This window comes from Actinoplanes auranticolor (genome assembly GCF_018332655.1).
In the GTDB taxonomy this organism is placed as follows: domain Bacteria; phylum Actinomycetota; class Actinomycetes; order Mycobacteriales; family Micromonosporaceae; genus Actinoplanes; species Actinoplanes auranticolor.
Map to the genome: position 1 here is coordinate 1 of NZ_BOQL01000062.1, position 100,164 is coordinate 100,164.

Sequence of the window (100,164 nt, forward strand, 5' to 3'; positions counted from 1 at the left end):
TGCTGATCTACCGCACCCTGACTGGCCAGCTGCCGTGGGACGGAGGAACCGTCGCGGCTTTGCTGCGCGCGCATCAATACACCGACCCAAATCCGCTCCCGGTAGTCGAAGGCCTCCCACACCAGATCGCAACACTGGTCGCACAATGCCTGAAGAAGCGGCCTGCGGAACGTCCCACTAGCGGCGATGTCGCACACGTGCTCGCCAGCTTTGCCGCTAACACGGCCCTTGGTGTGCCAGTCGCCGCCCGCGCCTACGTGCCCGACTGGGCCGGGAGCAGCGAGGACACCACCATCTTGCCAGCAAAAACCTTGCCCCCGAACTCTCCGAGGTTCGTCGGAGTGGCCCGAGTTAACGCTACCCTGGCCGGTGGGAACGACGACAATGCCAGCGAGCTCTCGCCGCAAGAATTGCAAGTTCTCCAGGGCATGGCCGACGGCAAGAGCAACGTGGAGATAGCGCGTGAGCTTTCGATCAACGAGCATCTGGTTCGCGGACACGCGCGAAGTATCTTCCGCAAGCTAAAAGCGCGCGACCGGGCACACGCGGTGGCCGCTGCCTTTCGCGCCGGTATTATCTCATAGCGGACACTTTCCGCGATACCGACATAAGGCCCGCGACACGTATGAACGTGAGGGATCCGGTATTCCGACGATGTCGGTCTCCGCGTCCGCGTGGAATTCCCATGCCGTACGTCAAGCAGTATGTGGTGGCGCTGACTACGCGAGCTGGACCGATATGGCTTGCGGCCACGGACTTCGGCGTAGAAGACTTCGGCGAGTCGTCAAGGGCGCGAGTTGCCGCGCGTAAGCCTCTTCGGCCGAGGTGGAGGCATCGGCCACATTGAGGATCTGCGCCAGCTGCAGCAACTCGCGATCCCGCGCATGTGGATCGTCGCCACCCGGCAGTGGCAGAGCCGTCCGAATGGCGTACTCGGCGGGCCACATCGTGCCGACCAACGCCACTCTTCCCGAAGCAGCGCCCGGACGGTACTCGCGGCAAGACCAGCACTGACGCAGAGGTAACGCTGAAGCTCGTCCAGCCAGACGACTGTGCGAGGTGTCGGTTCAGCGGGCAGGGGCTCGTACCGCTCGCTCGTCTGGATCCGGGTGCAACAGCCACTAGTCTGGCAGCGTCGCCAAGATCGCCTCGTACATCGTGCCTGTCGGCCCACCGACGACCCGCCCACCAGTAGGATGCAGAGTCGTTCCAGGTAGACGGGCATGCGCGGCGGATCGCACCGATCCAGTCACGGTCGACAGCCTCGGGTACGTCGCGCGGCTTGGTAGACCTAAGGTCGAAGTCGGAACTCTCTCGAATTCGTCGAGGGGATCAGAGATCGCGAGCCGAAAGGCGGAGTTCTTCCACGCCTGTCGCGACCTCGGCCAGCACCGTGGCGATCTCTTCGTCGGTGATGTCCGACCAAGTGGGCAGCCAGGCGCACGAGCGCGAGACTTGTTCGGCGACCGGGCACGTATGGGGTGCGAACCCACGGTACCGCGGCAGCTCAGTGAGGGCCGGCCAGACCGCCCGCGCGTCGATGCTGGCACGGCGCAGCGCGGACACGAGTAGGTCCCGTGTTCCGGGATCGGTGACGACGGTGTGCAACCAGCACGACGGTGAGGCGCCGACCCGGACAGGCCGGGTCCCCAGCCCGAGCGGGGCCAGACCGATGCCGTACCGAGCGTCGGCCCGCATCCGTCCCGCCACCAGCTCGCCCCACCGCTCGGCCTGCGCCAAGCCCAGCGCGGCCGTCAGGTTGGTCATGCGTGCGTTGCGACCGGCAACCTCGTGCCAGTAGGGCCGTTCAGCGGTCATCCCATGATTGCCGAGCAGGCGCACCCGATCCGCTAGCTCGGTGTCATCGGTACAGACACCACCGCCCTCGCCGGTGGTTACGGCCTTGTTGGCGTGAAAGCTGAAGATGGAGATGTCACCGAAGGAGCCCGCGGGCCGCCCGGCGAGCACCGCGCCGTGCGCCTGCGCCGCGTCTTCTATCACCGGCACTCCCAAGGACGCCAGCCGCGAGTAGTCGGCGGGGTGGCCCAGCAGGTCCACCGCGATCACCGCGCTGGTGCGCGCGGTGACAAGCGCCGCGGCTGCGGCCGGGTCGAGCGTCCAGTCCGTGGAGGACACGTCGCACAGCACGGGTGTGGCCCCGACTGTGCATACCGCGGCCGCTGGGGCAGCGAACGTCAGCGCCGGCACGATCACCTCGTCTCCCGGCCCGACACCCAGCGCTGCCAGCACTAGTTCGAGTGCTGTCGTCCCACTGGACACCGCTACGGTGTGCCCCCGGCCGACGTGCGCCGACACCGCCGCTTCGAAGCGCTCGACGTACGGCCCGGTGCCCGAGATCCAGCCGGAGGAGAGCGCGTCGGCGACGTTTCGCTCCTCCTGCGGTCCCAGCGTCGGCCTCGACAGCGGCATCCATACGCTCACACCGGCTGGACCTCTCCGGGTTCGGACCAGCCGCTGCGCGCCTCAACCAGCACCGCGGCCAGCGTCTCGGTCAAGGGCGTGCGGGCTCGCCAGCCCAGTTCGGCCTCAGCGCGCGCGTTACGGCCGATCAGACTCCCGGCATCGTTCGGCCGGTGCCGCGACCGGTCCGAACGGGCGTCGAGCGTGACCCCGGTCAGCCGGCCGAGCAGTGCGACGAGCGCGGCGACGCTGGTGCCGGTTTCGGTGCACAGGTGGTAGGCGCGGCCGGGCTCTCCGCCATCCATGATCCGGGTCAGTCCCGCGACGACGTCTCCGATGCCGACGAAGTCCCGCACGATGTCGGCGTTGCCGACGCGAATGACAGGGCGCCCCTCGCGCTGTGCCGCCAGAATGCGCCGGCACAGGGTAGGCACCAAGTAGCTGGGCGCCTGACCCGGCCCGATCACATTGACAGCAGGTGCCGGTCGCAAGGGAGACGGATCGGTGACGGCGCGGTGACTGTGCGCCAATTCCCAGGGCTATTCTCTAGGCGTGCTGCACGAATTCTCGCTGCACTTGACAGGCGCCTTCCAGCTGTGCCTGGACGGCCGGCCGGTCGCGGTGCCGCACGCGGTCGAGCGGCTGCTGGCCTACCTGGCTCTGACCGGGCGGCCCGTCGCCCGGTCCCGCGTCGCCGGCACGCTGTGGCGCGACAGCGAGGAGATCCGGGCAGCGAAATGCCTGCGTACGGCCCTGTGGCGGCTGCAACGGGTGGACGCCGGCATAGTCACGACCGCCGATGACCGGGTCGGGCTGGGCGCGGACGTGCCGGTCGACGTCAGCGAGTTGCTGGGCCTCGCGCAGTCGCTGGTCCGGGACCCGGTCGACCCGGACGCGCTCGCCTGCCTGCCCCGCCTGCTCGACGGGCGTGACATGCTGCCCGATTGGGACGAGGACTGGATCGTGCTCGACAGGGAACGCTACCGCCTGCTGCGCCTGGAGGCCCTGGAGAGCGCGGCCACCGAGTTGCTCGCCCAGCACCGGCTGCCGGACGCGTTGCTGGTGGCGAGCGCGGCGGTCCAGTCCGAGCCGCTGCGCGAGTCGGCCCGCCGGCTGATCGTCCAGATCCAGCTGCAGCAGGGCAACCTGGTCGAGGCCCTGCGCTCGTACCAGCAGTTCCGCGCGCTCCTCGGGTCGGAGTTCGGCCTAGAGCCCTCCGCCGCGATGCAAAGCCTGGTAACGATGCTGCGGGCGTGACGGCGTTGTGACTGCTGGATGACCGTCTCAGTGGAGGGTTCGTCCATGCACGACGATCAGCCACGTGAGCAGCACCGGGTCGCCGTGCTCCGGGTTGACGTCCGCGGCTCGCCGCCCCGGGATCTCATCGTCATGGTGGTCGAGGTCGGCCGGCGGCGCGGGGACGACCGGGTGCTCGGAACCGCGTCCACGCCAGAGCGGGTCGCCGAGATCCTCCGGGACTGGCTCGAGGCGTTGACGGCGGGGTGACGCTGGCGGGACGGCCGGGAGCCTGGCGCCGGGCAGCCTGATTCCATGGTGTACGAACCAGAGTTGGCCTGGGAGGCGTCGCTGCTGGCGGCGATGCGCGACGACCTGGCCGCGCGCGCGACCTCCGAGATGCTCGACGAGACCCTGCTCGACCTGCTGGATCCGCTGGACCCGGCCGAGGCGATCAACGTGGGCAAGGCGCTCAGCCACATCGAGGAAGGCGCCTGGGCCGTCCTCACCGACCCGACCGTACGGCAGGTCGCCCAGGTCGCGCTGCCGCTCGCCGGCGGCGCGATCGGGACCGCGGCCGGCGGCCCGATTGGCGCCGCAGCCGGCGCCAAGATCGGCACGATCCTGGGCGGTGCGGTCGCCCCCGCGCCGCCCGCCCAGCCGAATGCGGGGGCGAAGGCGGCGGGGGTGCAGGCGCTGGCCGCGGCGAACACGCAGAACGTGCAGCTGGCACTGGTCGCGGCCGCTCTTGGGCCGAAGGGCGTCCAGATGATCAACGGAATCCCGGTCGCGGCCCTGCTCGCCGCGATGAGCACGCTCTTCGCGCGGGCGGCGGCCGAGGCGGACCAGCGGGCACGGCAGACCGGCGCGGCGCCCGCGGCCACCGCGCCGGCCGAGAGCGTGACCGCGTGGGACCCGCCCGACCGGCACGTCTACGAGTCCCTGCTGGCGGCCGAAAGCCTCGACCTCGCGGCGGTGCTCTCATGGTGACCGAGGACGTGCTGGACCCGCCGCTCGACGATCCCGCCCGCGCCGTTTCCGGGCTGCTCCAGCAGCTGCTCGGCGGGATGCTGAGCGACGAGCTGGCGATGATGCTGGCGCAACGGCTGCTGGGCGCGTTCACCGGCAGCCCGGCGCAACCGGCGGCGGACAAAGATCTCGCCGAGCGCAATATCGTGCTCGCCTCAGCGCTGGGCGCCTGCGACTGCTGGGGCGAACGGCCGGACTGCGACGTGTGCGGCGGAGCCGGCGCGGCCGGCTGGACCTCTCCCGACCGGGCGGCGTTCGACCTGTACGTCGCCCCGGCACTACGAACCGTCGACCGAAGCACCGCGGAAGGAGCGGGGTCATGACGATCTACCTGGACGACGACGAGGACGACTTCATCGGCGAGGCCTACGAACTTGACGGCGACGACCTGACCGATGGGATGGACGAGGACGAGGCGGAGGCAGTGCGCGACCGCCGCACCACCGCCCGCCGGACGCCTGGGCAGCAGGCGCTGATACGCCGGGCGGCTCGCCAGCAGCTCGCGTCACTCCGCCGTCCGCTGCCGACGGCGACGGTCCGTGACCAGCGGGCGGCGTCGGCAACCACGGCAGTGCGGCGCACCCAGGACGCCGTCCGCGCGGTCGATCTGCGCCAGCGGGTGCAGACCGACGAGGTCGACGCCCGGGTCCGGGCTCATGGCCGCCGCGCCGAGGGCCTTGAGCGCGCCGTGGCCGCCGGGATCGTGGCAGCTCAGCTGCAGGCCACTTTCGGCAATACCGGGGCGCTGAACAACAACGTGGCCCGCACGGTGTTGCCGCTGTCCTCGCTGCTCTTCCTCCGGCCAGCCCGGGTACCGGCCTGGCAGAACCCGAAGATCGTCGCTCCGGCACTGGTCGCCGCCATGGTCCTCGGCAAGGACCTGCTGGGACACGACTCTAAGGTCGCCTCTGTCCGCGTCACCGCCACCAACGCCACCAGGACCGGCGAGACGGTCTTCGTGAAGGCGGAAGCCCTCGACGCCCGGGGACGAGTGATCCCGGGCGTAACCCCCCAGATTGTCCCCACGGGGGCGACGGCCACCGGCCGTCCCGGTTTCTTCCAGCTCGGGGCGGCCAAGAGCATCGCGGAGTTCACGGCGACCGAGGGCACCGCGTCCGACACGCTCGTCATTAACGTGAAGTGACCCGTGGATCCCGCGATGCGGGAACTGTTGCGGCGGACGGGCCGGCGCGGCGAGATCGAGGCGGTCATGCGACTCGCCGCGCCGGGACTGACCATTCCGGGCGTGCGCGTGGTGGCCGCCTTCGGCGACGTCGTCACCTGCCGGATGTCCGCCGGAGCGGCCACCCGGGTACACGCCGACCCCCGCTGTGTCAGTCTCAAGGCGTCCCGGCCCTTGGGCCCGGAGCCTTCCGCCGGGGATGCCGGGACAGCGCCGCCGCAGCCGCTGCCCACCGACTTTCGCCGTCCGGCGGGCCTGCCGTTCACCGGCGCCGGGGTGGTCGTTGGTGTGGTGGACTGGGACTACGCCTTCGCCCACCCCGCGTTCCGCCGGCCCGGCCCGGAGCCGGCCACCCGGTTACTGGCACTGTGGGACCAGCGTGGCGGGCGCTCCGGCCTCTCACCCGAGCCGTTCGGCTACGGCCGCCGCTTCGACGCGGCCCGGCTCGACGCCGCGCTGCGCCGGCCGGACCCGTACGAAGATCTCGCCTACTCACTCAAACCGGGCGGGCACGGGACCCACGTAGCCGACATCCTGGCCGGGTCGGCCGCGGACGGCCCCAGCGGCGTCGCGCCCGGCGCCGACCTCGTCTTCGTGCACCTGGCCGACCGCAACACCGGCGGACTCAACACACTCGGCGACTCGGTCCGGATCTTGGAAGGGATCGCGTTCGTACTCGGCATGGCGACCGGCGCGTGTGTGATCAACTTGTCGGCCGGCGCCATTTCTGGCCCCCATAACGGTGGGACCTTGATCGAACGGGCCCTCGACAACCTGCTGCGCGAGCGGCCCGGCACCTGCGCGGTCCAGTCCGGCGGGAACTACGGCGACCGCCCGGTGCACGTGCAGGGCCGGGTCGGCGCGGGCCGGACGGTCGCGGTCACCCTGCACACCCATCCGGACGACGCCACGATGAACGAGGTCGAGCTCTGGTACGCCGGGGCCGACACCTTCGCGATCCGGGTCGTCTCCCCGGCCGGCGGCCGGTCACCGTGGACGCTGCCTGGCCGGCGACAGGTCATCGGCGACCCGGACCACCCGGCCGGCCTGCTCTACCACCGGGCCCGCGAGCCGAACACCGGCGACAACCACGTCGACCTTTTCCTGCAGCCGTGGGCGCCGGCCGGCGAGTGGACGATCGAGGCATACGGCGTCCGGGTCCGCGACGGCACCTTCCACGGCTGGGTCGAGCGGGACGAGGCCTGCCCGCACTGTCAGGCCACCTTCACCGGCGACCTGGTCTCCTCGCGGGTCACGATCGGCACGCTCGCGACCAGCCACCTGCCGGTGATCGTGGGCGCCTGCAACGGCCACCGCCCCGAGCACCCGGTCGCGCCGTTCAGCAGCCGCGGCCCAACCCGCGACCAACGGGTCAAGCCCGACGTGGTCGGCCCCGGCCAGGAGGTCCTCGCCGCCAACGCGCCCGAAGGTTGGACCCGCAAGTCCGGCACCAGCATGGCCAGCCCGTACGTCGCCGGGGCGGCCGCCCTCTGCCTCGAAGCACTGCCCGGCGCCCCGGCGACCCGGATCCGCGAGCTGCTGCGGGCGGCGGCCGTGCCGGTCACCGCCGGGCCTAGCGATCCCTGCAGCCAGGGCGCCGGATTTCTGGACCTCACCAAGCTGACCGCGCTGCTGCGCCGGACTCAGGAGCCGAAGATGACCGCCGAATCACCGGACGAACTGTACGAACGATTCCTCGCGGGAGCCGGCTGCCCGGCCGGATACACCGTGGTCGCACTGCCCGGCCAACCCGCGGCGGTCTGGCCAGCCGAGGGCGACCGGCTGATCCGGGTGCTGTTCGGCTGGCCCGGCCGCGGTCGCTCGACGGCGCTGACCGCGCCCCCGGCCTTCGACCGCGCCGGCCCACCCGGCGAACCGCATGGCCCCGGCTACTACGCCCCGGTCACCGGCGACGGGCCACCCCGCCGCATCCTCGACGGCCACGGCCGGATGCCCCCCGGCCAGCTCCTCCTGCGCCCGGAACCGGCAGCCGAGCAGACCGGGCAGAGCACTCCCGATCATGTCACTGCCGCTCGCGGCGCTTGGAAAGACTTGAAGCTCCCGACCGGTGTCGACATCCGGGACATCTCCCAGACGCCGTCCAGGCTGCTCCACAAGTTCGTGCTCTCGGCGTGGACGAACAGCGCCAACGACGTTTACGTCGCGAAACGGGCCAACCACAGTGAAGCTACTCTTTTTACTGCGCTCTACCATGAGGCCCAGCACATCCGGCAGTTCCGCGAGCACCACGTTGCGCGGCCCTCGTCGTACGCGCAAATGATGCTTTTTGAAATCGACGCCTATATCCGCACGGCGTGGTGGTGCCAGGGGAACTCGGACTCGGATGTCCGGAAGTACGCGGAACAAATGCGCAAGGCAGCCATGGAGTTCACCTCCGAGTATCTAGCCGGGTGGCAGCACCGGGCCGCAGAAAAACGGTTCCGCGACTTCCTGATCGGCAAGGAGTACCTCCCGAAGCACACGGAAATGCCCGATCTCTACGAACCCCCCACCGCGAAAAGCGCCGAATCGGCGGAGGTCGCGCCCGCCATGGTGATCGCCGCCGCCGGGCTGGGCATCGCCACGTTCGAGGCACTGAAGGAGTACGTCTTCGACGGCGACTTCAAGGTAGTCTCCGCCCCGGCCTACTACATGCATCAGAGCGGACCAACCGGCCTGACCGTACAGCGGAAGACGTTCCTACTGCCGGTCCACGCCGTCCACAATCTGCTGTCCCAGCAGGAGTTCTGGCTCGAAATCATCCTGGACTACGACGGGATGAACATCCAGCACGTGGCGATCCACGAGCAACGCGACCGGTCCAGCAGCCTGCTCACCGGCAACTTCACCATCACCCTGACGCCGGGGCCGGCCACCCCGGAGAACGAGCCCGTCGCCGCGATCGCCTACGAGATCGACGGCGTCTGGGACCCGGTCGGCCCGGGCGAATGGCACTTCAGGGGCACGCTGGTGGTAGACGCCGCCGGCAACCTGCAGATCCGAGGCTTCCAGGCCGACGACCGCAAGGTCGGCCTGGGCACGCCGATCGCTAGCGGCGGCGGCCCAGTGCCGATCCGTCGCAAGGGCGGCGCCGGCCACAACGTCTTCTTCGCCCCGGACAGCGCCACGATGACCGAGGACGCGGACCGCGAGCTCTGGGCCTGGCGCAACGACATCGATAAGGCAGCTCCCGGCGCCCTCAAGGTGATCGCCGCCGGCCAGGCTCCGTTCCGCATGGCCGGCCACGCCTCGACCACCGGCACCGTCGAGCACAACCTCCGCCTGGCCGAGCAGCGGGTCGCCACCGTCATATCCCGGCTGAGGAAAATCTTCGGCTCCGGCACCCAGGTGACCACCGTCGAGCCGGGCGAGCTGGGCGCCGCCACCGCCGACGGCCAAGAAGCCCCCGGCGAGCGGCGGGTCGAGATCGAGGTCGAGTACGAGTACTTCGAGCTCTGAGAGGGTGGTCCGTGAGGTTATGCCCGTTTCTCGGTGAGTGTGAATAGGCCGGGTTGGCTCTCGGTCAGGATGTGCCGGTTGACCAGGCGTTTCAGCTTGGCGCGGATGCCTTCGGTGTCTTTGGGTTCGGTGCCGATACCCAGCGCGAGGCAGACGTCTTTCGCGCGCAGGGCGCCGCGGTCGGGGGTGAACACGGCGAGGATCTGCTGGTAGGGCTCGCTGATGACGGACGGCTCGGATGCGGTCACCTCGTGTTCGAGGATTTTGGTCAGGGTTTGGCGGGTGGTCGCCAGGTCGGCCAGCTCGCACTCGATGGCGGCCACCTCGGCGGCGAGCTTGGCCTGCTGCTCGCGCAGGTCGTCGCGCGCAGCGGACGCGGCGGCTTCGCGGGCGGCGATCAGGCCGAGAACGGTCGCGGTGTTCACGCTCGATCACCGCCAGGACGGTGTGCTGGTGCCGGTCAACCGGCGCACGAGGTTCGCCGTCGAAGCCCACAGAGTGCGTGACACCGACGACTCCGGGCGGCTCTCGTACTCACGCGCGAGGCGCCGGTGCAGCATCAACGTGCCGTTGACCTGCTCCACCACCCACCGCTTCGCGATCGGCACGAACCCCGGCCTGCTGTCGGACCGCTTGACGACCTCCACATCGACGCCCAGCACCGCGCCGTGGATGCCCAGATCATGCTTGAACCCGGCGTCCACCCACGCCCGGGTGACCGTCGGGGTGTGCTCGACGACCTTGTCCAATAACCGAACGCCGATCGCGGTGTCGGTGACGCTCGCGGCGGTCACCACCACCGCGATGATCAACCCGAGCGCGTCCACCGCCAACCCTCGTTTGCGACCGGGCACCTTCTTGCCGGTAGTCGCGGCCGGAACGTGGTTCGCGGCCCGGACCGACTGGGTATCCATGATGATCGCGGACGGATCCTCCCGGCGGCCGGCCTTCTCCCGCGCCTGGCAGCGCAGCAGATCATGAATGGCCTGGTCGGTGCCGTCGTCACGCCACAACGCGAAGTAGTAGTACGTCGCCGACTTCGGTGGCAGGTCATGCGGCAGATAAGCCCACTGACACCCGGTCCGATTCTGATAGAAGATCGCGTTCACGATCTCCCGCAACGAGTAGCGGCCCGCGTGTCCCGACACCGACGGATGCTTCCCTTTCCACGCCTCCAAAAACGGGCCCACCACCGCCCACTGCTCATCGGTCAGATCGCTGGGATACGCCTTCCGTTCGCCCATGACCAGCTCAACCCGCACACCCACCGACCAGACATCGGCGCAGCTCAAAGGTCACGACATCGAGCGATGACGAACTACGGAAAGCTCACAAACCGCCCTCTGAGGCCATGCCGGCCGCCGTGAGGATCTCCCAGACCGTCGTGGCGCCGATGCGATGCCCGAGGCGCACGAGTTCGCCCTGGATGCGGCGGCAGCCCCACCGCGGATGCTCCTCGGCCAGCCGCAGCGCCAGTGCCTTGACCGCGCTCGCGGTCGGCGGCCTGCCAGGGCTTCGCCGACCCTTGCTGTAATCCAATTTGCGGGCGATCAGGCGGCGGTGCCAAGCGAGCAGGGTTGCGGGTGTCACCGGGAATACCTGCGCCCACCGGCGTCGGGGTAGCAGCGAGGACAGCGCCGCGAGCCACAGCCGGTCCGCGGGACTGTACCGCCTCGGGCCGGTGAGTCGCCTGCTTAGCACCGCGTTCTCGTGCTGCAGCACGAGCAGCTCGGCCTCCTGGTCACGTCCCGGCGTAGCAGCACCGCCGGGACCGCGAGGAGCTTCCGTGCCAGCTGGTACACCAGTGAGATGGTCACCTGACCAGGGTTCCAGCAGGTCGTCCTGCCGCACCACACCGAACCCAGCAGCAGCGACGAGTTTCCGAACGGCACAGGACCGACGGGTGGCGATCTCCAGGAAACTACACGTAGATCCGTTTGAGCAACATCGTGTCGATGGTGAAGAAGTCGCAGGCCGCAGGGTGTGGGTCTGGGCGGTCAGGAACTGTTGGCTGGTGGGGCCGGTTCGCCGTGGTGCCGGGTCGAGGTCGGTAGGAAGCGGACCGTCACCGGGTTACGAAACGTTCTTTAGGAGTTCCATGCGTCTAGGTCTCCGACGCTGGTGTCCGCCTCTTCTGGACCCGGCCACTGCGGCATGGTGAGAATCAGGACTCGCAGCGGATCGGCGCCGGTGCACCGAAACTGAAAGGGCAGTTTGGTGGAGATGTCGACGGCGACCCCGTACCAAAGTGCGGTGATCTCCGGTGGCGCCTCCGCTCCTTCTACCCAGCGCGGCGAAGCTGATCGGCGTGCCGGCCTTGCTTAACTGCTTGACCAGCAGCTGAGCGGACCAATGCGTCACCCCCAGACCAGAGTATCCCGCGCTTAAACCGTCAAATCACTTCAGACACGCGACACTAGGTCAAGCCATCGCAGCACGGTGTCAGGCCCGGGAGGCGGCTGATCCCTTGACGTTGCCATGATGTCGAACCATGACTGGCGATCCGCGGCTGACCCGTCGACGTCTTAACCGGCTCGCCGGGCTGAGTACCCTCGTGCTCGGATTCGGCGCCGTTGCGACGAACCTGGCAACTGCGGCCCTGCCAGATTGGGCGGAAGGGGTGGCCAGCGATCCCAGGTGGACCTGGAGTGCGGCCGGTGGGTTCCTGCTCGCAGCTGTCCTGCTCGCTGTTCGAGACCAGCGCCTGTCCGCGGTCGCCGAGAGTCCGGGCGCGACGAACTTGCCGGCCCGCAATGCCTCCTTTGTCGGCCGGCGTTGGCTGCTGCGTCAGATGCGTAAGGCGTTGACAGCTGGACCGGTAGCGGTCATTGCTGTTCACGGGCTCGGCGGCACTGGCAAGTCGCAACTTGTGCTTGAATTCGCCCACCGTTCGTACTGCTCCGGTAAGTACTCGGTCGTGTGGTGGATCCGCGCGGACACCCGGGTGACCCTGCTCGAGGACTTGGCCGATCTGGGCGAGAAGCTTGGTGAAGGTAGGCGCGCGGACCGTGAGAAGGCAGCTGCCGACGCGACGGCCCAGCTCGCAGGCCGGGATGGCTGGCTTCTGGTGTTTGACAACGCCCGGGCCTCGGACGAGGTTCGGCCCTGGCTGCCTGCCGGCACCGGCTGCGCCGTCATCACTAGCAGGAATCGGGGTTGGGGCAGCATTGCCACGCAGGTCGACCTCGTCCAGTTCCGCCGTCGCGAATCGTTGCGTTACCTGCGCCTGCGGGCCGGACGCAGGCGCTACGACCGGGCCGCCGCCACCGAGCTGGCCGAAGCGCTGGGAGACCTACCGCTCGCGCTCGCGCAGGCTGCAAGCTATCTGGAGGTCTACGACCTCACCGTCAGTGATTTCCTCGATCGGTACCGCGACCGGGGTATGGCCGGACAGCTGCTGGCCGGCTCGGTCGAGGGTTATCCGGAAAGTGTCGCCACGACGTGGCTACTCCACCACGACCGACTAATTAGAGAGGCGCCGGACGCGTTGGAGTTGTTGCGGCTCTGCAGCTTCCTCGACACCGACGACATCGACCTTGACTTATTGGAGATCAACGCGCCGGACGGCGACCCGCGGCCGATCGAGGGCCCGCTAGTCACCGCGAGCCTGATCGACCGCGTTGCGGGACGGCGAGTACGGGTCCACCGGCTGGTCGCCGAGGCGACGCGACTGCATCTGGCCGCGGATATATCCGGTTCAGAGACGGTGGGCGGCTGGGCCGCCCGTGTGATAGCCAAACTGGACGATCTATTCCCGAACGACCCTAGTGACCGGACGAACTGGCCGCGGTGTGCCGCGCTGTCAGGCCACGTGACCATCGCCGTCGAGCACGCCAGCAACTACGGAGTGACGACCGGCCCGATCGTGGCGCTCGCGGCTCGACAGTCCTCCTACCTGCAGGCGAGCCAGACGAGCGCTCCCGTGGCGACGGGCCGCAGGGCGGTGTCGCGGATGCGGGCCGCCGTCGGGCCCATGGTCGAGGCGCTGACCGGTCGATATGAGCGCGCCTACCTCAGACTTCTTTCCCGGTCGCTTCGGTACACTGGGGACACTGCCTCGGCAGGCCAGAGTACCTTCACCCTGGAGTTGAGCCAAACCTATGTCGACGTGTCGGCGACCAGTCAGGCTGGGCCCGAGCAGCGATCGATAGTCGAATTCCTGAACGCTGGCATTCCCGGAGTAGTGATCGTCCTGGGCGACCCCGGCAGCGGCAAGTCGACGCTGCTTCGCTACCTCGCCGCTAGCGCCGCCACGGCATCGCGACCTCACCGTCGGCTGCCGATCCTCGTCAGCGCGCGGACGGTCGCTGGTCGGGCCGACTTCGCGCCATTGCCGGAGATAGCACGCCTCAACGCATACGTTCAGGCTGCTGAGCCAGTCGGCTGGTGGGAGAAGCGTCTGGTGGCCGGACGATGCCTGGTTCTGGTGGACGGCTTGGACGAGGTGTTCGATGCGAGCGGCCGGCAAGCCGTAGCCGACTGGATCGAGCGGCAGGTCGCCGCATATCCTTTGAATCAATACGTCATCACCTCGCGGCCGGTTGGTTACCTCGAAGCCGCACTACCCGGCGCGCTTGTCATGCAGTTGGCACCGTTCAGCTGGGCACAAGTGGGCGAATTCATTACCAGGTGGTATCTGCAACAGGAGATTCAAGCCATCGGCGTTGACAGCATCGAGGCCGAGCGCCGAGCGGCAAAGGCCGCTGAGGAGCTCCAAGCCGCTCTGGGCACAAGTCATGCTCTCCGCGAGATCGCCCGTGTCCCCTTGCTGCTCACGATGATCGCCAACGTCCACCGCTTCCGCCAAGCGCTTCCGCTCGGGACGGCCGAGCTTTACGGCGAGATCGTGGACTCCATGCTGCGGAGGAGTGATGATCGGGAGTCAACGATGTCGGCCATTTGGCGCGTACCGGTGCTGGCCCGGGCAGCATTCGCGTTGTCCCAGCAAAGGAGTCAGCAGCTATCTCGCGCGGAAGCCGTCTCCGTCGTCGCTGCCGCACCCGAGTTGCCAACTGACGTGGCACCCGAAGGCTTTCTCGATGACGCCGTGCGAAGCGGATTAATCGTCGATGAAGGCGTCTACGCCTTCGCGCACCTTACTATCCAGGAATACCTAGCCGCGCGGCACCTGCGCGACCACAATCTGCCCGTGGACGGATACATCAACGACCCCATGTGGCGGCAGATACTCGTCTTCGCCGCCCAAATGGGCCTCGCTGACGAGATCATCAGTGCGTGCTACGCCTCCAACAGCGACGATGCACTGAGGCTAGCCGAAGACTGCGGCCCCTACGCCTGACCATATCTGTCGCTGTGGGCCTCGTCGGGCATATCTCCAGGGCCAGCGCCGCGAGAGTGCCCTGCAAAGCGCACCATGACTGGTCGACCGCCGAGGAAGGCGACCGCCTAATCCGGCAGAGCTCCTGCGCCGGGACGCGTCAGCTGACGAAGGGCGCGTGACATTCAGCCGCCCGCGTTACGCCGGTCAGCAGCCCAGGGCGGTGGCATTTAGCCAGACGCCGTAGTGGCAGCTTATCCGGTAGGCGACCGAGCGACAGCAGCAACGTTGATTGCATGGAGCAGGACCACCGGAGAGTGTTTGCTCGGATGGTCCGGCTTCCGTGCCCGCTACGGCAGCGGGATGATCGTGAGTAGGAAGGATGGTCGCGGGATATTGGTTTATGTAGATCTTGGGAAACAAACCCCACCCGGGTCACGTAGATAGCACCAATTGGATCTTTGGCGCCGACAGCGATGGACGCTTTTACTCGGGTAGGTATGCTGATTGGCGACCAGGGAAAACACGCATGAGCATGCCGCTGACCCAAATGACTACTGGGGGTCAAAGGTGGAGCGGGCAGTGGTCGAGCGATGGATCACCCTTGCATGACCAGGTAGATGGCCGTTGAGCTGCCGACGCGGCTCGCCGTCTAGCAGCTCGGTGGACGTGCACGTCGCTCGCGGATCACTTGACTAGCCCAGTATGAAGCAGCCCACCGCGCCATCATTCGGTGCGCTTCGCTGCCTGTCGATCGCCGGCGCCCTTGCACGTTTCGCCGAAGGCCAAACACGTTACCCAGGGTTCGTGCTTTTGCGGTCATTGACAAGCGGCTGAGCGCGATGGACCCGGTGAACCGCCCCATGTCGACGTCCGAGGAGCTGGAAATCCCGAAGGGGCTGGAAATCCCGAAGGGGACGGCGCGGTCGCAGACGGCATAGCCGAGGCTGATGCCGCCGGCCGAGACGGCTCACTCGAGGCAGCGTCTTCAGGAAGCAACGCGCCCGCCACATCGGCGTCGGTTAGGGTCGTCCCGTCGAGGTTGGCGCCGGCGAAGTCTGCTCCTCTCAGGCACGCCATGGTGAAGTCCGCTCCGCGGAGGTCTGCGCCGCGGAACCTTGCATCTCTCAGTTGCGCGCCGCGAAACGACGTGCCGTGCGCGATGATGCCGGAGAAGTCGCGACCGGTCAGCACGAGGTTGTCCAAGCGGGAGCCCGAGAGCTGGGCTCCGCGAAGATCCTTCTCGCGCAGTTCGCGGATCTCCTTACCACGCAGGTCCGCTCCCGCTTCTGGAGCGTCGGGTAGAGCACCCGCCCACGGCAGCAGGCCGGTGGCGACGAGGAACCCAGCAGCAACTCCCAGCAGGCCGCGTACCGAGCCTGCTCGGCCGGCGAAGAGACGTTCACCGGCACGGACCGTGCCGACAGCCACAATGACCGCGATGATGACCAAGGCGCCAACCTTGCCGAAGGCGGCACCCGCCAGCGCGGCCGCGATCACGGCCGCCGCGATCCAAGTCCACCACGACCGAAACAGCGAACTTTTGTCGGCAAGATTGATCAACCGTGGCAGCCACGGCGCGTCCGATTCCGTGCCCGACTTGGTCAACCGACTGCTCCAAGGTCCACTGCGGCGCCTTCCATTTCCTCAGTAATGATCAGATGCCGACGGCTACGATGTTCGTGACCGAAGGAGCAGCCATGCAAGCCGGTTCGACACGGGCCACCTCCGCCGGCCTCATCGTCAGCGCCGCCCTTCTGGCTTTTGTGGTATTCCACCTCATGACCCAGGGACCGACGTTGCGACCCCCGGGCATCGATCCGCCGGGTGGAGGTGGGGCTGGCCCCGGCAAGCGACACAACGTTGCCTGGTGCCGCCTGCTTCTGATCACGAGGAACGGTCGCCTCTATTGCGAGGGACGCGAGTGCAACCGCTACGTCCCTGACGAAGAGGTCATCGACGACGACCCGCTCGGCGCATGACCGGATTATTGTCGGGCGCGCGCCAGACGATCGGTCAATATTTCAGCCTGGTCAGCTTCCTTCCTTCACTCTTTCTGGTGTCGTACTGCTCAGTCCTGATCAGCACTGGAGCACTCACCGGTCCGCCCGACCATAGCGGCATCCGAGACGCCCTCGCTAAGGTGGATCTTGGCGGCGCGGCAGCGCTGAGCCTCGTGGCCCTCGCCGTCAGCGTTGTGATGCATCCCCTGCAGTACATGATTGTGCAGTTGACCGAAGGATACTGGGGCCTGGGAACGCTGTCGCGGCGCACACGTTCCCTAGCGGTGGATCGTCATATCCGGCGTCGGGAAGCTATCTATGAATTGCGGAAGGACGCCGAGAGGGTACGAGCCGCGCTCGAGCAATCGGGGAAAGCTCCCACCGCGGACGTATACCAAGAGTTACTTACCCTTCACTATGAGTCATGGCGATTGAGTTCCGACTATCCGGAGTCCGCTGACCATGTCATGCCGACGCGTCTGGGCAACGTCCTTCGCCGTTATGAGGTAGGCGCTGGCGAGCCTTTCGGGTTGCCCGCCTCCGCGCTTTTGCCGTTAGTGGGTCTTGTCGCGCCAGTCAACGAACTGAACTACCTGAACGACCGGCGCTCGGCGATGGATCTCGCCGTCCGCACTGCGGCCGTCTTCGCCATCGCTTTCGGCATCAGCGTGGTCTTCTTCTGGGACGACGGGTTGTGGTTGCTGACCGCTCTCGTCCCGTACGCTCTTGCGTACCTGTCCTACCGGGGTGCCATCGTGCAGGCGCACGACTACGGCAACGCGATGGCCAATGTCGTCGCCATGAACCGCTTCGCCCTATACGAGCGCCTGCATCTGGAACTGCCGAACAACGTCCAGGAGGAGCGCGATCTGCACGGCAAGTTGCGCCCGATGTTTGATTTACAGCCCCTACAGACGCTGACGTTCAAGCATCCCGAACCACCACCGCTTGCGGTCGGCCTCGCGCCGAGCCCGCCCGCCAGCAATCAGCCGGCGCCAGAATGAGCACCTGTCCTTCAGGGCAAGCGCTCGATCTCAGCCACCTCGGCTTCGGCCGGCCCCTTGCCAGTCGCCGACGTCGCCGATCAATGTCCACCGACCACGCATCGGAAGACGCGGAGGTATCGGGATTGACCCAAGAATGTACCTGTTCCATCCCAATCGTTTCGCCATGGTCATGACTTGAACGTCTGGACTCCCCATTTCGCGATGAACGCTTTGCTGTTGAGGCCCCAGGTCGCGAGTTGGGTTGCGAGCTTGTCGTGGTCCCGGTAGTCGTTGTTGACCGCGAGGGCCGCAGCATACTTCTTCAAGGTCTCACGCAGCTGGGCGAGTTTAGCGAACGTGATGACTTTGGAGCCGAAGCGCGCCGATGCCTGCTTGTGCAGGGCGTTGGTATTGTGGATCAACACGGGGGTCGCTGTGCAGGTGCGGTCGTACTTCTCGTGGAACCAGTCCATCGAATGCGACAGCTGTTCGGCGTCGTGGCGCCAGATAGCGTCTGACGTGCTGCCGCTCTTGCACTCGATTACCACATATGCCAGCTCGCCCAGGGACCAGAGGACGTCTGGGCCTTCCCCGGTTTCCCGCTCAGGGCGTTGGGCGCTGAACCCTACATGCAGGGCGAGGTCATGTATGGCCTGCTCGAAGCTCGGCACGCGGGCTGGATCTGTATCAGGAACGAGGTCGTCCACGAGTGCGCCGATGCCCAGGACTAGTTCGTTTCCGTCTTTGTAGCGTTTAGTCAGGTACTCTGCGGACTGCCGAGCCTGATCGGCGATGCTTCTTAGGCGGTGGTACTCGACTCCGTCGCGCGGGCGTAGCACGGCCTTGTTGTCGGTCTGTGCGGACTTCTGCAGTTGCATCGCTGCGGCAGGGTCGGTTAGGTGGAGGTAGCCGGCAGCGCGTTGCTTTAGCCATCCACGATGCCGGCGCTCGATAGTGGTGGCATTGATGGCAGCCCGCATCGCGTCGTGGGCCTCACTGAAGCGGCCGAGTTCGGCCAGCCGGAACGCCTCCCGCTCCGCAACCGCGACTTCCGAAACGGTGCTGGTGGTCGGGTAGGTGACACCGTCGAGCGCGTCGCGGCTGGCGGAGACCCACGCAGCGTCACGATCCAGGCATTGATCGATTACGCTGCCGAGATCTACGAAGGGTTTGCCATAGAGCATATCGGCGACCTCGGCAGACAGTTCGAGCTGCGCTCGGGTAGCCGGGCTGAACTTGGCCGCAGCGTGGTGCAAGCGCTGGGTGAGTTTCGGGCCGATGAGGAGGACGACGCAGTGGTCGTCATTAGATCGGACTCCGCGGCCCATGCCCTGTTCGATGCGCTGGATCTGGCGAGTGATCATCGCTTGGCTCTCGTCCAGCGCGAGAGCTTCGATGCGTTCGAGGGCGCTATACGCCTCGGGGAGCCCGTCAAGGGCGAGAATGCGACAGGCCTTCCGGGGCAGGTCGATGCCGTCGTACTTATTGATCAAAACGACGAGTCCCACGTGGCCAGCTCGCAGGGCACGAACACCGTCGTGAATGGTGCTGCTGTCGTGGACGGCGTTGGCAACGTCGCGCCAGAATCCGGCGCGGCGGCCGGACGGAATAATTACGACTACATTGTGGACCCGGGCTTGCTCGACAAGGAAGTCACGTACTTGCTCATCGCTAGTACCGGGGAAAGTCTCCAACGGCGTGAGGATCATGCGATCGCCCAGGTCGTCCGCCGTCAGCGGTGTGATGGGGGTTGCGACCGTCGCCGAGGCGGCGTCGAAGTGTGTCACCAGGACGCTGTCGTCGGCCAAGGTAGCAGTCAGGTAGATGCGGCGTCGCGCGGCGGCAAGGCTGGGGATTCGGTCGATGGGTGGGCACGGCGGTCGAATTTCGATGGCACTATAGGTGATTGCCACATCGCATAGGTGCAGTACCTCTCGGATAAGCGGCCAGACGAACTTGAATGCGTTGTTACTGTCGTGGTGTGGGTGCAGCCTGTTGAGGACCTGTTCGCGGCGGTCGGCCCAGGCCCAGTACGGAACTGGCAGGGCAACGCCGGGCACGTCTTCCGCCAAGTCGCGGACGGCCGAGGAGGACTGATCACGCAACGCGTCGTCGAATAGGTCGGCCAGTTCGTTGTACGCCGGATGGTCGCGAGGGATGACGAGGGAGAACTGGCGCTCGAGTGTTGCGAGGCATGCGTGTGTGTCGTCGACCAGCACAGTCCCCATTGGGATGCGCTGACGGGTGTCGCCAACGACTCCGAAAACGGACATCCCGTTAATGACCTTGTGGATGTAAGTGACGAGGATGGCCTTGCCTGACTGGAAACGCCCCGAGCGAGGATCGTCGGTCGTTTCGACGCCGAGGGCATCCGCTTCGGCTCGGACTTGATCAGCGAGGTAGATGTCAGGCGTGATGTAGACGGCCGGACCGATGCCCTCGTTAAGGCAGCTCTTGAGCATCATTAGCCCGACGACCGTCTTGCCGCCGCCGGTGTTCATCTTGATCAGCAAGTCGGACTCGGTGCGTCGATCGTGCCAGCTGTCCCAAACTTGAGCCTGCACGTCCCACGGCCGAGCGTACTTCGAGGCGCGCGCCGGCAGCGCCGTGAAGATTCGTCTCGGCTCGGTGGCGGTGTCCACAACCGACCGCTTTGTCAGCTTGCCGAAGTCAAGTCCCGCCATCATGGGCCTCCTGTGATTCCCCGGGTACGGATAGAAACGAACGTCTGGGGCCAGAAAACTCGGTCAGGCCACGTTAGCTGGTCCTTGGTTTCACCCCCGATCGATGCAGGTAATTGACTTGAACGGGTTCAGAGAATGGACCTTGGCGACTGAACGCGTTCAATTTCACGCACCGCCGTAGGGGATCGGCTCGGACAACTGTACAAGTCGGAATGCACGACGGAGTTTCGAGCCCCACAGGCGTGGCTCATCGTCGATCCGGCACCAGGCCGAACTCGATGCGTGCCCACTCGGTGAACTCACGCTGGCTGGGTGACATGCCCTGTCGGCTGTAGCTGTTGGCGACGTAGGTGCCCCAATCGACGTCACCGACTCCGGCCCGGACGCCCACGCTGGCCGCTTCGAGCAGTCCGATACCTAGCGCGCCGGTGAAGAACACCAGTCGTTCGCCGGCGTTCGGCTCGTCGCGGGCGGTGTAGTAGACGTTGAGCCGCTGGTTGACGTCCTGGGAGGTCAGGCTCTCCGTGGCCCGGGCGGCGCCCCAGATGGCCAGGCCGAACTGGAGGAACCGGTTGAGCTTCTCGCCGATCTCGGCGGCGACGACCGCCTTGCCGGTGGCCCAGTTCCGGGCCGTCGCCAGCTTGCCGGTGAACTGCCGCCAAGCAGAGGGCTGTGGCGCCGGCGGTGCCGCCGCGGCCACCTTCTTGGCGAAGGACACGACCGGCACCTGTGGCGCGCTCACCGGAGCCGCACCGGTGCCGGGTGCCAACGCGGAGGACAGGTCGCGGGACAGTTTGTTGCCGGCGGCCGCGCTCGTCAGCTGGCCCTCGGCCTTGACGAAGGTGGCGACCTCGCGGACGGCGGTGTTGTGCGAGTAGGCCAGGTCCTGCGGGGACAGGCTGCCGCCGGCCTGCAGGTGCCGCATGGACCGCAGGTAGAAGTCGGTGGACTCGATATTCTGCCCAAGCTTGCGCAGCTCGGCGGCGTAGGAGAGGTCGAAGCGCGTCTTGGGACCGGCGTAGCTATTGTCGAGTAACATCGTCCACGCGTTGCGATAGACGCGTCCCTCGACGGCGCCAGCCGCGGCTGATCCGTACTCCGCCTCCAGCACGTATTTCAACCAGCTGCCCGGGATCACATGCTCTCGGGTGAATCCGGGAACGGTGTGCAGCCAGCCGTACCGTCCCGAGCCGAGAATCGTCGGTAGCCCGGTGACCTGATGGCCGTCCGGGTCCGCGTACCGGATGGGGTTTCCGCGGCAGTAGACGTAGAGGTTGGGCCCGTCGACCGTCGTGCTCGGATCGGTGCTGATCCAGCGGGCTAGCCATGGCGCGTAGTACCGCGCTCCGTGGAAGGACAGGCCGCTCTCCTCGTCGCGTTCCTTGCCGGTGTAGCGGTAGCGCTTGCCGACCACGCCGATGTCGCGGCGCACCGCCTGGCAGGCGGTGGCGCCGTACGGGGTGTATTCCTCGAAGGAGATGACCTCTGCCCGTTCGTCGAGTTCAAGGCTGACCGAGCCGAGATGGTTGCCGAGTTGGAAGCGGACTAGGCGGGCTGGCACCCCCTGCTCGGTCCCGGACACGCGCGTGTCGATCAGCGCGACCCGTCGTTCGTCGTCCATCACGTGCAACGTCTCCCGGACCAGGGCGCCGGTGCCGGTTCGCCGATAGATCTCGAAGCCGCCCAGGTAAAGGCGCGAGCTCCGGATCGTCCCGGGGGCGGACTCGGTCACCTTGCGGACGCGTTCGCCGGCCGCGTCGTAGACGTACCAGGTCCGTTCACCGTGGTGAGCGACGCCGTCTGTGTCCGAGGCGTTTACCGCCTGGCGCCGTGACATGCGCATCTGATTGCGCTGGTTCCAGCGGACTTCCTGAAGGTGAGGCATCCGAAGCAAGTTGCCGTGAACGTCGTAGCCGTCGCCGCCGATGCTGTACGGCTCGACGGCGACACCGACCGCCGTGGTGCTCGACAGTCGGTTGCTGAGGTCCGCCGGTCGCAGCTGACTGCGCTCGGAATAGTGGTAGGCGCGAGACCAGCCCGGTGTCGCAGGATCCGTGCTCACATGCTGGACGAGTTGCAGGTTGCCCACCTCGTCATGGTGATACCGCTCGAGATACCGGCCCATCGCGTTGCCGTCCGTGAGCAGTGGCAGGCTGATCCGGTCGCTGTCGCGGTACGAGGCGCTCTGGCCGACGTGTTCTCGTCCGGTCGCCTCGATCAGGCGATAGACGGCGTCGTAGGTGAAGGTCGCCGTCGGCTCCACACGTTTGTTGCGGAAGAACAGGGTCGGCTGCGCGTCGTCGCGTTGCTCGATGACGTTGCCGACGGCGTCATGGATGTACGAGAGGCGTTGGAGCGCCACGGTGCCGCGCACGGTGAGCAGCTCTGTCAGGCGCGAGGTGTCCCGGTCGTACGCGTAGCTGGTGACGGCTCCGTTGGCATAGGCGATCGACACCCGCCGGCCGTTCGCGTCGTAGTTGATGTCCTTGACGATGACCTGGGTGGCGGTCGCCGGATCGAGCACGGTCGTGGGTTCGGCGGTGAGACCGAGCCACGTGACGATCGATTCGAGCAACCCTCCGGCGTTGTACGCGTGCTGCAGGACGTCGGCGCGGTTCCCGCTGTGCGGCGGGATCACCTGCACCGGGCGGTCGAGTGCGTCGTACCAGGTGCGGACGGTATACACCTCAGGTTCCAGCGGGACCTGTCCGGACCAGTCGAGGACGGCGTCGTAGACCCGCGCCACCTGCCGCCGCGATCGCACCAGGTTGCCCTTGAAGTCGAACCGGTCCGTGGTGACCATCCCGGCCTGGTCGCAGACCTGGACGACTCTGGTGCGGACGTTTGTCGTCTCCGGGGCCGGCCCGGACTCGCCGTAGGCGACGCGTTCCACCATCAGGGCCTTCGCCTCCCCCGACTTCAGGAATTTGCGCACCGGGCGGCGCAGGACGTCGTACTCCGTCCATTCCATGGTCCCCGCGCCGTCCCAGGAGCGGATACCGTTGCCGGTGACGTCTTGCAGGGTCCAGCGTTCGCCCGCCTCCATGCTCGCCTGATGGATGCGGTTGCCGACGATGTCGTAGTCGTGACGCAGCACGACGCGACCCCGGGCGTCGGTGACGGTCCGCGGATTGCCTTCCAGGTCCAGGTCTGTTCTGCTGCGGTAGAACCCCTCGGTAGCCGTGGCGAGCGGGGGTGAGTTGCTGTATCGGAACCGGTTGTGGGCGACCGTCAGCCAGGGCCGACCCAGGCTGTCGGTGTGCGACACCGCCGGCGTGGCGGCGTGGACCGCGGCCTTCTCCGCCGCGCGTCGTTCGCTCGCCTGTCGCTGCGGACCGGGCCAGCGCTGTGCGGCCTCGGCGGCTTCCGTCCGAGCCGCGTGCCAGGTGGGCAGGTAGTCCTCCGACGGCATCCCGGTGAAGTGCGTGCCCACGTCCGGGTCCTGGGCCGGGTCGGCAATCAGTGCGGTGTCGTGCGCGTCCCAGTCCTCCTGGCGCCAGGGACCGAAGACAACCTTCTGCCAGGTGTGATCGGGGTACAGGGTGGCCACCACCCGGTCCATCGGGTCGTAATACAGCGTCGAACTGACGCCGTGGAGATTCTCGGCCTCGTAACCATGGGTATTGGAGAAGAAGGGCTCGTACTGGCGTACCGCTTTGTTCTTGTTGTTGAACACGGTCCAGCCACTGCCGATCCACCTGGTCGCGCCGGAGCCGGGCGCCGGCTCGGCCTGGGCCTTGCGCTGGATCTGCCGGCCGAAGCCGTCCCAGTAGCTGACCGTGGCGTGGATCCGGACCCCGGCGGCCGACACCGGGTCGCCGGCGTGCGTCTCCCGGGTGAGCGTGACGGCGGCGATCGGCGCAGCCAGGGGCGCGGCCGCGGGACGACTGGCGTGCAGGTCGTAGACGATGCGCGTGGTCGCCTTGCCGAGAGCCGCCACGGCCTGCGGGCCCAGCGGGTCGGTCAGGACCGCCTCGATCTCGGCCCGGGCCAGATCCGGCCGGAAGGCCGCCGACAGGACGTCGCCGGCGGCCGGACTCTGCTCCGGTTTGCCCATCGTGGCCGTGCCCACCACCATGCCGAGCGTGTCGAAGGCGGTCGCGACCCGGTTGCGGTTGGCGTCCATTATCAGTGCGGGCTGCAGCACCCGGTAGTCCATCCCGGACCTGACAACGGGCCGTTCGGGATCGGTGTCTCGCTCACCGACGGTGACTCTGTTGCCGCAGGCGTCGCAGGTCTCCTGCACCAGCAGGTCATGGCTGTCGTAGGTGACCACGCTCTCGGTGCGGGCAGTGGAGGTGTGGAAGGGATCGCGGAACCTGCAGGGGAGAAAGAAGTGCCGGCGTGCGTAGGACAGCTCCGCGGCGGTCGACGCGTCGGGGGCGGGGGAGTAGTGGACGCGCCCCGACGGCATCCACCAGTTCGCGTCTTCCGCACCCGCTACGTAGCCTGCTTCGCGCAGCATTTTGTCGGGCACGCGATCGCCGTAGACGGCACTCACGAGACCGGGTGTGAGGGCGAGCGTGTAGGTCTCGAAGGGCAGTGCCAGCGGGTGCAGGGTGTGCGGCGGCAGCGGGCCGCTGAGGTCGTCGCGGCGGTAGACCGTACGGATGTGCTCGATCGTTCGTTTCCGGAGTTGGGCCGAGGCATCGGTTGCCTCGTAGTCGACGGGCATTGCCGCCGATGCGGCGGCGAGCACCTGCTCGAAGCTGAACCTCGGCTGGTCCGGCGGAAGGACGAGGCCGTGGATCTCGTACGTCCGGGTCTCGCTCGGCAGCGGGGCACGGAAGTTCTGTGCGGTGTCGATCGCGTTGGTCACCCGGTTGTAGGTATACGTGGCGAGCAGGCGCGCCTGGACAGCCTGCTCCTCGGGGGCCAATCCGGGCTCGGGTCGCCGCCGGCCGTAGCCGATGGTGACGGTTCGCAGCACGTTCCCGTACGGGTCGACCTCGAGGTCGAGCGTGTGTGTCACGCGCGGGTCGGCCGGCTCGCGTTCGTAGTGATAGGTGATGGCCTCGTGCTGGTGGGTGGCGAAGACGGCATGCTCGTTGGTCCCCCTGGGCTGCGACATCCGTACGGCCAGGTTCTGCTCGGTGACGACGTACGGGTGGGCGGCGCGCGCCGTGCCGTCCTGGGCGTAGGTCTCCTGGCGCAGCATGGAGCCCTTGAGCGCGCGGCAGGCCTCCCGTTCCTCGGCGGCGGTGAGGTCGCCGGGCAGCACTGTATCCGCGAGGAGCAGCGATCGCGCTTGCGCGTCGGTCGCGCTGGGTTCGCGGTAGTACTCGCCGGTGTCCGTGGCGTCCAGCAGGCCCGCGTAGTAATCGGAGACGTGCTGCCCGCCAGCGTGGTAACCGGTGTGGAACCAGGTACGCGTGTGTGCCGGCGGCACGTCGCGGGAGGACGACGTGACCTGTTCGGCGTTCCAGCTCTCGACCATCCCGAAGCCCCGGAACTCCCGCTCCACGAAGTGGCCGTGGTGGTAGGTGTGGCGGCTGACGAGGCGGTTGCCGGTGACCAGGTCGTGCGTCTCGATCCGATCGATCACCTGGACGGGGAAGGGCAGCCGGGTGATCCAGGGCCGGCCGGCGAGCAGGTCGTCGAGGTAGAACCGCGTGGAGGAGGAGTAGTGGACCTTCGTCCGCGTGCCGAGGTTGTTGTCGGCCCGGGTCAGCAGATACGGCTTACGGCCCTGGAGCAGGTCGATGTAGTGCAGTGCAGGCCGGCCGGCCTCGGGTGACCGTGGCGTCCACACGACGCAGGCGGTGCCCTGGCCGAGGAGGTCCACGACCTCCAGCGATCGCGCGGCTTCCCGCGCGGTGACCTGCGGTAGCGTCACCGGATCGCGCCAGGCGTTGCCCGACTGGTTGAGGAAGATCCGCAGGCCGTCGTGGGCCGGATAGACTATGTCGGTGGCACCGGAGCCGTCGACGTCGGCCAGCCTGAGCCGTTGCGGGTCGAACAGGTCCGGCCGGTCGAACCACGGCGCGTTGTCCATGACGACCTTGCGGCCGAAGCGGCCGTACCCGAGGTTCGGCCAGTACACGACCTCCCCGTTGCGGATCCGCAGCAGATCGGTGAGTCCGTCGCCGGAGCAGTCGGCCAGGAAGGTCGCCTCCGCGTCGTCCAGATACAGCAACGTCGCGGCGGCTTCCGCGTCGCAAGCGTCGATAACCCGGCGGGCGGCGTCGTATCCGTCCCGCGTCAGCGACGGATACCACACGAGCGCCTCGTCCTCGGCGATGAGCAGATCGGTGGAGCCGTCGCCGGTGAGATCGATGTGCCGTACGCCGCGGTCGCGGGCGTCGAGGTTCGGCCGTGCCCCGAAGGGGTGGAAGGCGGCCCAGCCGGCCGCGCCGCTGCGTTCGTAGTATCCCCACGTGCCGTCGTCCGTCACCAGCAGATCCACCGTGCCGTCGCCTGCGACGTCGACGAGCCGGCGGCCGGCGCCGAGACTGTGCGCCGGCCGCGTCGAGACGGGTTCGACCGGGCCGAACCGCGCCGCCACGACGCCGTCGCCGGTCGGCACCGCATTGTTGGCGCTGAGGTTGTGCCGGTAGAGCCACTCACCACTCGATTCGACGAGCAGACCCGCGGCTCCCTCCCCATCCAGATCCACGAGCATGGGTACGGCGGCGCCCGGGATGGTGCCGCTGTCCGCGTACTGGACCGCCCGCCCTGCCAGGTCCTGGCTGTCGGGCAGGCTGCTGTACGTCAGTTCGAGCGTCGGCAGTGACTGTTTGCGATATCTGGCCGGCTCGTCGGCGGCCGGCGCCCGGGTGAAACCCGACTGGGTGACGCCGACCAGGAAGGACGCGACGGGGCTTTGCGCGTAGCTGAATTCCGTGCTCCGGACGAGGTAGTCCTTGACGCCCAGCTCCGCGGGAAAGCAGTGGAACATGAGGATCCGGCGGCACAGGCGGTACGTCCTGAGTTCGAAGCCGGCTCGGTAGGACGAGAACGGGTCCAGCCGCACCGGCCACGGCGGCGATCCTACCGGCTCGGGGGAGGCCGCGGCGAACTCCCGTCCGTCCTTGTCGGACGGCAACTCGGTGTAATGGCCCTCGCCGTAGTCGAGCACCACCTGGAACATATAGTCCGTCAGGTGCCGCGGGTCCGTGCTGATCCAATTCGGGTCGCGGTTCGGTGTGCGGTTGCCGTACCGGATCCGCTCGAGATAGCGGTTGGCCGCGCGGGAGCGGTCGGAGCGCCGCGCCTCGCAGGCCCTGCCGACGTCAACCCCACGCCCGTCCTCGGCGCAGTACTCGTAGCTGATCGCGTTGCCCTTATCGTCGTAGGACGCCCTGATGAGCCAGCTGAAGACGCGGGCGGGTGCGCCCGCCGCGGCCGCCTCCGGGTCGGCGATCCGGGAGTTGTCGTCCGTGCCGAAGACGGACGTCACGTTGTCCGCGCTAACGCAGCGCCAGTGCACGTCACCGGCGGCCGACGTCCAGCGCTCGATCCGGGTATGGGTCGACTCCCGGCGGGGCCGGTACCGGCGAACCGTCCAGCTGTCCCGCTCGACCTGGTCGAAGACGTGGTTGCCTACGGCGTCCAGGATCCAGTCGCCGTCGTCGTCCTTGGCGTACGCGGGCACGAGGTCCTCGCCACCGAACGTGAAGACATCGGAGTCCTCGGCGTCCCGGTACTGCGGCAGCCCGTTGTCCGTCTTGCGGTTGACGGCCGGCTGCGCCAAGTTCCAGCCGAAGCCGAACAGGCCGTTGCCCGCGCCGGAGCCGTACGTCAGCGTGAGGTCCGGACCGAATCCCGACCGGCCGGGCGAGGTCGCGACGGGGACGCTGAGCGAGCCGGTCCCGGTCGCCGGGTCGGTCGCGAAGCTCTCCCCGATGCCGCGGATCGCGCCGCCCCCCTTGGGCAGCGACACCACCGGTGCCGTCGGAGCGGCGGTTCGTGGGCGGGTTCCGCCGGTGCCAGGCCCGACGCGCGCCGGGGCGGTCACGGCGCCTTCACCCAGCAGGCCAGCCATCCACGGCGAGGCACACCGCTTCCGGCGCCGAGACGGATCCGCCGATCCACGCCGAAACGCAGCGGTTCCCGCAGGCTCAGCCGCCGGATCGGCAGCGGCGGCCGGCGATCGTCCGCACGAGGTCCGAGTTCGGCGGGTTCGGTGACGGCGCCGACGGTCGCCGCCCCTTCGATGCGCAGGTCCTCGTCGGCAGGCAGAGCGAAGTACAGGTCGGTTCCGACTATCCGGTTCACCGGCAGCAGCCGGTAGGGGACATGCCGGTCCTCGATCCTGATCCGGAGGTCGTGGCCATCGGCGCCCGCGGCGACGAAGCGGTGCCACTCGCTGCTGTCCAGGAGGTCCAGCGGCAGCATGACCACCTCGGGGCGCGCCGCCAGCCTGACGGCGCGCGCCTCCCGGGCCGCGGCGGCCGCGAGTTCCCCGCCGGCTCGGCTGGTGTACTGCAGACGAACGACCACGTTGCTGACGGTGTCGCGATCGAAGTGGTTGGTCGCGGGATCGAGTTCGAGCCGCCACACGCTGATCGCCCCGCTGCCTTCGAAGGGACGCAGGGCCTCGCCGCCGTCGCCGTTGTCGAACAACCCGTCGTCCGCGATTCCCGAACTCGTAACGATGTGCTCGCTGCCGCCCGGATCGTCGCGGAAGCGTTCGTCGCCCGCGCCGGCGGGACCCTCCTCGCGTGGGTATGCGGCCGCGTCGGATGCCGTGTGGGGCGCCAGCCGGATCGAGGAGCGCAGCAGGGTCAGGCGCGCGTTCACCGGCGTGTGTGAGCCGCGTATGCACGCGACGTCGAGCGCCACCGTGCGCAGCCGCCGGAAGTAGTCGCCAGGCTCGTCCTCGTCGAGTTCGTGCTCGCGGATCTGGAACGTGCACTCACCGCGTTGGACGAGTTCGAGCAAGGCGAGGGGCTGGCGTTCGGCCAACGAGTATTGCTTGGTCTTCTCGTGCTCGCGCCGCCAGGCCTGCACGTACTGCCGTTCCCAGCGCTCCAGTTCCACGGCCAGGTCGGCGGCGGCGCCGATGCCCCGATGGGTGGGGTTCCAGGTGTCCGGCACCGGAGGCTGGTCCGCCAGGCCGAGCTCCCGCACCAACGCCGCTTGGGCCAGCGAGGCGAGCTCGTGGGCCATCCGGTACTGCTGGTAGTGCAGCTGGGTGAGCCGGCTCTCCGTCCACCGGTAGAGCTGGGCGTTGGAGAACTTGTCGCGGATGAACGCGTCGGTGGCCTTGGCGTTGTCCAGCTGGACGCCTTGGTTGTCGCGTTCGAGCTCACAGATGAGGACCCGGATCTGCGCGGCGGTCACCTGGCGGTCGAGTTGCTGGATGTCTCCGGACGCGAGCGCCTCCTGGTGCTGCCATTCCTCGCCGCGCCGGTCAAAACCGGCCTGTCGTCCCAGTTGCGCGGCTTCCACCCGGCCGGCGGCGGCGTCGGCCGCCTGCGCCTCGGCGTTGTTGCGATGGACCTGGACGAGAGTCTGGCCTCCGACGGTGTATCTGCTGACGCCGCCGGCGCGGACGAACGCGCCGCCGGGATATCCGGCGCCGCCCTCGGCGAACAGTTCGACACTCGGTACCCACGCCCAGTCGGCGGCCGCGCGTGCGGCGGCCGCGCCTTTCGTGTCGCTCACGCCCGCCGCGGTGAGCGCACGCCCCTCCGCTTTCTCGCCGGGACTGACGCGGGCCCGCGTGGCGTAGTAGGCCTGGCGGCGTTCGGCGTTCTCCTTGTTGCGCAGCAACGCATCGCGTGACGCCTCGGCCTCTTGCAGTTGCTCCGCGCGCAGGTCCGTGCCGGCCTCGAGCAGTGCTATCTCGTGCTTGCCGCGCAGCCGGCCGAGTTCTTCGGCATCCCGTTTCTCAATGGCGGACAACAACGCGTCGCCGAACTGCCTGGCGCGGTCACATGCGGCGTTGGCGCGGGCCGCGAGGGACCGGAATCGGAAGGCCGGCGCCGGCGCGGACAGGCGGCCCAGCAACACGTCCAGATCCAGTCCTTCGGCCGTGGCCTGGACCAGCAGGCCCGGATCGATGCGGCGGCCGTAGAGGGACAGCGCACGGCTCACCCCCTCGATGTCGCGGCAGCTGCGCAGTTTCACGAGCCGATCGGCGAGCACGCTCCAGTAGCCGGCCAACCTGTCGTTGTGCGGGACGCAGAAGTACAACCGCGGAACGCCTGCTCCGTCGTGGGGCAGCGGATCGTCCGGCAGATCCTGGCCGCCCAGGCTGCTTTCCACCTCGATGACGGGATCCCACAGCTCGGCCGGCGTCTCGCTCTCGTCGGCCAGGCTCGCGAAGCAGGACGCCGCGCCCGCGTTCGTGCGCTCCGGCAGAGCCTCGCGGCGCTCACCGAGCAACCGGACCGCGAGATCGTACCGGGTGGAGGCGATCTCCAGGTTCGTCCGGTTGTCGCCGTTGTAGGCACTGCGGAACAAGGCGTCGCCCTCGCGAATGAGGTGGTCGAGGTAGCGCATGACGAGGGCCATCGCGTACGCCGAGACCCGGCCCCGGGCAATGAGATGCGGCTGGTACGGATATCGGTTCAGCCGCTCGATCTGCGCCTCGAACTCGGGGCTGACGGTTCCGTGCAGGAGCAGGTCGAGCATGTCCTGGACGCGCTGGACGGTCGCCTCACGCAGGGGTTTCGTCTGGAAGGCCTCCCACGGGGCGGCACCGGGGCGCAGCTTCGTCGGGTCGAACAGGAAGCGGAACCACCGTTCGGCCTCCTCGAAGCGGCCCGCCTCGCTGAGTCGCTGGGCGATCAGCAGCGGGGCGTGGAAGAACAGTTCCCAGTTGTAGTCGGCATACGCGCCGTCCACCGAGAAGTCGACGTCCGCGCGCGGCCACGGCAGGCTGACGCTCTGGGTCGGTTGATAGGAGGCGAAGAAGTCCACCTCTGCGGTGTCCAGATCGGATCCGGTGGTGAGCTCCTGGTTCTCGAAGCGCAGCAGCCGCGGTGTCCCACGGGATTCCAGGACGCGCAGGAATCCGGTGGCGTGCGGATGCCAGAACGAGCGGAAGCTCCACCCGGCCGGGTCGTCCGCCGGCTCGATCAGGTCCGGCACCCACCCCGTCCCGCCCGGGCCGGGCCGCGAACTGGTGACCATCGGCAGGGGTTTCCCGGTCAGGGCCAGCCGCAGGGAGTTCAGGGTGGGCGGTAGGTCCCCGGCGGCCGCGGGCCGGCCGGTCGGCGTGCCGTTCCCGGCCCGTTCGACGAACAGGGTCCTCCCGATGGCGGCCGCGGAGGATTCGTCCACGATCTTCGGGGTGGATCCGCCGGAGACGCTCACGTCCCGGGGCACGCTCAGCTGGTAAGGCCCGGGGGTCCGGGCCAGGATCCGGTCATCGCCGTGGACGCGGTGGTGGCCGTCGGGGGCCGTGGAGACCATGAGCTGGCCCTCGGGGACGGTGCCGGGGTGCTGGCCCGGGTCCGCGGTGGATGCGGACTCCTGAGTGACGGTTCCGTCGGCGAACAGCCGGAGCGTGCTGACCGGCTGCGGCACGGTGTGGTACGGGAAACACAGCTCGTCTCCGGTCACCCAGCCACTCGGCCAGCGGTCCTTGACCTCCGGCATCCAGGTGACGACGTCCGGCTTGAGCCGGAATCGCGGCCGGATCCGACCGGTCCTGGTGTGGTTGGTGGAATGCAGTTCAATGGTCAGCGAGTCGGCGTCGGTGCTTCTCGCCTCGATCCGCACCGCGTGCGACAGGTCGACCGTGCGGGGCAACAGGTCGTAGTCGATGTCGAAGTTGCTGACCGTGGGCGAGACGGCGCCCAGATCGATGGGCTTGTCCAGGGTCCCTTCGAAGGTCCGGTTCCAGACCATCGTGAAGGGAATGGTCAGCGAATTGGCATTACCGTTCGCCTCGCGTCCGGTCCCGGCGGTGACGGACGAGGAGTGCAGCAGGTGCCCGGCGCCGTCGCGGAAGTAGACCATGAACCGCGTCAGGTGGACGTCGTCGTTCGACCCGGCGAACAGCCGCGGCTCCCAGATGAGCTTGACCCGGGTGATCTGCTCGGCGTCGATCCGACTGGGGATGTCGTTGGCGAACAGCCACCAGCCGTTGGTCCTGTAGTAGCCGTCGGTGGGCTTGAGGAAGCCGATCTCCGCGTCGGCCCCGCCGCTGGTGTCGACGATCGCGGCGGTCAGCCGGCTGTCCTGCTCGATGCCGTCCGGGCCCCAGAAGACCTGCACCCCGATGCGCTTGATCCGGTCGGTGGGGTCGATGTCGACCGTCGGGAACTGGCTGGCCGGGAACTTGGTCCACAGCTGCTCGCCGCTGGGCGGATCGTCGAGCGGGACGGTGAACCGGAAACGGTCGCTGCGGGACACTGCGGACCAGCGCCCGTGCCTGCGGTCGATCCAGGCGAGGCTGACCTCGTACGTGGGTGAGTCGGCGTCGGTCGTGCCGGGCTCGCACCGGTCCTGCTCGGCGGTCGAGGCGGCAGCCATCTGCGCGCAGATGAGCCGGAGCCGTCCGAACGCGACCACGGCCAGGTAATGCGAGCCTTCGAGCTCGATGTCGAGCTGCTCCCACGCCGTCCAGCGGCCATCGGGATGCGGCAGCCGACGGCGGTAGAACAGTTTTTGGGGAAGGGTCCGGCTGCGGGCGAAGACGTGGGTGCCGCGCAGATCCGGATCGCGGAATCCCAGCGGCGAGTCGAAGTCGATCAGCTCCTGCTGGTCGACGATCGCGAGGATCTCCGGCCGGGCGACCTCCACGAGTCCGGCGACGTAACCGGCGAGTGCCTGCTCGGCCGACTCCGAGGTGAGGGGACCGGCCAGCAGATCCTCTTCGAGTCTGCGGAAGAGCGCGGTCTTGTCCGGCCGGACGTCGGGTTCGATCCAGTTCTCGGGGTTCACCCACACCCGGCGGTTGGCCTCCCACAACCGGTAGAGCCGCCGCCAGTCCCATTCGCGGTCGAACGAGTCCTGCTGGTCACCGCGTGCCGGTCCGATGTCGTAACCGAGCCGGGCGGCGTCGACGAAGCGCTGCACGGCGGCGTACGCGAACTGGATGCGTGAGGTGGGCATGCAGGCCGTCATCTGCACGTCGGTGAAGAGGTGCGAACTGATTGCCTCGGCCGACGGAAAGGCCGCTGTCCCGGCGCGGGTGGTCAGCCACGTGACCTGAGCGTCGCGGAGGCGTTCGCGTACGGGATCGTGGATCCGGGCGGCCGCCGCCAGCCACTCGTCCTCCGGATATCGGGACCGTAGTGCCGCCAGCGACCATTGGTAGATCTCGTCCGCGGTCGCGGTGGTCCAGCGTGCCACCGCACGCACGGGCAGGCCGATCCGGCGCGCTCGATCCGCCAGGTGCAACGCGTCGACGAGGTACACGCAGTCGGTGCCGGCGACGACCGCGACGTTGTCGTCCGCCGGGGTGGCACCGAGCAGCTTCAGGACTCCGTCGACCTCCTGCGGCGCCAGGTTGAGCAGGCTCGGCAGGCTGGTGACGGGAACCTGCCCACCCGTCACCAGGGCGAGCCACCGCGCCGGAGCCTCGACACCGTCCTGGCGTTTCCACAGTTCCTCCAGCGCCAGCAGCCGGCGCCAGGGGACGGCCCAGGTGCCGGTTTCGAGCGGCAGCGTGTTGAGGTCGATGCGGCGGGTGGCGTCCGCCGGTGCGGCGAACGCGGTCCAGGCCGACGTCGGAAGTCGCACGCCGCGGACCAGTCGTGCGGCCTTGTCGAGACGCAGCAGGCCGGCGGTCAGGGTGCCGGGCCGGAGGTCGTCGAACGAGCCGCTGCCCGACGAGACGAACACACGCAGGCAGTGGGCGCCGGGCTGACCGGCTGCGGCACCGGTGTCCGACCGGCCGGTGTAGCTGATCCGCAGCGTGACGACGCCGGGCGGGGCGGATCCCAGCTCGGTGAGGAAGTTGCTGAGCTCGGCGCGGTCCGCGTCGAGCCGGCCGATCCGGCCGGCGGCGTCGCCGTCGAGGACGACGCGGGTGACCGTGCCGGCCCGCAGGCTGACCTGCACCCGTCCGTCCGTCTCCACCAGCAGCCGGACCGGTTGCCCCGCGGTCCGCAGCCGGGCGATCGGCACGGCCGCGCTCAGGACCACATTGAAGTTCGCGGGGTCGATGGCGGTCGGCGGTGGGACGGCGGACCAGTCGAAGGACAGCGACGGCTCCAGCCGCTCCCGGACTGCCTCAACCGCTTCGGCACCGGGAGCCGGGACCGGTCCGACGGCCGGCACGTCGGCGTACCGGGCGGTGGTGAAGGACTCGGCGAGCCGTGGCGTCGACCCGTCCTCGGCGACCATCGCGCGCAGCAGGGAACGAGCCGGGTCGGCGGGATCGCCGAGGCGATGCAGGAGCATGGTGGCGGTGCCCTCCTCGACGAGGAAGGTACGCATGACCCACTGCACCACGAGCTGCTCGGACCGCAGCCGCCGCCGGGCCGCCAGCAGCCGTGGCCGCACACGACGTGCCGCCAGCAGCTGCCAGTCGTCGAGCCGCTGGGCCAGGTGAGCGACCGCATCGTCGCGACATCGGGCCGCCCATGCCCGCGCGTCGGGGTCGCTGAGGACGACGCCGCTGGGTGCGGCGAAGGCCCGCAGGGCGTCGGCGAGCACGGTGAGATCATCCGTGCCGGGACCGCTGATCGTGACGGCGGCGATGCCCCGAAGGGCCTGAACCACCGCGATGAAGGTCATCGTCGGCGACGCGGGGACCTCGCCGGCGCCAGGCGTCGGTGCCGCGGCACGCAGCTCCTGCTGCAGCCACACCGCCAGCGGATCTGCGAGGCTGTCGAGCGCCGCCGTCCATGCCGATGCGGCCCCGGCGTGCTCGGCGGCGGTGTACAGCTGCGGTTCCCATCCGTCGGTGACCGCCGCCGGCAGCAGTCCCCGGGCCTCGGCCTCGAGGTGCGGAAGAACGACGCTCCACGTCAACAACCGGGTCAGCCGGTCCACCGCGGATTCAGGCGGGCGGCCGGTCGCCGTCACCAGCCGTACGTTGCTGAGCAGCTCGGCGAGGTCCGCTCGCAGGGCGGTGCGGACGTCGGACGGGCCGGGCTGTGCGGTCGCGTCGGCGGCGGTGAGGTCGCGGTGCAGCTTGAGCAGTTCGAGACCCGCCTGGGTCGCCGAGGGCGAGAGCGGCGGTGCCGGATCTGCCGTGACGATGTACCGGGCCTCGGCGATCTCCAGCGGCCAGCGTCCCGCTCGTTCGGCGAGATCCACCAGGGCCACGGCGTCCCGCAGCCGTTCCTGGGGGCTCATGCTGTCGCCCTGGCGGGGCAGCGGCCGCAATCCCTGCAGATCGATGAGATCCACCAGCTCGTCCGTCGACAGGCGCAGCGCGTCGGCCAGCCGGGCCACCCGGAACACCGCCGAGACAGAGCTGCGGAACGCGGCTGCGGGGTCCGGCGCCGCCATGATGGCGGCCGGGCCGCTCAGCTCCGCGACGAAGCCGCGGGCGAAGGCGACACGGATGGCGTCGAGGCCGGCGGCGACGCGTTGGTCGATCTGCGCCGACAAAAGATCGGCCAGTTCGCCGCCGCCGACACCGTAGGTGCCCGGATCAGGCGGGTCGAAGGTTGCCGAGCCGAAGAGGGCCTCGAAGGGTGAGCGCGCGCCCCGGGCTCGCAGTGTCACCGGCGGCGTCGGCTCGGGATCCCGGAACAGGGCGAGCAGGACGTCCGGGCCCAGGCCGAGGCGTAGCTGCAGGAACCGCAGCAGCCCGAGCGCGTCGAGGGTCTTCGGCTCGAGTCTGGGTCCGGCCCAGCGCAGTGCCTCGTCGAGCTGCTCGGCGGTCCACCCGAGGTGCCGTCGCAACCGTTCGAACTGGCTCAACCGCTGGAGCACCGCACAGAAATGCGGCCGGTCGACGACCAGTCGCAGCGTCTCGAGATCGCAGGAGTCCAGGGGGAGCAGGGCGATCGACGCGGGCGACGCCGCGTCCGGTGCGCGCACGTAGCGCGTGTCGAGGGCGGCTTCCAGGGTCGCGTAGTCGGGGACTCCCGCCCGTTCGAGCGCGGCGACACTCGGACCGGTTCCGGCGACGGCTGCCGCCGCAACTTCGGGTCCCCAGCTGCCCGCGATCCGGTGCGGAGGTCGTACCAGGAGGCGGTATTCGGCGGGGCCGAGGTCGAGCGTGTGCGCGGCGAGCGCCCGGATCGCGGCATCGTCCGGGGCGTCTGGCGCGGACGTGGCGAATCGCCAGATGTCGAGAGCGAGGTCCTGGCCGGGCGGATCGAGCTGGTCGCGGGCGCTGCGGGCCCGGTCGCGGGCATAGTCGTACGGCAGCGGCCACGGATAGGTGGCGCCGCTGAGCCGTGCGAGAACCGTGGCGCCGGGTTCGTTCTGCGGCAGCGCCCGGCGTTCGGCGGAGGTCCCGGCGGATTCGCGTTCCGGTGCGGCACACGCGTCCGAGGACGGCGTCCCCTGGTCGTCCGGGATCGGTGGCTCCTGCGGCTCCTCGTCGTCCCGGCAGCCGCACTCGTCCACCGGGGTGTCGTCGGGTGGCGGCTCGGCGGCGGCGACGAGGTCACCCAGCAGCTCGTTCACCAGGTCGATGTGCGGGACCTCGATGGTGGTGTTGGCGCAGCTCAGGCGCACCAGCGGGACGTCGGGACGGCGGGCGGCGAAGTGCGTGAGCAGCGACTCGCCGCCGGCGTCGGGATCGGCGGTGAACCGGCGCAGGAACACCAGCAGGTCGAAGAGGTAGGCGGCCGGGCCGAACACACTGCGACAGTCGCTGCAGGAGCAGAACGACCGCTGCGATGCTCCGAACAGCCGGTCCCAGGTGAGTTCGAGGTCGGTCTGCGAGCCGAGGCCCAACTCGTCGACCGCCTGCCGGCGTTGCCGGTCGGTCAGGCCGGTGCGTTCGGGAGCGACGAACCAGGCGCGGTGGAAGTCGTTGGACAGCGCCGCATGGGTGTAGCTGGCCAGCGCGGCCCGGCGCCGGGCCCGGCCGTACGCCGCTGCTGCGTCCGCGTCGTCGCCGTCGAACGCGGGCGTGAAACGGCGGACGAACTCCGTGCGGCCGAGGGAAACGATGCTCGAGGCAGAGCGCAGCCCGGCGTCCAGGAGCAGCGCGGCCGGGATCAGCGAGCCGGCTACCGGGGTCAGTCGCTGCACCGCCCGGAGGGTCGCGGCGACGTCGGCACCGGCGGCTGCCGGCAAGGCGTGCGGATGCTGCGCCTGGAAGTCGCGCAGCGGTGCCGAGATGTCAAAATCGCGGTGGCGGTCGAGGAAGTCCCGCGTCCGGCGGGCCCACGCCTTCGCCGGTGTGCTGCTTTCGACCAGGGCGCGGAACACCCGGTCGGGAAATCGCTGCTCGAAGCGGCGGTGCAGTTGCCGGGCATAGCCACGCAGCCCGGGACCGGCGGTGCCCGGCACGTCGGCGTCCCGCAGCCAGGTCTCCCACTGCTCGGTGGTCCAGCCCGCGAGGTCCGCCGACGACCGGATCTCGCGGCCGTCGAACAGGCGATGCAGGGCACGCGCCAGATCCACGTCGAGGCCCGCGGTGTCGGTGACGTCGAGGAGGAATCGCAGCGCGGGGTCGGCGTCCGGGTGACCGGCCGGGTCGAGCAGGTCCGCACCGAGGGTGTGCCGGGCATCCGCGTCATCGACCCTGAGCGCGAGGAGGTCCGCCAGCGAGCCTCGGCCGAAGTCCCGCGCCGCGGTCTCCCCGCGCAGCGCATGCAGGGCGGTGCGCTGCGTCTCGGCGGCGTGGGACAGGACCGAGCGGGACACGTCGCCACGCTCGACGGCCTGGCGCAGGGCCTCGGCGGGCATCGTCGGCCCGCGGGTCGCGGCGAGGGCGAATGCCGAGGCCTCGTCGATGCCCAGCCGTTCGGCCAGGCGCGGGGTCTCGGCGTACCTGACGAGGGTCTCGACCGGCACTGCCGTGCGCTCGGCGAGATAGGCGATGTCGTCCGCGGTGAGCTCGCCCGCGGGAGCGGCACCCGGCCCGCCGAGCAGGTCGTACACCGAGCGCCGGACGCGATCGTAGAGCGATGGCGCGCCCACCGAGGTGGCGGGCAGGACCACGATCGGTGCCCGGCTCTCCACCAGCGGCGTCTCATGCTCGTCGAACACGACGATCCGAAGATCAGGGGAGCGGGCGGCGAGCAGGGCGGCCGTATCGTAGGTTAGCGTGCAGCTCCCGGTGTCGTCGGTGACCGACCAGGTCAGGACCTGCGTCGTTCGTAAGGTGACCTCGACGAGCCAGGTCCGGACGCCCGGGACCGGCCGGCCGTCGGCCAACCGCACGAAGCCGTCGATCGACGTGGACCCGGCCCGCTGGTCGGGACCGCTCCGATAGGCGTGCACGCGCAGCGGGGCGCCGGGCCGCCAGGGTTGCAGGAGCGGCGTTCGGCCCTGGTCGGTGCCGTGCCGCCAGGAGAACCACACCGCCTCGGGCGCGCCGTCCAGGACCAACCGGAACCGGCCGTCACCGTCCATGACCGCGCTGCCGACGTGCCGTTGCAGCTGATCGTCCGCATAGGCGTCGATGGCGATGGCGGTCGTGTCACTCCAGAGTGCGGGTGCGACCACCGTGCCCGGCACGGCCGGACCAGAGATCTGCGGCCGGATCACCGGCATCGGTGCCCCGACCGGCGCCGGCCCTTCAAGGGGCGGTGGCGCCGGCAGCTCGGCAGGCGTCTCCGCCGGGCGTGGCAGCACCTGGAACGAGGCACGTTCGCCCGCCCGCAACTCCGGGCGTGGCCGAGCGCCGGCGCACCGCAGGTACACCTCGTACTCGATCAAAGTCGATGGGGGCAGCGCCGGGAACGTCGCCGTGTAGTACGCCGCCTCGTTCCCGCTGTGACTGTGCAGCAGCCGGAGGCGCTGCCACGGGCCACCCTGCCGGCGATAGCGCAGGTGAACGACTGGGTCCACCGCGCTCGCGGAGATCCCGACGGTGACGCCCGGCGCAGCCGTGTGTTCGATACCCGCGGGTGCCGGGGCGTCCGCCGTACCGAACCAGATGTCGACGTCGCCAAGCCTGTATCGCGGCATGCAAACAGCCTTTCCGGCACGGATGCCCGTCCACCAGCGGCGCTTGTCCGGCTGCTATGCCTCCGCGTCCGCTTGCGCCAGCCGGAGCACGACGACCGAGAAGGTCTGCTTGAAGCGCGTCAGGAAACGCTCGTAGAGGCGGAACTCCCGGGTCTCTCCCTGACCGATCCGCAGGAACTCCAAGGTCGGAGGTTCCCCCACCGCTCGGTCGATCTCGTCTCCGCCGAGCGACAGCACCAGAGCCTCGTCGTCCGGCAGCACACCCGACCGGTGCACCGGCCCGCCCTCGAGCAGGCCCTCGACCGCCTTGAGCGGGAAGTCGGCCGCACCGGGTCCCCGGGTGTGCAACTGGGTGTAGACCTCCTGCCCGGCGACGATCACGTACCCGTTGCGATAGCCCTGACTGTCCAGGGCGGCCACGGCGCGTGCGACCGCGGCCACCAGCCCGTCGGGGAACGGCTGCTGGACGTCGATCGGAGCGTGGAACCCGTCCCCGCCCCGCAGGACGGCGTCCCGGATCGCCGTACGGAAGACCGCCTCGTCGTCCTCGCGGGCGAGTTGCTGAGCGGCCCGGCGCGCGCGCAGACGCGCGTTGGAAAGATCCGCGTCCTCGGTCTGGAGCTTGGTGAGAAAGAAGTCCTCGGAGAGCTCCCGCAAGGGCTCGTGCTCTTCGTCGATGGTGCCGTTGACGTAGTCCAAGCGGTTCCTCGCCACGGTCCGGACGGTGGCCGCAAGTGCTTGCTCCGGGATCACCTTGTGGGAGAGGCGGGAGTTCTCGATCTCGGTGTCGACAGCCTCTTCGATCTGGCTTCGCTGAGCATCGGTCCAATTGAGTCCGGTCATCGGTGAGGTCCCTTTCCGCTGTGCCGACGATGGTCACCCGCGGACCGTCACCGTGCCGTCACGACCCCGTCACCCCTGTCCACCGACCGGGTGGAGCACGGACCCCGAGATCGCGTCGAGTCGGCCTGGCGACTGTTGGGTTGACCTCGCGGTCCGCGACGGCGAACGTACGGGGGCGTGCGTCTCTGCCCGGGGGTTGCGATGCTGGTTCAGTCACCACACACTGCCGCCCTCGGAGTCGGATCACGCCCCGATGCCGAGCAACCGATCTCGGGCCGCAGCTACTACGTCCGCCTGCTCGATGGCTTCTGCCTGGAAGAGGACGGACACCCCCTGGCAGCGCCCAAGGCGGTACGCCGGCTGATGGCTTTCGTGGGAGTCCGGGGCCGGACCAGCCGGAGTGAGATCTCCGGCAACCTGTGGCCCGATGTCTCCGAGACGAAGGCCCAGGCCTGCCTCCGGACGACGCTGTGGCGGCTGCGGCAGACCGCCCAGGAACCCATCGTCGTCGGCGACGAGACGCTCTCGCTCGCATCCGTCGTCACGGTCGACCTTTCGGCCTTCGTGACATCGGCCCAACGCGCCCTGGAACACGTGTCCCGGGGCCCGGATTCGGCACAACGGCAGACCGTCGAACACAGCATGGTGGACGTCGGTGAGCTGCTACCGGGGTGGTACGACGACTGGGTGTTGTTCGAGCGGGAGCGCCTGCGTCAACTTCAGCTGCACGCCCTGGAGGCGATAGCACTGCGGCTGACGGCGGAGGGATGCCACGCCCAGGCCGTCGAAGCCGCTCTGGCCGCCGTTCGGCTGGAGCCGCTACGGGAAAGCGCCGTCCGCGTGCTGATCATCGCGCACCGCGCGGAGCACAACATCGTCGAGGCGGTGCGGTGCTACCGACAATTCCACGACCAGTTGCACCGAGAACTCGGCGTCACGCCCACCGCAGAACTGACCCGCTTGACATTCGGTGTCACCGGTCTATGAGAGTTTGTCCACTGCCTTTCGGAGACCTGCACGGGCGCCGTTGCGTTGTCGGATTGATGGACGCGTTGAACCGCGGCTCTACCGAGCTCAGACTGCCCGGGCGAGCTCTGTGAACGCCGCGGTCACCCGCACGGCGGGCGTGGCATCGATACCGAGCTCGTAGTGGCCGCGGCGGAGGTTCTGTATGAAGGCGTGCCCGGCGATGATCACCTGCGCTGTCCGATCGATTTGCAACCCGCGCATCGGTCGTAGTCGCTGCTGGAGCTTACTGTGATCAGCTTCTATCAGGTTGTTCGCATACTGCTCGACGTGGTGCCACGCCGACGGGATCAGCTCGGCGAGCACGGCCGGATAGATCGCCGGCGCGTCGGTGACCACCTTATTCGGCCTAACCTTCAGCATGCTCAGTGCCCGCCGGAAGAGCCGACGGGCAGCCTCGGCATCCCGACGTGGCGAGACCAGCACGTCGATGATCTGCCCAAACTGGTCGACCACGCGGTAGACGTACCGCCAAACACCGTTGACCTTGACGTACGTCTCATCGACATACCACCTGTTGCCAGGGGCGCGACGGTTGACTTCACGCGTGCGCTCCGAATGTTGAAGGTGGTCGCGAGCGAGGTGGTCACTGACGCGGCACCGGTCTACCCGGCCGTTCTCGAAGAACTGGTGCTGGCGGCGTGGCACCACGTCGAGCAGTATGCGAACAACCCGATAGAAGCAGACCACCGTCAACTCAAACGCCGACTGCGACCAATGCGCGGGCTACAGACCGATCGCACAGCGCGGGTCGTGATCGCCGGGCACGCCTTCCACCAAACCTGCGCCGTGGCCATTACGATCTCGCAGTCGACATCAACCCGGCAGCGTGGGTCGCCGCTGCGTTCACCGAACTCGCCGAAGCGAGCTGACGCCTGTCCTCGCGGAGATCGGCGCGTCCACCGATGTCGCAACGCAACGGCGCTGGCCTCGCTCGGATACCTCGAGCCGTTCTTGGACGCGCACTCCGGATGGCCTGATTTGTCTCGCGATTATTCGCCGCGGCGCCGGCGCGGTGATCCGTTGACGGGCGAGGCGACCAGCGCCGGGTCGGTGCTTGAGCTTGTCGTGATGGGCCTCGATCGGATTGTTGGCGTTCTGCTCGACGTGGAGCTACGCCGACGGCACCGGCTCCTCGAGCACGGCCGGATAGACCAGCGCGGCGTCGGTGACGACCGCTGCCGGCGTCATCTTCAAGTCCGTAGCGCCCGGGTGACGAGGCACGTTTGACGCTCGTGCCCGGCACCGGGACTGGACTGGGCTGGCCGACCGTGGTGGCCGCGCTGGTCGACGGCTTCAGCCTCGTCGTCGAATCCCAGCCCTGTGTGCCTCCTGTGCTGCCGCATGCCAATCAAGTTTCATCGCTCGCACTGATGTGCTAAACCATTGCCATGCCGATCAGATCGCTCAATCACGGAAGCGGAAAAGTCCTCTTCTCGCATGGACCCGTAGACATCATGCCGGGCCCGGGAGGCCATCTGCTCAGGGTCAGCTTCGACGTCAGCGGTGATTGGCTCAAAGGCTTGGAAGTCGCCCAGACGCTGATCACGGGAGACGTGTGGTGCAACAACAGCCCAGCGTCGCCCTGGGTCGGAGCCCTCGTGCCACGGGTGCTGACCTTGCGCCCCTTGTCAACCAGTAGCTGGCTCGCAGTGCAGGTGTACGACGACCAGCTTCTGGCTTTGGAGAAAGCGCGCAGTGATCAGTCGTTAGACCTTCGCATCGACATCCAGTCGACTCTCCTACACCCCAGCGAAGGTTTCTATCCTGTGGCCGAGGACCAGGTCACAGCGTCCATCGGTTCGTTCGACTGGGCGAGAGTCCTCGATCGCGTCGGTCTGCAGACCGGCCTTCTGATCCGAGTGGCTGGTCCGTTCGTGGATTCGAACGCACAAGTCGCGCTCGCCGACAGCATGGAAGATCTGCCCTCCTTGGCTCAGGCAGTGTCGCGGCTGCGTCAAGCACGCGCGCAGCTTGGAGAAGGGCGCTGGGAGCAGTGCATCGCGACCTGCCGGCGGGTGCTGGAAAACCTCAAGCGGATCGGGCCGCCGCTACCGACCGCGAAGTCCATTAGGACCCAAGCGGACCCAGAGAAGCTGAATGAGGCGGAGCGGTGGGCCGCGCTCTACTACGCCACCGCTGCACTCACTCAGCCCGCGCACCACGATGACACGGTAACGCTCGGCTTCTCGTTCAGCCGGGAGAAGGCTGAGGCGGTGCTTGCCGCAACGGCGGGCTTGCTGAACGTCTACACCTCAGTTGGCGCTCCGCAGCGCGAGTGAGCCGAATAACGATGAGGCCCGCAGCGCCAGGAGAAAGAAGCGGTGCTGCGGGACGGAATCGGGAGCGCGTGCCAAATTCCGGCACGGCTGGCCCTTCGAACCCGCGCGACGACAGCAGACACCGCCGGCGCGATGGCGGCGACAAAGTAACGGGGTACCGCCCGGCCTCGAGCCGACTCCGCTAGGTCAGCGACAATCCAAACGGAGGCGGACGGCCATGGACGGCCAGCGCCGGGCGGGGAACCGCCGCCCGCGCAGCGTCTCAGCCCTATCTTGGCGGGCCTCCGCCGGTGAATTTGGCCCAGGAACCGGAAGCCCCCTGGGCGCTCTGCTCTGCTCCTAGCCATGACGGGTTTGGCCGGCTGCAGCCGCGACTCGCCGGAGCCGCAAGTACGTCCGTCGCCAAGCAGAACGGTGTCAGTCCTGCCGGCCAGCCCCAAAGCGCCTTCAAGCCCCAGCCCGACCCAATCGCCGTCGCCGGCACCAATGGGCAACACCGTCACCCTCGACTGCCACGGTCAAGACTACGGCAACCATGAGGTGACCGTTCAGTCCGGCGCGAAAGGCCGTCCGGACTTCTCGTCGGTATGGCGTAGAAAGTTCATCTCGTGTGACCTGGTATTGGTTGACAACAGTCAGGTGCATATCAGGCCGATTACGGCCGTCGAGAAGGCCGTAGATCGCCTGGCCGGGCGTGACGGTGACATCGGCTTCTTCTACGAGGAATGCGCGGCCGTCGATCCTGATGACGTATTCACTCAACCCGGTTTCAAGATCGGTAAGGAGAACTTCGCGAATACCACCGCAACCTTGACGCTCTGCCCAAATCACCCATACGCTGCCGAATGGAAATCCGCACTGCGGCGTGGCCGCCAGGAGGACTCATTGGAGCGAGCCGGACGGATTTTCGGGTCAGGCACATACCGGGTTGGCAAGGACATTAAGCCCGGCACCTACGTCGCTCGCGACGTAGACGGGTGCTACTGGGAACGGCAGACCCGCAACGGCGACGTTATCGACAACGCCTTCGTCATGGCAGCCAGCCGAGTTCAGGTCACGATCCGGTCCACCGACTACGGCTTCCACACCCAAGGATGCGGCACGTGGCGGCACGCCTGAGGGACTAAGCGCCAGAATCGGCACAGGTCCGTATCCAGCGCTTGCTATTGCTAAAGGATCGTCGTTCGGAGCCGGACGCTGGTCAGGAAGAATCCCGGCATCAACGGGGTCATGGCCCGGGACACCAGTGGCGCATCTGATGATTGCGGTCGGGGAGCAGTAGCCGACCGCGACGGCGCGGACCGCCGCGCTGACCACGACCGGCAATCGATTCGCACGACGCGCGGGCGCGTGATCCGCTGAATGTGCGACCGCTGTACCTGTACTGCGGCCGTTGGCCGCCGGCCGATCCCGAACCAAGGGTTCTGCCGAGGCCACGCGCTCTGTCCTTCTGTTGGGGGAGGGAGGATGGCGAAGCGGTTACGCTATGAGCAGTTGAAGGTCGACGACCTGCCCTAATGGGCTATCGTTTGTGTCGATCTTGGGACACGACCCCCCCCGGGCATGCGACGATCGGCGCCAGACGGCGTGTGTAGCCGACGGCGATAGACCCTTTTACTCGGCCGGGTATGCTGATCAGCGACCAGGGAAAACACGCGTGAGCATGCCGCTGGGCCGCCTGACTACTGGGGGTCAAGGGGTCGCAGGTTCAAATCCTGTCAGCCCGACAGCGAAGGGGTCCTCGCAGGTCACAGACTTGCGAGGACCCTTTTTCGTGTCTGACGACGTCACCGGGATCGAGCACGCCGCTTGTAGACCTCTTGACTCGGCAGGTGACGAGAGATGCCCCTACTGAAGCTCGATCGACTGTGCGAAGGCCTGGAGAAGGGTGACTGGGCCGGCTTTCTGCGCGACTGGGACCGTGCCCTGCGGGCCGGAAATCACCCGGAGACGACGCGCTACAACTACCTCCTGGCCGCCGCCCAACTGGCGAAGTACCTGACCGCCGAATCACCCGATCCGGACTCTGATGACGCCGGACAAGACCCGACCCTAGTGACGAAGGCGCACATCGAATCATTCCAGGCTTGGATGATCGAAACCCGTTCGGCGTCCACTGCCCTGAACAAGCACAAGAGCCTCCAGCAGTTCTTCAAGTACCTCCGCGAAGAGGAGGAGTTCGACCGGTCGCCGATGGAGCGGGTGAAGCAGCCGCAGACCCCGCAGAAACTCGTCCCGGTCATGGGCGACGACGACACGAAGAAACTGCTCGACGGCACCAAGGGCAAGTCATTCATGGCGTTGCGGGACGAGGCGCTGATCCGGCTGTACTACAACACCGGTGCCCGGCTGTCGGAGATCGGGAATCTGTTGCTGACCGATCTGGACATGAACACCGAGTCCGTCCACCTCCATGGCAAAGGTGCCAAGGACCGGCGGGTCCGGTTCGGACGGAAGACCTCCCGGGCGATCGCACGCTATCTGCGGGCCCGCGCAAAACGCAAAGGCGCCGCCGATGTGCCGCAATTGTGGATGGCGGAACGAGGTGGCCGTCCGTTGACCCCGAACGGCATCAAGATCATGCTGAAACGCCGTAGGGCTGCCGCTGGGGTGACGGATACGCACCCGCATCGGTGGCGGCACAACTTCGCCCATGAATGGCATCGGGCCGGCGGGAACACCGGCGATCTCATGCTGCTGCTCGGGTGGGCGTCTGACGACATGCCCCGTCGCTACGGTGCCAGCGCGGCGGCGGAGCGGGCGCAGGAGTTGCAGGTGCAGATGGGCATCGGCGAGAAGGTCTGATCAGGTCCACCGGCTGCGGCGGCGCGTGTCGGCCGACGCACAGCCGAGGACGCGGGAGCGGCAGGGGAGGGGATAGGGGAAGACAACCGCGGACAACTTCCGGCCGCTGCGGGGAGCTCCGATGATCGAAGGAGCGCCGCGCGTGAGGATGTGTGGCGCCGCTACGTGCCCTTGCACGTAGTCAAGGAGTCCATCGCATGGGCTCGGCGAACGTCTGCGAGGTGGATGTGCTCGATCTGCAGAAGGTCTGTCACGATCTGCCACCCGCCTGGTTCGACTACCTACGGGACTGGGACCGGATGCTGCGCTCCGGGAACTACTCGGAGACCACCCGATACAGCTACCTGCTGGCCGGTGCGCAGCTGAGCCGGTTCCTGGTCGACAACGCTGGGCGGCTGAGTGCCGAGGACGCGGCGGAGGATCCGACGGAGGTTGAGCGCGGGCACATCGAGGAGTTTCAGGCGTGGATGGTGCATACCCGTTCGGCGTCGACGGCTTCGGACAAGCACAAGGGTTTGCAGCAGTTCTTCCGGTGGCTGACTGAGGAAGAAGATCTGGAGCGGTCCCCGTTGGCACGGGTGCGGCAGCCGAAGACCGCCCAGACGCTGATTCCGATCCTCGGTGACGATGACACCGCGAAGATCCTCGCCACCTGCAAGGGCAAGGACTACATGTCGCTGCGGGACGAGGCCATCATCCGGCTGTTCTACAACACCGGGGCACGGCTGTCGGAAGTCGCCGGGGCGCAGCTGGAGGACGTGGACCTCAACAGCGACTCGCTGCTGTTTCACGGCAAGGGCATGAAGGACCGCCGGGTGCGGTTCGGCCCGAAGACCGGCCACGCGGTGACCAAGTTCCTGCGGGGCCCGCAGCCGGCGCAAGGCGGCCCCGTCGACGGCGATGTGGCTGCCGGCTCGAGGCGCGGTGCCGCTGTCGAGCAACGGCATCAAGCTCATGCTCCGACGGCGCGGCGTCTTGGCTGGGGTGGACAACGTCCATGCGCATCGGTGGCGGCACAACTTCGCCCACGAGTGGAAACCGGGAGACGTAGACTTGGACGTGGAGTTCACCCACCGAGACGAGCAGTGGCAAGCCGAGTTTGTCCAAGGGCTCAGCTATGGCTACGACGGTCGACGGGTGTTCAAGCAGGCGTTGGTCGGCCGCAAACGCGGCGTGCAGTTCACGTACGACCGGCACGACGACGCCGATTTCCCGATGACGTTGCTGTGGCGCCGTGGCGAGGACCTGCAGACGGCGATGCACCGTCTCCACGCAATCCCCATTGATCCCACGGCAGCAAGAGCTGACCGGGACGCCATGCTGCCCCGAGTTTCTCGGGATGGAGCGTTGGCTGCCTCGTCTCTATCGCGAGCAACTCGTTGAAGCTGTCGACGCCGGCGCCATCCGTTTGGAACGGCTGCCGCTCGCCGACAGGGAGGTCAAGGATCCGAAGGCGCTGGCACATCTGAACGGACGCTGGTCGTCGACCAGTCCGCTGCACCGAGCAGGAAACGCCGTTTTCGCATATCTGCTCGAGCGCGGTACCGAACCAGCGATGGTGCATCTCCACGGACGTGACGTCGAGAACGACGTCACGCCATACTTCGCAGGGTTCGGCCTGCGCTACCTCGATGCCATGCAGCGATGTCTCACTGAGCACGGCGGCAAAGAGTGGATCGAAGTAGTCCCCCCGCCCTCCGGGGGGACTTGCTCGCGCTCAGGATCATCGCCGTCTCGCGTGCGCGGCTCGAGACGCTCAGATGGGCGTGAACGAGGCCGCTGCTACTTTGAGGCCTCACGGAACGGTTTGTGACAGTTCCAGAGCTAGCCGGGGCACCAGCAAACCGGCAGGTTATTGGTTTTGGGCCGCCTCGATGTCGGCGATGAAGCGGTCGACGGATGACCGGCGAAAGCGGACGTATTTCCCCAGCCGAAAGCCTTGGGGGCCGTTTCCCGCGGATCGCCACTTGCGCAGCGTCCCCACTGGGATTTTCATTAAGGCGGCAACCTCGTCGATCATTAGTAGGTCGTCGCGTGGCTAAAAATTTCCTTTCCCGGCATGCGGTTTCCCCTCTCTGTCAGTGTTGGGTGCTTTCATGGTTGCATCTGGGCGGAAAGGTCGCATGCGATTGTGTACCTAAAAGGTGATGCTCTGCGCGGAGGGATGAAGCATTGGGGCGGAAGGGGGATTTGCGTTGCGAACAGGCAGCCTGCTACAAAGGTTGTGGATGCTGTAACATGTGTCTTCGCAACCTGCCAGTGTTGGGGCCAAAGATCGGCTCCGCCCTTCATTGACTGTTTTTCCGTGTGGTCGAAATGTGTTTGGTTCCGTCCTCGATTGTAGAACTGGCGAGTCAAGGGCTCGTTGTTCCGAAGGGTAGCTCCCTTTACTCGGGTGATTCCTAGGATGCTTCCTGGGGTGTCGGCCTGAGGGCAGCTATTCGGGTGTGCGTCCGCTTTCGACCCAGACGTTGCCGCTACGGCGCCCCGGCGGACGCGCTGAATCAGCCTGCCAGGCGGGTGCATGCCTTTGCGGTGGGCTCACTCGTATTGGCTGCCCGTGCAATCCTCAAAGGCACGCCTGCCCTGATCGCCGGGCTGACGCGGGGTAGCACATCAGGAGGTCGCCGGGCGGTTGTTCCTGGCGGCGCGTACGGTTCTATACCACCTGCGCAACCTGTTCACCAAGATGGGCACCGGCTCCCGCCGCGAGTTGCGCGCCGCGCTACCCCCAGCGGCGAGATGACTCCGTCGGCGCCCCGGGCAAAGCACGGCGGTTGCCTGACCCGCCCCCCTTCAGCCACCGCCGGCCGGCGTGACTGTGCACTTTGGCGGACTCGATGTCAGCCGGTCGCAGAAAGGATGGTCAAGACACGAGCCAACCTTGCGCGGAGGCATCATGGACATCGTCGCCGTCGGCCGAGAGAGCTCCGTCTCGGCTGAATTGCCGGACACTGCGATGATCAACGCCCAGAGCCGCGAGGAGATCGAACGACTTGCCGCTGGGCTCGTCGCCGAGCAAGCCGCGCTGCGGCGGGTGGCCGGGCTGGTGGCGCGCGACGCCCCACCCGGTGAGGTGCTCGAAGCGGTCGTCACCGAGGCGGCGGGTCTGGTCGGTGTCGGGTTCACGACGCTGTTGCGCTTCGAGCCCGACGGGGCGACGGAGGTCGTCGCGGTGCACGATCCGCCGGAGGGTGTCGCGGTGGGCCTGCGTGCCCCGGCCAAGGGCGACGGCGCCACTCAGCGTGTCTGGCGTACTGGGCGGCCGGCCCGCGCGGACCGGCTGCCGGACATGTCGGGGGCGTGGGCACAGTTGGCTTCCGGTCGTGGTTTCCTGTCCAGTGCCGCGGCGCCGGTCCTGGCCGAGGACCGTTTGTGGGGCGTTCTGGTCGCGGCCGGGCGTGGTGCTCTGCCGTCACAGATCGAGGAGAAACTGGCGCGTTTCGCGGGGCTGGCCGGCACAGCGGTCGCCAGTTCTCAGGCGCGGGCCGACGTTCAGGCGCTCGCCGATGAACAGGCGGCATTGCTGCGGGTTGCGGAACTGGTCGCCCGTGGTGGACCGTCGGATGCCGTGTTCGAGGCCGTCGCCGCTGAGGCGCAGCAGCTTCTGGACGGTCAGCCGATGATCCTGGTCCGCTTTGAACAGGACGCGGCGATGATGGTGATCAGCCCGAGCGATGGGCCGACGCCATCCGGAATCCGGATCGAGTACGCGTCCGGCACGATGCCGGACCGTGTCCGGCGGACGGCGCGGGCGGTGCGGGTGGACGATTTCAACGTGGAGCCCAACGCTGCCTTCGCCCGCCGTCACGGTCTGACTGCCGGGGTTGCGGCGCCGATCGTGGTGGAGAGCTGTGTATGGGGGATGCTCGCTACCACCTCGGCCGACGGGCCGCTGGTGCCCGGCATCGAGGATCGCCTTCAGCGGTTCGCCAATCTGGTCGGCACCGCCGTGAGTAACGCGACGAGTCGCGCTCAACTCGTCGCTTCGCGTGCACGGGTCCTGTCGACGGCTGACGAGACACGACGGCGGCTGCAGCGCGATGTCCACGACGGTGCGCAGCAACGCCTGGTCCACACCGTCATCGCGTTGAAGCTGGCGCGGCAGTCCCTCACCCAAGGCGACATGCCGACCAGCATCGACCGCGTTGAGGAAGCACTCCTGCACGCCCAGCGGGCCACTGACGAGCTGCGGGAGATTGTCAGCGGGATCCTCCCGGCGGCGTTGACCCGCAGCGGCTTACGCGGCGGCGTGGAGTCACTGCTGGCCGACCAGCCACTGCTGGTAGATGCCGACGTCGAAGTGCCGCGGATGGCCGTAGAGGTCGAGACCACCGCGTACTTCATCATCGCTGAGGCGCTTACCAACGTCGTCAAGCACGCCGATGCCGGCCGGGTCTGGGTTCGTGCCGGTCTGCGCGCCGGCGCATTGCACGTCGAGGTGGGCGACGACGGCGTAGGTGGTGCTCACGCGGGTAACGGCTCTGGTCTGACCGGCTTGTTCGACCGGGTCGAGGCGCGCGGTGGCCAGCTGCAGGTGATGAGCCCGCCCGGGCGCGGCACGACGATCCGGGCAGTACTACCGGCCGGCGAACCGCATGTTCCCTTGCCGGGCAAGCCTGTGTCGAGACGCTTTGCTTAACGTCTTGCTGCAGCCACATGGACACTGCCGAGGTTGGGCAGGCGATTCGGAAGACATGGCGCCGGTAATCATGAGGGCAAGCGCGGGCGTGGAATGACCGCAGAAGAAGTTCACGAAATGGGCGCTTGTTCGTCAGACTGCGTCGAGCGCAGATCTTGGCCTTGAAGGAAGTAGTGAGCCCCGCCCCCGCGCCCTCGGCGGCGAGGGCGCCGCCGTTCGCGCCTTGCGCGCCGACCAGTCAACCCGATAGGACCGGGCCGCGGCCGATCTTAGTCGGCCTCCCACGGCGGGATAGCCTTTGACCAGCGTGCTCCTTCGGATCGCGGAGGGACGTGAATCTTCAGGTTCAGCCGGGCAGGCGGGGGGCGTTCAAGGATGCTGGCAGGCCGGCAGGTCGAACGGGACGTACTTGACCGGGTGGTCGCGGCGGTTCAGGGCGGGCAGGGTCGTGCCATCGTGGTGCGCGGCGAGCCCGGGGTCGGTAAGACGGCGTTGCTGGACCATTTGGCCGACCGGACGTCTCGCGCGGGATGCGGGCTGGTGCGCGTGGCGGGTGTGCAATCGGAGATGGAGCTTGCGTTCGCCGGGTTGCATCAGCTGTGTCTGCCGCTGCTGCATCACGCCGAGCGGCTGTCGGCGCCGCAGCGAGACGCCCTGCACACGGCGTTCGGGATGGCCACGGGTCCGCCGCCGGATCGGTTTCATGTCGGCTTGGCGGTGCTCAGTCTGCTGTCGGCGGCTGGGGGTGACCGTCCGCTGATCTGTGTAGTGGATGATGAGCAGTGGCTGGATGAGGGCTCGGCGCAGGTGCTGGGGTTTGTCGGGCGCCGGCTGTTGGCCGATCCGGTCGGGCTGATTTTCGGGGCCCGTGAGCCTGGTGCTGAGCTGGCCGGGCTGCCTGAGCTGAGGGTCGAGGGCCTGGCGGACGATGAGGCTCGGGCGCTGTTGGATTCGGCGTTGACCGGGCCGTTGGACGGGCGGGTCCGTGATCTGTTGGTGGCCGAGGCGCGGGGTAATCCGCTGGCCCTGCTGGAACTGCCACGCGGGATGTCCCCGGACGAGCTTGCGGGTGGGTTCGGGTTGCCGGGTGCGATGCCATTGGCCGGCCGGATCGAGGACAGCTTCCTTCGCCAGCTTGCGGTCATGCCGATCGCGACCCGGCAACTGATGCTGCTCGCGGCGGCTGACCCATCGGGTGACCCGTCGCTGGTCTGGCGGGCGGCCGACCGGCTCGGTCTGCCGAAGGACGCTGGGGAGCCGGCCGTCGAGGCGGGGTTGGCGGAGTTCGGTACCCACGTGCGGTTCCGGCATCCGTTGCTGCGCTCCGCGATCTACCGGTCTGCTGCGCAGCGCGAGCAACGGGCGGTGCACGCCGTGCTGGCTGAAGCGACCGACGTGGTGGTAGATCCGGATCGGCGGGCCTGGCATCGGGCTCAGGCTGCCGTCGGGCTGGATGAGCAGATCGCGGTCGAGCTGGAGTTGTCAGCGGGCCGGGCGCAGGCTCGTGGGGGGTTGGCGGCGGCGGCCGCGTTCCGGGAGCGGGCGGCGTTGCTGACACCGGACCCGGCTCGCCGGGCGGGTCGGCTGCTCACTGCCGCCAGAGCCAAGCACGAAGCCGGGGCGTTCGCGGCGGCCGCGCAGCTGCTGGATGCGGCCCGGGCCGGGCCGCTGGACGCACTGGGGATCGCCGACGTCGAGCGCCTGCTCGGACAGATCGCCGCAGCCCTGGGCCAGAACCGGAACGCCGGGCAGGTGCTGCTCGGCGCGGCGCGGATGTTCGAGCCGCTCAGTGTCGACCTGGCGCGCGAGACCTACCTGGAGGCCCTCTGGGAGATCGCGATGTGGACCGGCGACCGGCACGGCCTCAGGCGGGACGCCGCCCTGGCCGCCCTGGCCGCGCCGCCAGCCCCCGAGCCTTCCCGTCCCGTGGATGACCTGCTCGATGCGCTGGCGCTGCGGTTCACAGACGGGTTCACCGTCGCCGCGCCGGCCCTGACGCGGGCCCTCGGCCGTTTCCTCGCCATGGACGTCGGTTCTGAGCACGCTCGCCGGCTGCTGTGGTCGGGAGCCCGCCCGGCCGGTTGCCTTCTCGCCATGGAACTTTCCGACTTTCCGTCGTGGCAGACTCTGACCGCCTGGAACGTACAGGTCGCCCGGGACGCCGGTGCCCTCGTACCGCTGGAATTCGGGCTGCATCATCGGGCCCTGTTCCACATTCACCAGGGTGAGCTGGACATGGCCGCGCGGCTTCTCGCGGAAAACGAACTGATCCTCGAGATGACCGGCCGACTGACCGGCGGGGTGATCAGGCTGTTCCTGGCAGGCTGGCGTGGTGACCAGGCACGAGTGGGTGATCTTATCCGGGCCATGACCGATGTGGCGAGCGCCCGTGACGTCGAGGTGCCTATGTCGTACGCGATGCTGGCCGCCGCGGTCCTGAACAACGGGCTGGGCCGGTACCAGGTCGCCGTCGAGCGCGCCCAGCAGGGCTTCGAGCTCGACGTCATCGCCGTGGGGCCCTTGGTCGTGCCGGAACTGCTCGAGGCGGCTTCCCGGACCGGGGACATGGCGCTGGCCGGTACTGCGCTGGAGTGGTTGTCCGAGCGCGCGAGCGCGGCTCCGACCGACTGGGCTGTAGGGATGGAGGCTCGTGGCCGTGCGCTGCTCAGCGAGGGTGAGGCCGCCGAGAGCGGCTACCAGGAGTCGATCGAGTGCCTGGTTCGCGCCGGGTTCGGTGCTCAGGTGGCTCGCGCGCATCTGCTCTATGGGGAGTGGTTGCGGCGGCAGAGCAGGCGGTCTGATGCTCGGGTTCAGTTGCGCACGGCGTACGAGAAGCTGACCGCGATGGGTGCGGAAGGGTTCGCGGAGCGGGCGCGTCAGGAACTGTTCGCGGCGGGGGAGACCGCGCGGAAGCGCAGTGTGGGGACGGTTACCACGTTGACCGCGCAGGAGGCGCTTATTGCTCAGCTGGCTCGGGACGGGCACACCAATGTGGAGATCGCTGGGCGGTTGTTCCTGTCGGCGCGTACGGTTCAGTATCACCTGCGCAAGGTGTTCACCAAGCTGGGCATCAGCTCCCGCCGCGAGCTGCGCGCCGCGCTTGCCACAGCGACGAGATGACCCGCTCCGGCGCCTAACGTGTCAGTCGCCCAGCCGCCGACCGTCGTGGACTGTGGGCCGAATGACATCGCTCGCGCGTAGGTCGACGGCGTTCACGGCTTGTGACTTCCGCCAGCGGGCTGGCGGCGCATGCCGGAGCAGTGATTGCCGCGGGAGCTCGCCGTCTCGCCCCGGCAAGTGTCCGGAGCTTACTGACCAGCGAGTGGAAGGCGTACTTGGAAGGTGGTGCGGCCCGGAATCGAGTCGACTTGGATGTCGCCATGGTGGCGGACCGTGACGATACGCCACGCTGTATTGAGGCCGACTCCCGCGCCTCGGCCGACCGGCTTCGTGGTGAAGAACGGGTCGAAGATGCGAGGACGGATATCGTCCGCGATGCCGGACCCGGTGTCCTCGATCTCGACGAGTAGGAATCCGTTGTCCTGCCGGGTGCGCAAGATCAGGTCACCCGTTCCGCCCATGGCGCTGACAGCGTTGTCGATGAGGTTGGTCCAGACCTGGTTCAATTCGGCGGCAAGGGCAGGGATGAGCGGCAGGCCGCGTTCGTAGTCCTTGACGATGTGGACCCCTTCGCCGAGAGAACTCGCGAGAACCGTCAACGTGCTGTCGAGCCCTTCTTGTATATCGATGAATTGGGACGGCGCACGGTCCAGTTGAACGTATTGCCGGGTGGCGTCTATCAGGCTCGAGATGCGCGCCGCTGCCTCCACGATCTCCGCGCTCAGGGTATCGAGCTCGATGCTGAGTCCGAGCCAGCGCAGGACTCGACCTCTGGACCCGCCCAGGTCGGTCGTCCACTCCATCGCGAGCCGCTGGTCGTCCACCTTGGCTTGAACAAAAATAGCGGCGAGTTCCCAACCGTCCGGGATGCCGTGCGCCTCGAGCCATTCCGCCACGCGTTCCTCATGTTCGGCCGTTTCCAGTGGGCCGGGCGATGGTCGCATTGTGGTGTCCCCCATCGCGGTCGCGCGGAGCCGTGAGAATGCGCTGAGACTCCCAGGCGAGTCTGCGCCGTCGGCAATCTCGGCGACGTAGGCGTCCATCGTCTTGATACGTTCTCGCACCGATGAAGCCGCTCGCACAATGGCTGCCGCGGGGTTGTTGAGTTCGTGGGCCAGCCCTGCGACCACTGAGCCGAGCGCCATGAGATGCTCACGCTGACCGATGGCCTGTTGGGTGCCCAGGCTGCCGTAGAAGAGGCCCTCCAATAGATGTACGGACATGGGAAATCATTCGCCCATCAACCAGGCGAAGTCCTCAGCTTTCAGTACGAAGAACCGGGTCGGTGTTTCGGCACGCATCGAGGCTGTGTACCGGGGTAAGCGACCTTCCAAGTACGACTGAAACGCGCCGCCGAAGACGCCGCGCCGGCTCGTACGGATGAACTCGACGTCGTCTGCGCCAGCCCGACTGGTCAAAGTGACCGTCCCGGTCAGCAGGACGAAGAACGAATCCGCGGGGTCCCCTTCGCGGTAAACCCATCCGGGCGATATGTTCCGGACAAAACCTGTCTGATGAAGCCAGGATAGCTGGCGGTCGTCGAGTTTCTCGAAGAGAAGAAGGGTACGCAATTCGGCGATAGCTAGTTTTGCGGGTGTCATCAAATCTCCAGGTTGCAGCGATCTGGCGTCGGGTGACGCGCACATTGCGAGCTGCGCTCCTCGATCCCGCCCGGCCGCCACGTTTGCTCACCGAACGGGCAAGGCGTCGCGTCCATTCTGCAAGGCGGGGAGGGAATTTCTATCTGGCTAGCCGGATAGATTGCTCCGGCCCGTCAGATCAAAGATCCGGGTCGTGCTCCGGATATATCCGGTTGGCACGGTCCTCAGCAAGGCCGGTTGCTGAATACCTTGACGTGACGGAGGCGGGCGTCTCTGAGCCCGGTGAAGCTGACGTCATCTGATCTCAGGCGGCAGCCGGAGATCTCGTGGGCAACCGGGTCGAAAGCGGAAGGACTGGTATGGGACAGCTGCAGGGCAAAACCGCGGTGATCACCGGTGCAACGAGCGGAATCGGCTTGGCAACGGCTCGCCGGTTCGCCGCCGAGGGGGCACATGTGTTCATCACTGGGCGAAGCAAGGAGACCCTCGACAAGGCGATCGCCGAGATCGGTGCGGCCGCCACCGGCATCCAGGGTGACGTCGCGAACCTGGCCGACCTCGACCGTCTCTTCGCCGCTGTCGCGCAGCAGGGCCGCCGCATCGACGTACTCTTCGCCAACGCGGGCGGGGGAGCCTTCCGCCGCCTCGGGCAGGTCTCTGAGCAGCACTTCGACGACATCTTTGCCACCAACGTCAAGGGACTGCTCTTCACCGTCCAGAAGGCGTTGCCCTTGTTGAACGACGGCGCGTCGGTCATCTTGACCGGCTCCACCTCCGCCAGCGCAGGCACTGAGGCATTCGGGGTGTACGGCGCGTCCAAGGCCGCTGTGCGGTCGTTCGCCCGTACCTGGGCGAACGAATTGAAGGGACGCCAGATCAGAGTCAACACACTCACCCCCGGTCCCACCGACACCCCCGGCATCACCGGGCTCGCCCCGGATGCCGAAAAGGCCGTGCAGCTCAAAGGCGCGCTGGCCGGCAAGGTCCCGCTGGGTCGAATGGGCAGCCCTGACGAGATCGCCGCGTCCGCGCTGTTCCTCGCCGGCGACCAGAGCAGCTTCGTGACCGGGATCGAGCTCTTCGTGGACGGCGGCGTCAACCAGGTCTGAGCTTCCGGCGTACAACTCGGGCGAACATGACGGCCAGCCGGCATCTGGAGCTGTTCGTTCCCGACGATCCGGTTCACCGCGTCGCCGGCCCGGTGCCATCGGCGAGCCAACTGCCAGGCAGCCGGACATCCGACATCAGAGGCAGCAGTTTGGCGGGCGGCGACGTAGTCCCACCGCCGACGAGGAGGAACCGTGAGAAGCGCTCGAGAGCTCATGCTCGCCTACACCGCCACCATCGGGGATCCGGACGCAACAGCCGCGCTCTTCACCGACGACGGGGTGGTTGAGCTTCCGTATCTGGAGTCGATCGGAGCGCCGTCACGTGCCACCGGACCCGCCGAGATCCGCAGCTTCGTCAGCGGTCTGCTCGAAATCGTGCCGGACTACGGATTCGACCAGGTGGAGATTTTGATCGACACTCCGGACCAGGTGTTCGGCGAGTACTCCGTGGAACGGCTCACGGTAACCGGCAAGCCCTTCAGCCAGCGGTACGCGGGGCGCCTGGTCGCCCAGAACGGCAAGATCAAGCTCCTACGGGAGTCGCTGGACGTCGTCCGCGCGGCCCGCGCGATCCTGCCTAACGGCGTCGCGGACATCCCGCGTGAGTGGCAAGGCAAGAGCGCTCGTGGACATCGTTCCACGCACCCATCGGAGGCTCATCAACAATGACTACTCGTAGCGTGGTGGAGCAATTCCTCGGCATGCTCGACAGCGGAGCAGACCCTGACGACATCGCGAAGGTTTTCGCCGACGACATCGACTGGGACGTACCCGGGTCCGCGTCGCTTCCATGGACAGGCAGGCGGTTCAAGCGCGCCGAAGTCGCCGAGTACCTGCGGACACTGGCCATGAACATCGTGCCGGAAGAGAACGTCGACCAGATCGAGGCGATCCTGTACGACGGGGATCACGCGGTGTTGCTCGGTCGTTTCGGACGCGTCGCTCGCACCACCGGCCGACGGTACGAAATGGCCGTGGCCATGTACTTCGAGGTGAGCGACGAACGAATCACCAAGTTTCGCCTCTACGAGGACTCGCACCAGGTCGCCAACGCCTACGCCGAATGAAGGAAATCAGGCGCGTCTTCGGCGGTAGTCGGTACGGCGACACCCGCCGCAAGTTCGAGTTCGCCCGTCGATCCTTCTACGGGCGAACGCCGAGGTTGTCGGCTCGGAAGGGTTCGCCAGCAAGGAGAACCTTGAGCGCCGAACTCGAGCAGGCCTGCTTCGAAGGCGGCCGAGACATCATCGAGTGCGGTCGTGTCGTATCCGCCGAAGGCGCAGGCCTGCAATACCGGGACTCGCGGACGGGCTCGTCCGCGCCGTGAACACTTGCTACTGCAACGAGGAGACCACGGCAGTGGAAGAAGAGAAGCCCGCGCGGGTCGCCGATCGGCTCGTGGAGGCGCTCGAACGACAAGGCGTACGCCGGGTCTTCGGGGTGCCCGGTGCAAAGGTGGACGCCCTGTACGACGCGCTACTGGCCAGCGGGATCGAGACCGTTGTCTGCCGCCACGAGCAGAATGCGGCCTTCATCGCCGGCGGCGTCGGCCGGCTCAACGGGGAACCCGGCGTGGTCGCGGTGACGTCCGGCCCTGGCACGGCCAACCTGGCGACCGCCCTGCTGACCGCCAACACTGAGCAGGACCCGGTTGTGGCGTTGTGTGGCACTGTCCGGCGATCGGACGGGCTCAAGCGCACTCACCAGTCGATGAATGCCGCGGCTCTGCTGCGCGAGGTGACGAAATACACCGCCGAGATGACCGACCCTGACCAGGTCGTCGAGGCCGTTGCCAATGCGTTCCGGGCCGCGACCACCGAGCCGCGCGGAGCCGCCGCGGTCGTGCTGCCCGTCGACGTCCTAACCGCGGTGACCACGACCCGGCTCACGCGTGGCATCAGCGCGCCCCGACAGGGCCCAGCGCCCACCGAGAGCATCCGGCGGGCCGCCGAGATGATTCGCGCCGCCCGCTGGCCGGTGCTGCTGGCCGGCATGCGGGCGGTCGACCGCGACTCCGTGGCGGCCATCCGACTGCTGCTGGCCGGCACACGCCTGCCCGTGGTGGAGACCTTCCAGGCGGCGGGGCTCGTGTCAGCCGAGCTCGACGACCGGTATGTCGGACGGGTAGGACTGTTCCGCAACCAGCCCGGCGACATCCTGGTCGCCCGGGCCGATGTGCTGGTCACCGTCGGCTACGACGCCGTCGAGTACGACCCGGTTCTCTGGAACACTGACCCCGATCGAACCGTGATCCACATCGACTCGATCGTCGCTGACATCGACAACCACTACATGCCCGAGCTGGAGCTGCGCGGTAGCGTCGCCGACACCGTCACGGCGCTGACTGCCGAGCTGAAGGGTCATGAACTCGACCCGGGCTTCCTGCGTGAGATCGACGGCAAGCGGCGGGACCTGGACACGATCGATGAGGCCGCCCGGACCACCCCGCACGGGGGTGCCGGGCTCGATCCCGCCCGGCTGGTCCTGCTGATCCGTGACCTGTTGCCAGAGGAGACAACTGTCGCCTGCGACATCGGTTCGGTCTACATCTACATGGCCCGTCACTTCCGCGTGCACGAGCCACGCCGACTGCTGTTCAGCAATGGCCAGCAGACCCTCGGCGTCGGTTTGCCCTGGGCGATGGCGGCCTGCCTAGAGCGGCCCGGCACACCGGTGGTCTCTATCTCGGGCGACGGGGGGTTTCTCTTCTCGGCGCAGGAGCTGGAGACCGCCGGCCGGCTCGGTCTCGAGTTCGTCCACATCATCTTCCGCGACAACACCTACGACATGGTTGGCTTCCAGGAGATGCTCAAGTACGGCCGCAAGTCCGGGGTGCAACTGGGCGACTACGACACCGAGGCGTTCGCGGCCGCCTTCGGGGCGAAGGGCTACCGGCCGGCCACCGAAGAGGCGTTCGTCGATGCCGTCCGCCAGGCCTTGGCCCGGGGCGGGCGGAGCATCATCGACGTCCGGGTCGACTACAGCCGCAACACCGAGCTCGGCGAGATTCTGCCGCCGGACCGGTTCGAGTGACCGGCGTGGGCGACGGCACGCTGCTGGATGCGGTCAACCGCCACCGACAGCACACCGCTTTCCAGACCTCGACCATCGGGGCACTGCTGGGCGGGCTCGACGACGGAGACCTGACGGTCACCGAGCTGCTGCGCCACGGCGACTTCGGCGTCGGCACCTTCTCCGCGCTCGACGGCGAGATGGTGGTGCTCGACGGACGCTGTTACCAGCTGCGCTCCGACGGCAGGGCCGCCGTGGCCCCGCCCGAGGCGACCACCCCGTACGCGATCGTCACCTCGTTCGCTGCGGACTCGACCTTCGGTTTGCCGTCCGGCACGGCACTGAACCGTGATCAGCTCACCGAGATGATCGAATCACGTCTGCCCGGCGACAACTACTTCTACGCGATCCGGGTCGACGGCCAGGCCACCTCGATCACTTCCCGGACCGTACGCCGACAGACGAAGCCCTATCCCGGCCTGCTCGAAGCCTCGTCCGGGCAGCGCGAGCAGACCTACACTGAGCTTGCGGCGACAATCGTCGGATTCCGCTCGCCGGACTACACCGGCACGATCGCTGTACCCGGATATCACTTGCACTTCGTCGACGACGCCCGGCGCCGCGGCGGGCACGTGCTCGACTTTGTCATGTCCGGCGGCCAGGTCCACGTCAGCGTCATCGAGCAGCTGCGCCTTCGCCTTCCCTCGTCGTCGGAGTTTGCGACCGGCGAGCTCAACAGGCCGCGGGACTCGGCTGCGATCGCCGCTGCGGAGGGTGCACGCTCAGACTCCAGGTAATAGCCCTGACAGCACCCGATGAGCATCTCGGTGAACAGGGCCGCGTTGGACGGGTTCGTCGACCACGGGCGAAGAGTGATGCACAAGTTGCATGAAGCTGGCGCGTCGGAGCGGCAACCGCGGACCGCCCGGCATCGTCTCCGCGGGCTTGACCCGCGCGGAGGCGAAACGCTGGTGGACACAGCGAACCGTCACGGCGTACGGACTTGACTGGTAACGCGGTTTAGCCTTTGGCTAGCGTGATCACCTGGTTCGCGCAGGGACGTACATTTCCAAGTTCAGCCGGTCCGGCGGGGGGCGCGTTCAAGGATGCTGACGGGCCGCGAGGTCGAACGGGACATGCTGGACCGCGTGGTCGAGGCGGTCCAGGGCGGCCATGGTCGCGTCTTGGTGGTGCGCGGCGAGCCGGGGGTCGGTAAGACGGCGTTGCTGGACCATTTGGCGGACCGTGCATCTCGGGTGGGGTGCCGGCTGGTGCGCGTCGCGGGCGTGCAGTCGGAGATGGAGCTGGCGTTCGCCGGGTTGCATCAGCTGTGTCTGCCGCTGCTGCATTACGCCGAGCAGCTTGCAGCGCCGCAGCGCGATGCCTTGCGCACGGCGTTCGGCCTGGTTGGGGGCCCTCCGCCGGACCGCTTCTTCGTCGGCTTGGCGGTGTTGAGCCTGTTGTCGGCGGCTGGGGGTGATCGCCCGGTGGTGTGTGTGGTGGATGATGAGCAGTGGTTGGATGCGGGCTCGGCGCAGGTGCTGGGGTTCGTTGCGCGCCGCTTGTTGGCTGATCCGGTCGGGTTGGTTTTCGGGGCCCGTGAGCCTGGCGCCGAGCTGGCCGGACTGCCGGAGCTGAGGGTCGACGGTCTGCAGGACGATCAGGCCCGGGCGTTGCTCGATTCGGCGTTGACCGCGCCGCTGGACGGGCGGGTCCGTGACCTGCTGGTGGCCGAGGCGCGAGGTAATCCGCTGGCTCTGTTGGAGCTGCCGCGCGGGCTGTCCCCGGAGGAGCTCGCTGGTGGGTTTGGGTTGCCCGGTGCCATGCCGCTGGCCGGACGGATCGAGGACAGTTTCCTGCGTCAGCTGTATGCCTTGCCTGCCCCGACCAGGCGGCTGATGCTGCTGGCGGCGGCCGATCCGTCCGGCGACCCGTCGCTGGTCTGGCGGGCCGCCGACCAGCTCGGCCTGCCGAAGGACGCCGGGGAACCGGCTGCCGGAGCTGGGCTAGCGGATTTCGGCACCCATGTGCGCTTTCGCCATCCACTGCTGCGCTCCGCGGTTTACAGGTCTGCCGAACAGCCCCAGCGACGAGCCGTGCACGCGGCGCTGGCCGAAGCGACCGACGCGATGGTGGATCCGGATCGGCGGGCTTGGCACCGGGCACAGGCGGCGGTGGGGCTGGATGAGCGGATTGCGGTCGAGCTGGAGTCGTCGGCCGGCCGAGCGAAGGCCCGTGGCGGGTTGGCGGCGGCAGCCGCGTTCCATGAGCGGGCGGCGTTGCTGACTCCTGACCCGGCTCGCCGAGCGAGTCGCTTGCTCGCTGCCGCCCGAGCCAAGCTCGAAGCGGGCGCGAACGAGGCAGCCGCGCAGCTCGTGGAGGCGGCCCGGGTCGGGCCGCTCAACGCAAGGGAAGCCGCGGACCTCGAGCGCTTGCGTGGGCTCATCGCCCTCCGACAGGGTCAGAACCGGAAGGCTGTTCTGGCGCTGCTCAGCGCGGCCCGGTTGCTCGAGCAGTTCGATGTCGACCTGGCGCGCGAGACCCATCTGGAGGCCCTGTGGAACACCGCGATGTGGGTCGGCGGCCGGGAAGACACCAGACGGGACGCCGCGTTGGCTGCCCGGGCCGCCCCTTCAGCCCCGCAGCCCGGTCGAGCCGTGGACGACCTGCTCGACTCGATGGCGTTGAGGTTCACCGACGGGTTCGCCGTGGCGGCGCCTGCGATGACCGGGGCTCTCCACCGTCTCGTCGCCATGGACGTCGGCTCAGAGGATGCCCAGCGGCTGGTGTGGTACACGGTCTGCCAGGCCAGCTGCCTTCTCGCTATGGAACTGTCCGACTTTGAGGCCTGGCAGGCTCTGACCGCGCGGAATATTCGGATCGCCCGAGAGATCAGCGACGTTGTGCAAATGCAGTACTGGCAGAGCCATCGGGCCCTGTTCCACATTCATCAGGGGGAGCTGGATACGGCCGCCCGAATCTATGCCGGATACGACCTGAGGGATGAGAGGACCGGGCCCATGATGGGTGTGATGGGCGGGATGTGGCTCGCCGCCTGGCGGGGTGACGAGGCTCGAGCGGGTGAGCTGATCCGGGTCCTGACGCAGGAATCGCGTGCCCGGGACCTCGAAGTACCCGGGTCATACGCCATGTGGGCCGGCGCGACCTTGTACAACGGGCGGGGCCGGTATCAGGAGGCCCGCGACTGCGCTCGGCAGGCTTTTGAGCTTGACGTTTTTGCTGTGGGACCCATGGTCGTTCCGGAGCTGGTCGAGGCGGCCAGTCGGGCGGGAGATCCGGTGCTGGCCGGTGTTGCGTGGGAGTGGTTGTCGGAACGTGCGAGCGTGGCTCCGACCGACTGGGCTGTGGGGATGGAGGCTCGTGGCCGCGCCCTGCTCAGCGAAGGTGACGCGGCTGAGCGCGGCTACCGGGAGTCGATCGAGTGCCTGGATCGCGCCGGTTTCGGCGCTCAGCTCGCCCGCGCGCACCTGCTCTACGGAGAATGGTTGCGGCGCCAGAACCGCCGCTCCGACGCCCGCATCCAGCTGCGCACCTCCCACGGTTTATTGACTGTGATGGGGGCGGAGGGGTTTGCTGAGCGGGCGCGCCAGGAGCTCGCTGCGCTAGGTGAGAAGGTGCGCAAGCGCAGCGGCGAAATAGCCACCACGCTGACTGAGCAGGAAGCACTGATCGCGCAGCTGGCCCGTGACGGGCACACCAATCAGGAGATCGCCGGGCGGCTGTTCCTGTCCGCTCGCACAGTCCAGTACCACCTGCGCAAGGTCTTCACCAAGCTGGGAATCAGTTCGCGCCGCGAGCTGCGCATCGCGCTTTCCCCAGCAGCGAGATAGTTCGGTGCCTACCGTCAACGCTCTTTGCTGAGCCGTCGATCGTCGTGAGCGGTGCGTTGCCGTCCGCGGCAGGCTCGCGCAAGACGTCGGACGGCGGGGAGCGCCGGCGCCGCGACGGCGAGGGTGAGCGCCGCAAGCAGGACCGCGACCCAGACGGTCGGGTCCAGAACCTGCTTACGGGCCAGCCAGTCACGGTCAGGGTGAGGCCGCCGCGTGGGGGACGGGTAAGCCCACCGGCGCAGCGGATGAATACGCCGTTAGAGACCGGAATCATCCGCACCCGCACGAGGACCAGCCCGGCAGCCCGCCGGCCCGCGGCAAGTGAGTCGATCTGCCAACCGTTGACGAGCAGCGAAACATTGCCTGCGACTATCGGAGGCCGCATACCTGGATGACCGATTAGGCGACACAGGCCGCCAGCCCCGGGCAAGTGGCGGCGATCAGAGCGGCATGCCGGTCCTCGTGTGTGAACAGCTCATCTGTCAGCCGGCAAACGCACAGCGAGCATGGCGATGTCGTCAGTGCGGTCAGCCCCGATGTCAGCGACCGCATCCTCGATCAGGTCCTGCAGCCGGGTCCGCCTGGCTGTCCGCAGGCGTCGGTGCAGATGGGCGGTACCGTCACCGGCCGCACCGCTCGAGCGTTCCACCAGCCCGTCCGTATGGAAAAGAACCGTTGATCCACTCGCTAACGGCATCGTCCACGTGTGCCGGGGGGCGAAGCGGCGTACGCCGAGCAACAGGTCGTTGCCGGTGAGCGATTGCATCGTCCCGTCCGGGTGGATGACCAGCGGCGGCGGGTGACCGGCGTTGGACCAGCGCAGACGATATCCGTCGCTGGCGCGGGTTTCGATGACCGCGACGACGGCGGTCGCAATGGTCGGTTCGCCCAGGGAGTGGTTGGCCGCATCCAGCCGGCGCAGGAGAGCAGACGGGGGTTCGCGGCGGTCGACGATGTACGCGCGCAGCATGCTGCGCAGCTGGCCCATCCGCGCTGCTGCGGCTATGTCGTGGCCGACCACGTCGCCGATGACCATGGTGAGCTGGCCGTTGCGCCCGGCGACCGCGTCATACCAGTCGCCGCCGACCTTCTCCTGCCGGTCTGCGGGCAGATAGTGTGCGGCGAGTTCATACCGTTCCACTGCTGGTAGGCGGGAAAGGATCGCTTCCTGCAGGGTGTTAGCGACTCCGATCCGTGCGTCGAGCCGATGCGCCCGCTCCAGTGCCTGCGCGATGTAAGTCGCCAGTGTCGCGATTACCGCTCGTTCGGCGACGTAGAACGTGCGCGGAGCGTCCCAGCGCAGGCGCAGGACCCCGATGATGCCGGTTGTTCCGACCAGCGGTACGCATGCCGCAGCCTGCAGGTCTGGATTTGCCTCACTCGGAAACGCGGCGGCGAGTTCAGCGCCGTCGGTGAAGTAGAACGTCCGTCGTTCGCGAATGGTTTGCTCGGTCAGCGGATCCGATCGGCTACCGCCTACTACGACCCCCAGGCGGCTCGCGTCAAGCGCGAGACCCCGCAACTGAAGGACCGCATCCATCACGTCCGCCACGCTCACTGTGGTCGATAACGTCTCACTAGCGCGTAGGAGAAGCAGATTACGTGCCATGTCAGTCGGTGTCATCTCGGGAGCGAGCTGTACTGCTGTCATGAGGAAGCTCCTGGGGATGGCTCGGGTTCCGGGTCGCATGCCGGACGACCATGGTGGCCGGAGATTCAGCCAGAGCTCTGAATTTCGCAGAGGGCGGGTGCGCTGACCAGGACGGTCGACCCGAGAAGTCGGGGGTGTCTACCGGAAGAAATGTAGGGCTGGCCCGATCAGTGCGGCCTGAGCACATCGCCTGGACAGCGGCCCTACTCGCCTTCAGCATCGCCTTACTAGTCGTTGGCCGAGTGGTCGGCATGTTCGTCGGCTCGTTGGACACCGGGGGAAGAGCCGGTCTGCTGCCCGCAGAGCAGAACCACCAGCAACCGAGCCTGCCCACGCTGCCGGCCGGTTCTGCGAACCTCGGCCTCTCCGGTCGTGACGCCTGTCGCGCAGAATCAGCGACCTTCCGTTCTTGACGCCTTTGTCCCTTTCGAGCTGCACCTAAGCTGGCGCATAGCGGCGGCGTGCCGTCACGGGCCGGCCAGATTGCCCCGGAGAATTTCCGGTTAGCCCTACCGCCGTCGCGGGTGCTGCGCTGAGACGATGAGCGGATGCATGGCTTGATCCTGGTTGTCGACGACGACGCGTCCGTCCGCGGACTCGTCGTGCGCATTTTGCGCAGCTGGGGTCACATGGCGATCGGCGAGGCTGGTTCGGTCGCCGAAGCTCTCGCATACGCGGACGCATGGCGTCCCACCATCGCGCTGGTCGACATCGGTCTGCCGGACGGCGACGGGTTCTCCCTCACCCGACAGTTTCAGGCTAGGCCCTGGGCAATACGCGTCGTAGTCCTGTCCTCCGACGCCGACCCGTCGAACAATGCGGCCGCCATCCGGGCCGGGGCGATCGGCTTCTTCCCCAAGGACGAGCTTTTGAGCCCTGCCCTGCAACGACTCATCAAGGACGGGGCCGATGAAGAGCAGTGAAGCCGGCCGCCCGCTGAGGGTGGCTATCGGAGAGGACGACGTCCTGCTTCGCGAGGGCGTCGCCCGGATCCTCACCGACGCCGGACTCGACGTCGTCGCACGGTCCGGCGATGCTGACGATCTGATGCAACGAGCGCTCGCTTACCGCCCTGACGTCGTCATCACCGACGTACAGATGCCTCCCCAGTTCCAGGACGACGGCCTACGGGCGGCGATGGAGTTGCGCCGGCGTTCACCGGAGATCGGTGTTTTGATCCTGTCGCAGTTCTGTGAGCCCGCGTACGTGATGGATCTGGTCGGCGATCGGCCCGAAGGGGTCGGGTATCTGCTTAAGGAGCGGGTGGGGGATGTGACGGCGTTCGTGGATGCCGTCAGGCGGGTCGCGGCCGGCGGTAGTGCGCTGGATCCCGAGGTGGTTGTTCGGATGCTGGGGCGCCGCACCAAGGAGGGCCCCCTGCAACAGTTGACGCCCCGGGAGCTGGCCGTGCTCGCGGCGATGGCGGAAGGACTGTCCAACCTGGGGGTGGCCGAAAGCCTCCTGATCAGCCCCGCCTCCGTGGAAAAGCATGTGACAGCGATCTTCCGCAAGCTGCGTATCGCACCGACGGACAGCGAGAACCGCCGGGTCCAAGCCGTGTTGACCTATCTCCGCACAGACAATCCTCGGCGCTGAGCCGCCAGGTCTTGCACCTCAGCGCCGAGGAAGGCGCTGGCCGACGCCGAGGACAGGTGGACGTCGCCGGCGCCGGACTGCTGATCAGCAACGCCAGGATGGTCTTCCTCGCTCCTTCGTCGCCAGCCAGCGTGACGACTCCGGCCGCATCATCGACGTGACCCGGCTCGGCGAGATTACCTCCGCTTTACGGGTAGCCCTACTTTTTCTCCGGTGAACACCCAGCGGTATTCGGGTTAGCAGTCCTGGTCAGCACAGCGTGCGTTTGCGAGATTCAGACCAGACCTGATGACCGAGAAGCGCAATCACCCCTTGTGCGCGTGACGGCTTCCTCTTTCAACCCGGCACCTCCAGGGCGACACCGGCCCTGGTGCCTGAGTAGGCCTGCCGACCTTGACCGTCGGGACCGAACGAACATGTAGCGCCGTCCGTGCCGTGACAGACGACCGCTGAGGTCGGCTGACGGCGGCGGAGGTCCGCAGATATCCGAGCACTAGGGGCCGCTGTGAGCCACGAACGAGAGCCGCTCCGGGTGCGTGGCCGGTTCAACGCGATGTGGATGACGGCGGCGCTGATTGCCGGTGGTGCGGCGTTCCTGCTAGCTGGATTGTCGTCCGCTCGATCGACATTCACCAACCTCGCTGCGGGTTACCAATTGTGGCCTGGAAACTACTCGCAGGTGTGGCCGTGGTTCAGGTGGATTGTCGGTGACACCACCGAGGCCGGCTTCCAGAAGGACGCGCTGGCCGGTGTCCTGATGCTGATGGGCGCCGCGATAGCTCATTGGGGTGCCGGCCGGGGTAAACGGTGGGCGGGCTTCGCCCTGAGTGGAGGAATCGGACTCTTCCCGTGGATGGCGGGCAGTGCCTTCCTCGGTCTGCTGGTCAGCAATGCGGCGTGGGGCTGGACCATCGCCGTGTCCGGTATGTGGCAGCCGACATTCGTACCGTTCGTGTCGTTGCCGAGCGCTCTCGTCCTGGTCTACGGACGCGGGTGGGCGGTGGCCTTGACAGGTGCAGTGCTCGGCGCCGGTCTCACCACGCCAATCGCACTCCTGCTGGTGAATTTCGTTTGCCGACCGACCGGCCTCCCGAACGTCGTTGGCACAACCACAGGCATGGGGGTAAGCGCGTTGATCGCCTTTCCCCTCTGCCGATCATTGCCGTGGCTGCCTCGCTCCGCTGTCAGCGCAACAAGGGAGGCCGGCCCCGACTGCCCGGAACGCGGTAGTGCCGTTCCTGTCCATCAGGGGCCGTTCTGGGTCGCCCGCCGAACTCTGGCGGACTTCACCGAGGCGCAGTTCTACGGCAACGAGTGGGCCGGCGTTGGCTTGATCGCCGGCACGCTACTGAGCTATGGGCTCAACCCGGGTCTGCCCGCGTACGGTTCCGGGCTGGTGCCTCAGCTGCTGACCGCCCAAGTGTTGACGGCCGTGCTGGGGGTGGCGCTTTGGCGGCGTCAGTGGGCAGAGAGAGGCTGGTACCCGACCTTCGTCCCGGTGGTGTCCATCGCTCCGGCCGTGGTGCTGACCTACGGAGGAACTGTGCCCGCTGTTTTGGCGGGTGCCGTCCTCGGTGCCCTTGTCGGTCCGCCTCTGTCGATATTCATCGCGAGAGGGTTGCCGGCAGGCTTTCATCCTTTCATCGGAAACGTCATGTCCATGGCGGCGGGTACGGCGCTGATCGTGCCGTTACTGGGCGCCGTGCCCGGCTTTCGCAGTCCGTGAATCAGTCAGTCGTATTCACCCGGAAGGAGACGGGCCTGTATGCCGGATGCTCCGGCCTCGTCGTGTTATCACCAGCGAACCAACCGTCGACTAGTGCGGCTTCGGCCGTCAGCTCAGGCAGATCGGGAGTGAGAGCAATGAGTCCCTTCGACACCCGCTACAAAACAGCAAAAGTGAACGGCCTGGACATTTTCTACCGAGAGGCAGGTGACCCGTCGAGGCCCACCCTGCTACTGCTGCACGGCTTTCCTTCCAGCTCGCACATGTTCCGCAACCTGATCGCCTCACTGGCAGACGAATACCATCTGATCGCTCCCGACCATGTCGGCTACGGACGATCTTCGATGCCGTCCGTCACCGAGTTCAAGTACAGCTTCGACACCCTTGCAGAAGTCACCGAGGCGCTCGTCGATCAGCTCGAGTTGGAGCGCTTCGCCGTTTACATCCATGATTACGGAGCGCCGATCGGTCTGCGGATCGCAAGCCGTAACCCGGAGCGGATTACCGCCCTGATCAGTCAGAGCGGTAACGCGTACGTCGAGGGGTTCACGCCGTTCTGGGACATCCTATTCGCACATGCGAAGGACCGCCCGGCAAATGAGGCCGGGGTCCGCAGATATCTGACCAAGGAGACCACGCACTGGCAGTACACGCACGGCGTCCCGGTCGACCGCTTGGATCGTATAGCCCCGGAAACTTGGCTGCTCGATCAGGCGGGCTTGGACCGGCCCGACAACGATGCCATCCAGCTGCAGCTGTTCTGGGACTATCAATTCAACCTCGACGGCTATCCTGCGTTCCAGGAGTACTTCCGCACCCACCAGCCTCCGTTGCTGGTCACGTGGGGCAAGAACGACAAGATTTTCGGTGCCGCGGGCGCCGAGGCATTCCGGCAGGATTTCCCGGACGGCGAGATCCACCTGCTTGATGCCGGACACTTCGCGCTTGAAACGCACGGCCCGGAAATCAGTGATCACATTCGCTCCTTCCTTGGCAGGGTGCTTTAGTAATGTCCGCGTAACTTGCCGGGTGATGGTGTTCTACCGGGACATCTGGATCGTTGTGGATGCGGCCGAGCGGTTCTAAAAGCAACACTCCCGGCCGGCGTCGGAGGGAACTGCTCAGCCAGCATCCAAACGTCGATGCATGCGTCGGCAGCGCGGTAAGAGCGGGGTTAGGTGCACCAGCCGCTCGCTGAGCTGCCGGCGCATTGTGACGAAGCGACATGTGCGTAGTCGGCCAAGCGCGTGCTTCCCGCGAGTCGCGTTGCCAGCCCGGGCCGGCCTTGCATTCACGGACGCACCGATCCGAAGTAGCGACACCAAGGCGCACGGAATGGTCATACGTCGTCGCCACTCATCCGGATGGGACAGGGCGGTCAGGGCCCTGGGCGCGGTCGATCAGGCCGGCCAGCCCGGAACTGTATCCGGCGGGCGCCGCCCACGCCGCCGCCACGTCGATGCGGGTGCGGGCGCTGAGGACGGCGCGAGTGCGGGCGCGGCTGACCTTGGCATGGTTGACGACATTTGGTGAGTGCATCGCCGACGAGGCGGTAAGCGCTGGTCTCGACTTCCGACGACCAACCGCGCATGCGGATGGCCGTCGGAAGGCGGCTGCTGGTCGTCCAGGATCGACTTCACGCAGCCGCGTGATCCGCCCCGTGACGACGTCGAGGACGACGACGTCGAGAGGATTCCGCTGACGATCAGTCGGGGATCGGGTAGATCGTGTCAGGAGGTCTTGGCCAGGCCGGCAGCCGTCGACAGCGGCGGTGTACTGCTCACAGCCGGCATGTAGGAGGCCCGTGCGAGGCGTCGTACGGTGAGAATTCCCAACGCCGCGATGGCGAGAGTGAGTACCGCGAGCAGGACCGTGATCCACGCCGTCCGGCCCGGAGCCTGTTCCGCGGCCAGCCAGTTGACGGCCAAGGCGAAGACCGCCGCGTAGGAGAACGAGTAGGCCCACCAGCCGGGACCGAACGGAACCTGCCGGTAGACCGGGATCATCCGTAATTGCACCAGGGCCATCAGGATGGCATAGCCGACCAGTCCGGCGGCGATCGCGTCGATGTGCCCGCCGTTGATGAGGAACCAAGCGTTGCCCGCTACCGCCGGGGGCGCCGCGTCGATGGCGATCGTCGGGCGCAGCGCCGGGGGCAGCGCGGGCGCGGTGAACAGCCGTACCTGAACGATCGAGCCCAGGACGAGCCAGCAGACCACGCCGTAGCCGAACAGCACCATGGCCAGGGTGGGGTAACCGAACACGGCACTGCCGCCAGCGGCGATCAGGCCACCGGCGACCGTCGGCAGGAGGTACCCGGGATGCCATTGGGCGAGCTGGAGGTCGGCGATGATCCATTCGCCGGAGAGCCAGCTGCCGACCGCCATAGTCAGCACCAATGCCACTAGGAAGACGGTTTCGCCGACGGCTCTGGCATGGCCGCCGAGCGCGATACCGAGCAGCATCGGCACGATCACGATGAGCGCGGTGAACGGCGCGAACACCGGATCCCTCAACTCGGTCCTGATCCGGCCACCACGGATGACATTGCCGAGGTACCAGATCAGGGCGGCCAGCCAGATGCATGCCGCGGCGACCCACAGTGCGTCTGCCGGCCATCGAGGTAGCCCGGCGACGGCATGTGCCGTCGACCAGACCTGGGCCAGACCGCAGACACCGAACGGCATGCCGAACACGTTCGGGGTCACCCGGTACGCGGGCTGGCCGGTCCACGTACGGCGGCGGCTGCTGGGAGGTCGTCCCGTGAGGGTGTCTGTCATCTGGTCAATCGCCTTCCGATGGGCGGCAGTCGTTGCGCAGGGCTGTGTTTTCCGCTTCGAGTTCGGTGATGCGGTTGCGGAGCACGTCGAGGTGCGGCTCGAGGTCGGTGACGGTGTAGCGGGGGGTGATGTGCTGCTGGCAGTTCCAGTCGAAGGCTTCCACCGTGACGATGACGCCGCGCTCGATGACGGCGCGGTAGTCCGGGTTGCTCAGTTCCGCGATCAGGTCGGCGTCGTCGTCGGGGTATACGACCCGGGCGTGACCGTAGATCTTCAGCCGGCGCCGGTGCGGATAGTCCATGACGATGAGCGCTACTCGGTTGTCGCCGGCGATGTTGCCGGTGCTGATGTACTGCAGGTTGCCTTGGAAGTCGGCCCAGGCGATCGTGTTGTCGTCGCGGACCCGGAGGAAGCCGGGTGGCCCACCGCGGTACTGCACGTAGGGCCACCCGGACTCGCTGACCGTGGCGAGATAGAAGCTGTCGCGCGCGGCGAGGAACGTACGAACGTCAGAGGTAAACCGGTCCGGGCCGAAATGCCGGTTGCGGCGCCGGGCATAGAACTCCTGGCTTCCGTAGCGTTCCTGGACTTCGCCGACCTGGTCGGTGAAGGCGATGTCGGCGTAGTGCGCGCTCACGATGGAACCTCGTTGTCGTCAGATGGCCGGTCAGCGGATGAACTTGAGCAGTTCCGCGTTGAACTTGTCCTTCTCGTCGACATAGACCGCGTGCCCGGCAGTGGCGAAGGTGACCAGTCGCGCGTCGCGGATCCCCGCGGCCAGGGCCTGGCCGTGGTCCAGGGGCACGATCTTGTCGTTGATGGCGTGGAAAACCCGGGTCGGCACTTTCACCCGGGCCAGGTCGGCGGTCAGGTCATCGTCGCGCAAGGCGATCAGGCCGGCCCGGCTGGCCTGCAGCGAGGCCTGGTCGAGGCATTGCCGTTCGAAGAACTGCAGGAACGGATCCGTGGTGATGTCGGTGTGGGTGGAGAAGAAGTTCGCGGTCAGGCCCCGGATCGTCGCCGCCCGGTCGGTGGCGTAGCCGGAGATCAGGCCGTCGAGCCCGGCGGCGAGGTCGGCGGACTGCGGGCCGTACACGTAGCGGGGAGCCGAGGCTTCGGCCAGCACCAGCTTGCCCACCCGGCTGCCGAAGCGCGCCGCGTGGCGAAGCGCGACCGCGCTGCCCATCGAGTGCCCGACCAGGGTGACGTCCCGCAGCGACAACGCCTCGAGGACCTTCAGGATGTCTTGTGCCCACACGTTGTAGGTGTACGGGCCGTACGGGGCGTCGGACAGTCCGAAGCCGCGCAGGTCCAGGCCAATGGCCCGGTAGCCGTGATCGGCGAGGAACAGATAGTTGTACTCGAAGGTCGTCGAGGCCAGCGGCCAGCCGGGAACGAACACGACCGTTCCGCGGCTGCCGCCGTTCAGGTCCGAGACGTTGACCTCGACGCCCGGGGCCACCGGAATGCGAGTGCCGCCGCGGCTTGTAGTGGTGTGCGGGGCGGCGGCCGCCGGTGCCGTGCCGGCCCCGACGACGGCGGCTGCGGTCAGGGCGGCACCGGTTCCGGCGCTCAATACCGCTCGGCGCGAAGTCCCGTGTCGGCCGATCGGGTTGGTCTCACTTGTTTCGTTCCGCTGGTTCATGGGATGTGCGCCCTTCGTTGCGGTGCATCGGTCATCGGAATGCCTGCCGGCGTAGTGCCTTCGCGCGTGCCGGTCAGGCGTCCGTGAGCTCGTGGCTGCCGGCGGCTTCGAGGATGAAGCGTGCGGTCTCGGCCGGATGCGAGATGCCGACCACATGCGAGGCGCCCGCGATCTCGACCGTGCTGCGGGCCTTCGCCCGGGCTGCCATGATCCGGTGGGCGCCGACCGGGATGTTGCGGTCGAGTTCGCCGAACAGGAACCAGCTGGGCACCGACTGCCACAGCGGCTGGTCACCCGACGGCTCGGCCAACGCGCGGTCGGTGACCGGGCGCTGGGTGACGGCCATCAGAGCGGCCTGTTCGGCGGGGAGGTCCGCGGCGAACTGGTGGTGGTATTTCTCCGGCGCGATGTAGGTGTCCGCGCCGCCGGCGGCCGACGGCACGGGTACGAGGGTCTCGGCGAGGGTCGAGCCGGGCGTCAGCGCTGAGGCGTCGGCGCAGCTCTCTCCCGGTTCGAGGGCGAAGCCGGCGATGTAGACGGCGCCGATGACGTGATCGGGTTCAGCTGTGACGTTGGTGATGACCGCACCGCCGTAGGAGTGTCCGGCCAAGAGCACCGGTCCGTCGACGCTGCGCACCAGTTCGCTCAGCAGCGCCGCATCCGTCGCGACGCTACGGAGCGGGGTGGCGAAGGCGATCACCCGGTGTCCCGCGGTCTGTAGTGGTTCCAGGATGCCGTTCCAGCTGGACGACTCGGCGTACGCGCCGTGAACAAGGATCACCGTTGGTTTCATCTTCTGTTCCTTCCTGACAGCCCACCGCGTCGGCAGGTACTACGAGGCTTGCAAGGTGCCCGAACGGGAACCATCAGGGCAGCCGGATTCCTGTTCCGGCTGACCGGATCGACGTTGTGCCGGCCGACTCGTTCTGCGGTCAACCCCTGCCGCTCTTCGGGCTACCGGGCCTGGGCAGCGCGACCCGCCTTTGCGAGGTTCTGAACAGGCCGTTCGGCGCGGCTTCGGGCGGCAGCGCGATCCGAGCAGCTTGGCCCACACCGGCTTTCTGTACGGCGGGGTCATGTCGGCCGTATCGGGACGCTCTCCATCGATGGGAGAACGACAGTGACCGAGCAGGATTTGGCGGGGCGGTCAGCGCTCGTGACCGGTTCGACGAGCGGGATGGGTGAAGCGACAGCCAATCAACTGGCCCAGCACGGCGCACACGTGCTCGTCGAGGGCCGCCGCCAAAGAGCTGGGTGAAGGCGTCGTCGCGGCGGTCCGGGCCGCGGGCGGCAAGGCCGATTACGTCCAGGCCAATCTGACCGGCCGGGCCTCCACGCGCGACCTGGCGCGCCGGGTGTTGGAGATCAGCGGCGGGCTCATTGACATCCTGGGTCAACAGCGTCGGCACGGGCTTCTTCGGTCCGACTGCGCAGACACCGGAAGAGAACGGGGACGCCATGTTCAACATCAACCTCGAGGGCCATTCCTTCCTGGTCGCCGAGATCGCTCCCAAGATGGCCGCAGACCTCGCGGCCGGCACTGTGCCTTCGCCTACCGGACTGGTGATGACGGAGGAGCCGTTGCTGGCCTCGACCGGTGCAGTAAGCCGGTCAACCCTGGGCCGTCCTCGGTATCGAGCCGCCGAAACCGTCATCGATGACTTCGATGTCGAGGTGGTCGCCGTGCACGGTCACTGCGGCGGCGGCGTTGTGTGCACGGCCGCGTGAGTACTGGGGTGAGTTGCTGCGGAAGACTCCCCAGATGCTGCCTTCGACGGTAATCGGTACGGCGAACCCCGCCGCAGCGTCGGGTCGGTGGCTGGCTCAGCCGACGGTGACAGAGCAGACGGTGGCAGAGCAGACGGTCTCGCCCCGGAAAGGTGCCGGCACGGAGAACCTCCCCATGCTCATGGTCATGCCAGCGCGGGTGGGATCCGCGGTCCGATCGGTGCCGGGGCTGTCACAGGCGGCGATGACGACGGCCACCGCGTCATCGTGCAGGACGGCACCACGGCGCCGGAAGGGCCAAGCCGCAGCCGCAGAGACGAATCGATGCCGCGGTGCGGGCCTGGCCCGGCCTGCTCTGAGCACCCGTGTGTCAGTGCACGAACGTTGCCACGGGTTGTCCGGTCTCGACGATGTAGGTCGAGAGCATCAGCCCGGTGTCGGGGCCGAGATCGGTGGCGTTGTGCGGCGTGCGGGGCGGGATCAGGAAGCCGTCACCCGGGTGCAGGGTGAGTGTCTCCTGGTCACGGATCTCCATCCGTACGGTGCCGGCGACGATGTAGCCGACCTCCTCGCCGGGATGGATGTGCCAGCCCGACTGCACGCCGGCGGGGATTTCCGTACGGACCTGGACGATGTCGCGGCCCGGGATGGAGGAGCTGCGGCGCAGTGTCTCGGTGCGCTTGAGGGTGGCAGCAAGCTCGTCGGCCTGCTCGACGTGTTCGACAGCGTCGGGTGACATGGCTGGATCCTCCGGGTGTCAGGAAATCGGGAAGGCCGACGGCCGGTGCTCGAGAAATGCGGACAGGGCCGCCGCGGTCGCCTCGGGCTGGTCCTCGACGATGAAGTGGCTGCCCGGCATCGGATGGCCGCTGAGGTCGTCGGCCCAGGGCCGCCAGATGTCGAGCACGTCGCCGTAGAAGCGCGGCAGTGCCCCGTCAGCGCTCCACAGCGCGAGCAGCGGGCATTCGATCTTGCGGACACCCCGGTCGGCGTCGTCGTGCTGCCAGTCCACCGTCGCTCCCGCCCGGTAGTCCTCGCAGATCGCCTGCACCGTGCTCACGTCGTCGAGCAGCGCCCGGTAGCCGGCCATCAGGTCGGCCGGATATCTGTCCGGCGCACGTCCGAGGCCGAGGGCTCGGACGTGGAAGTCGAAGAAGGCGTCGGGGTCAGCGGTGATGAGCCGCTCGGGCAGCGGCGAAGGCTGGGCGAGGAAGGCCCAGTGCCAGTAGCCCAGGGCCATCTGCGCGTCGGCGCGGGCCCACACGTCGCCGGTGGGCACGACGTCGAGGACCGTGGCAGCGCTGACGCGGTCGGGGTGGTCCAGAGCCATTCGGTACGCCACTCGTCCGCCCCGGTCGTGGCCCGCGACGGCGAACTGCTCATGGCCGAGCATGCCCATGGCTTGGACGAGGTCAGCGGCAAGCGCCCGTTTGGAGTGTGGTGCGTGGTCCGCCGCGGGTGCGGGACGGAAGGATGCCCCGTACCCGGGCAGGTCTGCCACGACGACGGTGAAGCGGTCGCTCAGCAGGTCCGCGACGGTGTGCCACATGACGTGGGTCTGCGGGTAACCGTGCAGAAGGAGCAGCGGCGGTCCCTGCCCGGCGACCCGGGCGAAGATCCGCCCCCGGGCGGTCTGCAGGCCGTGCTGCACGAAACCGTCGAACATGACTTCTCCTTTCACTTCGCGGCGAGCGCCGTACGCAAGAAGCTCGTGGCCTGATCGATGGAGGCCCGGGTTGCGCGGGTGTCGGTGAGTGAGTTGAGCAGCATGAAGTCGTGGACGGTGCCGTCGTAGCGCACCGTGGTCACCGGCACGCCGGCGCTGCGGAGCTTGGCCGCGTACGCCTCACCCTCGTCGCGCAGCACATCGGCCTCGTCGACGAACACCAGCGTCGGGGGCAGCCCGCGGAGCTGCTCGACGGTGGCCTGGTTCGGGGAGGCGGTGATCTCGGAGCGCGTCGACTTCTCGGGCGCGTACGCGTCCCAGAACCACTCCATGGATTTGCGGCTGAGGTAGTACCCGCTGGCGAACTGCTCGTAGGAGGCGGTGTTCATCTCGGCGTCGGTGACGGGGTAGTAGAGGGACTGCTGCACGAAGGTGACGTCCCCTCGCTGTGTGGCCATCAGCGCCAGCGCCGCCGCCATGTTGCCGCCCACGGACTCCCCGGCCACCGCCATCCGCTCGGCGTCCAGGCCGCGGGTGGCACCGTCCCGGACGACCCACTGCGCCACCGCGTACCCCTGCTCGATCGCCACCGGGTAGCGCGCCTCGGGCGACGGCGTGTACTCGACGAAGACGACCGCAGCATGCGCGCCGACGGCGATCTCGCGGACGAGCCGGTCGTGGGTTCCGGCGTTGCCCAGGATCCAGCCGCCGCCGTGCATGTAGACGACGACCGGCAAGACTCCTGCGGCACCGGCCGGCTTGACGATGCGTACCCGGACATCACCGACAGCGGCCGGGACGATGATCCACTCGTCGTCCACCGGTAATTTCTCGACCGGTGCGGCCTGCAGGTCGTTGAGAATCTTGCGGGCGCCGTCCGCTCCGGCGTCGATCAGGAAGAGCGGGTCGGCGGTGGCCTCGACGAGTTGCTGGGCGGCGGGTTCCAGGACGATGGCAGGTCGATCGGACATCAGGACGCTCCGAGGAAGGCGAGGAGTTCACGGTTGACTTCGTCGGCGTGGCTGAGGCACATGAGGTGCGGCCCGCCCTCGATCTCCACGTAGCGGGCGTCCGGCAGCGCGGCGTGCATGCGGCGTCCCTGGCCTTCGACCGACAGGATCCGGTCGGCGGTGCCGTGCAGCACCAGCGCCGGGATGTCGATGCGTTTGATGTCGTTGTGGAAGTCGTCCAGCCAGGTCTGGGGGCAGGCCCAGGTCGCCTCCGGGGAGGCGTCGGCGCCGGCGTTCCACAGGTTGCGGACGGCGTCCTCGCTGACGCGCTTGCCGAGCAGCTGGTCGAGGTTGAGCATGTCGCCGATGATCGCGGTGAGCCAGGCGGGCCGGTCATGCAGGATGGCCTGCTGGACACCGTCGACGCCGACCTGGTCGACACCGTTCGGATTGTCCGGGGACTTGACGAACGAGGGTGCCAGGCTCTCGATGAACACGCAGGACTTGAGCCGCTGGGTGCCGTTGGCGCCGATGTAGCGGGCGACCTCGCCAGTACCCAGGGAGAGCCCGACCAGAGTGACGTCGTGCAGATCCAGGGTGGTGAGCAGCTGGTCGAGGTCGGCGGCCAGCGTGTCGAAGTCGTAGCCGCCGGCCGGCCGGCTGGATCGCCCGAAACCGCGCCGGTCGTAGGTGATCACCCGGTAGCCGGCGGCCAGCAGCGGGTGGACCTGCGGTTCCCAGGAACGGCTGTCGAACGGCCAGCCGCTGATCAGGACGACGGCAGGCCCGCTTCCGTGGTCCTCGTAGTAGAGGTTGATCGAGGTCGAGTTCTCGGTGCCGACAGTGATGGTTGACATGTGCGCTCCTCCGGTATCCGGTCTGGTCCGACCCTTCCAAAGGCCGGTGGAGCTGACCAGGACGGTCGGCCGGAAGAAAAGTAGGGTTAACCGTCCGGCTGGCCCTCTACCGTTTCCGGTTGACCCGAGAGCGGACGGCGGCGATCGTCGACGGACATACTGTGGGCCTTCCGAGCGGAAGGTGGTGGCGACCGCCGACGAGGTACGCCAGTGGTTTCAGCGTGACGGGCACGACGGCACACAGCGGCGGCTCGTCCTGACGGTAATGTCCCTCGAGCTGGAACTTGATGTGGCCGACCGCGGCGAAGACACTGTTGAGCATGCTGACGGGCCGCCGGGTCGAACGGGACGTATTGGAACGCCTGATCGAGGCAGTCCGTGGAGGCCAAGGCCGGGCCCTGGTAGTGCGCGGGGATGCCGGAGTCGGTAAGACGGCGTTGCTGGACTATCTGGCCGACCAGACGTCCCGGGCGGAATGCCGACTGGTGCGCGTGGCCGGCGTGCAGTCGGAGATGGAACTGGCGTTCGCTGGGTTGTATCAGCTGTGCGCTCCGCTGCTGGATCGGGCCGAGCAGCTGCCGGTGCCTCAACGGGACGCCCTGCGTACGGCATTCGGCTTGGTCGAGGGTCCACCGCCCGATCGTTTCCATATCGGCCTGGCGGTGCTCAGTCTGCTGTCGGCGGCCGGGGGTGACCGCCCGGTGGTCTGTCTGGTCGATGATGAGCAGTGGCTGGATGAGGGCTCTGCGCAGGTGCTGGGGTTTATCGCGCGCCGGCTGTTGGCCGATCCGGTCGGGCTGGTCTTCGGGGCCCGTGAGCCCGGTGCTGAGCTGGCCGGGTTGCCTGAGCTGCAGATCGACGGCCTGGCGGACGATGAGGCTCGGGCGCTGTTGGATTCGGCGTTGACCGGGCCGCTGGACGGGCGGGTCCGTGATCTGTTGGTGGCCGAGGCGCGGGGTAATCCGCTGGCCCTGCTGGAACTGCCACGCGGGATGTCCCCGGACGAGCTTGCGGGTGGGTTCGGGTTGCCGGGTGCGATGCCACTGGCCGGCCGGATCGAGGACAGCTTCCTTCGCCAGCTTGCGGTCATGCCGATCGCGACCCGGCAACTGATGCTGCTCGCGGCGGCTGACCCGTCCGGGGACCCGTCGCTGGTCTGGCGGGCGGCCGACCTGCTTGATCTGCCGAAGGACGCTGGGGAGCCGGCCGTCGAGGCGGGGTTGGCGGAGTTCGGTACCCACGTGCGGTTCCGGCATCCGCTGTTGCGCTCCGCGATCTACCGGTCTGCTGCGCAGACCGAGCAACGGGCGGTGCACGCCGTGCTGGCCGAAGCGACCGACGTGGTGGTAGATCCAGATAGGCGGGCCTGGCATCGGGCGCAGGCTGCGGTCGGATTGGATGAGCGGATCGCGGTTGAGTTGGAGGCGTCGGCGGGCCGGGCGCAGGCTCGTGGGGGGTTGGCGGCGGCGGCCGCGTTCCGCGAACGGGCGGCTTTGCTGACACCGGATCCGGGTCGCCGGGCGAGCCGGCTGCTCACCGCCGCTCGGGCCAAGCGTGACGCGGAGGCGTTCGCGGCGGCCGCGCAGCTGCTGGATGCCGCCCGGGCCGGGCCGCTGACCCCGTTGGAGACCGCGGGTGCCGAGCGCTTGCGTGGGCAGATCGCCGGTTCCCTGGGCCAGAACCGCAACGCCGGCCAGCTGCTCCTCGGCGCGGCGCGGTTGTTCGAGCCGCTCAGTGCTGACCTGGCGCGGGAAACTCACCTGGAGGCCCTCTGGGAGATCGCGATGTGGACCGGTGACCGGGAGGGTCTCAGGCGGGACGCCGCCTTGGCTGCCCGGGCCGCGCCGTCCGCCCCCGAGCCCTCTCGTGCCGTGGATGACCTGCTCGATGCGCTGGCCCTGCGGTTCACCGAAGGGTTCACCGCCGCCGTGCCGGCGATGTCCCGGGCCCTCGACAGCCTCCTCGCCATGGACATCGGATCTGAGGCCGCCCGGCACCTGCTGTGGTCCGGGGCCCGCCCGGCCGGTTGCCTCCTCACCATGGAACTGTCCGACATGCACGCGTGGCAGGTTCTGACCGCCCGGAACGTGCAGCTCGCCCGCGACGTCGGCGCCCTCGTGCCGCTGGAACTCGGGCTGCATCATCGGGCACTGTTCCACATTCATCAGGGCGAGCTGGACACGGCCGCCCGGCTGCTCGCGGAAAACGACCTGATCCGCATGATGACCGGTCGGCTGATGGGCGCAGTCACCGGGATGCTGCTCGCCGCTTGGCGCGGTGACGAGACTCGCGCGGGTGAGCTGATTCAGGCCTTGACGCATGAGGTGAGCACCCGTGACACGGAAGTGCTGGTGGCGTACGCGATGCTGGCCGGTGCGGTGCTGAACAACGGTCTGGGCCGGTATGAGCTGGCCCGCGACTGCGCCCGGCAAGCGTTCGAGCTCGATGTTTTCGGCTCGGAACCGCTGGTCGTGCCGGAGCTGCTCGAGGCGGCTTCACGGACGGGGGACTTGGGGCTGGCCGGTGTCGCTGTGGAGTGGTTGTCGGAGCGTGCGAGTTCGGCTCCGACCGATTGGGCTGTGGGGATGGCGGCTCGTGGTCGTGCGTTGCTCAGCGAGGGTGACGCGGCCGAGGCCGGCTACCGGGAGTCGATTGAGTGTCTGGTTCGGGCCGGGTTCGGTGCTCAGGTGGCCCGTGCGCATCTGCTCTATGGGGAGTGGTTGCGGCGGCAGAACCGGCGGTCTGATGCTCGGGTTCAGTTGCGCACGGCGTACGAGAAGCTGACCGCGATGGGTGCGGAAGGGTTCGCGGAGCGGGCGCGTCAGGAACTGTCCGCGGCGGGGGAGACCGCGCGGAAGCGCAGTGTGGGGACGGTTACCACGTTGACCGCGCAGGAGGCGCTGATCGCTCAGCTGGCTCGGGACGGGCACACCAACCTGGAGATCGCTGGGCGGTTGTTCCTGTCGGCGCGGACGGTTCAGTATCACCTGCGCAAGGTGTTCACCAAGCTGGGCATCAACTCCCGCCGCGAGCTGCGCGCCGCGCTACCCCCGGCGGTGGGATAGCACCAGCGGGCACGACCGTGCACCTCGGCGGACGCGATCGGCGTCGTCCACCGTGACGATGGCAGAGGCCCCGAGTGCAAGGTCGGCAGGTCCGGCGGTGCCCGACGCCTCGAGCAGATCCGTGGCGGCGGCCGCCAGCGCGAGGCGCGTGACGCCGGGGACAAGGCCGACAAAAACCGGTTGAGTAAGAATCCTCGGACCGTCAAAGTTCCTGCCGCGCAGAGGTCACAGAAACATCTGCCGCACCGCGGCGAACCTCAGCTGGTCACCAACCGGGCCAAGCGGGGAAGGGCCTCGGCGCCCGCCACAGCGCGGTCGGTGAGCGGGTCAATCTCGTCACCGAGCAAGGCGACCGCTTTGCGGTATATGTCCATGTCGATGAGCTGCAGCCGGCTCAGGTGCTCGGCGTTGTCCGTGGTGATGGTGCATCCCAGCGACTGCAGGGCGACACTGGACCCAGTGCCCGCGCGGATGACATTCACCAATGCACTCAGGTCGAGTCCGAGGCGGCCGGCAACGTCCAGTAGCTCGGCGATGTTCTGCTGGTTGGCCATGAGCAGCGTGTTGTTGAGCAATTTGCCGGTCTGGCCGGCGCCGTGTCCGCCGAGATGGGCGACGGTGGTGGCGAACGTCTCGAAGACCGGGCGCACGGTCGCCACCACATCCGGATCTCCACCGACGAGCACGGTCAGCCGCTTCTCGACCGCCCCTGCGTGCCCGCCGCTGACCGGGGCATCAAGCACCCTTACCTGGTGTGGCACCGCCAGACGGGCGAGCTCCGCAGCGAACGCAGGCAACCCGGTGCCGAAATTGACGAGCACGGCACCGGGCTTGAGCGACTCCAGCAGGCCGCCATTGGTGACAACCTCACGCACGTCCGGGTCGTCGTTGAGGCACAGTCCGACGATGTCACTATCAGTGCCGAGGTCAGCGACAGTGCTACACGCCTCGTATGTGAATCCGTCCAGGACATCGAGCGAGGCCTTGTGTCGCGCCCAGACGTGTAAGGGAAAACCGGCCTCAGCGATGGCGCGAGCCATCGGGGCGCCCTGGTCACCGAGGCCGATCCAGCCGATACGCGGATGCATTGAGGTCATGGTGGCTTCCTTACTTCTCGTTGAAGCCGACGGCAGCGGCGGAGATCGCCCAGAGCCGCTCGGCGTTGTCCGGGTCCAGGGAGTACGGCGCCACGCTGCGGACGAGCTCCTCGACGTCGGTGGGCCGCTGGTCGATGGGTACGGCTTCCTGGTTGTCGTTGAAGTAGCGCCCGCCGATGCCTTCCAGCTGCGGCGAGGCGGCCAGCAGCACCGACGTCGAGGCGCCCTGCTCGGTCGTCTTCTGCAGCTCTACCGGGGTGGCGAGCTTGCCGCCCACGTGACGTTGCAACGGGGTCATGATGGCGCCGGGGTTGACCGCGTTCACTGTGATGCCGTCGTTGCGCCAGCGGGCGGTCGCTGCCACGACGAACAGGTTCACCGCCGTTTTCGACTGGGCGTAGGCGAGCGTGGCGTCGTACGGGCGGAACTTGAAGTTGATGTCGTCGAAGACGACCGGCGAGAACAAGTGAGCGGACGAGCTGAGGCTGACTACCCGGGCCCCACCTGCTGCGGCGAGCGCGGGATGCAGCTGCGTGGTGAGGGAGAAGTGGCCGAGGTGGTTGGTCGCGAACTGGAACTCCCAGCCCCGCGGGTCGGGCGTCAGCGACGGCAGTGCCATCACACCCGCGTTGTTGATCAGCAGGTGCAGCGGGCCTTCCCAACCTGCGGCGAACGCGGCGATCGACGTGTGATCGGTCAGCTCCAGCGGCCGTACCTCGACGCCGTGGCCGATCTCCTCAGCCACCTTGTTGCCACGCTCGACATCGCGCACGGCGAGCGTGACGGACGCGCCACGGCGAACCAGCGTGCGGGCGGTCTCGACCCCGATCCCGGAGGCCCCGCCGGTGACGACTGCCCGCTTACCAGTCAGGTCGATGCCCTCGGAAACCTCGTCGGCCGTCGACTTGGCCCCGTACGGCGTGGTGATACGCATGCATGGCTCCTAACGCGCTTGTACCGATTGCCGATTCATCGTGACGTTCGCAGCAGGGGCGAGCGGGAGCTATCAGGCCAGCCGGATTCCTCTTCCGGCTGACCTGATTGGCGGTCGTAAAGGCCGTGGCAACGACCTTGAAAGGCGGTCGGCCTGGGCTCGCCGTTGCGCCGCATGGGGCGTGATTAAAGCCTCTCGGGTCGTCCTGGCCCCCTTGGGACTGTCGGGTTTGCCGGAACAAGATTCGGCGCCAACCGGGTGTTGCAGCCTCCCAGCCGCTGCCAATGTCGATGGGCAAGGGGGAGTCCGACTGGAAGCCGAGACGGCCTTCTCCGAGGCGCGCTTGGGCGCTTCGCTCCTGTCGGTCCGGATGCCCAGCGGGACATCCGTCCTGCGGCGCGGTGGTTCTCCCAGCAGTGGGTGTTCAGCTTCCCCGGCCCTGCCACCGGATGGGTCGCCGTTCACAACCTGAGGAGCAATTCATGGCACAGCCCGACCGCACTTTCGACTACGTCATTGTCGGGGCCGGCTCTGCAGGATGCGTTCTGGCCGCCCGGCTCACCGAGGACCCCGGGGTGAGTGTGGCTCTCGTCGAAGCTGGACCGCCGGACACCGCGCAAGAGATCCATATTCCGGTGGCGTTGGCATCGTTGTTCAAGAGCCGCTGGGATTGGGACTACGACAGCGAGCCGGAGCCGGCGCTAGATGGCCGGCGAAACTACGTTCCGCGCGGCCGCACGCTGGGCGGGTCGAGTTCGATGAACGTGATGATCTACACGCGTGGCAACAGGGTCGACTACGACGACTGGGCCGCTGGGGGAGCGGAGGGTTGGAGCTACGACGAAGTTCTCCCGTATTTCCGGCGCGCGGAGGACAACCAGCGTGGGGCGGACCACTATCACGGTGTTGGCGGTCCGCTGACCGTGTCCGATGGCCGTTCGCTGAACCCGCTCGGGGAAGCCTTCCTCGAGGCCGCGGAGCAGGCGGGCCACCGGCGGAACGCCGACTTCAACGGAGACAGTCAGCTCGGGGTGGGGCGTTTCCAGCTGACGCAGCGCAACGGCCTGCGCTGGAGTACCGCCGACGCTTACCTGCGTCCGTCGTTGGACCGGCCGAACCTCACAGTGATCACCGAGGCGCTGGCTCACCGGGTCCTCTTCGAAGGTGACCGGGCGGTTGGGGTCGAGATCAGTCAAGGCAGTGCCCTGCAGAAGCTCCGCGCCGACCGTGAAGTCGTTCTGTCCGCCGGAACCTACGGCACGCCCCACCTGCTGCTGCGATCCGGCGTCGGGCCGGCACCAGCGCTGACTCCTTTTCAGATAGCCGTCCTGCACGAGCTACCGGTGGGGCAGCAGCTGCAGGACCATCCCTTCCTCACGCTGAACTACCTCACCGACGAGGAATCGTTGATGACGGCCCTGAGTCCCGCCAACCTGGCGCTGCTGCAAAACGAGCACCGCGGTCCGCTGACGTCCAACATCGGCGAGGCAGGCGGATTCATGATGACCCAGCCCGGGCTCGCCGCACCCGACCTGCAGTTCTACCAATCGCCGGCGTTGTTCTACCAGGAGGCGCTCGGACCGCTGATCGCGCACGGGTTCGCGATCGGACCCTGCGTGATCAAGCCGACCAGCCGTGGCTCCTTGACGCTGCGCACGGCCGCACCGGACACCGCGCCCAGGATCCAGCACAACTTCCTCACTACCGAGGAAGACCAGCAGACCATGCTCGCCGGTGTGCGTATCGCGTTGGACATCGCCGGCCGCCCGGCCCTCAAGAGCGTGACAACGGGCCCGTTCACAGTGCCGGAATCGTCCTCCGACGCCGATCTGCTGGCCTACATCAGGCGCACGACTCAGACGCTGTACCACCCGACTTCGACGTGCGCCATCGGCTCGGTCGTCGACAGCAAGCTGCGTGTCCTGGGGCTGCAAGGTTTGCGAGTCGTGGACGCTTCAGTGATGCCGTCGGTCCCTCGAGGCAACACGAACGCGGCCACGATCATGATCGCCGAGAAGGCAGCAGACCTGATTCGCGAGAAAGCGAACTGAGCTACTGAGGCGGCTGAAGCCGCAACAACTCCCGGGCACGGTGACGTCATGGTGTTCGGTGCCTCCCATTGCTGATCGCGGCACTGAACGGCGGGCCGACGTTGACCTCTCACCGACGACATTCTGCTGTTCCCGGCCGTCGTCGTCGGTCTCCCCCCTCATCGGTGGTCTCGGGCCCGCACTGATCGCCGCGGTGGCCGCGTCACAGCTGCCGAAATGGTTCTTCACCGCGCGGGCCGGCCGGTTCACCATCGCCGATGGCGACAACCCGCTCAAATGGCCGTTTTCGTCATGGTCGCGGTGGAGGTCAGCTGGGTCGTGGACACCGTCGCCCGCAGGACCCGCCAAGCCGCCCAGTCCGGGGCGGACGCGCAGGCCATGGCCCTCGTCCCCCGGCAGCGTACAGCGCGCCGGACGCCCCCTACTCGCGCTGCTCGACCGGTTCCGTGAAGCTCTGACCCTCGACTTGGTGGCCCCGCTGGGCTTACCAGGGCTATGCCTGCGGCTTTGCTTCTGAGGGCCCCGGCTTCCCCATTGAGCTGCTGCCACGTTCGAGCGCTTCGGAATTTGTCAAGATCGGTGAGACCAGTGGGTGTTAAGCAGCGAGGGTTAGGGCCTCGTGCTGGTCGGTGGCTGGTACGGGCTTGTTGATCCAGGCGGTGTCGGCCAGCCGTAGGCTCTTGGGTTGGGGCCGGCGGGTGAATCGTTCGGGGTGCTGGGCCCAGGCGGTGTCCAGGACCTGTTGCCGGGCAACAGTGATCGCGTCGGCGTGGCCGTAGTGGACCGCGGCCGGGGTGTGCAGGCCGATCCCGGTGTGGTGGTGTTCGTGGTTGTACCAGGTGAAAAACGAGTCGCAGAACGCGCGGGCGTCCTGGATCGACCCGAACCGGCCCGGGAAGCTCGGGTGGTACTTCACCGTTTTGAACGCCGCCTCGGAGTACGGATTGTCGTTGGAGACGTGCGGACGTGAATGCGACCGCAGCACGTGCAGGTCAGCGAGCAGATCAGCGACCTTCTTCGAGGTCATCGACGTGCCGCGGTCGGCGTGGACCACCTGCGGGATCCCGTGCACGGCGAACACGTCGGCGATGAACTCTTCGGCCAGGACCGCGGATTCGGTGGTGGCGACCTTGTGCCCGACGGTGTACCGGCTGTAAATGTCGATCATCACGTAGGCGTCGTAGTAGACACCCCGACTCGGGCCGGGCAGTTTCGTGATGTCCCAGGAGAACACCTGTCCCGGACCGGTCGCGGTCAGCTCAGGGCGGGTGCGGGCCGGGTGCCGGGCCAGCCGGCGGCGCTCGACGACCTGCCGGTTGGCGCGTAAGACCCGGTAGAGGGTGGCCACCGAGGCCAGGTAGACGCCCTCGTCCAGCAGGGTGGCGAACACCTCGATCGGGGTGGTGTCGACGAACCGGTCGCTGTTGAGCACCGCGAGGATCCGGGCCCGTTCAGCGCCGCTGAGCCGGTTCGCCGGCGCCCGCCGCGACACCGGCGGGCGCACCGGGCCCAGCACGGCCCGGCGGTGCACGGTGGCCCGGGAGATCCCGGACAGCCCGGCCGCGTCCCGATGCGAGACGTGCACCCGCAGCTGGTGGTAAGCGCCGGTCATCACCGTCTCGACGTCGGTGGCCTGTCCCCGCTCTCGGAGATGTCCTCCAAGAGCGCCTGTGCTTTTCCCATGATGCTCAGAGCTGCTTCAGTCCGGACCAGGCGCCGTTCTGCCAGGTCGAGCTGACGCCGTAGCCGGGCGATCTCGGCTTGGTCCCCGGTCGGGCGGCCGACCACCGACCCGGCTGGTTTGCCGGTGAGTAGTCCAGCGTCGCGGGTTCGGCGCCACTCGCTGATCAACGACGAGTACAAGCCGTTCTCCCGCAGGAACGCGTTTCCGGTCCCCGTTTCGGTCGCGGTCTCGTAACCGGCGAGGAGCCGGAGTTTCTCCGCCGGGCTGAACGAGCGCCGGCGTGGCCGATCCGTACGCGGTTTCTTGGCCATGTCCCCATCGTCGCTCACCGACGGGTCCAGCGTGTTGATCGTCAACGTGATCAATCCATCCTCGCCCCGGGCGGGCTACAACCTATGAACCGCTGGTCTCACTCAACCCTGACACCCAGGGCTTCCGCGGTGACCGCGTCCTGTTCCTGCTCGGAGAGCCTCACGAATGCTAGGGCTGCCTCGCACTGTTCCCGCAGATCGTCGCGGTCGAACCAGCGCAAGGGGTGTCGGGGATCAGTGGTGTCATAGACGCCCTGACCATGGGCCTCCATGACCACGAGGTCGTGTCGCCGGTAGTCGTAGGCCCCCTCCGGGGGGAGTAGGGCGCTCAGCATTTGATCGCGCCAGTCCCATACGGACTCAAGCTCGTCTTCGTCATCCCAGTCGTCGTGTTCGCGGTGATGGAGGCCGGGATACATGTCCAGGATGCTGCCGGGGCTGGGCGGATCGGTGTTCATGATGACGATCGACAGGGCGTACTCGTCTGCGAGACAGGTGGGACGAGGGATCCGGCCTTCGCCCAGTTCGTGACCGGCCCACATGATGCGCTCGCCCATCCGGACCAGCCAGTGGTTGTTCACCTGGGTAAGCGCGAGCTCGGGTAGATCGCGGAGAAGGTCAACCTCCCTGATGGATGCCTCGCCTTTGAGGAATGCAGGAAAGCCGCACCCGAGGGCGTGTTCGGCATGGAACTGCCCGCTCTTCATGGGGGCGAAGTCGGAGAACACCACTGTGCTATGCAGCGCTGCCGCCTCCGCTGCTGTGAGCGGATCTCCGGTGAACGCAGCATTGAAGAACCGGGTGAACTCATCGACCTCTCCTTCGGCTGCGGGCACTTCTGTGGATCCCATCAGCTGATGGAACTCGGCCAAGTTGAGGCGCAGCGCTCGGGCAAAGCCCCTGATGTTGTCCGCTTTGAACCCGTCCAGCGCGGTGGCGGCTTCCAGGCGGCGCCAGGTCGCGACGGAGACCTCCGCACGTCTCGCGGCTTCCTGCTGAGTGGACCCAAGTTCGTTGCGTCGCTGGCGGACGGGATTGACTGGCTGACTCGGCGACATGGATACTCCTGTGAGCGCTCGATGAGTGCTCACGAACGTTAGCGCTCACTGAGCGCTTACGCAATCATGCTGGTCGGAGCTGGGGCGTGGTGGGTTGAGTCAGCTACTCATGCCAGCCCAGTCGATCGGTAACGGGCAAGGCCCGGGCCGAGCACTGACTAGCCAGCGGAACAGAACGAGCCTCCACGTACATGCACGGTTGCCATGGGTCGACGTCACTCTTATCGGGGCTTCGTCGTGTAAGCGATCAGGGTTCCTCCCTCCTCTGGGCGGTAGTAACCGAACCCATCCTCCTAGGATGCTCTAGCCGAGGTTGCCCTGAACTGGCGTTAGTCGGCATACGCAACGACCGCCCCGCCGCTCCAGCCAAGACCCGACTCATCGCACACGACGTCCTGGCCCGCACCATCCTGCGATGGTGGTACAGCGAAGCCGACATGCGAACACGCATGGCTGCACTGAACGAAACGCGCTCGACCCGACAGCCTTCGAGCGACTGATCCACCGCGTCCGCACGGCACTGCCCTCACTCGACATCCCCACCAAAGACTGGCTCGCCGCCGCCACCAAAGTCCTCAACGAAATCCACCCGCGCCGGGGCTCGAGCGAACAACCACCAAATTGATAACCCCAGCTGGCAAGTCGGCAACTCCCGCCCGGAAGCTGGCGTCACTGCCCGATTCGTATCCGTGACCAACGGGCTGCCGCGAATCATCACTGTCCACCAAGTGAAAGGCGATGAGGCGGAAGCCGTTCTCGTGCTTCTCTCGAAAGGCAAAAAAGTAAAACGGCGCGGAAGGTAATAGCAATGCCTCAGCGGCCATGGAGGAATGGCTCGGGGCCGCAAACCTCTCCAGCGAAGCCATGCGTGTACTTAAAGTAGCAGCCACTCGCGCCCGACGCCTGCTCGCCATAGCTCTACCAGCCGAGTTCAAGCCAAGAATGGCTGAATTCCTCAAAGGCCTTGGAGTGCCGGCGCAGGAACGCTAACGAGCACATCAATGCTTCTGCGCGTCGCTCTGCCATGCATGCTCGGTGCGTCCAGACGGGCACCGGAAGCGCTGAGAGGACGCCGCTACCAGAGCCGCGGTCGCAAACGTACAGGTCAGGTACGATGAAGTCGACTCGAGAAGGGTGATGCGTTTGGACCCCTTTACTCGGCCGAGTATACTTTTCAGTGACCTGGTAAAACGTTCGTTAGCACGTCGCTGGGCCCTCTAAATGCTGGGGGTCAAGGGGTCGCAGGTTCAAATCCTGTCAGCCCGACAGAGCATAATCGCAGTTCAGGCGGTCGGTCCGGATCAACGGACCGGCCTTCTATGCATCCGGGGGACCACGGTGGTCAAGTGCGCTCATCGGTAGCGCTCCTTGACCGCTGGTCAAGAAGCTGCTGGAACGTGGGTCGCTAAGACCTTAGCGCCATTTGTCATGGCTGCCGCTTTGCTCCCGGCCGGAGCTGGCAGCGGCTCGGGCGATGCCCGGCGGACACGCCGTCCGGCTGCAAGTCCGCAGTCGGCGGGGCGCACCTCCCGGACGGGTCGATCACCCTGGCTGCGGCCCTGCACTACACCGGCTACCGGCAGGTCATCGCCACCCTATGGTCGGTGTGGGACGCCGAACAGCCCAGGTCGCCGAGGCGGTCTACGCCGCACTGGTGCACGACGGCGAGCTCGACGCCCGGCACGCGCCGCGCGCCCTGCACGAGGCGGTCCGTCGGCTGCGCGGCTCTTACCGGGACCGGCCCAGCGTGTGGACGCCGTACGCCCACACCGGGCCGTGAAGATTGTTCGGTTCCAACCCCAAGTGCAGCCGGACATGGTGCAGTGGTGATATGCCGTCACATGCGCCCTGGGCTGGCCGGACGGCGCTTGCGGCTTCTGCGGCCGCGGCCGTCACCGTCCTTCTGCTGTTCTTCCACGCGAGTACGGTGCAGGCCCTGGAAGCGCCGGTGAGCCTGGGCACCGCCGGTGACTTCTCCGTGCTGGCCGGGGCCGAGCCCACCAACACCGGTTCCAGCTATCTGGCCCAGGATCTCGGAAGGTCTCCCGACAACACCGCCTCGGGCTTCGGGACCGCAACCGTCATCGGCGAGACCCACCTCGGTGACGCGGTCGCCGCTCAGGCTCAGAACGACCTCACCGCCGCCTACGACGACGCCGCCGGCCGGACCCCGCTTGCCACCCTCGCCGCCGAACTCGGCGGCACCACGCTCACCCCCGGCGTCTACCAGGTCGGAGCCGCGCAACTAACCGGGCCGTTGACTCTCGACGGCCAGGGCGACCCGCGGGCGGTGTTCATCCTTCAGATCGACACCACGTTGACCACGGCGGCGAACAGTAAGGTCGTCCTCGTGGACGGCGCGTCCGCCTGCAACGTGTACTGGACGATCGGGAGCTCGGCGACGCTGGGGACCGGCACCACCTTCGTGGGCACGATGATGGCTCAAGCGTCGATCACGATGAGCGCGAACGCCACTCTGCAGGGGCACGCTCTGGCTCGTACCGCCGCCGTCGTCCTCGACTCCAATGTCATCACCGAGCCGGTGTGCGCCGCCGCGCCCGGGCCGCCCGGGCCCGCGGGTCCGCCTGGGCCCGCGGGTCCGCCTGGGCCGGCGGGATCGCCCGGCGCCCCCGGGCCCTCTGGGGCTGCCGGCGCCACCGGGATGCCTGGCGCTCCTGGTGCTACCGGCGCGCAAGGCGAGCCCGGCCCGTCCGGCGCTTCTGGTGCAACCGGGGTCCCCGGCGCGCAAGGCGAGCCCGGCCCGTCCGGCGCTCCTGGTGCTACCGGCGCGCAAGGCGTGCCGGGTCCTTCCGGTGTCCCCGGCGCTGTCGGGGCATCCGGCGTACCGGGCCCGGCAGGCGCATCCGGTGCCTCCGGGACCCAAGGCGAGCCCGGTACGGCCGGCGCCGCCGGCGTAGCCGGTGCTGGTGGGGTACCTGGTGCCCTTGGTGGGCCCGGACCACAGGGCGCGCCGGGTGTACCAGGCGCTCTCGGCCAGCCCGGCGCCGACGGAGCGCCCGGCGAACCCGGCCCAGCCGGTGCGCCCGGAGCACTCGGCGAACCCGGTGATGCGGGCGCCCCAGGCGTTCCCGGCGCCGATGGAGCGCTCGGCGCGGCCGGGCCTCAGGGCGAGCCCGGTCGGGCCGGTGCTCTCGGCGTACCCGGTCCAGCCGGCGCGCCCGGCGTCCCGGGGGCGCCCAGTGTCCCCCGCGACCCGAATTCACTCGGCCGGCCCGTCGCTCCCCGAGGTCCACCGAACCTGCCGGTCACCGGCGACCGCCTGGTCCCCAGCCTCACCGTCCTGGCCCTCGTCATGATCACCGTGGGCGGGTTCATGCAGGTCACCCGCCGACGCCGCTTCTGAACCGGTCTTCCGGCCCCCGCGGTCGGAAGGGTATCGCCTCACCGACGGCCGGCGCTGCCGGACGGCTGCGGACCGGCTGGCGGACGTTCGGGTCTCAAGGCGCGCGCCCGGGGTGTGTCACTCGCTGCCACTCCTGTCACTGGTGCCACTCGACAGGCTCTTGAGCTGGACGAATATGAGTGACAGCCGTAGGTCGGCTGTCACTCAAGCGGGCCAGCGCTCCCAGGGACCGTCGGGGACCATCTGGGGACTCACGGTATGCGCGGCTGTGCGCGGGCCTGCACACTTGTCTTGCAACCGCGTCAGGCAGCCCGGGCTTCGGCCGCGTCGAGGGCCGCGCAGGTAGCGCTCACGCCGTCGTCGGCGGCGTCGCGGGTGAGATGCCTGGAGAGGTCCACGGTGGTGGCCACGTTCTTGTGCCGAAGGGTCTTCGAAACCACGGCCAGCGGCACGCTCTGGTTGATCATGATGGTGGCGGCGACGTGCCGCAGGTCGTGCACCCGGATAGCCGGCAACCCGGCGCCCGCGGTGAGCCGGCGCAGGTGGTCGAGCACATACTGCGGCCGCAGCGGCAGCCCGTCCGGTCGGGCGAAGATCAGGTCGAGGTCGTCGTAGTGACGGGCGGCCAGCTGCTGCCGGCGCTGGCGGCGGCGTTGCCGCTGCAACGCGTCGACGGCCCGGGCGAACAGGGCCACCCAGGCCCGGCTGCCATGGGTCTTGGGCGCGTTGAACATACTGCGGCAGTTGTCGACGCTGACCAGCGTCCAGCGCACGAACAACGTCCGCGCGTCGACGTCCACATCGGCCCAGTGCAGCCCCAGGACTTCGCCTTTCCGCATCCCGGTGCAGACCATCACGTGGAACAGATCCGCCAGGGGACTCTCGACGGTGCGGCAGTGCCGCAGGAACGCGCTGGCCTGGTCAGTGCTCCAGCAGGTGAGCTCGCGTCGCGCCGGTCGGGGATCTCGGCGAAGCGGGCGGCGTTGTGCGGCAGTCGGTGGTTGCGGCGGGCGTCCTTGAGGGCGCTCGACAGGGTCGTGATGCAGCGGCGCAGGGTGACCAGGCCACGGCCGGCGGCGAGTTCCCGCTGGACGAACTGGTTGACGTGCTCGTGGGTGAGCCGCTCCAGCGGCGCCGCGCCGAACGCGGGGGGTAGGTCGTTACGGAGGTAGTCGCTGTAGTGGGTGCACCGTGTTGACTTTGAGGGTCGGTGACTTGGTCGCCAGCCACTGGGTGAGGTAGCTCGCGACCGTTTCGCTGTCGTCCAGGCTGGACGCCGGCCCGTTCGCACTCGAGCACGTGGCTCAGGGCACCCGATGCCTCGGTCTTGGTGGCGAAGCCGGTGCGGCGCATGGTCCTGCGTTTGTCCAGGCTTGGCAAGTCGACGGCGAAGGCCCAGCTACCGTGCCGGGCGGTGGACAGCTTCGGGCAGCGGACACCGAGCTGTCGGCCGCGGCTGTCGCGGCAGGCGCAGCAACGGTAGACCCGGCCCCGGTGTGGATTCGGCCTCATGATCTCCCCCTCGGTAGAGGTGAGTTGCTGTCACCTCTACCGGTGCCCCGTTCAGCTGCGACAACATCGCGACATCCCTGCATGTCACCCTGCGTGTGACCGCCGGACTTGTGACCCGGTCAAGGGTGCCTACCGGACCAAGGGGAGGATTTGAAGTCGTGTGGGGCGGGACGTTTCCGGCCCGAATACGCGGGACAGAAAGACGCGGGCATGCGACGACGCAGATGGTCGGCGAGATTCGAAGCGAACTCGCTATCGTCTGAGGCGTGCCTTCGGCCCGATCGAGGAGATCGGTTCCAGGCGCGTTTTGTGGGACGCCTTACTGGAGGTCGCTGCTCAGTAGTTGACGCCAGCGGGACTCGGCGTATCGGAATGGTGGGGTCGACTCGAGGAAATGCCGCACGGCGGGGACCAGCCGGTCTGCGGCGGTCGTGCGGGTAGTGGCCGGCACCGTCGATCTCGAGCAGGTGCGGCGCTGTCAGCAGGTCGGCCACGTCCCGGGTGCGACTGCTGACACCGCGCTCAGCGCGCGCTTGGTGAGCGGGCGCGGTATCAGGGCCAGGCCCGCGACGACGGTGAGCGCGCCGGGCAGCGTCGCGGCGCGCAGCATCGGGCTGACCTGGAGGCCGAGGCCGCCGCTGCTGATCAGTGTCAGCCGGTCGGTGCGCTCGGGGAACTGGTAGGCGAATTGCAGAGCGATACCGCCGCCGAGGCTGTGGCGACGAGGGTCGCCGAGGAGTGCCCGAGGATGACGAGCAGGTCGCGAAGGGAGGCCGCGAGCGCTCCGAGGGAGTAGTCGCCGGCCGGGGCGTCCGAGTCTCCGTGACCGGGTAGGTCAGGGGCGATGACGGTATGGCCGGCGGCGAAGCTGTCGAGGACGTGGTCCCAGGTCCGGCGGGTGCCACCCAGCCCGTGGATGAGCAGAAGCGGTGAGCCGATGCCCGCGGTGGTGTAGGCGATGGCACCGTCCCCGATGCGGACTCGTCCTTCGTGACGAACGGTGGTCCCTGACATGAGGGTTTCATGACGTGACTGTCTGCCCTGGGGAGCCTTCCTGATCGGCATGACTTCGTGCGGCGGAGATCAGACGGGATGGGTCACGGTTTCGTGGATCTCACGGGCGTCGCGGGCGGCCGTGTCGGCGTCATGGGCGAGGTCGGGGTCGGTCGCCGGTTGCGGTACGCAGAGCAGTAAAGCCTTGGGTCGTACGGTGACCGTCAGGTCTTTGCCGGGGTCGATGAGGTCACCGTCGAGCTGGCGGGGCTGGGCGCGTCGGCTGCTGATCTGTACGCGGGTGGCGGTGTAGGTTTCCATGCTCGGTACCCGCTGTTTGCGGCGTAGCACGCCCCAACCGAGGGCTGCCCAGTGTCGCAGGGTCCGCGGGCTGAGGATGGCGACGTCGAGCAGGCCGTCGTCGGGCTGGGCGTCGTTGAGCAGCCGCATACCGCCTTGGAGCCGGCCGACGTTGCCGACGATGACGGTGCGGGGCCGGCGGGTGAAGGCCGGCTTGTCGTCGAGGGTGATGCGAAGGTGCATGGGCCGGTCACGGAGATGCTTGGTGGCGCCGGCGGCGTAGGCGAGCCAGCCGATGTGCTTCTTGGCGGTGTCGTTGGTGGCATCGAGCATGTGGGCGTCGAAGCCCATGCCGGCCATCACGGCGAAGCTCTGCTCGCCGACGACGCCGACGTCGATGCGGCGGCGTCCGCCCTGCAGCACGACCTCGAGGCCGGTGGCCAGGTCGGCGGAGAGCCCGAGGTTGGCGGCCAGCAGGTTGCCGGTGCCGGCGGGCAGCACGGCCAGGGCGACCTCGGAGCCGGCCAGAGCGGTCACGCAGGCCATGACCGTGCCGTCGCCGCCGCAGGCGAAGACGAGCTCGGCGCCGTCACGGACGGCCTGGGTGGCCTGGCCGGCGCCGGGGTCGTCGACGGTGGTCTCGAGCCACATCGGCTCCGGCCAGCCTTGAGCGGTCAGCACGTCGGTGATGGTGTGGCGCAGTTCGTCGAGGTCGGGCACCTTCACCGGGTTCACCACGACGGCGGATCGTAGGGGACCGGAAACGGTTGTGACATCCACGGGAAGGTCCTTCGCAGTCGGGGGAAAAGCGACCGCCGCCGACCCGCGTAGGGTCGACGGCGGTCGTCAGTGCTGTCAGGCGTCGGCGTGCTCGCGGCTGCCGGACTTTCCCAGCCCCGGCTGACCAGGTAACGGATGGTCAGCAGCACGACGTAGAACCAGGCGCGGTCGGCGCGGAAGTAGTCGCCGCCCGAGTCGTTGTCGCCGTTACCGTCGACCACGAGGGAAGCGATCAGGACGGCAACCGCGATGACCACGTAGGCGATGAACTAGGTGGACCGCCGTACCGCTTTCGGGGCACGAGGTTGATGCAGGAAAGCTCCGGAAAGCAACCATCATTCGTTGCCGTCGATGAGGAAATGCCCGGTGCGGGCCTTCCCAAACAGGACGTGTGTCACTCCGGTCGGTCGCCCGTGCCACCTGTGGTCGGGGAGGTGGTCTGCTGGTCGCCGCCGGGGCGGACCGGGCCGGACGTGGCGTGGATGCTGTCGCGGGCGGCCTGGGCGACCGCCTCGGCGGTGATGCCGAACTCCTGGTAGAGACGTTGGTAGTCGGCGGAGGCGCCGAAGTGTTCGAGGCTGATGATGCGTCCGGCGTCGCCGATGATGTCGCGCCAGCCCTGGCCGATGCCGGCCTCGACGCTGACCCGGGCGCGCTGGGCGGGCGGCAGGACCTCGTCGCGGTACGACAGGGGTTGCTGGGCGAACCATTCCCGGCACGGCATGGAGACCACGCGGGCGGCGATGCCCTCGCCGGCCAGCACGTCCCGGGCGTCAAGGGCGATCTGCACCTCCGAGCCGGTGGCGATCAGCAGCACGGCGGCGTCGTCGCCCGCGCCGGCCAGGACGTAGCCGCCGCGGGCCGCGCCGTCGGCGGCCGCGTATCCGCCGGGGCCGCGGTCGAGCACGGGCAGGTTCTGCCGGGTGAGGATCATGCCGGCGGGCCGGTCGGTGTGCTCCAGGACGGTACGCCAGCAGACCGCGGTCTCGTTGGCGTCACCGGGCCGGACGACGTCCAGACCGGGGATGGCCCGCAGCGCGGCGAGGTGCTCGATGGGCTGGTGGGTGGGACCGTCCTCGCCCAGGCCGATGGAGTCGTGGGTCCACACGTAGGTGGCGGGCAGCTGCATGAGCGCGGCCAGCCGCACGGCGGGACGCATGTAGTCGCTGAAGACCAGGAACGTGCCACCGTACGGGCGGGTCAGGCTCTGCAGGGCGATGCCGTTGAGGATCGAGCCCATGGCGTGCTCACGGATGCCGAAGTGCAGGGTCCGGCCGTACGGGTCACCGGACCAGTTGCGGGTCTGCCGCTCGGCCGGGATGAACGACGGTTCCCCGGTCATGGTGGTGTTGTTGCTCTCGGCCAGGTCCGCCGAGCCACCCCACAGCTCCGGCAGCACCGGGGCGAGCGCGGACAGGATCTCCCCGGACGCCTTGCGGGTCGCCATGCCCTTGGCATCGGGCGCGAAGGTCGGCAGGGCCGCCTCCCAGCCGTCCGGCAGCCGGCGCTTGAGCAGCCGGTCCAGCAGGGCCGCCCGGTCCGGGTGGGCGGTCCGCCAGGCTTCGAAACCGGGCAACCATTCCTGGTGTACGCGTGACCCGCGCGCGACGACCGCACGGGCGTGGTGCAGTACGTCGTCCTCGACGGTGAACGAGACGTCCGGGTCGAAGCCGAGTAGCCGCTTGGTCGCCGCGATCTCGTCGGCACCGAGCGCGGACCCGTGCGCCTTGCCGCTGTTCTGCAAGGTCGGGGCGGGCCAGCCGATGACGGTACGCAGCTTGATCAGTGACGGCCGCCCGGTGTCGGCCTTGGCCGCTTCGACCGCGGCGTGCAAAGCGTCGATGTCCTCGACGTACTCGCCGGTGCGGGTCCAGTCGACGGTCTGCACGTGCCAGTTGTAGGCGGCGTAGCGGGCGGTGACGTCCTCGCTGAACGAGATGTCGGTGTCGTCCTCGATGGAGATGTGGTTCGCGTCGTAGAACACCACCAGGTTGCCCAGCTGCTGGTGCCCGGCCAGGGAACTGGCCTCGGCGGTGACACCCTCCATGAGGTCACCGTCGGAGGCGATCACGTACACGTGGTGGTCGAACGGGCTCGCGCCCGGTGCGGCGTCCGGATCCAGCAGGCCCCGCTCCCGGCGGGCCGCCATGGCCATGCCAACCGCGCTGGCCAGACCCTGACCGAGCGGCCCGGTGGTGATCTCGACCCCGCGGGTGTGCCGGTATTCAGGGTGTCCCGGCGTGGCGGAACCCCAGGTGCGCAGCGCACGCAGGTCGTCCAGTTCCAGGCCGTAGCCACTGAGGAAGAGCTGCGTGTAGAGGGTCAGGCTGGTGTGCCCGGCCGACAGCACGAACCGGTCGCGGCCCAGCCACTGGTCGTCATTCGGGTCGTGCCGCATCACGTCGTGGAACAGCAGGTAGGCCAGCGGCGCCAGGCTCATCGCCGTACCGGGGTGGCCGTTGCCGACCTTCTGCACCGCGTCGGCGGCGAGCAGCCGGGCGGTGTCCACGGCCCGGACATCGAGCGCTTCCCAGCCCACGGCGTCGGCGACCGGAGCGGTGACCTGCCGGTCGAGCTGATGGATCTGGGTCATGTCGATGTCCTCACTATGGGGTGAAAGGGGCGTGCCGGTCAGGACTGGACGAGCTCGGCCCGTTTACCGGCAATACCCTCGAAAAGCTTGAACAGGTTGGGCCGGTCGATCAGCCGGTGCAGAGCGACAGCCCCCTCGACGGTGGCTTCGGCGTCGTGGGCCAGATGCGGGTCGACTTCCAGCGACACCCACCCGTCGCGTGAGTCACCGCGGTCGTACACCGGTCGCAATAGGTCACACGCGGCGCACGTCATGCTGCGGCCAGGAGCACCGGTCGGTGCAGCTGGAGGCCGGGTGCCGATGTCGGCGATTTCGCCGACGATTCGCCGGGCTTGCCGAGCAGGCGAGAGAAGTATCGTCAGGTAGCTGACGCAAATCTGATGGTGTAGAGCTGAGCTACCCGTCCTGCGAGTGCCCCGCAGGAATACTCGCAAACCCCGCCATGGTGGTCGGCTCAACATCGGACTCGACCAGTAGGACATCGCCGCCGACGCACCGGACAGCTACCGCGACCGGATCCTGGACGCGTACCGACGCAGGCGCTGACCGCCGCCGCCGGCCGGATACATCGAGCGGCCGGGCGCGAATCTCGATAGCTGGACCGGGAAGAACGCTGACGGCACGGCCTTCGTCGGCCGTATCCCGCCGGCCGGCGAGGCGGGTGTGAGTGGCGGAACTTCACACCGTGTATTCGGTCGCCGCGCAGGCGGCTGGTGCACGTTCGGCGCATAACGAAGTCCCGGCGGGCTGGTCGCTCACCGGGCAACCGTGTCTGTCGGAAATCAGTGGTCGTGTAAGCCGGTGCGCGGATCGCTGTTGCTGCCGGCCGCGGCTGACCATGTAGTCCAGAGTTGATCCACCCGTTCACCGGGCTACGCCCTGTCCCGTTCCGCAGGCTGGTGCGCCAGGTTGCCCGGCGCGGCGGCGACGCCAGCAGGACTACAACACCGGGCATCACAAGGTCCGCGCCCGTGCCGAGCGCTGCGTGGCCCGACTCAAGACCTACAAGATCCTGCGCGACTGCCGCCGCCCCGGCCGAACCTTGGCCGCCACCGCATCCGGATCGCCCACCTGCACAACATCGTTCTGGCCGGCTGACCAGCAAACCGCTCACGGACAACGCCCGCGGACCGCGCCACGCAGCTGTTGTTCAGGGGGAGGTCCGGCGTCGCTGGTCGGATGCGGCGACCTCTTCGGTACTGCTGACGACCCAGCGCTCGGTGCGGGTGTCGTAGAGGATGATGTCGCCGTCGTGCAGGACGATCCGGTCGCGGTGGCTGTCCGGGTCTGCGGCGGTGGTGGCCGCCTGGTCGAATTCCGCGAGGGCAGGGATGACGTCGGCGAGCAGGATCGCCATCGTCATGGTGGGCTCGTCGAAGGCGCGGTTCAGTGTGTCGGCGACCTCGTGGGCGGTGGCGGTCATCGTGAGTCCTCGTTGTGCGCTCGTAGTGGGGTCGTCGGGTCGGCAGCAGCGTCGGTGCGGGCGGAGTGGTTCTTCGGGCCCTCCGACATCCTGTGCCCGCCCTGGACCCGCTCATGCGTCGGGCAAGTGCCAGCAGGTCAGGATGCTTCCGGTTGGATCCGTTGACCGGTTCACGCGACGGCGCCAAGCGTAGGACTGGCTTCGGATCGACCGGCTGCTCAGGCCCAGCTGGTCGTGGCGCCCTGCCGCCAGGTGTTATCGCGCGACGGCGAGTGTCCGCGCATCCCTCCGGCAGCGGTCGCTGCGCCGGAACCATGGTCATATCCCTCTGTCCGAGGACGCGGCGACCTCCACCTCGAGACTGTCCACCCTTGTTCTGTCGATGGACAAGAGCTGAGGGTCCGGCCCGGCATCCATCCGCGGTTCGACGCCATGGTGTCTGCCGACACCCGACCCCCGACCAGTCCGGTTGGGTGTTGACCGGCAGGGAGCCGGGTGTCAGGCCACTATGCGGCGGTTGCGCACACCGAGACGACCATCGATTACGTGCCGAAGTAACCGGCCGACCGCGAGAAAATCTATGTCCGCAGCCCTAGACAAGCTCGGTGGACTTGGCTAACGTTGTGCGGGTTGACAGCAGAGATCGCCGAAGACGCAGACGATCTGACCGAGCGTTAAGCAGGGCCCGGATGTTCTCGTGGCTCGCTCGGCACGGCGGTGAGTTCGTGTCACCGCAAGAGTGGACAAGGCAAGTGCAAGTAAGACCCCGGCGTAAGTCCAGGTCGGGGGCATCGGGCGGGGCCGAGGCTGGTTCAGGGTTCCGCTTGGGAAAGCGTCCGTCGTACGTGTGCGGGGCCGTGAAGTCGCGTGGGGCTCCGA

Annotated in this window: 67 protein-coding genes and 3 pseudogenes; 35 read left to right on the forward strand and 35 right to left on the reverse strand. The window is 67.8% G+C overall.

Annotation, left to right across the window (positions count from 1 at the left end; all coding sequences use genetic code 11):
• On the forward strand, positions 1-584 hold a 584-nt coding region (locus Aau02nite_RS46860; RefSeq protein WP_246595665.1), incomplete at its 5' end, for a helix-turn-helix domain-containing protein.
• Positions 585-1,332: 748 nt separating this feature from the next.
• On the opposite strand, the gene Aau02nite_RS35010 is transcribed toward Aau02nite_RS46860, so the two are convergent.
• Entirely contained in the window at positions 1,333-2,442 is a 1,110-nt protein-coding gene (locus Aau02nite_RS35010; RefSeq protein WP_212992911.1) for a DegT/DnrJ/EryC1/StrS family aminotransferase, read from the reverse strand.
• On the reverse strand, positions 2,439-2,888 hold the full coding sequence (locus Aau02nite_RS35015) for an NAD-dependent epimerase/dehydratase family protein (protein ID WP_281421105.1): 450 nt from the start codon (positions 2,886-2,888) through the stop codon (positions 2,439-2,441). The genes Aau02nite_RS35010 and Aau02nite_RS35015 overlap by 4 nt, the downstream gene beginning before the upstream one ends.
• Before the next feature lie 85 nt (positions 2,889-2,973).
• Here Aau02nite_RS35015 and Aau02nite_RS35020 point away from each other — a divergent pair, with 85 nt between their 5' ends.
• Genes Aau02nite_RS35020 through Aau02nite_RS35045 form a run of 6 tightly spaced genes read left to right on the forward strand, consistent with a single transcriptional unit; the run spans position 2,974 to position 9,328 of the window.
• Complete coding sequence (locus tag Aau02nite_RS35020; RefSeq protein ID WP_212992913.1) at positions 2,974-3,678, forward strand: AfsR/SARP family transcriptional regulator; 705 nt, start codon at positions 2,974-2,976, stop codon at positions 3,676-3,678.
• Between the two features lie 45 nt (positions 3,679-3,723).
• The gene (locus Aau02nite_RS35025) at positions 3,724-3,927 is read left to right on the forward strand and encodes a hypothetical protein (RefSeq protein WP_212992914.1); all 204 of its coding nucleotides are present in this window, start codon (positions 3,724-3,726) and stop codon (positions 3,925-3,927) included.
• Between the two features lie 45 nt (positions 3,928-3,972).
• Positions 3,973-4,647: a hypothetical protein gene (locus tag Aau02nite_RS35030; protein ID WP_212992915.1), complete on the forward strand. Its 675-nt coding sequence runs from the start codon at positions 3,973-3,975 to the stop codon at positions 4,645-4,647.
• Positions 4,641-5,009 (forward strand): hypothetical protein, encoded by a 369-nt coding sequence (locus tag Aau02nite_RS35035; protein WP_212992916.1) that lies wholly within the window; start codon positions 4,641-4,643, stop codon positions 5,007-5,009. Before Aau02nite_RS35030 ends, Aau02nite_RS35035 begins: the two co-directional genes overlap by 7 nt.
• On the forward strand, positions 5,006-5,830 hold the full coding sequence (locus Aau02nite_RS35040; RefSeq protein ID WP_212992917.1) for a hypothetical protein: 825 nt from the start codon (positions 5,006-5,008) through the stop codon (positions 5,828-5,830). Before Aau02nite_RS35035 ends, Aau02nite_RS35040 begins: the two co-directional genes overlap by 4 nt.
• Positions 5,831-5,845: 15 nt before the next feature.
• Positions 5,846-9,328 carry a S8 family serine peptidase gene (locus tag Aau02nite_RS35045; RefSeq protein ID WP_212992918.1) on the forward strand — a complete coding sequence of 1,161 codons (3,483 nt, stop codon included), beginning with the start codon at positions 5,846-5,848 and terminating at the stop codon, positions 9,326-9,328.
• 17 nt (positions 9,329-9,345) lie between these two features.
• Here the strand turns inward: Aau02nite_RS35045 and Aau02nite_RS35050 are convergent, their stop codons facing one another.
• From Aau02nite_RS35050 to Aau02nite_RS35060, 3 genes are all read right to left on the reverse strand, one after another.
• Entirely contained in the window at positions 9,346-9,753 is a 408-nt protein-coding gene (locus Aau02nite_RS35050; protein ID WP_212992919.1) for a hypothetical protein, read from the reverse strand.
• Between the two features lie 6 nt (positions 9,754-9,759).
• Complete coding sequence (locus Aau02nite_RS35055) at positions 9,760-10,572, reverse strand: IS5 family transposase (protein ID WP_212992920.1); 813 nt, start codon at positions 10,570-10,572, stop codon at positions 9,760-9,762.
• Positions 10,573-10,657: 85 nt separating this feature from the next.
• Positions 10,658-11,050 carry a helix-turn-helix domain-containing protein gene (locus tag Aau02nite_RS35060; RefSeq protein ID WP_212992921.1) on the reverse strand — a complete coding sequence of 131 codons (393 nt, stop codon included), beginning with the start codon at positions 11,048-11,050 and terminating at the stop codon, positions 10,658-10,660.
• 769 nt (positions 11,051-11,819) lie between these two features.
• Here Aau02nite_RS35060 and Aau02nite_RS35065 point away from each other — a divergent pair.
• A complete protein-coding gene (locus Aau02nite_RS35065; RefSeq protein ID WP_212992922.1) occupies positions 11,820-14,627 on the forward strand; it encodes an NACHT domain-containing protein in 2,808 nt (935 codons plus the stop codon).
• Between the two features lie 798 nt (positions 14,628-15,425).
• Here Aau02nite_RS35065 and Aau02nite_RS35070 read toward each other — a convergent pair.
• Entirely contained in the window at positions 15,426-16,214 is a 789-nt protein-coding gene (locus tag Aau02nite_RS35070) for a pentapeptide repeat-containing protein (protein ID WP_212992923.1), read from the reverse strand.
• Between the two features lie 92 nt (positions 16,215-16,306).
• Here Aau02nite_RS35070 and Aau02nite_RS35075 point away from each other — a divergent pair, with 92 nt between their 5' ends.
• Together Aau02nite_RS35075 and Aau02nite_RS35080 are read left to right on the forward strand one after the other, a co-directional pair.
• Positions 16,307-16,588 (forward strand): hypothetical protein, encoded by a 282-nt coding sequence (locus tag Aau02nite_RS35075; protein ID WP_212992924.1) that lies wholly within the window; start codon positions 16,307-16,309, stop codon positions 16,586-16,588.
• The gene (locus Aau02nite_RS35080; RefSeq protein ID WP_212992925.1) at positions 16,585-17,613 is read left to right on the forward strand and encodes a hypothetical protein; all 1,029 of its coding nucleotides are present in this window, start codon (positions 16,585-16,587) and stop codon (positions 17,611-17,613) included. The genes Aau02nite_RS35075 and Aau02nite_RS35080 overlap by 4 nt, the downstream gene beginning before the upstream one ends.
• A 170-nt stretch (positions 17,614-17,783) precedes the next feature.
• Here the strand turns inward: Aau02nite_RS35080 and Aau02nite_RS35085 are convergent, their stop codons facing one another.
• The 4 genes from Aau02nite_RS35085 to Aau02nite_RS35100 form a co-directional block, all read right to left on the reverse strand.
• The gene (locus Aau02nite_RS35085; protein ID WP_212992926.1) at positions 17,784-20,279 is read right to left on the reverse strand and encodes a DEAD/DEAH box helicase; all 2,496 of its coding nucleotides are present in this window, start codon (positions 20,277-20,279) and stop codon (positions 17,784-17,786) included.
• 247 nt (positions 20,280-20,526) lie between these two features.
• Complete coding sequence (locus Aau02nite_RS35090) at positions 20,527-28,161, reverse strand: SpvB/TcaC N-terminal domain-containing protein (RefSeq protein ID WP_212992927.1); 7,635 nt, start codon at positions 28,159-28,161, stop codon at positions 20,527-20,529.
• A gap of 71 nt (positions 28,162-28,232) precedes the next feature.
• Positions 28,233-39,230: a Tc toxin subunit A-related protein gene (locus Aau02nite_RS35095; RefSeq protein WP_212992928.1), complete on the reverse strand. Its 10,998-nt coding sequence runs from the start codon at positions 39,228-39,230 to the stop codon at positions 28,233-28,235.
• A gap of 54 nt (positions 39,231-39,284) precedes the next feature.
• Entirely contained in the window at positions 39,285-40,073 is a 789-nt protein-coding gene (locus tag Aau02nite_RS35100; protein ID WP_212992929.1) for an encapsulin, read from the reverse strand.
• Positions 40,074-40,274: 201 nt separating this feature from the next.
• Between Aau02nite_RS35100 and Aau02nite_RS35105 the strand changes: the two genes are divergently transcribed.
• Positions 40,275-41,060 (forward strand): AfsR/SARP family transcriptional regulator, encoded by a 786-nt coding sequence (locus Aau02nite_RS35105; protein ID WP_212992930.1) that lies wholly within the window; start codon positions 40,275-40,277, stop codon positions 41,058-41,060.
• A gap of 87 nt (positions 41,061-41,147) precedes the next feature.
• Here the strand turns inward: Aau02nite_RS35105 and Aau02nite_RS35110 are convergent.
• Positions 41,148-41,693: pseudogene (locus Aau02nite_RS35110) on the reverse strand (IS6 family transposase); the annotation flags it as partial.
• On the opposite strand from Aau02nite_RS35110, the pseudogene Aau02nite_RS47940 reads away from it, so the two are divergent.
• The 6 genes and pseudogenes from Aau02nite_RS47940 to Aau02nite_RS35135 all read left to right on the forward strand — a co-directional run.
• Positions 41,658-41,813: pseudogene (locus Aau02nite_RS47940) on the forward strand (DDE-type integrase/transposase/recombinase); the annotation flags it as partial. The pseudogenes Aau02nite_RS35110 and Aau02nite_RS47940 sit on opposite strands and share 36 nt — an antisense overlap.
• Positions 41,814-42,490: 677 nt before the next feature.
• Positions 42,491-43,381, forward strand: coding sequence for a hypothetical protein (locus Aau02nite_RS35115; protein WP_212992932.1), 891 nt, complete (start codon positions 42,491-42,493; stop codon positions 43,379-43,381).
• A gap of 486 nt (positions 43,382-43,867) precedes the next feature.
• Positions 43,868-44,500 carry an Rv1352/Rv1906c domain-containing protein gene (locus Aau02nite_RS35120; RefSeq protein WP_212992933.1) on the forward strand — a complete coding sequence of 211 codons (633 nt, stop codon included), beginning with the start codon at positions 43,868-43,870 and terminating at the stop codon, positions 44,498-44,500.
• A gap of 723 nt (positions 44,501-45,223) precedes the next feature.
• The gene (locus Aau02nite_RS35125) at positions 45,224-46,186 is read left to right on the forward strand and encodes a tyrosine-type recombinase/integrase (protein WP_212992934.1); all 963 of its coding nucleotides are present in this window, start codon (positions 45,224-45,226) and stop codon (positions 46,184-46,186) included.
• Between the two features lie 197 nt (positions 46,187-46,383).
• A complete protein-coding gene (locus Aau02nite_RS35130; protein WP_246595666.1) occupies positions 46,384-47,472 on the forward strand; it encodes a tyrosine-type recombinase/integrase in 1,089 nt (362 codons plus the stop codon).
• 53 nt (positions 47,473-47,525) lie between these two features.
• Entirely contained in the window at positions 47,526-47,999 is a 474-nt protein-coding gene (locus Aau02nite_RS35135) for a hypothetical protein (protein WP_212992978.1), read from the forward strand.
• 39 nt (positions 48,000-48,038) lie between these two features.
• Here the strand turns inward: Aau02nite_RS35135 and Aau02nite_RS47945 are convergent, their stop codons facing one another.
• Positions 48,039-48,206: a helix-turn-helix transcriptional regulator gene (locus Aau02nite_RS47945; protein WP_212992935.1), complete on the reverse strand. Its 168-nt coding sequence runs from the start codon at positions 48,204-48,206 to the stop codon at positions 48,039-48,041.
• A 597-nt stretch (positions 48,207-48,803) separates the two neighbouring features.
• Between Aau02nite_RS47945 and Aau02nite_RS47950 the strand changes: the two are divergent.
• From Aau02nite_RS47950 to Aau02nite_RS35155, 3 genes and pseudogenes are all read left to right on the forward strand, one after another.
• Positions 48,804-48,932, forward strand: a pseudogene (locus Aau02nite_RS47950) (LuxR C-terminal-related transcriptional regulator); the annotation flags it as partial.
• A gap of 153 nt (positions 48,933-49,085) precedes the next feature.
• Positions 49,086-50,828, forward strand: a complete 1,743-nt coding sequence (locus tag Aau02nite_RS35150; protein WP_212992937.1) for a GAF domain-containing sensor histidine kinase — start codon at positions 49,086-49,088, stop codon at positions 50,826-50,828.
• Positions 50,829-51,203: 375 nt separating this feature from the next.
• Positions 51,204-53,948, forward strand: a complete 2,745-nt coding sequence (locus Aau02nite_RS35155; RefSeq protein WP_212992938.1) for an ATP-binding protein — start codon at positions 51,204-51,206, stop codon at positions 53,946-53,948.
• A gap of 188 nt (positions 53,949-54,136) precedes the next feature.
• Here the strand turns inward: Aau02nite_RS35155 and Aau02nite_RS35160 are convergent, their stop codons facing one another.
• Positions 54,137-55,171, reverse strand: coding sequence for a sensor histidine kinase (locus Aau02nite_RS35160; RefSeq protein WP_212992939.1), 1,035 nt, complete (start codon positions 55,169-55,171; stop codon positions 54,137-54,139).
• A 6-nt stretch (positions 55,172-55,177) separates the two neighbouring features.
• Positions 55,178-55,549, reverse strand: a complete 372-nt coding sequence (locus Aau02nite_RS35165) for a cyclic nucleotide-binding domain-containing protein (protein WP_212992940.1) — start codon at positions 55,547-55,549, stop codon at positions 55,178-55,180.
• 359 nt (positions 55,550-55,908) lie between these two features.
• Between Aau02nite_RS35165 and Aau02nite_RS35170 the strand changes: the two genes are divergently transcribed.
• The 6 genes from Aau02nite_RS35170 (at position 55,909) to Aau02nite_RS35195 (ending at position 63,521) form a co-directional block, all read left to right on the forward strand.
• The gene (locus Aau02nite_RS35170; RefSeq protein ID WP_212992941.1) at positions 55,909-56,658 is read left to right on the forward strand and encodes an SDR family oxidoreductase; all 750 of its coding nucleotides are present in this window, start codon (positions 55,909-55,911) and stop codon (positions 56,656-56,658) included.
• A gap of 213 nt (positions 56,659-56,871) precedes the next feature.
• Entirely contained in the window at positions 56,872-57,327 is a 456-nt protein-coding gene (locus tag Aau02nite_RS35175; protein ID WP_212992942.1) for a nuclear transport factor 2 family protein, read from the forward strand.
• An 11-nt stretch (positions 57,328-57,338) separates the two neighbouring features.
• The gene (locus tag Aau02nite_RS35180) at positions 57,339-57,725 is read left to right on the forward strand and encodes a nuclear transport factor 2 family protein (protein ID WP_212992943.1); all 387 of its coding nucleotides are present in this window, start codon (positions 57,339-57,341) and stop codon (positions 57,723-57,725) included.
• A 292-nt stretch (positions 57,726-58,017) separates the two neighbouring features.
• Positions 58,018-59,691 carry an acetolactate synthase AlsS gene (gene alsS, locus Aau02nite_RS35185; RefSeq protein ID WP_212992944.1) on the forward strand — a complete coding sequence of 558 codons (1,674 nt, stop codon included), beginning with the start codon at positions 58,018-58,020 and terminating at the stop codon, positions 59,689-59,691.
• A gap of 5 nt (positions 59,692-59,696) precedes the next feature.
• Positions 59,697-60,467: an acetolactate decarboxylase gene (gene budA / locus Aau02nite_RS35190; RefSeq protein ID WP_212992945.1), complete on the forward strand. Its 771-nt coding sequence runs from the start codon at positions 59,697-59,699 to the stop codon at positions 60,465-60,467.
• 309 nt (positions 60,468-60,776) lie between these two features.
• A complete protein-coding gene (locus Aau02nite_RS35195; protein WP_212992946.1) occupies positions 60,777-63,521 on the forward strand; it encodes an ATP-binding protein in 2,745 nt (914 codons plus the stop codon).
• A 475-nt stretch (positions 63,522-63,996) separates the two neighbouring features.
• On the opposite strand, the gene Aau02nite_RS35200 is transcribed toward Aau02nite_RS35195, so the two are convergent.
• Positions 63,997-65,073 carry a PP2C family protein-serine/threonine phosphatase gene (locus tag Aau02nite_RS35200; RefSeq protein WP_212992947.1) on the reverse strand — a complete coding sequence of 359 codons (1,077 nt, stop codon included), beginning with the start codon at positions 65,071-65,073 and terminating at the stop codon, positions 63,997-63,999.
• Between the two features lie 647 nt (positions 65,074-65,720).
• Between Aau02nite_RS35200 and Aau02nite_RS35205 the strand changes: the two genes are divergently transcribed.
• The 4 genes from Aau02nite_RS35205 to Aau02nite_RS35220 all read left to right on the forward strand — a co-directional run bounded on the left by Aau02nite_RS35205 (position 65,721) and on the right by Aau02nite_RS35220 (position 69,501).
• Entirely contained in the window at positions 65,721-66,095 is a 375-nt protein-coding gene (locus Aau02nite_RS35205) for a response regulator transcription factor (protein WP_212992948.1), read from the forward strand.
• Entirely contained in the window at positions 66,082-66,768 is a 687-nt protein-coding gene (locus Aau02nite_RS35210) for a response regulator transcription factor (protein ID WP_212992949.1), read from the forward strand. The genes Aau02nite_RS35205 and Aau02nite_RS35210 overlap by 14 nt, the downstream gene beginning before the upstream one ends.
• 505 nt (positions 66,769-67,273) lie before the next feature.
• A complete protein-coding gene (locus Aau02nite_RS35215; protein WP_212992950.1) occupies positions 67,274-68,494 on the forward strand; it encodes a hypothetical protein in 1,221 nt (406 codons plus the stop codon).
• Between the two features lie 137 nt (positions 68,495-68,631).
• Positions 68,632-69,501, forward strand: coding sequence for an alpha/beta fold hydrolase (locus Aau02nite_RS35220; RefSeq protein WP_212992951.1), 870 nt, complete (start codon positions 68,632-68,634; stop codon positions 69,499-69,501).
• 723 nt (positions 69,502-70,224) lie between these two features.
• Here Aau02nite_RS35220 and Aau02nite_RS35225 read toward each other — a convergent pair.
• The 4 genes from Aau02nite_RS35225 to Aau02nite_RS35240 form a co-directional block, all read right to left on the reverse strand.
• Positions 70,225-71,274: an SLAC1 family transporter gene (locus tag Aau02nite_RS35225; protein ID WP_212992952.1), complete on the reverse strand. Its 1,050-nt coding sequence runs from the start codon at positions 71,272-71,274 to the stop codon at positions 70,225-70,227.
• A gap of 4 nt (positions 71,275-71,278) precedes the next feature.
• Positions 71,279-71,911, reverse strand: a complete 633-nt coding sequence (locus Aau02nite_RS35230) for a pyridoxamine 5'-phosphate oxidase family protein (protein ID WP_212992953.1) — start codon at positions 71,909-71,911, stop codon at positions 71,279-71,281.
• 30 nt (positions 71,912-71,941) lie between these two features.
• Complete coding sequence (locus Aau02nite_RS35235; protein WP_212992954.1) at positions 71,942-72,850, reverse strand: alpha/beta fold hydrolase; 909 nt, start codon at positions 72,848-72,850, stop codon at positions 71,942-71,944.
• 142 nt (positions 72,851-72,992) lie between these two features.
• Positions 72,993-73,712, reverse strand: a complete 720-nt coding sequence (locus Aau02nite_RS35240; RefSeq protein ID WP_212992955.1) for an alpha/beta fold hydrolase — start codon at positions 73,710-73,712, stop codon at positions 72,993-72,995.
• Between the two features lie 665 nt (positions 73,713-74,377).
• Between Aau02nite_RS35240 and Aau02nite_RS35245 the strand changes: the two genes are divergently transcribed.
• Positions 74,378-74,647 carry a hypothetical protein gene (locus Aau02nite_RS35245; protein ID WP_212992956.1) on the forward strand — a complete coding sequence of 90 codons (270 nt, stop codon included), beginning with the start codon at positions 74,378-74,380 and terminating at the stop codon, positions 74,645-74,647.
• A 370-nt stretch (positions 74,648-75,017) separates the two neighbouring features.
• Here the strand turns inward: Aau02nite_RS35245 and Aau02nite_RS35250 are convergent, their stop codons facing one another.
• The 4 genes from Aau02nite_RS35250 to Aau02nite_RS35265 are packed head-to-tail and all read right to left on the reverse strand — an operon-like array spanning position 75,018 to position 78,120.
• Positions 75,018-75,386, reverse strand: coding sequence for a cupin domain-containing protein (locus Aau02nite_RS35250; RefSeq protein ID WP_212992957.1), 369 nt, complete (start codon positions 75,384-75,386; stop codon positions 75,018-75,020).
• 18 nt (positions 75,387-75,404) lie between these two features.
• On the reverse strand, positions 75,405-76,313 hold the full coding sequence (locus Aau02nite_RS35255; RefSeq protein WP_212992958.1) for an alpha/beta fold hydrolase: 909 nt from the start codon (positions 76,311-76,313) through the stop codon (positions 75,405-75,407).
• Positions 76,314-76,324: 11 nt separating this feature from the next.
• On the reverse strand, positions 76,325-77,284 hold the full coding sequence (locus Aau02nite_RS35260) for an alpha/beta hydrolase (RefSeq protein WP_212992959.1): 960 nt from the start codon (positions 77,282-77,284) through the stop codon (positions 76,325-76,327).
• Positions 77,284-78,120, reverse strand: a complete 837-nt coding sequence (locus tag Aau02nite_RS35265; RefSeq protein ID WP_212992960.1) for an alpha/beta fold hydrolase — start codon at positions 78,118-78,120, stop codon at positions 77,284-77,286. Before Aau02nite_RS35265 ends, Aau02nite_RS35260 begins: the two co-directional genes overlap by 1 nt.
• Positions 78,121-78,440: 320 nt before the next feature.
• Between Aau02nite_RS35265 and Aau02nite_RS35270 the strand changes: the two genes are divergently transcribed.
• Entirely contained in the window at positions 78,441-81,185 is a 2,745-nt protein-coding gene (locus Aau02nite_RS35270) for an ATP-binding protein (RefSeq protein ID WP_212992961.1), read from the forward strand.
• A gap of 257 nt (positions 81,186-81,442) precedes the next feature.
• On the opposite strand, the gene Aau02nite_RS35275 is transcribed toward Aau02nite_RS35270, so the two are convergent.
• The gene (locus Aau02nite_RS35275) at positions 81,443-82,282 is read right to left on the reverse strand and encodes an NAD(P)-dependent oxidoreductase (RefSeq protein WP_212992962.1); all 840 of its coding nucleotides are present in this window, start codon (positions 82,280-82,282) and stop codon (positions 81,443-81,445) included.
• 10 nt (positions 82,283-82,292) lie between these two features.
• Positions 82,293-83,216 (reverse strand): SDR family NAD(P)-dependent oxidoreductase, encoded by a 924-nt coding sequence (locus Aau02nite_RS35280; RefSeq protein WP_212992963.1) that lies wholly within the window; start codon positions 83,214-83,216, stop codon positions 82,293-82,295.
• Positions 83,217-83,698: 482 nt separating this feature from the next.
• Between Aau02nite_RS35280 and Aau02nite_RS35285 the strand changes: the two genes are divergently transcribed.
• The gene (locus tag Aau02nite_RS35285; RefSeq protein ID WP_212992964.1) at positions 83,699-85,267 is read left to right on the forward strand and encodes a GMC family oxidoreductase; all 1,569 of its coding nucleotides are present in this window, start codon (positions 83,699-83,701) and stop codon (positions 85,265-85,267) included.
• A 595-nt stretch (positions 85,268-85,862) separates the two neighbouring features.
• Here the strand turns inward: Aau02nite_RS35285 and Aau02nite_RS35290 are convergent.
• From Aau02nite_RS35290 to Aau02nite_RS35300, 3 genes are all read right to left on the reverse strand, one after another.
• Positions 85,863-87,307, reverse strand: a protein-coding gene (locus Aau02nite_RS35290; protein WP_212992965.1) for an IS3 family transposase whose coding sequence is annotated in 2 segments (ribosomal slippage) — positions 85,863-86,941 and positions 86,941-87,307 — 1,446 coding nt in all. Because the reading frame shifts where the segments join, the coding sequence is not laid out codon by codon here.
• A 53-nt stretch (positions 87,308-87,360) separates the two neighbouring features.
• Positions 87,361-88,320 (reverse strand): helix-turn-helix domain-containing protein, encoded by a 960-nt coding sequence (locus Aau02nite_RS35295; RefSeq protein ID WP_212992966.1) that lies wholly within the window; start codon positions 88,318-88,320, stop codon positions 87,361-87,363.
• A gap of 575 nt (positions 88,321-88,895) precedes the next feature.
• Positions 88,896-89,186, reverse strand: a complete 291-nt coding sequence (locus Aau02nite_RS35300; RefSeq protein WP_212992967.1) for a hypothetical protein — start codon at positions 89,184-89,186, stop codon at positions 88,896-88,898.
• 740 nt (positions 89,187-89,926) lie between these two features.
• Here Aau02nite_RS35300 and Aau02nite_RS35305 point away from each other — a divergent pair.
• Positions 89,927-90,100: a hypothetical protein gene (locus Aau02nite_RS35305; RefSeq protein ID WP_212992968.1), complete on the forward strand. Its 174-nt coding sequence runs from the start codon at positions 89,927-89,929 to the stop codon at positions 90,098-90,100.
• A gap of 147 nt (positions 90,101-90,247) precedes the next feature.
• On the forward strand, positions 90,248-91,684 hold the full coding sequence (locus Aau02nite_RS47545; protein ID WP_281421103.1) for an ice-binding family protein: 1,437 nt from the start codon (positions 90,248-90,250) through the stop codon (positions 91,682-91,684).
• Positions 91,685-91,986: 302 nt separating this feature from the next.
• Here the strand turns inward: Aau02nite_RS47545 and Aau02nite_RS35315 are convergent, their stop codons facing one another.
• The 7 genes from Aau02nite_RS35315 to Aau02nite_RS35345 all read right to left on the reverse strand — a co-directional run bounded on the left by Aau02nite_RS35315 (position 91,987) and on the right by Aau02nite_RS35345 (position 99,285).
• The gene (locus Aau02nite_RS35315) at positions 91,987-92,730 is read right to left on the reverse strand and encodes a site-specific integrase (RefSeq protein WP_212992976.1); all 744 of its coding nucleotides are present in this window, start codon (positions 92,728-92,730) and stop codon (positions 91,987-91,989) included.
• A 1,117-nt stretch (positions 92,731-93,847) separates the two neighbouring features.
• Complete coding sequence (locus tag Aau02nite_RS35320; protein ID WP_212992970.1) at positions 93,848-94,210, reverse strand: alpha/beta fold hydrolase; 363 nt, start codon at positions 94,208-94,210, stop codon at positions 93,848-93,850.
• A 69-nt stretch (positions 94,211-94,279) separates the two neighbouring features.
• Positions 94,280-95,227 (reverse strand): diacylglycerol/lipid kinase family protein, encoded by a 948-nt coding sequence (locus Aau02nite_RS35325; RefSeq protein WP_246595667.1) that lies wholly within the window; start codon positions 95,225-95,227, stop codon positions 94,280-94,282.
• The gene (locus Aau02nite_RS35330) at positions 95,221-95,526 is read right to left on the reverse strand and encodes a hypothetical protein (protein WP_212992971.1); all 306 of its coding nucleotides are present in this window, start codon (positions 95,524-95,526) and stop codon (positions 95,221-95,223) included. Before Aau02nite_RS35330 ends, Aau02nite_RS35325 begins: the two co-directional genes overlap by 7 nt.
• A 137-nt stretch (positions 95,527-95,663) precedes the next feature.
• Positions 95,664-97,862, reverse strand: coding sequence for a transketolase (tkt, locus tag Aau02nite_RS35335; RefSeq protein WP_212992972.1), 2,199 nt, complete (start codon positions 97,860-97,862; stop codon positions 95,664-95,666).
• Positions 97,863-97,900: 38 nt separating this feature from the next.
• Positions 97,901-98,344 carry a transaldolase family protein gene (locus Aau02nite_RS47765; protein ID WP_212992973.1) on the reverse strand — a complete coding sequence of 148 codons (444 nt, stop codon included), beginning with the start codon at positions 98,342-98,344 and terminating at the stop codon, positions 97,901-97,903.
• Between the two features lie 668 nt (positions 98,345-99,012).
• Positions 99,013-99,285 carry a hypothetical protein gene (locus tag Aau02nite_RS35345; RefSeq protein ID WP_212992974.1) on the reverse strand — a complete coding sequence of 91 codons (273 nt, stop codon included), beginning with the start codon at positions 99,283-99,285 and terminating at the stop codon, positions 99,013-99,015.
• Positions 99,286-100,164 lie beyond the last annotated feature (879 nt).

Excerpts from the sequence above, each read along its gene's own strand:
- Aau02nite_RS35030 (WP_212992915.1), top strand. The coding sequence starts at position 3,973 with ATGGTGTACGAACCAGAGTTGGCCTGGGAGGCGTCGCTGCTGGCGGCG.
- Aau02nite_RS35160 (WP_212992939.1), bottom strand. The coding sequence starts at position 55,171 with ATGTCCGTACATCTATTGGAGGGCCTCTTCTACGGCAGCCTGGGCACC.
- Aau02nite_RS35195 (WP_212992946.1), top strand. The coding sequence starts at position 60,777 with ATGCTGACGGGCCGCGAGGTCGAACGGGACATGCTGGACCGCGTGGTC.
- Aau02nite_RS35240 (WP_212992955.1), bottom strand. The coding sequence starts at position 73,712 with ATGAAACCAACGGTGATCCTTGTTCACGGCGCGTACGCCGAGTCGTCC.
- Aau02nite_RS35265 (WP_212992960.1), bottom strand. The coding sequence starts at position 78,120 with ATGTCAACCATCACTGTCGGCACCGAGAACTCGACCTCGATCAACCTC.
- Aau02nite_RS35135 (WP_212992978.1), top strand. The coding sequence starts at position 47,526 with ATGGAGCGTTGGCTGCCTCGTCTCTATCGCGAGCAACTCGTTGAAGCT.
- Aau02nite_RS35210 (WP_212992949.1), top strand. The coding sequence starts at position 66,082 with ATGAAGAGCAGTGAAGCCGGCCGCCCGCTGAGGGTGGCTATCGGAGAG.
- Aau02nite_RS35220 (WP_212992951.1), top strand. The coding sequence starts at position 68,632 with ATGAGTCCCTTCGACACCCGCTACAAAACAGCAAAAGTGAACGGCCTG.
- Aau02nite_RS35130 (WP_246595666.1), top strand. The coding sequence starts at position 46,384 with ATGGGCTCGGCGAACGTCTGCGAGGTGGATGTGCTCGATCTGCAGAAG.
- Aau02nite_RS35115 (WP_212992932.1), top strand. The coding sequence starts at position 42,491 with ATGCCGATCAGATCGCTCAATCACGGAAGCGGAAAAGTCCTCTTCTCG.
- Aau02nite_RS35125 (WP_212992934.1), top strand. The coding sequence starts at position 45,224 with ATGCCCCTACTGAAGCTCGATCGACTGTGCGAAGGCCTGGAGAAGGGT.
- Aau02nite_RS35025 (WP_212992914.1), top strand. The coding sequence starts at position 3,724 with ATGCACGACGATCAGCCACGTGAGCAGCACCGGGTCGCCGTGCTCCGG.
- Aau02nite_RS35075 (WP_212992924.1), top strand. The coding sequence starts at position 16,307 with ATGCAAGCCGGTTCGACACGGGCCACCTCCGCCGGCCTCATCGTCAGC.
- Aau02nite_RS35280 (WP_212992963.1), bottom strand. The coding sequence starts at position 83,216 with ATGCGTATCACCACGCCGTACGGGGCCAAGTCGACGGCCGACGAGGTT.
- Aau02nite_RS35165 (WP_212992940.1), bottom strand. The coding sequence starts at position 55,549 with ATGACACCCGCAAAACTAGCTATCGCCGAATTGCGTACCCTTCTTCTC.
- Aau02nite_RS35175 (WP_212992942.1), top strand. The coding sequence starts at position 56,872 with ATGCTCGCCTACACCGCCACCATCGGGGATCCGGACGCAACAGCCGCG.
- Aau02nite_RS35085 (WP_212992926.1), bottom strand. The coding sequence starts at position 20,279 with ATGGCGGGACTTGACTTCGGCAAGCTGACAAAGCGGTCGGTTGTGGAC.
- Aau02nite_RS35065 (WP_212992922.1), top strand. The coding sequence starts at position 11,820 with ATGACTGGCGATCCGCGGCTGACCCGTCGACGTCTTAACCGGCTCGCC.
- Aau02nite_RS35225 (WP_212992952.1), bottom strand. The coding sequence starts at position 71,274 with ATGACAGACACCCTCACGGGACGACCTCCCAGCAGCCGCCGCCGTACG.
- Aau02nite_RS35120 (WP_212992933.1), top strand. The coding sequence starts at position 43,868 with ATGGGCAACACCGTCACCCTCGACTGCCACGGTCAAGACTACGGCAAC.
- Aau02nite_RS35055 (WP_212992920.1), bottom strand. The coding sequence starts at position 10,572 with ATGGGCGAACGGAAGGCGTATCCCAGCGATCTGACCGATGAGCAGTGG.
- Aau02nite_RS35080 (WP_212992925.1), top strand. The coding sequence starts at position 16,585 with ATGACCGGATTATTGTCGGGCGCGCGCCAGACGATCGGTCAATATTTC.
- Aau02nite_RS35245 (WP_212992956.1), top strand. The coding sequence starts at position 74,378 with ATGTTCAACATCAACCTCGAGGGCCATTCCTTCCTGGTCGCCGAGATC.
- Aau02nite_RS35150 (WP_212992937.1), top strand. The coding sequence starts at position 49,086 with ATGGACATCGTCGCCGTCGGCCGAGAGAGCTCCGTCTCGGCTGAATTG.
- Aau02nite_RS35295 (WP_212992966.1), bottom strand. The coding sequence starts at position 88,320 with ATGTCGCCGAGTCAGCCAGTCAATCCCGTCCGCCAGCGACGCAACGAA.
- tkt (WP_212992972.1), bottom strand. The coding sequence starts at position 97,862 with ATGACCCAGATCCATCAGCTCGACCGGCAGGTCACCGCTCCGGTCGCC.
- Aau02nite_RS35095 (WP_212992928.1), bottom strand. The coding sequence starts at position 39,230 with ATGCCGCGATACAGGCTTGGCGACGTCGACATCTGGTTCGGTACGGCG.
- Aau02nite_RS35260 (WP_212992959.1), bottom strand. The coding sequence starts at position 77,284 with ATGTCCGATCGACCTGCCATCGTCCTGGAACCCGCCGCCCAGCAACTC.
- Aau02nite_RS47945 (WP_212992935.1), bottom strand. The coding sequence starts at position 48,206 with ATGATCGACGAGGTTGCCGCCTTAATGAAAATCCCAGTGGGGACGCTG.
- Aau02nite_RS35300 (WP_212992967.1), bottom strand. The coding sequence starts at position 89,186 with ATGGCTTCGCTGGAGAGGTTTGCGGCCCCGAGCCATTCCTCCATGGCC.
- Aau02nite_RS35255 (WP_212992958.1), bottom strand. The coding sequence starts at position 76,313 with ATGTTCGACGGTTTCGTGCAGCACGGCCTGCAGACCGCCCGGGGGCGG.
- Aau02nite_RS35105 (WP_212992930.1), top strand. The coding sequence starts at position 40,275 with ATGCTGGTTCAGTCACCACACACTGCCGCCCTCGGAGTCGGATCACGC.
- Aau02nite_RS35155 (WP_212992938.1), top strand. The coding sequence starts at position 51,204 with ATGCTGGCAGGCCGGCAGGTCGAACGGGACGTACTTGACCGGGTGGTC.
- Aau02nite_RS35040 (WP_212992917.1), top strand. The coding sequence starts at position 5,006 with ATGACGATCTACCTGGACGACGACGAGGACGACTTCATCGGCGAGGCC.
- Aau02nite_RS35285 (WP_212992964.1), top strand. The coding sequence starts at position 83,699 with ATGGCACAGCCCGACCGCACTTTCGACTACGTCATTGTCGGGGCCGGC.
- Aau02nite_RS35205 (WP_212992948.1), top strand. The coding sequence starts at position 65,721 with ATGCATGGCTTGATCCTGGTTGTCGACGACGACGCGTCCGTCCGCGGA.
- Aau02nite_RS35320 (WP_212992970.1), bottom strand. The coding sequence starts at position 94,210 with ATGTCAGGGACCACCGTTCGTCACGAAGGACGAGTCCGCATCGGGGAC.
- Aau02nite_RS35170 (WP_212992941.1), top strand. The coding sequence starts at position 55,909 with ATGGGACAGCTGCAGGGCAAAACCGCGGTGATCACCGGTGCAACGAGC.
- Aau02nite_RS35035 (WP_212992916.1), top strand. The coding sequence starts at position 4,641 with ATGGTGACCGAGGACGTGCTGGACCCGCCGCTCGACGATCCCGCCCGC.
- Aau02nite_RS35345 (WP_212992974.1), bottom strand. The coding sequence starts at position 99,285 with ATGACCGCCACCGCCCACGAGGTCGCCGACACACTGAACCGCGCCTTC.
- Aau02nite_RS35045 (WP_212992918.1), top strand. The coding sequence starts at position 5,846 with ATGCGGGAACTGTTGCGGCGGACGGGCCGGCGCGGCGAGATCGAGGCG.
- Aau02nite_RS35275 (WP_212992962.1), bottom strand. The coding sequence starts at position 82,282 with ATGACCTCAATGCATCCGCGTATCGGCTGGATCGGCCTCGGTGACCAG.
- Aau02nite_RS35270 (WP_212992961.1), top strand. The coding sequence starts at position 78,441 with ATGCTGACGGGCCGCCGGGTCGAACGGGACGTATTGGAACGCCTGATC.
- Aau02nite_RS35250 (WP_212992957.1), bottom strand. The coding sequence starts at position 75,386 with ATGTCACCCGACGCTGTCGAACACGTCGAGCAGGCCGACGAGCTTGCT.
- Aau02nite_RS47765 (WP_212992973.1), bottom strand. The coding sequence starts at position 98,344 with ATGTCCTACTGGTCGAGTCCGATGTTGAGCCGACCACCATGGCGGGGT.
- Aau02nite_RS35100 (WP_212992929.1), bottom strand. The coding sequence starts at position 40,073 with ATGACCGGACTCAATTGGACCGATGCTCAGCGAAGCCAGATCGAAGAG.